A 110,217-nucleotide genomic window follows, 5' to 3' on the forward strand; every position below is an offset into this window, starting at 1 on the left:
GAACAGGCTTAACTGCTGTTCGTAAGAAGGAGTATCTGAAAAGAGGGGGTTTTGTGAGTTGGAAGTATTTTCCGTTTCCGTAACTTTTTGCCTGGGCTCTTCAGGGAGTTGTTTTTCAGGGTCCGGTCTTATTATCTGGGGGTCTATAATTTCTGGTCTTTTGACAGTAAGATTATTTGTGAAATCAATGGAAAGCAACTTTCTAAGATCTCCGGCGATACCTTCTACACCGCCTTCATGCTCGTATATCCAGGCAGGTTTACCATACATGTCGGTATCTTTATAGGCCGAAGTATGGATAATGGATTCCATAGTGGCGAAAAGCTTATTATAGTGGCTTCCGTCATTGGCTTGGTAAGTCCCTAAAAACTGGATTTCTTTATCTGAAAGTTCCTGTTTGTTACTATTTTTCTGTAGTATGATAAGGTCGCTCCCTACCTCAGTTCCCGCATATTCGCTAAATAAATTGTTAGGCAGGCGGATAGCAGATACCAGATTATGATCCCGCATCAAAGCTTCCCTGATAGGTTTATTTTTGGGGCTGTCAAGCACACCTTGTGAGGTAATGTAGGCTAAAACACCTCCGTCACGTAGCATATCACCGCCCTTAAGAAAAAAATAATTGTGGATGCTTCGGGCTCCTTGTTTACGCGCGACATCATTGCTGCGTGAAAATCCAAGGTCAAATACCGACGTATCACCGAAGGGAATATTACTAGTCACCAAGTCATAAGTGCCTCTTTCCTTGTCGGGAATTTCTTCAAAACCGGCAATCCGGATATTGTTTTGGGGATAAAGCTGTGCAAGGACTTTTCCGGTAAGAAGATCTTTCTCGTAAGCCGTGAAGTTTTGCGAATTATTACCGGATTTGGCAAAAGATTCGATAAAGGAACCAATGCCTGCTGATGGCTCTAAAATAGTATTAAAGCCGATGTTTTTTTCAGCGAAAGATTCCGCTAATGCTTTAATCACAGCCGGTGGAGTGTAAAAGGCTGTAAGTACCGAACTCCGCATGCTCTCTGTGAGTTGGCGGTATTGCTTATCATCAATGGAATTTTCCCTCAGAAGCTGATGTAATTCCTGGGTAAGCGAGAAAAGATTCTGTTCGGATTTTGCCCATTGTGAAAGTGCATTGGGGTCGTCAAAGGGATTCAGAACGAATTTTAGGCCACCAAAACCCCTAAACTGCAAAAGCTGTAGCCGCTCGGTTTCGGTAGCCTGGCGTTTCTCGTGCTCTAAAAAGAAAACTAAACGTAACGCCTCAATATTCTGTTTTAGATGATCCCTTTTATTAAAGGCCATTCTCTTCAATCCAGAGTTGTATCGTTCCTGTCAATTCTGTGTAGAGAAGGTCACATTCAGTTTTACCTTCAAAATCATCGGTCAGCTCATACCGCATGAATACAGGATCGCAAACTGGCAGCATCTGCATGGCAAACGGATAGAGTTCCTCGTCTGCCATAATGGTGTCAAATTCATTACATACTACCTTGAAAACACTACCGAAGCGGGAAAAATGCAGTCCTTCAAATAAGATGTAATTGGCGATCTCGTCACATTGCATATAGGAGTTCCCTGAACCAAAAGCACCTTCGTATGCGCTTGCAGCGCGTTGGGCGCGCTGATTTATAAATGTCGTATTCCAGGCGAGTTCCGGAAAACTGGCCCTGAGCAATTCCTCTAACCTCAGTTTGAAATAAGAGAGGTCTCGTTGATCTGTTTTCATATTAGATTTTTTTATGCCTTTCTTCCGGCTGGTTTTTCAAATTCAAAATAGGTCGTGGCATTCTCGCCGAGAACGATAAAGGCATTGAATTTTTTTTGGGATTTGCTAACCATTCCTTTTATAAGGTGGGTTCTCCCTGCCTGTACCAACTGTTCTATTTCTGCATAGTTTAAATGGACACCACAGACCTTTAGATACTGTACCCAATTGCAGTCAGCTGAAGGGCATTTGACTAACTTATCCCTGAACTGAAGTTTGTGCTTTTTACATTTTGGGCAGGTGAGATCAGGATGTTTTTCTTTATGTATTGTGCTCGATAGCAATTCACCGGTTATAGTCGTAGCGTACTGCTCCATCTCCCGCTGAAAAACATCCAGGCTGAGCTGGCCATTTTCAACTTTCTCTAAAGCAAGCTCCCATTGCGCTGTCATAGCCACATCTGAAATACTTTTATCTTTAACGAGGTCATAAACTTTAAGTCCCTTTTCCGTGGGAATAAGCGATTTCTTAGTCCTCTGAATGTACGATCTTGATAAAAGCGTTTCGATGATGGCCGCACGGGTAGCCGGAGTGCCGATTCCAATGAGCTGGATTGCCTTTCGCTCGTGTTCATTCTCTATTGCTCTTCCGGCATGTTCCATGGCAGCCAATAAACTTGCATCAGTATATAGTGCTGGAGGACTTGTCTTCTTTTCCAGCACTTCAGTGCTTTTTATCTTGATTTCATCACCAACTGCAATTTCCGGCAAGACCTGTAATGAGGCACTTTCTTCATCGTCATATCTACCTTTTACTGCACGCCAGCCTGGCATCAGCACTTCTATTCCCTTGCTGACGAAAGTAGTACCTGACACCTCAAGGATAACCTCTGTTACCTTTTTAGTGCACGCTTCAGAAACTGCTTCAAGTAGCCTGTGGGCAATCATATCATAGATCAAATTTTCCATTGCTGATAAGGATATCGGAATTTTCTCGGTTACCAATAGCCCATGATGGTCGGTCACTTTTATATCATTGACTATGCGCTTATTCAGCCTCCCAAGCTTAAGCTTGCCAATCACCGATCCAATAGATGGCCTGGTTTCCAAAGCTTTTATAAGTTTCGGTACTTCACTCCACATGTCCTCCTGGATGTACTTGCTGCCAGTGCGGGGATAGGTGATGAATTTTTTTTCATATAGGCCTTGGGCAATATTCAGCGTTTCTTCTGCGGAAAGGCCAAGCTGCTTGTTTGCTTCCTTTTGAAGGCCTGTTAAGTCAAACAATAGCGGCGGCTGTTCAGAAATGGTTTTATTATCCGCTGACAGTACAGTTGCTATGCCGATGCGTTGCACCATTCTCAATACATCTTCCGCTGCCTTTTTACCGTCCCAGTTGATTAATGATAGGCTTTTAAAGTCCGTGCCGTTCTTTTGATGTCCCAATTGGACCTGACAATATGTTTCTGCCTTAAAAGTGCTGTTTTCCAAAAACCTTTTGCAGATTATGGCGAGAGTGGGTGTCTGTACTCTTCCCAAGGAATATACACCGCTGCCTGCGGTTATGCTGAGCGCTTGGGAAGAATTGATGCCTACCAGCCAATCACCCTTGCTTCTGCCTTGGGCAGCGGAGTAAAGCCCGTCGAACTCACTACCTCCCTTCAGGTTGGCGAACCCTTGCCGTATCGCTTTTTCAGTTAGTGAACTTATCCACAAGCGCTTAAATGGTTTTTGGCATTTAAGGTAATCGTATATATACCGGAAAATCAATTCTCCCTCACGTCCCGCATCTGTTGCAACAATAATACTTTCGCAAGCCTTGAATAAATGATCGATTACCTTCAATTGTTTTGCAGCACCCGGATCGGCAACATAAGACTTATCCTTGCGTATTTTCCGCCCTGTTAATAAGAAGGGATTTGGCAGTATTGGCAGGGATTCCGCCAGAAATCCTTTAATGCCGTAATCTTCCGGCATGCCAAGGGCAACCAAATGCCCCAAAGCCCAGGTTATCTGATAGCCATTTCCCTGCGAGTAGCCGTCTTTTTTTTCCATGGCACCAAGCACTAGGGCAATTTCGCGTGCAACACTTGGTTTTTCTGCAATCACTACTATCATAATCCTTTATGTGTATATAGTTATATCTTCCTTCCTTTTGATTTGGAGGGTTTATCCTCCTGTTGCTGGGCTTGCTCTTGCTGAATTTTGCTGTCAGGATCCTGTTGGCCTGATTTCAATGGTTCATTGCTATGCTTGGTGGCTTCGTTGGTTTTACCTTCCGAATTGACGGCCACCTGCGTTTTGTTTTCCTCTTTTGGCTGGACTTTTTCCCTCAGTTTATCAGGATTGTTAAATGAAAAATCTGTCTTGCCGGTCTCCTTGTCAAAGGTGATATAGCCTTGGTAGCTTTGCCCTTTTTTATCAACCAGCCCGTCGATATAAACGGTCTGCCCTTCTTTGAACTTTTCATATTGCTTGTCGTCAAGCACTTTGTCTCTGAATTCACGAGGAGCTTCCTGTTGCCCTTCCTGATTACTTTGCTTTTGGCTAAGATCATTATTCCTGTCAAAGAGAAATTCTATATGGCCTTTATCTGCATTGAATTGGACTGAAGCGTCGAACGACTCGCCTTTCTTTGAAGTCATGCCTTCAATAAAAAGTGGCTTCCCTTCAGCTAAGGTTTGCTTCTGTTCATCATTAAGCTTAACGCCTTTAATTTCTTCGGGAATTTTCATCCACTCAGTGCGAAAGGCGACAAGTTCGTTGGTTAATCTGTCAACACTAATTACCGAAGGGATTTTTAAGTCAGGATTATTAGGGTACGTCAAATCAACTACTCGTCCCATATTTCCCTTAGAAAGTAAATTTTCCTTGTCCTCTTTTGTAAATTCATGCCCCCAGAAAGGAAATTGTACCTTCGGCTCTTTGTGAACGGGGTACATATTTAGTACAACCTCGCCTTCCTTATTGCTTTGCAAGGCTAAACGGGCTTCTATATAGGCTTTGGCTGAGCCAAGATTTATATTTACAGGCACCAACTCGTTCGTTTTATAACCTTTTAATAATGGTTCCAAAAGGTTCTTCGCCTCAAGCTTCTCTTTGCTTAATCCTAAATTTGACATAAATTCCCAATTAATCTGTTCCGGAGAGAATTTATAATCCCCGGTTTCGGTCTTTGTCTGCGTAGTTTCCATAATATTCTGATTTTCTTGTTTATCTTCTTGCTGGCCATTTACCATAAACTTTTCCAAAAAAGCTTTACCTTCCTCTGTCAGGTTACGTAGGTATTCTTCTATCTTCCTGGCCAATTCCTCAACCTTTTCAACCGGAATTTTGAAGAAAGAAAATTGCGTAGGGTTTTTAAGTTGGCTCTGGAAGTTGGAGAAGAAGTTTGAGAATATGTCACCATGTTTGTCTACACGCATGAACTGATTCTGATTCTTCCTGTCCGGATCAATGGTTTCCAGAGTTCCGTCTTTACCGATGCCTTTTACTGCATTTACTTTCTTTTGAGTTTTGTCGTGTACGAGCAAAATCTCTGGTTGCTGCTCCTGTACTTTTATCTGCTCACTTATTACCTCATTCATAGCTTCAGTGTTTTATACGGCCGAAAGTATTGTATTGGACACCTGTTCAATCCAAATTGGCATTCTACATCGTCGGTTTTCATTCGCTGGCTTACTGTTTTTGCCATTTATTATTAAAACTTTCCCTGATGAACTGCTCTACATCTGACAGCTTATAATATAGCTTGCCACTTATAGTGTAATAAGGCAGTCTCCCCGATGAGCGGTAACGCTGTAATGAGCGAGAACTGATTTTTAGTATTTGCAGTACATCCTGATTATCCAATAGCTCTTCACCATCAATAGCTGTAGATAATTGCTTTTTGTTTCCTACGAGCTCCATCACGATGTCAAAGCGTTCCATGATTTTTTGCATCCATGCAAGAAATTCTGTCCTATCTATATTCATAGCTAACTCGTTTATCAGTTTAACATCACAAAGTTGCTAAGCCTTAAGCGGTATCAAAGCCAAGGTTTGCCCATTGACATTGCACATTTAACATTATCAACTGTACATCATGGAACTATTAAGAAATAAGGACTTAAACTAAAAATTCGCATCCAATAGTTTTCTGAAACTACCATTTGCCAATGGGCATGCATTGGTAAAAAAAAAAGCAGCCCATACTGGACTGCCTGAAACAGAATAGCACATGCTATATTCCTTTTTTCATGTAATGTTCCAAAGAGTATTTCAATTGGTCGAGAAACGATGTTTTAGTGCCTGTGCGCTCTTTCATACGATGGAAGGCGTGATGTATATCACCCAACTGTACGCGAAAAAGTACTTGAAATACAAAGGTTATTTTCCGAATGCCAATTTTACCGTGCGAAATTACCCCTGAAGCGTGCAGCGCATAAATCAATTCGATAAGCGCATTTTTTGAGTCTGTCCAAAAGATATCTTTAGTTGAGTCAGGATTTTGGAACAAGTTTGCAGGTGTATCATCAGGATTTATTTTTGTCACCAGATACGTGTATAATAATTCATTGGCAACAATACGCGACGCCTTGGAATCGTAATAGGTGGAGAACTGATGGTCAATCTCAAATACATAGCTATTAAGGCCATCGCGATAATTTATATTTCCTCTTGTGAAATATTCTTCATCACGATCGCAGCGCCCCGAACGATAATACCTGTAGAAGTATGAGCCACAAATGTGTTCCTTAAATTCCTGTTTAAGGTCCTGTAACTGGCCCAGAAAGAACTTATGATACATCTTTCCCCGACGAACAGGGCAAATAGTTTCTATCCTGAAAATCTTATTGTAGTAAATCAGCTTGCCTAAAATGTATGGCTTGATATTTCGGAAGAAATCAATTTCCTCCGTTTTATCAGTGAAGCCTTCTTTTATAATATGTTCCCTGGTCGAATGCAAAAGTTCTTTCAGATATTGTATCATCTGGTACGCTTCTTCAAGGAGCTGTTCTGTTTCAAGTGACAGTTTGTCCTCCTTCCTTCTGATTTCTGAGACGATTGTGTTTATAGAATATTTCATAGCGGAAATTTTAGATAGGTTTTAAATTTGTGTCCGGCTTACAATAAAATTGTCGCAGATTTGGGGAAGATCCTATTTTCCTGGATGCAGTTGCACAAAGTTCCGTAACGTTAGCCGGTAGTGCGTTGGGGACATTTTGCCGTATCTTTTGAAAAAGTTACTGAAAGTTGAAGAATCGTTGAAGTTGAGCGCGGTGCTGATTTCAGAAATGGTTAGGTTATCATTGGCCAGAAGCAGATATGCTTCTGATAAAATCGCCATTTCAATAAAGTGCTTAGCAGACATACCGGTTACCTCCCTGATCGCTTTACTCAGGTAACCTGCGCTTACAAACAACAGATCGGCATAGAACTTTACACTATGTTGCAAACTACAATGCTGCCTTAGTACACCAATGAAATTTATGACAAGTATTTCTTTCCTGCTGCGATGAATTGGGTAGCCCCCTTCAAGTTGGTACTGTAACAATCCAAATTCATATAACAGAAGATTGAAGCAGAGCACGACAATTTCATCATGCATAGCCGTGCGATTTTGAAAACTAACTTTTTGCTTCAGCAATTCAATAATTAAGAGCATTTGCTTTTGCTGCGCTGCTTCCAAATTTAGCAAAGTACCGCGATGTATAAGGACGAAGTCTATGTACCCGCTTCCGAACTTTGAAATTGCGCTATTATATGCAAATGCCGTGGAACAGGTTACAACGCAAATTCGTAATTTACCTGTAATTGATTCTGCTCTTGCCGTGTAAGGAATAACATAAAATTGACCGGTGGACACGCTAACGTGTTTTTGTTCTACCACAAATTCTATCGTACCGGAATCAACGAGAAGCATTGAAAACCTGGTTGTTTTTAAAAGCAAATTCAAACGATGGACCGACTTTATTTCTTTAAGGCAATGGACATCCAGTTCCCGTATCCAGGATGCAGAATTTTGTATTTCCATCATATTTAATTTTAAGAAAATTGTATATAAGCTATTTCGGAAGATACCTTGCCAGCAGTGCGGTCAGCACGAAAACTATATTGAGCATACTGGTTAACAGTAATGCGAATGAGTAATGTCTGGGACTGGAGCTTTTAATACCGCCATCATCCAGATACTTCACAATTTCATCACAAGCTAAGAGGTCTAAAATGAAGAACACGCTTATTAGGTTAAGCGCAATGAGGACAATGCAAGCAAGCTTTACAATCCTGCCCTCATTACGCATTAAAAAATGCTGAAACAATATCACTGGTTTAGAGAGAAATTTTGGTAAACTCCGACAGCGGCAGCCATCCTAAGCCCTAGGAATCCATTTGCTTCGGCACCATATACGGTCGCGGCATAACTTCCAACTGATGTCTCCCAGTCCTTATCCTTTCTTTTTTTGCGATACAGGGAGTATCTCGCAATTGAAGTTGTTGTAAGAATGGTACGCTTTTCTGCCGAGGTAAAAGCTAGGCTGGAAAGAACCGAGGATTCGTACAGTACTATCAAATTGTAAAGGTCATCGTAGGGATCCTCACTGGCCAAAAGCAGTGATGTGATGAAGCCTGACAAGCTGAGTTGCGCAGTGCCGCTCAGGGATGAATCGGCAAGAACGTCATCAATTGCCGTGTTGTCGCTGGCAATCCAGATAATTTCACTGGTTAATCCCGCGAGAGAATCGATTGTAGCAGGGGCTTCCGGATAAGTAGCGGCTATGGAATCTATTATGAAACCAATTTCTTCGACTGATGTAGAATCAATATTTAAGCTGTCAAGTGTTTCGAGGATGTCATTATGTATCCTTCCCGTATAATCGTACGGATTTAAGATATTGCCGGGAGTGATTAGCGATTTTTTAGCGTTCACAGCTGTGGGCATTTTATCATCTTCTATGTCGTTAAAATCATTTGTACATGCAATGGTGAACAATGGCAGTGTTACTAGCCATACTTTTAAACTTTTCATGATGTCGTTGTGTTAAATGTGACTGATTACTTTTTTTTCGTCAGTTCATTTTTCACCCGGGGAAAGCAGAACTTTTGCCTGACAATTGCCAAGCGGTTGCTTTTGAATTCACAGGCAAAGCTATAGGCAGCTAGGGCCCGAAGCAAGCCTGTATCTGGCGGTTTGCCGCATTTCGACTATCAATTTTCCGAAAATCGCTACCCTGATTTTTGCACTACTTTTGTAGGATGTCCCTTGATTTTTAAGTATATTTGATAACCTTACTGTTAAGAGAAATCCCCTACTTATAGCTTGGCCTGCGATGACTGACCAGCATGCTTATTGCAGAAAGGGAAACGACTAAAACTTAACCGATGATGGGAAAATATATCTTGATATTGTCCCTGTGCAATTGTATGTACATGGATGCCCAAGGAATTATTTCTAAAATTCCTGACTCGATCCGCAAAAAGGATTACGACTATATTTTTAACCGGATAGAAGATGAGAAGATCAACGATAGCCAAAGATCAACCTACCTTCAATCATTCTTAATTAAAGCCAAATCCGAAAAAAATTGGGAAGAGCTTTCCAATGCCTATAAGAACTATGTTCACTATGCGCCAGACACCCTAAAGCTGATTTACGCTGATAGCATGGTCGGGGCAGCTAAGCGATCAAAAGACAATGAGATGATAGGTGCAGCTTATCTTTCAAAGGGTATAGCCTATTACAGGCAAAAAAGACTTGCCGAAGCGCTTGATTTTTATCTTATTGCAGATAGTTATATTATCAAGACCGCCAATGAATATCAGATTTATAAGGCTAAATATAATATCGGGCTTATTAAATTTTATCTCGGATTTTACGGTGAGGCAATAGCTTTGTTTGAGGAATGTATTGGCTTCTTTAAAAGAGACGACACACGGGGCTACTTAAATTCGCTGCATATGCTGGGAGTTTGTTATAACATGGTAGGAAACCATGGTCTGTGTTCAGAAATCAATAAAAGAGGTATTGAGGAAGGTCGCAGATTGGAAAATACTGACATGGAGCCATATTTTGTACACTCAGAAGGTGTCAATCAATGCCTAATCCATAATTATGCTCTTGCCATTGAAAAAATTAAGTCCGCCCTGCCGGCAATAAGCAAAGCTGGTGACTTCGCTAATGAGTCAATAGGGCACTTCTATCTTGGAAAATCCTATTGGGCATTGGGGAATAAAGAGCTCGCAATAACTTATTTTAAAAAAGTAGATCAAATCTATGAGCGGAAAGACTATTTAAGGCCAGATATGAGGGAAGGTTACGAACTAATGATTTCGTATTATGAGAGCATTGGGTTGCAAGATGTTCAACTGTATTACATTAAAAAACTTCTACGGGCAGACCGGATGTTGCATAAAACATACGCCTATCTACAAGGTAAAATACATAAGGAATATGATACTAAAAAACTGAAACAGCAGAAAAATGATATAGAGAAATCGCTGAACAGGCGCAAATACAACGATAGGATATTCATATCTGTAATAGTTGCCCTTTGCGTGTTTGTAATTGCAATTATCACAAGATATCTGAAAAGTAAAAAAGAAATTAGAAGGAAATATGAAGAGCTGGTCCAGAAGCTCGAAGCCTCTAAAAAAGTAAAATCTGCTACAAGCGAAAACAATGGATTGTCTATGAGTAAAGATGCGGAGGCTATGGTTCTTTCACAAGTCGAAAAATTTGAAGACAGTAAGAAAATTCGTGAGAGGGATTTAAACCTGACAAAATTGGCAGGATTCTTTAATACGAATCCCAAATATCTTTCTGAAATAATTTTGAAGTATAGGCAAAAAAGTTTCAATAATTATCTCAATGGTTTGAAAGTGGATTACATTGCCGAAAAAATCAGGAACGAGAGGATGTTACAGAATTACACCGATAAAGCTTTGGGAGAGGAAGCCGGCTTTAGCAGCACACGGAGATTTGTAAATGCTTTTGAAACCCAAACTGGAATATCTCCAAGAGACTTTATCGAAGAACTTAAGAAGGACCAACAGGCCAATACCTAAAGTTAGTATTCTTTACACCGCCTCAATATCATTTCTTAATGTAAGCATTCCATAAATCGGCAAAGAGTTTTGATATTTGGTTATTGCCTCGAAGTTTACTCCCATTCCTTTTATAGCGTTTATCTGTAAATAAGTTCTTCAGGTCTGACCTTACTTTCTTATTATTATTGCTCCAAAAAAGTCCCATAATTTGTTGTCGCTAAAGTAGATTGAACTGACGTAAATTCATCTCCACAATTTTATTTATTTCTGCATTTACATCCGAACGCTGCTCATCGATTCCCGCCTGAATTCCGTCCATTAAACTTTTGAAATTTACTTCTGAATTTGTACCAGAGATTAATTTTGTAGTATGTTTTACATGTTGCAAGTACTGCCATTTCTCAACTGGAAAAAATGTTTCATACCAATTGATTTTATTATCGGGAAATTCCTTTTGTATAAGTCTTGCCAGTTCATATAAAGCTTCGGCCTCAATCCAAGATTTTAAGATTAAGTGCTCAATCCACTCAGACACCAAAATACCTTTATCTTCCCGAGTTAAATATAATTTTGCTCTCTCAATAAAATAGATAGGCTTACTTCTGCCGTCCTTATAAAAATTAACGATGTCTTCTTCAACTCTTATATCAATCATAGTTTATTAGATTTTGAGCTAATTAGTCACTCAATTAAAAACGGAATTTTATGGTAAGCTAAGAGCGGTCGTTTAGCTGTGCAAAGCTAAAGATTAAATGGAGTGTTTACCAAAAGATGGTTCATCAAATTGTCCATTTGTCTTTGATACCAGTTTAAAGCAATTGGGAAATTTGTATCCCGCCGTGTTATTTTTGCGAGAGGTATTTCCAAGATAAAATCCTTGGGACTTGTGATTCCCATAATTCTGAAAAAGTCACCGCGAGGCCAGAAGTTGACATCTCTTATTGAAGAGATCAGTATATCATAAGTACCGTTAGCATCGAAAAATGATTTAAAATCGTTGATAATGTCGACGGTATCTGTAGGTGAATTTATAATTATATTGACGGTTTTACCAAACCTGTTTGGTCCCTGTAGCACTACCCTGAAATCTGTAAAGGTCGCCGGAAACGTTCCGGCTGTAACCAGGTACCCAGCAGCTATTAAATTTTCGGTAAGGCGATAAATAGTTTCACTTTTTCCGACAGATTGAGCTCCGCCGATTAATAAGCAATCCATGTGTCTAAATGTTATTGGTTATAGAGGTATTTAAGGCTGCTTCAAGTTCTGCCGTAAATATGTTAATTGGTCTTGATGCGAAATTAGAATTTTCTTAGGATAAAGTAGATAGTTACAATGAAAAGTTACCGTTCCGCATAACGTCAGCGAACTGTGTCATTCATCCCCTTTAAGCCAATAGAGTACTTCTTTCCGCTGAGTCTGATTGTGAAGAAAGAAAGTTTTATAATGAGTAAAATTTGCCGGTACGGTTTTACTGAAGAGCTGTGAATGAATTGAAACTGTCGTAAGCTCAAAACCTACAGAATTAAAATCTAAATCGTACAGTTCGCTGTATGATGTATGTTTGCTCGATGGAAAATCCAGGTATTCTTTATTAAATTCCGCGGTTCCAAAATAGCTAATCATTGCTGCTTCAAGAATGGTAATCTGTTGGTCGAAGGAAATAGGAGTAGATTCGACTTTATTCAGATGTTCCAAATCATCTTCAAATTGACTTGGATTATAAAAGGTCTTTGGGTCAAAAACCGTCATCAAGCTTGGTTCAAATGTCAAACTCAAAAACCAGACTTCGTAATCAGGAAATCTATTTTGAGTATCGAAATAAATTTTCTGAGCTTTTTCATGTTTCTCCAAACGATCCACAGTAATCCGCTTTCCTTTCTTGCTAAAGGCTTGTCCCACATACAGTACCTCAAGATTGGATTCGTTATAATATTTTCCATTCTGTGCAGTGAGATATTTAAAAAGTAAATTGGTTTTACCTTCAGAGTGGAAAGATTTCTTTGGACCGTAAGCCTTATAAAAATTATTCGGGTAATCGCACTCAATGCTTTCTATTGGCTGGTGCTTTCTATTGATGGTTTTTACTACGATGTCTTTGCGTACGCCTTGGACATTAGTAAAGAATGTCAGGGTAATTTGGGTCGGGGTGATTGTTGATTTACCAACATCAAGCATTATCTTTGGGGACCGGCAAATCAGATATATATGAAGCGGTAGTTTTTTAAGGGCTTTCGCCCGATCTTTATCATATACCGTATCTTGCTGTTTTAATAATAAAAATCGTGCGCTAAGGCTTATGACGTTTTCTAAATTTCGCTGCATAGTTGCTCTTTTTGGTACTCTTAATTTTTCTTAACGTTCTGAATTGAGATGTTTTATGATATCATCTTTATTTGTCAGAAGCGATTTGTCATGTTCTTTCCACTCAAGGTCTTTAGAGGAATCTATGCTGTCACAAAAATGCTCTCCGTTAGCAATCACTGTCTTATCGCCTTTTTTATAAACTATTTGTGTGCTACAAACCATAGGTGTTAAATAGTTATCAACTGCTTCAGGGGTCAAAACTATATTCACACCAAAGTATTGGGTTTGGACGCTCGGATAGGTTATGCCGCTTGTTTCGGGATGCAGTAAAATTATATTAGCGTACGCGGCGCTAATTTTGTAATCGTCCGCATTAGTCACTTTTTTTGAAAACTCTTCACTTATAAACTTTAAAAAATCCAAATGAAAACGTATTTCCTTTTCTTCCAGTCCTTTATCCAGAAGAAATCTCTTTTGTTTCTCAAAGGATGCTCTGATATCTGGATTATTCTCCAACGCATATTCAGAGAAAACAACTTCAACAACCAGAAACTCATCATTGGTTTTCCATCTACTAACAGTATAATATTTTCCGTCAGGACAATCTTTATTTTCCCGGAACAAATCTGAAGTTTCAGCAATTGCCGTAAGTCTTTGTTTATCAATTAGTGTGCTTTCCAATGCACCGTAAAACATCACCTGATGCGGACAGTTTGCCCTTCCAAATGATAAAAGATGTTGATTAATGACTTCTTGGTCTTTAATGTATCCCAAATTATCAATGTGATCGTATAGCACCGCTCCTTTATTAGGGCGAACTCTGTCAATATGTGCATTTTTAGAAACCTTTGCCAATGGGATAGGAATGAATTTTATTCCATTTTTCAATAAATCTACTATTTCATCATAAGATACTGCTGATAGATCTCGTGAAAATTCTTTAAGCTTTTCAAATGCTTCGTATTTGTCCATGAATTGTTATTAAACGGTTTATTGTTTTGTATGGCGACTGCCGCGCTCTACGCTAAATCTTTTGGTAAAAGGATGCCGCTGCGATCCCTGTCGCGGAAGTAAAATACGAAACCTACTTAATCCACGCCCACAAAAAACAGAGCAAACCAAAAATTATTAATAAGCCGCCAATCTTTGTGAGTATGCTCTCAACAAAGGGGGTAATCAATGCGTTTCTGTAGTTTTTAAAACCTTCACTTCCGGCGGCATTTCTGCGATAGAAAACCCTTCTGCCCACAAAAAGCTTCAGGGCGATGCCTATCACCAAAGCCAGCGTTCCTAAAATAAGTGGCACAGCATACTTTTCCATTGAAAATTTTATTTAACTATTTAGCACTAGTGCTTCTCACGTTTTGCAGATGATATTATAGTACAATACTTTAAGCCATTTTTACGAGCTTTTAAAGTTTCCATATCTTTGTCTGACAACGGTTTTATCGATATAATTTCCAATCTTTTTGGAACATTGCCATCTTTATCTAAAGATTGACTTCTACTGCTGATTTCAATTAACTCCAATCGTATTCGAACCATGTCATTGGAAAGAACTACCAATGGCAAAAGGTCTGTGTAAGTTTTTAAGTCAAGCGCCGCTGCAATTCTCGCTAACATCCTTGTATTTACCTTAGCGCTATGCTTAGGATTTTCAATATTCCCCACATAACCTTCAGAAACGCCCAATTTTTGTGCTAACTCAACTTGATCCATACCTGCTTTAATACGCTGTTTGCGTATATTTTCCATGATATGGAAGTCAAATTCAGATATAATTATTTCAATAATCATGGGCTTTTCAATTATACAGCAATGAAAGCATTACAAAATTTATTTTCACATACTCATAGATGTGTGATATTTTTTTTCTATATTTGTTTTGGTTCAGTTATGAATCATTAATTTTGCGATACTTCTAATAAAATATTTGAAGCATTCGCTTGGAATCTCGCCCATTGAAACTGGTAATTTTAGCACGCGAGAAGTACTAAGTGTAAATGCTCACGCCATATGGCGTGGGCTCACTTATTCGCGTGCAGGTATACCAGTACCTAATGGGCAGTAAGTTGAGTTTAAACCCACGCCTCCTTTTTAGGCGTTCCTATCCTCAATCTTATTCTTAGCTGCTTCTTTTAGTAACTCGCAAACGATATCGATAACCTTTATCTGTTAGCCTATGGTGTAGCGTTACTATTTTAATCTTTATAATGCCTGGCCCGTACTGGTATTCCTTCTGGGTTAGTTAGAGGAAGGGTCAGGCTTTCTTTGTTTGGGAAAGATATTTATCTGTTTCCTTCAGATCTTAAAGGCTTAGGCTATGATCTTTATAACTTTTCTTCCTTACCGAATTTGGGATGACTACGCCTTCGCTAAACTAATTAACAAGAAAAGCCTTCTATTACTATGGTGGAACTAAGCTATAGAAGGCGAGAGAAAATCAAAACTATCGTTTCATTTTAATCCTATTTAAATTTATGAAAAATCTTTCATTAAACAAGGGCAGGCCCTCCTGTCTTTGTATTTTCATTTTTACAATTTTATTATCTAATCAGGTTTTTGCATCACGCCTAACGTTTGGAAGCTACGCGCAGCAAACTCAGCAACAAATTACTGGTATCGTATCCGACGCTTCGGGACCGCTACCTAACGTCACGGTCAATGTAAAGGGAACTAATATTTTCACTTCGACTAATGAAAAAGGACAGTTTGCAATTACTGCAAGCTCGACCGATGTCCTGGTGTTCTCCTTTATTGGCTTCACCACACAAGAGATTCCAGTTGGTACACAAGCGTCAATAAATCTAGTGATGGCAGAAGACAGCACACAGCTTCAGGAAGTCACCATAAATGCGGGATATTATTCAGTTAAGGACAAAGAAAGGACTGGTAGCATAGCCCGAATTAAATCAGCGGACATAGCTCTTCAGCCCGTAAGCAGTCCTATAGCCGCTATGCAAGGGCGTATGTCGGGTGTTAACATTATTCAGTCCGCCGGGACACCAGGCAGTGGGTTTAGCATTCAGGTGCGTGGAATCAACTCTTTACGGGGTACAGGGAATGATCCATTGTATGTTATTAACGGCGTACCCTATGCATCGCAATCGCTGGGCAGCAACGAAGTGTCGGGTGGTTTATTCGGAGGGCTGTCAAATCCTCTCAGCAGTATAAATCCTGCGGATATCGAGAGCATCGAGGTATTAAAAGACGCGGATGCCACAGCCATTTACGGTTCCCGTGGCGCAAATGGTGTGGTATTGATTACAACCAAAAAAGGTAAAGCCGGACGTACGCGCTTTGATGTACAAAGCTATACGACAGTCGGTAAGATTACCAACAAACTCGACCTGCTCAATACAGGACAGTATCTGGCCATGCGTAGGGAAGCATTCGAGAACGATGGTATCAGCGAATATCCTGAAGATGCCTATGACGTCAATGGTACTTGGAGCCAGACACGGAATACCGATTGGCAGAAGGAACTCATCGGAGGTACAGCTAATATTTATAACGCACAACTAACTGTTTCCGGAGGTTCCGATCTGACACAGTTCCTGCTCAGCGGCACATATCGCAAGGAGACGACGGTATTTCCCGGCGACGCGCATTTTAATCGTGGTGCAGCAGCAGTCAACATTACCCATCGCTCAGAAGATGACCGTTTCAGGCTAATGTTCTCAGCCAACTATTCGGGGGACAAGAATACCCTGCCGGGCATTGACCTGACAAGGCAAGCCTATACGCTCGCGCCAAATGCGCCGGCACTTTACGATGATGCCGGAAACCTTAACTGGGAAAATGGAACATTTGAAAATCCTTTGGCGCAGCTAAACGGAAATTATATCAACACAACCAATACCTTAGTTGCCAATACGATGCTATCGTTCAAACTGCCCGCGGGGTTCGAGGCCAAAACAAGCTTGGGGTTTACCGACTCTCAGTTGTCTGAAGTCAGGTCCTTGCCCTATACGATCTACAACCCGGTTTCTGGATTCACAAGCGCAATGTCTGAAATGGTTGTCAACGATGGCAAGCGCCGCTCCTGGATCATTGAACCGCAATTGACCTGGCAAAAAAAATGGGACCTGGCAGAGCTCAACGTACTTGCAGGCACGACATTCCAGAACCAAGAGCAGGAAATGTTGGCGATAGACGCTTATGGCTTCCCGAGCAATGCGCTGATGAACAGCCTTTCAGCAGCGACAACGTTAACGATACTCAGGGATGAGCAGTCTGACTACCGCTACAACGCTTTTTTCGGACGTATAAATGCTGTTATAAAAGACCGTTACATCATCAACCTTACAGGACGACGTGATGGGTCAAGCCGCTTCGGTACAGGAAACCGTTTCGCCAACTTTGGCGCGGTTGGTGCGGCATGGATTTTTTCCTCTGAACCTTTCCTTGAGCAGACGCGCTCAGTTCTGAGCTTCGGTAAACTGCGTGCCAGTTATGGCGTAACGGGTAATGACCAAATAGGCGATTACCAATACTTGGACACCTATCAAATAACACCCAACGTTTATGACGGTGTTATTGGCATTCAGCCAACCAGGCTTTTCAATCCGAAGTTCGGCTGGGAAACAAATAAGAAGTTTGAAGCTGCGATGGAATTGGGCTTTTTCCAGGACAGGATTTTCCTCTCAGCTTCCTGGTTTCGCAATCGTTCGTCAAACCAGCTAGTCGGTGTGCCCCTTCCCGGAACGACCGGATTTCCTACATTACAGGCCAATCTTGATGCCACCGTGGAAAATACGGGCTTCGAGTTTGAGTGGCGTTCAGAGAACTTTAAATCAAAGGATTTTAGCTGGATAACTTCGCTCAACCTCACTATACCGCGTAATAAACTTCTGGCTTTTCCAGACTTAGAGACCTCGACTTACAAAAATCGGTTCATGGTCGGACAGTCCATCTTTATCCAAAAACTTTATCATTACACGGGTATTGACCAAGATACCGGCTTGCATACCGTAGAAGATGTCAACGGAGATGGCGCAATCACTGCCGCAGAAGACCTCACGTCATTTATCGACTTCTCGCCAAAATATTATGGAGGTATAGCCAATCAATTGACCTATAAAAACTGGTCGCTTGATTTCCTTTTCCAGTTTGTTAAACAAAAAGGAGCGGCAATGACTAATTCATTTCTGGTGCCTGGTGCTTTCTCGAATCAAATGTCACAGGTACAAAGTCATTTTCCTGTTGACGGCAATGCAGCGGTTGCCCAATTGTATACTACCGGGGAAAATGCAGACGCAGTACAAGCTTATAACAACTTTGTGCTCAGTGACGCCATGGTACAGGATGCTTCGTTCGTAAGGTTAAAAAGCTTGAGCCTTTCCTACACATTACCGTCACTTTGGTCACCTACGACAAGCGCACGGATTTACCTGCAGGGACAAAATCTGCTGACGTTCACTAAATATGAGGGAGCCGACCCAGAGAACAATTCAGCCTATTTCCTGCCGCCATTACGACAATTCACTTTAGGGGCTCAAATCAGTTTCTAACTAAAATTTATTCATATGACAACAATTAATAATATCCCAAATAATCCTCGGCCTAAGCTAAAACTGTACACGGTGTCGGTTATAGTGATGGTTCTGTCACTGCTTTCCTGCGAAAGTTTTATCGAAGTTGACATGCCCCAATCTGAACTCACTGGCAATGCCGTCTATGAGGATGTAACCACCGCCAATGCCGCACTTGCGGACATATATGCCCGCATGCGCGAGGGTGGGGTCGCTTCAGGCACTTCGTTCGGGGGTACGTTTCTTATGGCAAACTACGCTGATGACATGGATTTCTATGGCACAAATACTCTTAATGAGCAATTCAACAAGCACACACTGCTTCCGTCCAATGCAAATTTGCTGCGACTCTGGAATACGACCTATGGAGAAATTTATGCCATTAATGCGCTTTTGGAAGGTGTACAATCATCGGCGGCAATTACGGGAGATGACCGCAACAGGTTGCTTGGTGAAGCCTATTTTCTCAGGGCATTCAATTATTTTTACCTTGTCAATCTTTTCGGTGATATCCCTTATATCACAACAACCGATTATGAGCTTAATGCTGCGATCGGCAAAACATCGGCTACTGAGGTCTGGAACAACATCATTCAGGATCTTCTACTAGCCGAATCCATTTTGCCTGAAAGTTATCCATCTTCAGCACGCGTTAGAGCGAATCGGGCTACCGTACATGCAATGCTTGCAAGAGTTCATCTTTATACTCAGAACTATTCACAAGCCGAAGCCTATGCAACCCTGGTAATCGAAAGCGGCGATTATTCAATCGATACAGATCCGGCAGCTGCATTTTTAAAAGACAGCCCTTCAATTATTTGGTCCTTCCACCCGGGTATTGAAGGCCAAAACACCAAGGATGCGACAACTTACAATTTTACAAGCGGTCCACCCACCAAGCCCGCACTATCCGTAAATCTATACGATTCGTTTGAAAACGGCGATTTACGTAAAACAAACTGGATTGCAGTCATTTCCAATCCAAATGGAACCTGGTACAGGCCTTTTAAGTATAAGCTAAACGCGCCTACACCCGAGTCCCAGGAATATACGCTACTTCTACGGCTTGAGGAACAGTACCTGATCCGTGCCGAAGCACGTGCCTTCAACGGCAACATTCCAGGCGCACAGGCAGATATTGATGTCATCCGAACCCGCGCAGGGCTCCCCGCCACTTCAGCTGCAACGCAGGAAGAATTGGCCGCTGCTATATTACAGGAGAGACGACATGAACTTTTCACCGAGCAGTGCCATCGGTGGTTCGATCTTAAGCGTACCGGCAATGCAGAAAGTGTCTTGAGCCTCATAAAACCCAACTGGCAGATGCGTGACATTTGGTTGCCTTTGCCTGAGGCTGAATTGTCACTCAACGAAAACCTGCTTCCACAAAATCCCGGATATTAAAATGAAAGCGATCCGATTTATAATAGCTTTTTGTGTGATTGCCGGGCTTCCGGCCAACGCTCAGGAAGGGAATCTAAAAGTTACACCCGATGATTTTGAAAAGTGGGGAACGTTGTCGGGAGAAGGACTGTCACCGAATGGCAAATGGGCTGCCTTTAGGATGGAATATACATCGGGAAAAGATACGCTTTTCCTTCAAAACCTCGACAAGGGCAAACAGAACTATTTCCCAAATGGGCACCTAATTGCCTTTAGCCCGGATTCAAAAAGAATCGCGGTCCGGCTACAGGGTAATACTATCAGTTTGATTGATTTGGCAAGCAAAAATGCTGTAGCGTATTCTGGGGTAACGCGATTTGATTTCCTGCCTGACGGGAAGTATCTCGTGCTTTATCAAAGTACAGGGCATAATATCCTTTCCCTTTTTGATCGGCAGCATAAATTGTTGACCGAACGCGATAATGTTTCAGATTACACTGTTTCCCGCCAAGGCAAAGTCGCGATAATCGAACCGGGGGCTGTTTCGCTGTTGGATGTTACGGATTTAAAGGTTTCGAAAATAACGACCGATACCCTTTCCGCATACAGTAGGATCCATTGGAGTAAGTCAGGCAGAAGTCTTGTATTCTTCAGCAAAGCAAAAAAGGACGGCAACATTTCTATTGTGCATTATGATTGTGCAAATCAACAGTCCAGATTGCTTGAAAGTACCAAGATCATTTTTCAAGGCCAGCTGCATGCGATAGAGCCTTACAAACTTGCGGTTTCCGATGACGAAATGCATGTTTATTTTCTTGCCAACGAGATAAGCACCGCTGAAGCAACAGAAACACTCGTCGAGATTTGGGATTCCGAGACATTTTACGAATATCCTATGATTGAGCAATTAAAACAGCCTGGGATGAATGCGGCCCTATCACTTTGGGATGTAGTATCGAGTAAGCTGCACAAACTAGATGGCGATGATTTTCAAAATGTAAAGATATTGCCGGGCGGCAGGTATGCGCTCGCCGAATCCAGATCATCTATGGTTTCGCGTACAGCAGAATTGGCGCCGGCTGATTATTACAGCATTGATCTGAAAACCATGCGATCCCAACTTATGGTTAAACAATGCAGCCGCTCTGCAGGACTGATTAAAGCGGACCCATCCGGGCAATTCGTGAGCTATTTCAAAGACGGGAATTATCATATTTTTGACAATCAGAGCGGGAAGACAACAAATATTACCGCTGCCATACCTATTGATTTCAGGGATGCGGAGTTCGACGACTCCGGTGCGAACCCCGGATACTATAGCCCAGGATGGACCTCGGACGGCCGAAGTGTCATCCTCTATGACCAATACGATGTGTGGTTATTTTCACCTGATGGAAGAATTGCCAAAAAAATAACCGATGGCCGTAAGGATAAGACAAGATTTAGGGTAGTGGTCGACCGCAGTCAGACCGAGCGTGGTACAGTAGCGTCAAACGCTTGGGAAAAAAATGACATTCAAAAAGGCATTATTCTTTCCGCGCGAGGTGCTGACATGGCATCAGGCTACTACTATTATGACGACAAAAAAGGTTTGGTTAAATTGCTATATGGCTCCTTCAAAGCATCCAGGATTATAAAGGCCACAGAAGCGAACGAATATTTATATGTCGAAGAGACTAGTGCTCGTCCGCCCAGCCTAAACATACTCAGTTCCAACAAAAAGCCAAGACGTATTTTTCAATCGAACAGACATTCAGTAAAATATGATTGGGGACGATCCGAACTGATTGCCTATACCAATTCACACGGAGATTCGTTGAAGGGTGTGCTCATATATCCCGCGGGGTACGTGAAAGGCAAAAAGTATCCGATGGTAGTCTACATATATGAAAGACTATCCTCAACCTTGCATGACTATAACAATCCTGTATTGGCAGATCGTGCAGGATTCTCGGCTCCTGCCTATTTTCTCGATGGCTATCTGGTACTTATGCCTGATATTAAATATGAGCTGAACGCTCCCGGCCCATCGGCACTTGATTGCGTAACTTCGGCAGTAAACGCAGTGATAAATCGAAATGTTGTACAGGAAAATCACATAGGGCTGATCGGACACTCCTTTGGAGGTACGGAAACGGCATTTATCGTTACCCAAACGAAGATGTTCGCTGCAGCGGTATCAAGCGGGGCAGTTACGGATCCCGTAAGTTATTACCTGACCTTAAATCCTTTTACAAACAGGTCTAATAACTGGCGATTCGAATCGCACCAGTTTAGGATGAAAACTTCCCCTTTACACGATTGGGATAGCTTCATTCGTAATTCTGCTATAGCCCATGCTGCTAATATCACAACCCCGCTTCTGAGTTGGTCTGGCAAAAGCGATGGCTCGGTCAATTACGAGCAAGGTATTGAACTGCATCTGGCTCTTCGAAGGCTTAATAAGCGAAATATATTCCTATTGTATCCCAACCAGGGACATATCCTATCGGACGAAAAAGCAAAAAGGGATGTAACCAAAAGGGTAAAAGATTGGTTCGACCTGTATTTAAAAGAGTAATAGAACTAAAAGCAAAGCAATGCGGATATTGTATCCGCATTGCTTATACTGATTACTCAATAATCTGCCACAGCGGTTGTGAGCAGTTTGTGGTCGATAACTTCCTGAAGTAGGTAACCGATCCCAGTTGACAGGCACCGGTATTGGTGTCGTCCTGGCACATAATACCCGGCTCACAAACGTTGTTCACTTTGTAATGCCCCAGCACTTGTGCAAAATCTTCTGCGTTGTCCGCAGGAGCTTGGTTGAAGGCAAATGCACCTCCAATGGCCAGCATAAAAGCAAAAACTGGCAAAATCGCTTTAAAAATTTTCGTTTTCATTTTCTTAAAAATTAAAATTGACGATCTACTCTGTTACAGGTTTTCGATCTTCCCCTGATACTGCGCGGTATGTCTTTATTTGTTTTTTTCAAAAGGTACCGGATCAAGATTGTAGGCGGTAAGTGAACGTCCGGCCAGTGTATATACCTTTCCGTCTGAAACTGCAAAATCCGAAACTTTTCTGCCATCCTTGTCATATAGATAAAAACTGAACATATAAGTTTGGTTGAGGATATTATATACATCGACCACAGAAGCCACGTCCCACATACTTCTTTCTTCAAACTGACCGATCAGTTTTGAGTTGACATACAGGTAATCTTCATTTGTCGCAGCCATTTTGTTGACAACTCTCATCGGTGATGCAATTTTCTTAGTGCCCTCTTTACCTATGTATGCCACATCAATATTGGCCCGGGAGGTAGTATCAATAGTCTTCCCGATGGTTTTTGATTGCAACGACGGATCGCTTATGATGTATTCGTTGCGGTATAAATAGACATAAACTATTTTTTTATTTCGTTCGTTGAACAACAGCTTCCCATCAGTATCAAAAAAACCATCAATTTGTTTGTCTAATAGTTTTTTGTTAAAATCAACCGTACCGCCGCCGGTAGGCCTCATTACACCGATTATACTCTCGTTTGCTGCGCCGGTGACTGCGCGAATTGCTACCGCGTTGGAATCAATAGGCGTAAAAACATTAAAGTAGGCTAAATTGTCAACCCAAAGGTCAGCTTTCCAATCGTCTATCCTCCCCATCAACACGAAAGCCTCCACGCCGTCGCTCACAAAAAAGTAAGGCGGCTTGACACTTATGCGAAGGTTTCTGAATTTTCGGTTGGGTTCGCTCGTTGAAATCCTATGTGTAATTATTTTATTGAGGTCATCAACAACCTCCACAATCTTTAATGGGTCGTCCAAGTCACCAAGATAAACAGAGCCTTTTCCTGTCCCCGCAATGTAGGCATTGAAGGATATTTTCCGGTCTCGAATAAATTCCGCTGGATGTACCGGATATCGTCGGGTAAAATTATTCCTATGATGCATCATGTCTTCTGAAATGATAAACAATGCCACAACTGTTGAGGTACCGAGAGCCATCAATCCTGTCATTTGGAAGACAGGCCGTAAAAGGCTGTGGGAGCTACGCGATTGACTTTCCCATATTATAGCGGGCAGAGCAATGACACAGAAGCCGAAATTAAAAATAAGATGTTCCTTCCAGCCGAGCTTTTCAAGTATCCCGCCACACGAGCATGGTACAAATGGACTAAAGTTTAAAATGATGATAATATAAACGGTAAACATCACCATCAAGAAAAATCCGGCGTAAAGTGCCAGTAATCTTGTTTTGGGTATGCAGAGCATAACCGCAATAACAATTTCAAGAAGTGGGACTACCCATGCAATCCAACTGGCAAATGAACTTAGTAAAGGCGATTGGGCAAGTTGGATTCGAAATACTTCAAAATCCAACAGTTTACTAACTGCTGCATATGTAAAAAGTAGAATGTATAGCAGGCTGACAACATCAACAACAGCTTTCCTAAAAGATAATGATACTTTCATGCTCTTACTTTTAACCCACACATCAATGCGCACAAACCACTAAATGTATAGCACTTCTACGGCTTCGCTACTATAACTATCACTGTGCAAGTATTTTATAATGCCAAATTAGCGCAATCGTTTTAGAGAATTGATGGAGAAATTGAGCCAAAATTTGATAAAATCGAGCCATTTGTGTTTTTGATTTAAAATATTTAAGTTTTAAATAAAAAGGCTGGCTTTATGCCAACCTGTTTTTTAAGTATGTAGTGCTACCCTTTGAGGGTTAGTTGCCGTATTTCCTTTTTGAGCTCATGGAACATTTCTTCAATTCCTTTGTGGGTCTGCGATAGCCGTTTGTCATTTTTGCCGAGGTGGTACTGGTATTCCCAGATTTCGAGAATGTCAGAGATTTTAACCTTGTAAGGCGGGTATAGCTCATTGTCGGATTCCAGGGTGAGCTCATTTTTGCCATTACGGTTAAGTCTCTTATATACGATACCGTCATCACGGGTTATGACAATATACGTCTTGCCATCCACGACTTCCCCAAGATGCTCGATGTAACGGGTTACTATGTAGGAACCGTCCTCATGGGGCGGCATCGAGTCGCCTTCAACCGGAAACACCCTATGTTTGCCACTCCCTAAAAACGGGAAATGGAATTGCGGAAGGTTCCCGACAAATTCCGGATCAGAATATCCGGTAAGGTAACCGGCCTTTGCCTTGTGCGTTACGATCTCGACAAGGTTATCGCCGTTGCGGTCCACCATGATCGGAAGCAGCAGTCTGTTATTGTCTAGCTTGACCAAGGTGTCGGTCTTAAGTTTCCGGATATCGACGCTCAGCAAAATATCGACAGTCACGCCATAATAGCTGGAAATCTTTTTGAGCAGCTCATAAGGCGGTTCAGAGGTTCCGTCATCATATTTCCTGTAGCGCTCACGCTGTATAGCAAGGTCCTTAGCCACTTTCTCTTGGGAGTAGCCATTTTTTACCCTTAAGTACCTGATGTTGTCAGAAAACAAAGACATATGCGAAATGGTATAATTTGTACCAGCAAATTTATACAAAATTGGTATTATCTGTACTAATTTTGTTTGGTACAAAAATGAATGGATTATGCAGCGCTCGATTGTACACATTGATTTAGATACTTTTTTTGTTTCCTGCGTCAGGCTTCAGAACAGTAGCCTCGAAGGCATCCCCCTTATAGTGGGCGGCGGGGAGCGCGGCGTAGTAGTCTCTTGTTCCTATGAGGCGCGCCGGTTTGGGGTGCATTCGGCAATGCCTATAAAAATGGCATTGAGGTTGTGCCCAGAGGCACGCATTGTCAAAGGTGACATGGAATTGTTCTCCCAATACTCCAATACGGTTTCGCAAATAATAGAGGAGAACGCTCCTGTCATGGAAAAGGCATCCATCGACGAGTTCTATCTCGACATTACGGGAATGGATAAATTTTATGGCTCCTATAAATGGACCCATGAACTCGTAACAAAAGTGACACGTGAGACAGGGCTTCCCCTGAGTTTCGCTTTGTCAGTAAACAAAACCGTTTCAAAGATTGCTACCGGGGAAGGCAAGCCTAAAGGCAACCTCGAAATACCTCAGCCTATAGTACAGCAGTTCCTGAACCCGCTATCAATACGAAAGATACCTATGGTCGGTGATGCAACTTTTAGCCTGTTATCACGCATTGGCATCAGGAATATCCAAACCCTTGCGGAAATGCCCACCAAAGTGCTTCAGGAAATGATCGGCCAAAACGGGCTTGAGCTTTGGAAAAAGGCCAATGGTATCGACAATAATCCTGTAGAGCCTTATCGTGAACGCAAGTCCCTGTCTACTGAAGACACTTTCCATCAGGATACCACCGATATTGTATTCCTGCGTTCAGTCCTCTGCGGCATGGTGGAAAAGCTGGCCTATCAGCTGCGCAGCGAAGGATGGCTAACCTCGAATATTACCGTTAAGATCCGGTACTCAAATTTTGATACCGAAACACGCTCGGTTACTCTCGCTTATACTGCTGCCGACCATACATTGACACGCACCGTATTGGAAGCCTTTGAGAAACTCTACCAGCGCCGCATGAGCCTCCGCCTGATTGGCGTGCGCTTTGGCAAGCTTGTCCGCGGTTCCTATCAAATTAACCTTTTCGAGGATACTCAGGAAATGATGTCGCTCTATCAGGCAATGGACAGGATAAAGAACCGTTTCGGGGCCAATGCCGTTATGCGCTGCAATGGCGGTTTTATAAAACCAAAAGCGGTATAACATGTACCTGAATTGTCACTCCTTTCATAGCCTCCGGTATGGCACCATACCGGTTGAAGAACTTGTCGCTTTGGGAACAGCGTCGGGTGCTAACGCTATTGCTCTAACAGATATCAATACCATAACAGGGACTTATGAGTTTTACAGGCTTTGCCTGGAGGCAGGCATAAAGCCTATTGTAGGGATGGAATTTCGGGAAGACCATAAGCTCCTGTATATTGCCCTTGCAAAAAATCGTCAGGGTTTTGGGGAAATCAACCGCCACCTGACTAAATATAATCTTGACAGTATTCCCATTCCGCCCATGGCGCCGGACTTTGAAAATGCTGCAGTTATTTATCCTTTAAAGTCCGCCCCTGAAGTACTAAGGCCATATGAATACATCGGCATTAAACCGGAAGAACTTTCCCTGCTTATCCGTCCGGAATGGAAATCGAGGCTGGACAAAATGGTTATGTTGCAGCCTGTGACTTTCCGTAACAAGACAGAATATAACCTGCACCGCATATTACGTGCAATCGACCTTAATACCCTCGGGAGCAAATTGACCCCTGATGATTATTGCGCGCCTGATGAGTCCATGGCCCCAATGGAAACATTGATCGGGAAGTACAGCCAATACTCCATGATAGTGGAAAATACTTATGCACTCATTAATGCTTGCCACTTCGAGTACGAATTCAAAGTGCCCCGGAATAAGAAACACTATACTGCCGGGCGGGATACTGACCTCGCTCTGCTTACCAACCTCGCACATCAGGGCCTGGCTAAAAGATATGGTGCTGAGAATAGTGCCGCAAAAGAACGTGTTGAAAAAGAGTTGAAGGTTATCCATCAGTTGGAGTTCAGCGGTTATTTCCTGATTACATGGGACATTATCCGCTATAGCAACTCGATGGGCTTTCTGCATATAGGACGTGGCAGCGGGGCCAACAGCATTATTGCCTACTGCCTTGGTATTACTGATATCTGCCCGTTGGAACTGGATTTATATTTTGAACGTTTCCTCAACCTCAACCGTAAAAGCCCGCCTGATTTTGATATCGACTGGTCCTGGAAAGAACGCGATGTAATACTGGACTATATCTTCAAACGTTATGGTTCCGATCATGTAGCCTTCTGCGGCACCAATGTGGAGTTCAAGTACAAATCCATATTCCGGGAGGTAGGTAAAGTATTCGGCCTTCCAAAGGAAGAACTGGATGCGCTATCAGGAACGCCTATGGACCAGCACGACAAAAATGAGGTAGTAAAAATGGTGCACCGATACGGCATGATGATGGAGAAATATCCCAACCAGCGCTCAATGCATTCCTGTGGCATCCTTATTTCGGAAGATCCCATCACCGATTTTACCGCATTGGAAATGCCCCCGAAGGGTTTTCCAATCGTACAGTTCGATATGCATGTGGCCGAAGAGATCGGATTCGACAAATTTGATATCCTTTCCCAACGGGGGATTGGGCATATTGACGAATCGGTTAAGCTCATCAAAAAGAATAGAGGGATCGATGTAAACATACGTGATACTTCGCTATCCAAAAACGAAGCTGCTTGTAATAAATTTCTAGGGCAAGGGAAAACTATTGGCTGCTTCTACATCGAGAGCCCGGCAATGCGGGGATTGTTACGACGGCTGAAGTGCAATAATTATAAAACCCTTGTGGCGGCATCGTCTATCATACGCCCTGGCGTAGCGCAAAGCGGTATGATGAAGGAATATATCTTCCGGCACAATCATCCGGACAGGTTCGAGTATTTCCATCCTTTCTTTGAAGAACAGCTTGGAGAAACCTACGGTATTATGGTGTATCAGGAGGATGTGATTAAGATTGCACTGCACTATGGAGGGCTTGCTGCGGCCGATGGGGATATCCTACGCAGGGCCATGAGTGGGAAAGGACGTTCCAAAGCGGCGCTTCAAAAGGTAAAGGATAATTTTTTCGCTTCATGTGCTGCCAAAGGGCATCCCGAACAGCTAAGTACAGAGATTTACCGCCAGATCGAATCCTTTGCGGGCTATTCTTTTTGTAAGGCGCACTCGGCATCGTATGCCGTGGAAAGCTACCAAAGCCTTTATCTAAAGGTGCATTACCCTATCGAATTCATGGTAGCGGTCATCAATAACCAGGGCGGCTTCTACCGTACCGAGGTGTACGTCCATGAAGCGCGCATGTCAGGCGCCGAGATACATAATCCATGCATCAACAAAAGCGAGTTTGAAACAACCCTATATGGAAAGGAAATCTATCTTGGTTTTATGCATTTGCAGGGATTGCAGGGCGAAATAGCCTTAAAGATCGTGGAAGAGCGGAAAGCCAATGGGAATTATAGCTCCCTTGAAGATTTTATCAATCGGGTGCCTATCGGCATCGAGGGGTTGCAACTCCTGATCTACATCGGTGCCCTGCGGTCTACCGGTAAGGCAAAAAATGAGCTGCTGGTGACGGCCAGGCGCATTATGATGAATTTCAAGCCGGAAAACCGCCTGCCTCAGTTACTTCCGGAACCCGTAAGGGAATACCGCCTGCCCGAATTGAAGCGTTCATCTTTCGAAGATGCCTTTGATGAAATTGAGTTGTTAGGCTTTCCTGTATCCGTCACGCCATTTAACCTTTTGAAAACTTCTTATCGTGGGGATGTGATGGCACGCGATTTGGTCCATCATCACAAAAAACAGGTGAAAATGCTTGCTTATCTGGTATCGCGCAAGCATGTGCCCACCAAAATGGGCGCTATGTATTTTGGCACCTGGATAGATGCCAACGGGGAATTTTTCGACACGGCGCATTTCACGGGTAGCCTCAAAGGATATCCTTTCAAAGGAGGTGGCTGCTATCTCCTTTTAGGCACGGTCGAAGTAGATTACCATTTTCCAACCATCACAATCTCAAAGATGGAAAAAATGCCTTTCATCCCTGACCCTCGCTACAGGGAAAGCGATGCTGAAAGCTCGCGTACGCAGCAAAAGCTGCGTGAGGATGTATCGATGACCCAGCGTGCTCCCTATCCGCAGGAGCAGGAAATCGGGCTGCCAAGACATAAAATGGTGTCGGCTGAAAACCTTTAGTGCAAATGCTTTTGGCTTTACCATATACAACAAAGCCCCTGCAATCGCAGGGGCTTCTCTCAGCAAAAGGATTATTACCTTTTGTTTTCTGCAAGCCAGTTGCTAAAAGTTATGATTTCTTCGGACTGCATCTCGATAATTGCATTGGCCATAGCGGACAGCTCACCGTTGCTGCCATGATGCAGGTAAGATGAAGCGCTGTCGATTGCCGCTTGGTGGTGGATGATCATCAGGCTGGCAAAATCATTGTCAATATCTCCTGTTATCATTTGCTGGTCGGCCATAGCATCCATTTTATCCATCCCCATCATTTGCTCTTCCATGAAATCCATATCCATACCGTCAACAGGCAAAGCTGCAAGAATTCCCTGAAGTTCCTGTATTTCCTGCTGCTGTGCCGTGATGATCGCTTGGGCCATTGCCTTCATTTCCGCATTTTTCCCTTTTTCAATCTCAAGGTTAGCCATCGCGATGGCGCCCTGGTGATGCATAATCATCATGGCTGCAAAGTCCACGTCCGGGTCATGCGTCATCTCCATGGACGACATCTCATCCATCATAGAATGCATGACCATCATCATCTCATTGTCATCATGATTTTGCAACTGTACCCCACTGGCCGAATCATCATCCGAGCACGATACCATCAATGAAAAGGCTGCTGCCGTAAATAATAAAATTGGTTTCTTCATAATCTGTTGTTTTTTTGTTGTTAATAATTTAAAATTTAATTGTTTTAGCTAATCATCGTGTTGCATGCCTCGGCACATTCCCTGCACGCATCGGCGCATTCCCTGCAGTGATCCATCCCCATTGCTGCATGCCTGTCGCATTCCTCGGCGCAGGCATTGCATATTTGGGCACAAAGTCGGCAAAGGTCAACACTGTAGCTGCTGCCCAGGCTCATAAGCTCAGCCGCTGCCCTGCATATTGCTGCGCACTCAAGGTCAAGCCTGATGCATTTGGCAAGATGTTTTACCTCTTCTTCACCCAGACACTCGCTCGCGCAATGGTTGCACGCAATGGCACAGGCCAGACAGGCTCTTATGCATTCTTCAAATTTTTTGTGTGACATAGTTATATAATTTAGATTGAACATACTTGCTAATAAGTAAGGGCCAGGCCAACCCCAAATCCCATATCACTGTCATAGTGGGCTCTTACTCCGAAATTCTTATCTATGATATACCTGAATTCACCCATGAATTCTTTATCGGTATTGACCATAAATCCTGCGCGCAGTCTGCTAGAGACAGGGATGTCCTCACGCATCAGCGATAAGCGCACGATGCCATCATGATATACCTCAGCCTGAAAATTCACCAGAAGGGGTAAGGTGTATACAAACCCCAAACTAACGGCGCGACGGGTATCTTTTTCATTTTTTTGCCCAAAGATGTTCTTTTCCTGTTCGTCAATCCCCATCCTTCGGTAGCGCCAGTCGAAACCTATAAAGGGCATCAGCCACTGCATCTTCCCGATAAACCTCCCCAAATGCGTTTCGACCTCATACCCATGCATGTCATTATAGCCCAGGCGCCATTCTGTACCTAGGCTCCATCTTGCTGTTTGCAGCATCGCCTCCCCATCATTGCCATTGGTAGCAAAGTCGTTTTGAGCCATCAGATGCGGCATATTGCTTTCCCTCTGTAATTCCCTGTAAGCCTTAGCCTTATCGGGAAGATTGGGGTTTTCGTAATCTCCAACCTCAAAAACCCGGTTCATACCGGCCATCATATGGTAGAGGATATGGCAATGGAAAAACCAGTCACCTTCCTCATTGGCTGCAAACTCAATGACATCGGTCTCCATTGGCATAATGTCAATAATATTTTTCAGGGGTGCATTGTCCCCTTTGCCATTGAGCAGCCGGAAATCAAACCCGTGCAAGTGCATGGGGTGGCGCATCATCGAATTGTTGAAAATTGTGATCCGTAGTATCTCACCCTTTTTGACCTGGATTTTATCGGTTTCCGAAAGTACCCTGTTATCCATACTCCACACATAACGGTTCATGTTTCCCGTTAAGGTGAATTTCAATTCCCTTACGGGAGCACTTCCAGAAAGTGAGGTTTTATACGGGGATTTGAGCATGGCATAATTCAGGGTCACGATGTCGCCCAATGCATTGGCGTTATAGCGGTTGGGATCCTTGTCCATATCCATCCCGCCATGCGCACTATGGTCGTCGCTTTTATTCGCTTCTCCGGTTATTTCGGGGTACATGACCACATTCATGTCCATTTGGTTGAGGCTCATATTCATGCCCATATCATCAAGGTCGCCGTTCATCTTCATCATATCATTCATCATTTTCATGCCTTCAAAATATTTCAGCCTGGGAAGCGGGGATATTAGCTGCTTCACGCCGCTGCCGATATAATAGCTTGCGGATTGCGTCCTGTCTTCTGTCGTAGCCAGGAATTCATACGACAATCCTTCTTGCGGTATAGTTACAACTATGTCGTAAGTTTCAGACACTGCGATGATCAGCCTGTCCACATCGACAGGTTCGACATCGTTGCCATCACTGGCGACCACAGTAATCTTACCTCCAGCGTAACGCAGCCAGAAATAGGAAGATGCACCGCCATTGGATATGCGAAGCCGTACTTTGTCCCCCGCCTTTAAGGTTTTGCCGTCAACCGTTTTTAGCTCCGGTGCATTGCTGCCATTGATAAGGATTTTATCATAATATACATCGCTCACATCCATTGCCAGCATCCGCTTCCACTCATTGGTTACTTTCACGCCAAATTTTCCCTCTTTAATGGCTTCAACGTATGACTGCGTAGCGTTCTTTTTTATAGCCGCCCAATCGTTGGCATTGTGCAGCATCCGGTTGATGTTGTCGGGGTTGTAATTTGTCCATTCGCTTAGTATAATGGGTACGGTCGGCAAATCGTCAATCCCTTTTCTAAAGGTCTTGTCATCCTCCCGTTTCTTCATTACAAAATTACCGTACATACCTATCTGCTCCTGCAATCCCGAATGGGAATGATACCAGTGTGTACCGTGCTGGATAATCGGGAAACGGTAGGTATAGGTTGTACCAGGTTCAATGGGCTGTTGCGTAAGATGGGGTACACCGTCTTCCTTATTGGGCAGGAACACGCCATGCCAGTGCAACGAAGTACTTTCTTTCAATTGATTGTGTACTACAATCTCGGCAGTGTCGCCCTCGGTAAACGTAAGGGTGGGCATCGGGATTTGCCCGTTTACGGCAATCGCCCTTTTTTGCTTACCTGCAAAGTTGACAAGGGTATCTTTTACATACAGGTCGTAATGCACTACTTTCTGTGCAAACAACGTTTGGGTGCAAAGCAGTATCAGCACTGTTTGCAGTATTCTTATGGGTATTTTTTTATATCTGTTCATTCGTTGAAAAATTTTATTTAATGCTGTCTTCCATTATGCCAAACCACGCTATCAAATCCTGCTTATCCTCCGGTGATAATACTGCATTGCGATGGATGAGTGTGTATGACGACAAAGGCATTTCCCCGTCCTTGACCTGCCCCGCCATAGCCCTGAACTTGTTCCGCTGCCTGCGGGCAGAATATTCGCCAAATTCGCTAAAGTTGAGTTCCTCTTTGCCCTTTTTGATATGCTCCGCCATGTACCATGCTCCTGGCTGGATGCGGCTGTACCACGGATAACGCGTATTGTTGCTATGGCAGTCGTAACAGGACTGGACAAGGATAGCCTTTACATTTTGGGGTACGGCGTACACACTTTCGATATGGGTGGCTGGCACTTCATCCGCCTGGTTCCGTAACGGCTGAAAGAACTGTATGCCGATGAGGATAACAGCCAGTCCCAATATGATTTTCTTTTTTAAAGACATATCAGTTCTTTGCAATAGTTTCCGTTACGGAGCCACAGCCCTGCATCTTAGCACCGTAGTACGGGTTTTTGATTTCCTTTGTTTCGCTTAACCAAAATGCTCCTTTTCCATCGTTAAATTTGGGACAGGCTATCTTATATACGGGCTTGCCCAAATCGAATGATTTGGCCAAATCGTAAAAGTCTTCGCCTAACATGACCAGGTGTTCTCTTTGGTGGTGGATGTTGCCCAAGTTGGCGGCTATATGCACGCCATTTTCCTCGATGCTGGCGGAGATGTCCTTATAAGCCTTTAGCTGCTCTGCACTAAAACGGGTCGTATCCAAGCTGTAAAGTGTCTTTACCAAGCCCTGCGCCGCAAATACCGCCTCCTTGTCATCATCTGAAGAAAGAGCGGACACCAACTTCCCGTACTGCCCGAACAGACCCGGTATGGTCGGCTCTGTGCTTGCAGTATGATTGGCGTGTGCCGTAGTGTCCGTATGGGTTTCGGCAGAACTGTTCTTCTTTTCCGAATTGCCGTTACATGCCGATAATATAAATACGGCGATACCAAGAACGGTTGAGATTACATATTTCATCGTTAGTTAATTTTAAAAGTTAATTAGTGTTTTTGCTTTTTTAAATAATTGGTGTAGTTATCCCTGCTTTCAAAGTAGGATACTTCACCGTTGTTTCCCGTAACGGCAATCACCGCAAGAGCCTTGTCCACCTGCTTATGGGAATAGGGGTCTACTGCTACCCGCACGCTGGCATCCTTTGGAATGCGCTCCTTGCACATTTCGCAGCATCCGTAGTAGGTTTTACCGCCAAATTTTACGTCAAACTGCTTTTTGCCCATATAGGCATCGTTGACCATGCAGACTTCATCCGATGGAACCAATTCACCTATTTGGTTACTATGCCCGTGGCTTTCCGGAGTTGCCTGCGAATGCTGTGTCGCTTCATCCTTATTTGACCCTACCTGTCCGCAAGCGGTGAATAGCAGGGCTGATAAGGAAATAAAGCCGATTATTATTTTGCTCATGTCGAAACTGTTTTTTAAATTTTATTATTTACTTTCTTCAAACTCTTTTAGCTTGCGCTTCATCAGTTCAATTTCTTCCGCTTGGGTTTTAAGTATGTTTTTTTGCAGCTCTATCAGTTCCGGGTCGGTCAGGTGTGCCTTTTCGGACATCAATATGGCTGCTGCGTGATGGGGTATCATACCCTTTGCAAACTGCTTGTCCCCGACATTGATTTGTTCCCTGATACCAAACCATGAAAAGATGCCAACGGCAACCGAGATGATGGCTATCGCCCAATTCATCTTCCTGTTGGGGTACATCACTTTCATTATCGCTAATTCGATAAGCAGCATTGCCGAGGTCATCAGCAGGGTCATGTACAGGTTATTGATATTGGGTATCAGGTTCTGCCACTCGTCAATCATGGCGTACATGATAAAATACATCACTGCGAACATGGCGACAGCCATCACCGCAAAGCGTTTGTACATGCCCGAAGCATGTTTTGGATTGTGCGTGCCATGCTCCGAGGCATGACCCGCATTGTGATTGTTTTGCATATTTTCCATAACCCGAAATTTATTTGCTGTTAATTGTTTTTTCCACCTTACCGCAGGTCAGCATTTTAGAACCGTAGTAAGGGTTTTTGATTTCCTTGTTTTCGCTGAACCAAACAGCACCCTTACCGTCATTGAACATCGGGCAATGGTCCTGATACAATGTTTGCGATGTACCGAACAAATCAATCAGGTCTTTCAAATCTTCGCCAAGCGAGGCCAAATGTTCCCGCTGGTGGTGGATGTTGCCGACATTTTCCCCGATATGTTCTGCGTGTTCTTTAGCATCGTCCGCTATGTCCATGTACTTTTTGTGCTTATCGGCAGGAACGGCTTTCATGTCCACTTTATTCAGGGTAGCTAACAGCTTTTTCCCTGAACTGGCGGCAGCTTTGTCATCGTCCGAAACAAGGGCGTTCTTTAAGGACAGATAATCGGTAACTATGGGCGCAATAGAAAAGTTTTTTGTTTCTTCTTTTCCTGTTGCTATTGCTTCCTGACCGCTCGGTGTTTCGCTCACAGCGGGCGCAGCTACCGTATCATCCTCTTTTGGTTGGGAAGCTGGCTGTTCTTGTGATACCACAGCAGTATCATTTGAAGACTGCTCGTTTTTGTTGGATGCCTGATTGCATGATACTGTTACAAATGCCATGATAACAGCAATGATTGATAATGTTAGATTTTTCATTTTATTATTTTTTTAATTAAACAAGTACTTTTTGTAGTGGTTGCCGTTGTGAAATCCCTTACGGACAACCGATAACAGTTTTGTTAAGCGGTACAGATGATATTATCTGTACCGCTCCTTTTTACATTTTTATAAGTATGCCGTTGGGCTTTTTGCCAACGTTAAGGGTTTTTGTTACGGCATGGGATGATACATTGACTACCGAAACCGTGTTGCTTTCCTGATTGGTTACATAAGCGATATTGCCGTCCTGTGTAAATACAATGGCGTGCGCTCCTGCACCTGCATCAAAAACACCGGCGTGCATCCACATACTCATGCCGTTGTCCCAATTCCAGTAATGCACCTTTCCGTTCATTGGGTCGGTAACCCACAGTTCATTTTTTGAAGCATTGTGGGCTGCATATCCGGGCATAAAGCCTAAGCTAATGGTTTCAGTTACCGCATTGGTAGCTACATCAATAACCGAAATGGTCTGTGAAGCCTCATTATCCACATACATTTTGCCGTTAGTGGCTGGCCAGGCTCCTACCGGGTCGTCACCCACGGTCAGGGTTGCAACCACACTCTTGGTCGATGGGTTGATAACCGAAACCGTACCGCTGCCGCCGTTGCACACGTATGCTTTTGTGCCATCCATGCTAAAGGTTACTTCTGCGGGGTCTTCACCTACGGCAATCGTATTTTTGACAGCATAGGTATTGGCATCGTAAACCAAAACTTTTCCATCCATTGCCATTTGCGTTGTCCATATTTCTGTACCATCAGGGGAATAAACGGCATTGTGGTTCATTGCCGGAGTTTCAATGTCTTTTAAAACGGTTCCTTTTACGGCATCCATTATCAGGATACGCCCTTTCATGCCTGCCATGCCACCGGAATGGCCTGCGCTCAAATCCATGCCCGGTACGCCGATAGCTAAATGGTTTTGATGGCTGTAAATGTGATGCGGCCACATGACCATGTTGCCGCCGGAGTTCATGATGTCAAAGGTTTCACTCACGGTATTGTCACTTAGTTTTATGACAGAAACGGTTGCGCTTTCGCCATTGACTACGTAAGCTGCCGGATAATCAATGTTTTTACCCATTGGCATATCGCCCATATCATCTTTACTACAAGAAGATAGAACGGTTAAGGAAATGGTAGTAGCTATTGCCACCAAAGTTGCTCTGTTTTTCATTTTTACTCATTTTTAGATATTAGAAAATATTTGTGTTAATCGCTACTACTATGATGCTTACACTCATGGCGGGACTTTAATTACATTGGAGCAGCGTCCAACTGCCTATCAGATTTAATGGTCATGTCTTTGTCCTGCTCCGCTTTTAAGTATAAACTCACTGCTGATTAAATATGCACCTTCGGTAACAACGATGTCACCTGGTTTTAATCCTGATGTAATTTCAATCCACTGCTTGTTTTGCACACCTGTTTCTACCATGCGTTGCTCAAATGTGTTATCATGGGCCAATACCCAAACGGTTTTCATCTTTTCCAGCAGTACTGCCGATTTAGGAACTGCCAGCACATTGGTAAACGATTTTTCGGGAACGACCGAAACCAATGTGCCGGGTATAAGTTTACCGGCTGAATTGTTTACCCTGATTTTAAGCAGGTAAATTCTTTTGCCTTCTTCTATTACCGGGTTGGAGTAAACCAACGTACCTTTGTAAACTTCTCCGGGATTACTGTCGGCAAACACCTGAAAGGTCTTGATTTCTTCAAGTCCTGAAATTTCATTGGGATACAATTGCGCTTCGACCCAAACCTCATTGAGCGAGGTGATTTTTACAAGTGGACTGCCTTCTGCCACATACATGCCCTCGTTGATGTTTACTTCGCTTACATATCCCGCTTCGGGCGAATAAAATGTAATGAGGGAATTTGTTTTGCCCGATGTTTCCAGTTCGGAAATTTGCTTTTCGGTTAAACCCCACAATGTCAATTTGTTTTTTCCAGCACTTAATAAATCGCTTGTCAGCTTAGATATAGGGATTGTTGTTTTTGCTTTTTCCAGCACGGACAGATATTCCTTTTCATCTGTTTGCAGTTGTTCACTGTAAATACTGTAAAGGGGTCTTCCTTTTTGAAGATATACACCTGTGTTTCTTACAAACAGTTCGTCAATCCTTCCTTTTGCACGGCTGCTAATGGTCTTTACCTGTTCTTCATTAATGGCAACTGTTCCTAAAATAACGGAAGATGATAAAATGTTTCTTTTTCTGACGGTATCTGTTTCAATACCTGCCAATGCCTGCTTATGCTTGTCAATGGTGATAATGTTGCCTTGCATTCCTGCATGGTCGGTTTCTTTCTTCTCTACTTTGATTAAAGACATATTACAAACGGGACAAGAACTAGGTGTTTCGCTTGCTACACTTGGGTGCATGGGGCAAGTATAATAACTGCCGGATGTTTCCTGATGGCTTTCTTGCCCGTTCTTACAACCCGTAAGAATGAGTATTGAAAGCAATATAGTTGAGATAATAAACTGCTTCATGTCAATTTGCATTTAAAAAAGTTTCACTGTCAGTCATCAAACCCGCTTGTTTTGCAATTTCTTCAGTAGGTGAAAGACCGCTTTTAATGATTGTCATTCCGTTGTTGCTTGCTCCAGCAATTACTTTCCGCACCTGAAAAACTCCCGCTCCATTGCGGGTAGTATCTGTTTTGACCCATACGTAAGCATTCAATCCCGTAGTGTAAACTGCCGTTGATGGAACCTGTAAATTTTCATTACCGCTCAAAGCAAAGCCTGCGGTAACAAGCGAATTTATTTTCAGCGAATTATTGGGATTGGGCAACACAATCCTAACTCTTGCAAAACGCTGGTCAGTTTCTTCAAATGTCTTTTCAATCAAAGCAACTTTTCCGTTGAGAAGTTTTGAAGGGTCGCTTTCAGAAACTATTTGTGCAGATTGGTTTTCGTGAATTTGACTTACGTTTCGGTTGGGAACTGAAACCAATACCCAAACTTCCTGTAAATCATTTATATTGAAAAGGGTTTGTGCTTCGTTTACATATGTGCCTTCACGAATTTGCGAAGCGGAAACAGCATAAGAGCTTGTATTGATGGCATTCTGCTGCGTACCCATGTCGTTCATTGCCGATGTGCTTTTTGCAGTAGTGTTTTGCTGCGATGTTAAAGCATTGAAAAAAACATATCCGTTTGAAGGACTGAAAACAGAAACTGTTAGGGCAACTGCTCCCTTTTTTTCCAACTGCGCAATCTGATTTTCGGTAATACCGAGCAGACGTAGCTTTTCTCTCGACTTTTCTATTAAATAATTATCTGCACCTGATTTGAAAAGAAAAAGATGTTCTTCCTGAAAGGTGCGTAAGCCGGGGCTGTATATGTCCATGATTTTATCGCCTTGCTTTACGTATTGGTTGCTGAATTTAACGTATAGCTTCTCAATCCTTCCTCCGAAACGGGCTGCAACGGATTGATTTCTGTTTTGAGCGAGGGTAATAAAGCCTTGCGCTTTCTCGGTTTTTCCACTGTTGCCTGATTGCAGTCTAAAGGTTGCCTGATTTGACAAGACCAGTTTGTTTGGTGAAACTGCCTGCTCCAATTCTTTTTCCACCAACTGCAATTTCATATTACATACAGGACAATCGCCGGGGTGCGGATAGGTTTTATCACCTTCGCAACCCATGGGGCAGATGTACTCGCCCTCAACCTTCTCATGATTTTCATACCCTTGTTCACCTTGTTCATTTTTGCAGGATGATAACGCAGCTACCAAAAGCAAACACACCATAATGCAGATGCTATTTAATTTCTCTTTCGTATTCATATTCGGCTTCCAATTTTAAAATATTGAACAGTTTGTCATACGCTTCCATTTTTTTCATCAGCAACATTTCCCAGGCATCCAGCAGCACAAAAAAATCGCCTGTGTTTTGCTTGTAGGCAAGCAGGTTGGCTTGCAGGTTGTTCTCATAGGCGGGAACAATATTTTTTGTGTAGCTCTGATATTGTTCGTTTTCGTAATTAAGCATCGCAGTTTTTTCGGCTAACATTTTTGAAGCCATGAGTTGCATTGTTTCCTTTTCCCGTTCCATAGACTGAATTTGAAAACCGATTGACTTTACTTCAGAGGAATACATTTTAGACGACCAGGGAACAATGGGAATTGTTACCATTCCCATAACTGACCATTGGCTTGGCATACCAAACATTTGGGCATGTTCGGCACGGATACCAAAGTCAGGTCTTGCGCTTGTTCTCATTACTTTTTGCTCCAACTTCATGGATTGAATGTATTTGTCAAGCGCCGTAATATCACTACGGTTAGAAATGCTTACAGTATCTGCAATGCTGAATAGGTAGTTGCTTGGCGAAATGAGTGTATCAATCTGAAATGGCGTGTTTGCATCACGCAACATCAGCGTGTTTAATCCGATATTGCTTTCTGCAATCACGCTGTTGAGCATCACCAGCATATTTTTTAATTCGGCTAAGCGGGCTTTTGCTTTATATATCGTTTGCAGTTGCGACTGGTTATTGGTAAATTTCTCTTCGGATGTCGTGATGAGCAATTGAAGTATTTCTTCACTTTCTTTTAGAATGCGTTGTTTCTTCTCGGTTACATAACGGTTGTAGTACAGAATTTTCGCTTCACGCCTCAACTCGTTTTTTGTCCATTCACTTTTTGATTTTTCGATTTCAGCCAGTGAACTGATGTAACTTTTCTTGGCGTTCAGTTTGCTTGGATTGGGTATCATCTGTTCAACGGAAAAAGCAATACCCGCCTGGTTCATTGGGTCGTTTTTTTCTTTGAGCATGGAGAAGTCGTAAGGGAAACGCATGATGCCTGTTGAAAAAGTGGGCGGCATCCATGCTTTTGCACCGTCTGCTTTTGCCTGAATAGACTGTATGCTGTATTGGTACTGAATAATGGACGGGTAATTAGTTTCCACCTGCTGCAACAGCTTTTCCAGCGAAATATAAGTTGTGTCTTGAGCGTGAAGCTGGAGCAGACAAACCAATAATACTATTGTTGAAACTATCTTTTTCATGCTCTAAATGTGTTTTAGAATAAAATCAACCCGTTCTTCCGGTGGCAGAACCGGCACATGAACAATAGGGCAAGGGAATGTTTCATACACCTTAATTATCAGGTTATGAATACGGATTTGCTCTGCTTCGTCTTCTAATCTTGCATAGTCGTTGGTAAGCGGCAAACGGTCTAATATGAAAACTTGCTTGTAGCAATATTTATTACACTGTTCTATTAACCTGTCGTCATATTCTAAACCCAAGAACTGATAGTATGCCATTGCATCGGGTAAGGCGCGGTCTAAAAACACCATTTCATTTACATCTAAGGTTGCTTCTTCTTCAATCTGCATATTCAGCACTCCTAACTGAAATTCTTTTTTGTTTTCACGAATTTCTTCAACCGTGCGCCCTTTTATTTTTTGCGTATCAATGTAATGACGTGCATGTTCAATAGTGGTTTTGTAACCTCTTTCGGCAAGCAGGTTTACTACCGTGGTTTTCCCCGTGCAGGGCCCCCCTGTAATTACATTCCAGTTTGTGATAATTTCTTTGTGTTTCATGGCCTTTTGATTTTTAATTCAAATTCGTTTCGCTGATTAAGGACAGGAATTTCACTATCCCATTTATAAACTTCTTTTATTTTTTCCTGCAATCCCTTTGCGCCATCCGCTTCGCTGTGGACAATAAAAATTTTATCCGGTTTGGATTGCAGTTTTCTCATCCAGTCAATCAATCCATTTTGGTCGGCATGACCGGATAATCCTTCAATATTTTCAATATGAGCTTTTACTGCATAGAATTTACCTCTCATCTTGATTTCAGATGCACCTTCAAGTAAAGCTCTTCCTCTTGTTCCTTCCGCCTGAAAGCCAACCAACAGAATAGTTGCGCTTTCATCGCCTAAGTATTTTTCAAAGTAAGTAAGCACTCTGCCTCCTGCCGCCATTCCGCTTCCGGCAATAATTATTTTAGGTGTATTGTCTTCTGCAAGTGCAAAAGTTTCATCAACACTTTTAATACGCTTTATGGTGTTGCACATTTCAGAACATTCATCGGTGGAGAGTTTATGCCAATCTGTATTTCTATGAAAAACTTCCAAAACATTTCTTCCCATAGGACTATCCATATAAATAGGTATATCGGGAATTTTATTGGTCTTTTTTAACTGCCAAAACAGATACATGAGTAACTGTGTCCGCTCTACCGAAAAACTCGGTATGATGATAGTGCCGTTTCTTGCCATGCAACGATTAATAAGTTTTTCCAAATTGTTGATGGCTGGTTCGACAGGATGAAGGCGGTTGCCATAAGTGGCTTCAATAAATAAAACATCCGCTTTTTCAGGCTTTTCCGGTGGAAACAAAAGTGGGTCTATCTCCCTGCCAATATCACCGGAAAAGACTAATGTTTTTTCGCCAATCTGCAATTCAATAAATGTAGCACCAATAATATGTCCGTTGTATCGGAAACGGTATCGGATATGCTCGTTAATTTGTAACCATTGATTGAGGGGTTGCGGTTGAAAAAGCGGCAAAGTATTTTCCACATCAGGCAAGCCATAAAGCGGCAAAGCGGGCTTGTGTTTTGAGTAGCGGAATTTGTTCGCTCTCTCTGCATCTTCTTCCTGAATTTTTGCACTGTCTTTTAAAATGATTTCGGCAATCTGTAAGGTTGGTGAAGTGCCGTTGATTGTTCCGCTAAAACCATGCTTCACCAGTAAGGGGAGGTAGCCTGTGTGGTCTAAGTGTGCATGTGTTAGTAATACTATATCAATAGTTTTTGCTGAAACGGCTAATGGTTGCCAATTTAGTTGCCGGAGTTCTTTTAGCCCCTGAAACAAACCGCAGTCTATCAGTATTTTTTTACCAAAAGCAGTAACAAGATACTTTGAGCCGGTAACTGTTCCGGCAGCACCTAAGAATTGGATTTTGATTTTATTGTCGTTCATAATTATTGTTTTATACTTTGAAATTTCTTTGCTGAGAATTCTTCACACAATGCCGAACATTCTTCCATTACTTTTTCCAACCGTGGTGAATGGATGCCTATGTTTTGCAACACACTTTGATTGTGATGCATGGTTTTACACAGCACTATTTTTCTGTCTAATAATTGTTGTTTCTCTTTTTGGGTAAGCGTTGTAAGGCAGGTTACGGGGTGTAATCCCGAACCATCAATCCAGTCTTTTAACCCATTATGTTTGGGGTAATCCCAACTCACAAGGTTCATATTCATGCACCTTCCGTATTGAGCAGCATCTTCTGAAAAGCGAGTATTGGTTACTACCCAACCCTGATGAAATTTTTCAGAATGACCATCTAACTGTTTCCATTGTCTTTCCACATCTAAAAATCTTGACTGAATGTATAGCGGGATTTTAACATCGGACGAGTAACCCTGACGGTTATGAAATTTGCACTCAATCATAAAATGGTGTTCGTCTTTTTCGGCAATCACATCAATTTCATGGTTTACACAATGTCCTTTTACAATTACGCCCACTTGCGTTTTGTAACCTCTATGTTTTAAAAGTTCGCCAACAAATTGCTCAAACGGAAAACCGGAAGGTCCCAATTCCATAATGGCTTGTTTGAGTTTATAACGTGCTGCTGCCGGACGGGAATAATTTCTCAGCAATCGAAATGCAGTTTTGTAAATCTTCCGGGTGGACATTCCTTCAACCAGCATTTCGATTACTTCATTGGTAATTTCATCTGCCTGTTCGTTAGTTGCACCAGAACGCAGCAACGATTGTTTTAGCTTTCCTTTGTTGAACGGAGCTTTTTCGCCTGATGCCTTAATGATGTTTATATTTTCAGCGTTAATCTTCATCGTGAATTAGATTTGTTCGTTTTAAAATTTGAATAACCAATAGTGAAATCGAAGCAGATACGAAAACAATCAACCAGTCTTCCGCTTTCAGCGACTGAACATTCAATGCTTCACGAGCTGGAGGAATAAAAAATACGGAAACCACGACTAACCCGCTTGTAAGCAGTGCATACCAAACATATTTATTTTGGAATACTTCAGATTTTATAAAAGAAGTTTTGACCGATGCCATGTTGAACACATGGAACAACTGGCAAACAATAAGAGTAAAGAATAAAATGTTGTTGCAGAGTTTCGGGTCAAAGTGTTCGCCTGTATGCAAAACAAAATGGCTAAAGAATACTGCTCCCAATGTGCAAACGGAAATGATTGCCGCATAAATCCAAACAGCATACCACTGTTTTGTTTTTAACAGCGGTTCAGCCGGATTTCGGGGCTTGTGTTTCATAACATACGGACTGCCTTCGCTTACGCCCAAAGCAAGGGCGGGCAACACATCTGTTATTAGATTGATAAAAAGTATTTGCAGCGGAATTAATTGAAAATGCAGATTGGACAACGCAGCTAATGACACCACAAACAATTCGCTCATGTTGCAGGAAAGCAGGTAAATCACAAATTCCTGAACATTAGTAAAAATAACACGACCTTGCTTTATTGCATGAACTATGGACGAAAATTTATCGTCTTTCAATACCATGTCTGACACTTCCTGTGCCACTTGTGTTCCTCTCACTCCCATTGCGATGCCGATGTCTGATTTCTTCAAAGCAGGAGCATCATTTACACCATCACCTGTCATGCCAACGATGTTTCCTTTTTCCTGCAACACTCTTACCAAATCCAATTTATGAGCGGGTGTAACCCTTGCGAAAACAGAAGTGTCAGCCCAAAGATTTTTTTCCTGTTCGCTTAACTGTTCAAAGGGCTTCATGTTCTTGCCGATGACAGGTTGCGTGTTTTCGGATATATGAAGTTGGTTGGCTATATAATTTGCAGTGGCAGGATGGTCGCCTGTAATCATCACTACTTTAATACCTGCATCTTTACATTCATTGATTGCATCAAACACATCTTCGGCTGGCGGATCCATCATTCCGTATAGTCCGGCAAAAACCAAACTGTCTGTGAGTGCAACATCTTTTGAAGCAGTTTCTTTAAAAGCACCAGCAATAACTCTTAAACCGGATGATGCCAATTGTTCAGATTTGTCTTTCCATTGGTTTCTTGTTTCTTCATTCATCTCTTTAATTTCAGAACCGTTAAGAATATGACTGCACTGTTTGAGTATTTCTTCTGCTGCGCCTTTAGCACAAACTATAAAATCGTTTTGATTGCCGTGTAGCGTTGCCATCATTTTTGTTTCCGATGAAAACGGGACTTCATCTATTTTAGGAAACTGTTGACGCAACCGCTCAACATTCTCTCCTTTGTTGTGTGCATATTTCAGTAAGCCCGTTTCCAGCGGGTCGCCAATTTCTTTAATGTCGTTTTCTAAAATCTGAATGGATGCGGTGTTGCATAAAACAGCTATATGCTGAAGGAGTTGTTTATTCTTTTCAGAAGTTTCATCAGCAGGGATTAAATCTGTTACTTCTATTTTATTTTGAGTAAGTGTTCCTGTTTTATCGGTGCAAATAACGGTTGTGCCTCCTAAGGTTTCTACTGCCGAAAGTTTTTTTACGATGACATTATGCCTTGCCATTTTCATCATCCCTTGAGCCAATGCAAGGGTTGCCACAATGGGAAGTCCTTCGGGTATGGCTGCTACTGCAAGGGCAATGGCCGTTTCAAGCAATTCCACATAATCGCCATGCGTGAACATACCGACAATGAAAATCAGCACCACTAAAGCAACTGTTATGTAAATGAGTTTACGACTGAATACCTGTAACTTTTTTTCAAGTGGAGTGGCTGATTGCTCTGCTCCCTGCACGAGGTGTGCGATTTTGCCTAATTCGGTTTGCATACCTGTTGCAACCACAAGGGCAGTGGTGTTTCCGTTGGTAACGAAAGTGCCTTTGTGCAACATATTGGTGCGGTCAGCAAGTGGAATATCTCCCGAAAGTTCGCTTGCTGTTTTTTCAACAGGCATGGCTTCGCCCGTAAGCGATGCTTCATTTATGGAAAGTTGTGTAGCGGAAATAATTCTTGCATCTGCGGTAATCATCTCACCTGCTTCAACAAACAGCAAATCGCCCGGAACTAATTCTTCGGATGCTATTTCGGTCAGCTTACCATTTCTGAAAACTTTGGAAGGGACACTGACCATTTTTTTCAGCGCATTCATGGAGCGTTCCGCCTGCATTTCCATCCAAAAGCCAATGGTTGCATTAACAAGTATTACAAGCAGAATTGCCGTTGCATCCAAATATTCCTGAAACCAAAACGACATGGCGGCTGCAAACAACAACAAATACACCAAGAGGTTATTAAACTGCGACAGGACTATTTTTAAAGGGTGTTTTCCTTTATCGGATTGAATACTATTACTCCCGTATTTTTCAATACGCTTTGCAGCGTCAAGGGAGTTCAATCCTTGTTTTATATCACTGCCAAGTTCAGTGATAAGTTCTGTTACAGGAATTGTATGTGGGTTTACTGTTTTCATTAATCTATGTTTTCTAAAAATTCTACTTTACCATATTTTTTTATTTCTCTTTCCTTGACGATTTGATATATAACTGGCAAAACGATTAATACGAAAAGAGTAGAAGTTATTAGGCCAAAAACAAAAGGTATTGTAATAGGCTTCATGACATCACTACCTACACCTGTTGCCAAAAGAATAGGCATTAAACCAATCATATCGGCCATTACCGTCATCAGTTTAGGTCGTACACGCATTACGGCACCGGAAAACACGGCTTTCTCGACATCTTCGTTTGAGAGTTCAGCACTTTTCTTTTTTTCTACTGTATCTCTTATGGCTTCATTCATATAGACGAGCATCAATACACCAGTCTCTACCGCAATGCCGAATAAGGCAATAAAACCTACCGCAACAGCTACCGAAAAATTCACATCGAAAAAATACATTGAATATACCCCCCCGATTAATGCAATGGGAATACTTGAAAGGACAATCACCATTTCCTTAACCGAATGGAAAGTGAAATAGAGGACAAAAGCAATTATCAAAAGCGTAATGGGAATGATGATTTTTAAACGGTTCTCTGCTCGAACCTTATTTTCATATTGCCCACTCCATTCAATAAAATAGCCTTTGGGCAGCTTTTGAAAATCTGCATCAATACGTTTTTTAGCATCGCCAACTACGCTTCCCATATCCCTGCCACGCACATTGAACAGAACCGTTCCCCGCAGCATGGCATTTTCAGAATTTATCATTGGCGGGCCTTCCGAAATTTCAACATCCGCCACTGCTGACAATGGAATAACACCGTAACCCGATGTCTGCAAAGGCGTTCGTTTTATTTCTTCTATATCGCTTCTAAAATCCTGCGCTAAGCGTATGGAAACGCTGAAACGCTGCCTGCCTTCAATGGTATTGGTCAAAGGCATTCCTCCTAATGCCATTTCAATAAGCATATTCACTTCTTCAATAGAAAGATTATATCGGGCAATTTCTTCCCGATTAATTCTTATATCCAAATATTTCCCCCCTGTGAGTTGCTCTACATATAAATCTGCAAGCCCATCAATACCTTTCAATGATTTTTCAATTTGCCTTGAAAGGTTGTAGATAGTATCTAAGTTTTGCCCATAAATTTTCACACCAATATCTGTCCGGACACCTGTCGAAAGCATATTGATACGATTGATTATAGGCTGTGTCCAACCACTTGTAACACCAGGTATCTGCACTTTTTCGTTCAGTTCCGAAATCAGCTTTTCGGTGGTCATGCCTTTACGCCACTCCGATTGGGGTTTTAATACAACAATGCTTTCAATCATACTTACCGGAGCATTGTCGGTTGCAGTATAGGCACGACCTGCTTTGCCCAGAACATTTTCCACTTCGGGAACGGACATAATGAGCTTGTCCTGCACCTGCAAAATACGTTTGGCTTCGTTGTTGGAAACATCAGGAAGTGTAACGGGCATAAACAAAAGAGAACCTTCGTCTAACGGTGGCATAAATTCCGAACCCAAACGCACTACAAAAGGAATGCTACCCACCACGATTAAAGCAGCAATAGCAATTACCGTTTTTTTCCAATGCTGGCAAAGGCGCAAAACAGGGCTGTATATTTTTATAAAGAAATTTGCAACGGGGTTTCTGCTTTCAGGAATGAGCTTGCCTTTCATTAAAGAACGCAACAGCATTGGGACAACAAATAATGCTATAATGGCGGAGCCAATCATAGTAAAGGTTTTTGTCCATACCAAAGGCGAAAACATTTTCTTTTCCTGCCCTTCGAGAAACAATATGGGAGAGAATGAAATGAGCGTTACCAATATGGAAAAGAAAACGGCTCTTCCAACAGTGCGTGATGAGCGTTCAATGATTTTGATACGTTCTTCCTCACTCAATTCTTTTGTATTTCCTATTCTTTGCTTTTCCATTATTCTTCTGATTTTAAAACTGCTTTTACTAAACCTTTATAAGCGTTTTCAGTCATCACAATTCCCGCATCCACCAAATCGCCAATGGCTAAGGCAATACCGCCCAATGACATAATGTTGAGTGAAATGCCAAACATTTTCACGAACATAAAGCCAATCAGCACCGACAAGGGAATGGTAACAATGGCCACTACTGCGCTTCGCACATGGAAAAGAAAAATCAGCACCACTAATGAAACCACAATAATTTCTTCCCACAACGCCTCTTTCAATGTTGCAATGGCAGCTTCAATTAAATTGCTACGGTCGTAAGCAATTTTAATCTTCACTCCGGGAGGCAAACCTTTTTCCACATCGCCTAACCTTTCTTTTACACGGTCAATCACTTCTTTTGCATTTTCGCCATATCTGGCAACCACCACACCGCCCACTACTTCGCCTTCGCCGTTTTCTTCTACAATTCCCAATCGGATGTCGCTGCTCATTTGTACATCGGCAACATCTTTCAGCTTGATGGGAATGGATTTATTTGAGCCAACGGAAATTTCTTCTATATCCCGGATGTCTTTGATATAACCTAATCCTCTAATCATATAACCCATACGGTTCATTTCATAGATACTTCCTCCAACGTCACGATTGTTGGCTTTAAGGGCATTTGCCACATCCATTGCTGAAATGTTGTAGTAAATAAGTTTGTTGGGATTGACGCTCACCTGATATTGTTTTTGGAAACCTCCGAAAGAGGCCACCTCGCTCACACCTTCTACATTCTGCATTGCAAATTTTACATACCAGTCCTGCACTGCACGGAGTTCGCCCAAATCGTAACCATCGCCCTGAAGCGTGTACCAAAAAACATGACCCACGCCTGTTCCATCGGGACCGAGAGTGGGAGTTACCCCTTGTGGTAATGCTTTTTGAGCGAAGTTCAACCGCTCCAAAACACGGGTTCTTGCCCAATAGATTTCTGCATCGTCATTAAATACAACAAAGATGAAACTCATGCCAAACATAGATGCTGCACGAATGGCCTTAACGTTGGGAATACCCTGCAAGTTGGAAACCAAAGGGTAGGTAATCTGGTCTTCCATGATTTGGGGGTTACGTCCCATCCATTCGGTGTAAACGATGACCTGATTTTCGGAAAGGTCGGGGATGGCATCAACCGGTGTGGTCATTACCGACCATACGCCCCCAACCACAATCAGCAGTATGCCTATCCACACGAAAAAGCGGTTGTGCGTTGACCATGAAATAATTTTCTCTATCATGACAGTCTCCTTTTTAAAAGTTGGGAATTAATCGCTACTACTATCGTACTTACGCTCATCAATACCGCACCCATTGCTGGGCTTAAAACAAAATTTGGATAGAATATACCTGCTGCAAGTGGTATTGCCACCACGTTGTAGCCAACCGCCCATATCAGGTTCTGTATCATTTTCTTGTAGGTAAGTCTGCCAAAGTCAATCAGTTTGACCACATCCCTCGGGTCGCTGTCCACCAATATGATATCGGCTGTTTCGGCAGCCACGTCCGTACCGGAACCCACGGCAATTCCAACATCTGCCTGTGCCAGTGCAGGTGCATCATTTACACCATCACCAGTCATTGCTACGATTTCGCCTTTTGCCTGAAACTCCTTTACTTTCTCCTGCTTGTTATGCGGAAGCACATTGGCCAAATACCCGTCCATACCCAATTTTCCGGCTACGGCAGCAGCAATCCTGTCGTTGTCCCCGGTGAGCAGAAAGGACTTGATGCCCATTTTTTTGAGTTCCTCAATCGCCTGTGCCGAACCCTCACGGATGCTGTCTGCCAAAGTAATGATGCCGATTACCCTGTCATCAATGAGGACAAAGTTGACCGTTTCGGCTTCCTGATTGATTTCGCTTGGTATTTCCGGCAGGGAAAGGTGGTTTTCGGTGAAATAATTCGGGCCGCCAGCTACGATATTTTTGCCGTTCACGACACCTTTTACACCTATGCCCTGCATATAGCTAAAGTTTTCAGATTTCCATAAGGCAAGGCTCTTTTCTTTCAATGTAGCCATAATGCCTTTAGCAATATGGTGTTCCGAATTTTGCTGTACTGCGGCAGCATACTGGATAACCTCATCGGCATTATATTCATCCGTTAACGGTATAACCTTTTCTACTGCATGGGAACCTTTGGTGAGTGTACCAGTCTTATCAAAAATGACGGTGGAAAGTTTGCGGGTGGTTTCAAATGCCGTACGGTTGCGGATGAGCAGGCCATTGGTCGCCGAAAGCGTTGTGGAAATGGCGACCACCAACGGGATAGCCACGCCCAATGCGTGCGGGCAGGCCGTTACCATCACCGTCACCATTCTTTCAAGCGCAAAGGCAATATCTCCACTGCTTGCATACCAATAGGCAAATGTGCCTATGCCAACGGCAATGGCAATAAAGGTGAGCCATTTGGCAACTTTGTCCGCAAGGTTCTGTGTATTAGACTTGGTAGCCTGCGCTTCCTGCACAAGATTGATAACCCTGTTCAGGTAGCTGTCTTTTCCCACGGCTGTTACCTTGACTTTCAGCGCACCATCGCCATTGATAGAGCCTGCGATGACCTTTCCGTCTTTTTCCTTTTTTACGGGAACACTTTCTCCGGTAAGCATACTCTCGTTGATATACGAAAGCCCCTCCAGTACCAATCCATCGGCTGGAATTTTTTCACCCGGTTTTATGATAGCCGTTTCACCGCTTTGCAGGTCTTCGAGCTTTATCTTTACGGCTTCTCCGCCACGTTCCACGGTAACATCGTTGGGCAGCAAAGCCACCAATGACTGCAATGCCCGTGAAGCAGCCATTTGGGAACGCATTTCCAGCCAATGCCCTAACAGCATGATGTCAATAAGGGTTGCCAGTTCCCAAAAGAAGTCCATACCCTGCAAGCCAAATACAACGGCTACGGAATAGACATAGGCTACGGATATGGCAATGGCGACAAGGGTCATCATGCCTATGGCCTTGGCTTTTATCTCGCCAATCATTCCTTTTAGGAATGGCAAGCCTCCATAGCTATAAATCACCGTACCCAATGCCAGCAGCACATATTTATCGCCATTGAAAACAAGGGAGAAACCTAACCATTGCTGTATCATGTGCGACAGGAGCAGGATAGGGATTGTAATGACAAGGCTTATCCAAAAACGTGTGAGGAAATCGCCTGTATGATGTCCCTCATGTTTATTAAAGTTTTCATCAGCATGGCCATGTTGAGAATGCCCGGAATGCCCATGTTCTGATGTGTGTTCATGAGAAGCTGACGTACCGCCAACGTGAACCAATGCCATGCCACAAAGAGGGCATTTGCCTGGTTCGTCTTTTAGCACCTGCGGGTGCATAGGACACGTGTATTTTTTCATAACAAGGGATTTTAAAAGTTATGTTGCATTTAATTTTTTTACCATCTCATGGGACATTTCTTCAGCATAAGTACCATAGGCATCAACAAGTACCCCTTTGCTCTTACCGTCATTGGACGATATGGCATAAATCACGGCATTGTTATCAGGACTACTGTCGAGGCTTTCAAACCTATGAGTTTCCGTAACCGTAAAATCCTCCGGTTTTAGTTTCAGGCTCTTTGACGCACAGTAAAGGCAGTCCGGCAACAGACTAAAGTCCATACTGTACCCACGCTGTCTTAGGTCTTTAAGTGCCTGCACCATGTCATTGTACTGTACCATAGCTTTCAGACCTGTTATTTAATGGTTTCGACCGTACTGCCGCAGGTAAGCATCTGTGAGCCGTAATATGGATTTTTAACGGCATTCTCTTTACTTAGCCAATTGGCTCCCTTACCTCCATTGTACATAGGACAGTGCTGGTAATAAACGGGGGTGTCCTGTTTAGACACTTTAGCCAGTGTGTAGATGCTTCCCGAAAGTGCCGCAAAAGCACTTCTTTGTTTTGCAACGTCTTTTGATTTTGAAATGCTTTCCGCATTGGCCGTTAAGTCCTGCATTACTTTCATCCAAGCCGTATGTTCCTCTGCCGATAGCTTATTCATATCGACTGCTTTAAGGGATGTAGCCAATTCAGCGGCTTTGGCAGATGCGGTCGCTGCATCGGTTTTTATCAAAGCATCTTTCACTGAAAAGTAGTTGTCAAATACAGCCTTTAGCTGTGATTGGTTTTGGGCTGCATCTTTGTTAGCTGCCATTTGGCTATGGTCGTGATTGCCATGTCCGGCATTCATGTCCATTCCCGCCTCCTTGTTTTTGGCAACCGTCTTCACTGGTCTATCATACTGGCAGCAACCAGCCAGTTTAGCATATGCGTCATCCGGCGCACGGAACTTCTCACTGTCATAACCAGCCAAAGCGATACGTTTCAGGATTTCATCCTGATTTGTTTTGTCGCCGTCATAGGTGAGCGTAGCCATCTTGGTATCTTTGTTCCAGTCCACACTGGCTACCTTTTTTACGTTACCTGCTTTTTCGATGGTGGTTTTGCACATACCACAATTGCCATAAATCTTTACGGTTTCTGTTTTCGCATTCTTGATTTGTGCGAAGCCGTTTATTGATGATAGTAATACGGCGATTACCATCACTATTTTTGATAATGATTTCATAATAATTACATTTTGAGAAACGGGGGATTGATAAGCCCATTTCTGTTTTAAATTTTAAATAAATGATACAAATAGGGGATTTGCAAAAGCCGGAACAGCTTTTGACAAGGCACACCTATGGCTGTCAAGCCATAGTTTTAGCTTATTTTAGGCGGTAGCCAGAGAGCGTAAAAGCCAGAAGAATAATAGGCTTGTTCAAAAGAAAACTCCCGTTTTTTTATTATGGCTAATTGAGTGTTTGCCACTACCTCCATAATGCCTACAAGATTAGGCGAAGTTTGCGGTGAAACGCACCGGCAGGAACTGTGCTTGCATTTGCCCCCACAATCTTTACCGTGCTTGCATTTCGCGCAAGGCTTCCCATTGCAGCAGGCCTTATGATCAGGTTTTGCCGATTGTTTCTTGGAGCAGGATGATGAATGTGTCGTTTTGGACGAGTGTTCCGTCTTAACTGACCCTTTGGAACAGGCAAGCCCTTGTGTGGGAACAAGGAAAAGCCCCAAACAAAACAAGAGAGTTATGCCTATATGTGTTCTAAAGTACTTCAATACAACAAATTTACAAATAAGTTAATCTTTCTGATAGATTTCTTTATCTTTTTTTGATATTCGATGTAAAAAATTCAATTAAGCTTCATTCTTCCTGCTATATACAGGTTTTAGTAAGGTCTACTGAGGCAAAGGTTCTATTTTAAAGCCGGCCCTTTGAACCGTCTGCATCACCTGCTCCTGAGATATACCCTCGGATTTAACTGTCAGCACCTTGTCTTTATTTTGCGTATCAACTTCCCAGTGGCAGACACCTTCAGCATCATTCAAAAATGGAGTTACCTTCGCCACACATCCCCCGCAGTTGATATTTGTCTTAAATAGAAATTCCTTGTTGTCCATCGGTTATAATTTATAGATTATCTTGTCCCACAAATTTCAGCACTTAATCACGCCTCATCATTGTGAAAATTCTTCTTTGATTTGTGACATTTAATGTTTTATTTTTTCAGCTTTAGGCGTAAGCTGTTAGACACCACGCTTACGCTGCTGAGCGCCATCGCAGCTCCTGCGACCATAGGATCCAGCAGGAAACCGTTCACCGGGTATAAAATCCCAGCTGCTATAGGGATGCCGATCAAGTTGTATATAAATGCCCAAAACAGGTTTTGCCTAATTGTAGCTACGATCTTTTCTGACAAACGTATGGCCTGTGGTATCCTTGTAAGGTCCGACGAAATGATGGTCATCTTGGCTACGTCCATTGCGATGTCTGCACCTTTGCCCATCGCGATACTTATATCGGCTGTCGCAAGTGCAGCGCTGTCATTGATACCATCGCCCACCATTGCCACTACCTTTCCTTTACCTTGCAGTTCTTTGATAAAATCGGCTTTCTGCTGTGGCAATACCTCGGCCTTGTAATGCCGTAGGCCGGTTTGTTCTGAGATTGACCTGGCCGTAGCGTGGTTATCGCCCGTCAACATGTAAAGCTCAATTCCCATTCCCTGCATCTGTCGGACGGCCATGGCAGAAGTTTCTTTAACCTTATCCGATATGCCGATTACACATAAGGCTTGTCTGCTATCGGCAAACCATATAACCGTAACCGATAGTTTATCCCATTCCTCAGCTTGCTTTTGCAGGCTCACATCAATACGGATATTATTTTCTTCTAACAGCCTTTTACTGCCTGCAAAGTAGTTTTCGTTATTGTGCCGGGCATTGATCCCCTTACCTGTTATGCTTTCAAAGTTGGATAAAGGAATCGTTGGAAGATCACCAAAGTGGTTAACCACTGCTCCTGCCAAAGGATGCTCGGAGCGCTTTTCCATGCTCAAAAGGACATTTTTTGATGTATCATCATTATCCAGCCACACAATGTTCATAACAAGTGGCTTTCCTTCTGTAATAGTCCCCGTTTTGTCAAGTACCACGGCAGTAACTCGTTTCGCCAACTCAAGGCTTTCGGCATCTTTTATAAGTATCCCATTCTCTGCGCCTTTACCAACACCAACCATAATGGCAGTGGGAGTCGCCAACCCCAATGCGCAGGGGCAGGCTATTATAAGAACGGTAATAGCTGCCTGTAACCCCTGTACTATGCCGTTTTCACCACCTAACACCCACCATAGCATAAAGGTAACGGTTGCAATACCCATCACCGCGGGAACAAAAATGCCTGCAATTTTATCCACCAGTTTCTGCACGGGTGCTTTGCTGCCTTGGGCATCCTGCACCATTTTTATTATGTGTGCAAGCATGGTTTCTTTCCCTACGTTTATCGCCTTGAACTCAAAAGCGCCCCGTTGGTTAATCGTACCTGCGAATACCTTTTCGGCTATCTTTTTGGCTACCGGTATAGGCTCTCCGCTTAACATACTTTCGTCCACATACGACGTTCCCGAGGTCACTATACCATCCACCGCTATCTTTTCGCCCGGTTTCACCTGTATGACATCGCCAGGGATTACCTGGTCAAGAGGAGTCTGCCGAAGCGATCCATCTGCGAGCACTACCGTAACAGTTTTTGGCTGTAGGCCCATCAGCTTCCTGATGGCCGAGGAGGTGCTTCCTTTAGCCCTTTCTTCCAAAAGCTTACCAAGCAGGATAAATGCGATGACAACCGCTGCTGCTTCAAAATAGACGTGCGCATGCAAGCCTCTCTTGTGCCAAAAGGCCGGAAATAACATATTGAAAACACTGAACAGGTAAGCAATGCCGGTGCTGAGCGCTACCAATGTATCCATATTGGCAGAGCGGTATTTTGCCTGCTTCCATGCATTGATGAAAAAGTCCCTACCCAGCCAAATTACGACAGGAGTAGAAAATACCCACATCATCTCATTCGCATAGGGCATATCCATAGCGAACATCCCTAGTACTACTACGGGTAACGAGAAAAGGACAGCCCAGAAAGCTTTTTTCTTAAGTTGTGTATACTTTTGGGCATAAATCGCTTCTAATGCCTCCTGCCTTTGTTCCTCATCTTCCAGCAATAGGTCGTAACCCACAGACTGCACCGCCTTTTGCAGTTGGATGACATCTGTTCTGCCGGGTTCAAATTCGACTGTCAAATTTCCCGTAGCATAGTTCACTGAAGCGCTCTTGACACCCGGTTGAAAGTTAACGATACTTTCAGCGCTTGCCGCGCAGGAAGCGCAAGTCATACCCAGAACAGGGAACACCTGTTTTATAGTATAAAGGTCATTTGCTGCCATATTTTGCTTGGTTTAATTACCCTGCAAATTTGGCTACGGCATCCTTGTCGTTTATTGTGGAATTCTTTAATTGATTTGTAACTTTTATAAACTATCCAGGGGCCTTCTTTTCTCTTCCTTTACCTGTTTGAAATGGCTCGGCGTGAGTCCGGTCACTTTTTTAAACTGGTTGCTCAGGTATCCAACGCTGGAGTAATTCAGGCGGAAGGCAATCTCACTCAATGACAATTCGTCGTACACCAGGAGTTCCTTTACCTTTTCTATTCTCTGCGCAATGTAGTACTTCTCGATTGTAGTGCCCTCCACTTCTGAAAAAAGACTGGATAAGTAATTGTAGTCGTGATTCAGCTCATCCTTAAGCACATCTGACAAATTGGTCTTCAATTCACCCTGGTGGTAGTGCACCAAATGGATTATTGTGTTTTTTATTTTTTCAATAATCTTGCCCTTTTTGTCATCTATAAGGGCAAATCCTAGGGAGATCAGGATATCTTTCAGCTTTTCCCTTTCCGTGACTGAAAGCTCATTTTCCAATGCAGCTTCGCCCAATCGTACATATTTTGTCTTCAGGCCAAGTTTACCGAGTTCGTTTTCTACCACCATGATACAGCGGTTGCAAACCATATTTTTTATATATAATGTTGTCATTGGCACTCCTAATTTACCTGCAAAATTACGATTTTAAGGTTTTAATTTACGTAGTTAAGATGCCAGCGCCAGTTTGTTGACGCATTTCTAATTTGCATTTGATTATTATGATTACTCAGATGGCAGTCATAAAATATACAATTATGAAATACCAATGGACAAGAATTGGTTTCAAACTTTTATAGTTTTAAAAATCTACAATACCACTAAAAAGAAGTATAGAAAATTGTTTACTCCACTGAAAGGAAAAGAATACACATATGAATTAGAATATGCCGGAGGGCAAATGCTGCAAATCCAAAAAAAATTATGGGAGCGCAATGATTTTCGTTATCCACGTTGGAAACCAGTTCTTTTAGGGCTGGTTTTTTTGGGGCATCCGACACCGCTGCGCTTTCCGTTACAATCTTCAAGGGAGGATTTTCACTACAATCACTGATGCTTTACTATTCCTTTGAGCGCATATCATCATAAAATTCCTTTAAATGCCAATACGAAGGGCACTTGTCATAGGGTCTTTAAAGCTGGCAATTGAAGTATAACAGCTATTAAGGAATTTCTGGGTGTCACTGATTTTAGCCCAAGGCTTCCAGTCAACAGCAACCGGCGGCGGGTTTTTCTCAAAATATTTTTTTATCTCATCTGGATTCATGCCGCAAAGTAAAAACAGTTTTCATGTCAGTTACGACGTAATAACACTAAAGGTCAATTAACGCCATCCAATTCCACATCTGCAAAAGGTATTGAAACACTACGTAATTTCATTTTTACATATGAAAACGATTGGTGAACGATGGACAATAATGTAACTAAAGACGACCTGCGCCAATTTGGGCTACTGCTCCTTGAACAGATCGGGCAGCTATTAGCGCAAGGTGAAAGAACAGAAAATGCCGGAACAGACTTTGAATGGTTAAAGGGAAGGGTAGTGCGAAAGCTTTTGGACATTTCTGCCGGCTCCTTGCAAAACTTGCGTATCAGTGGAAAGATTCGCTACAAAAAAGTCTTGGGTTCCTACTACTACAATAAGTCTGACCTTCTGAAACTTTTCGGGGAAAATTAAATATGGAACTGGCAAATCTTCTAAAATATCTTTCAATATTTGAAAAGGACAACAGGCTTAATGTTTGGCATTTTGCATTGCTTACCGCCATATTGTATTTAGGTTACAGGCAGGGCGAGAGCGGTATAATTAAAGTGAGCCGGAGTAAATTGATGAGCCTGTCACACATCCACACAATTCCCACTTACCATAAATACTTTAAGGAACTTCAAGTTATGGGATATATCGACTATCGTCCTTCATATCATCCAGGGTATCGAAGTGAAGTAATACTGAAAATAGCCCAATAATCGACTTGTTTCCGCTTTATATCGCGGAAATAAAGGAACTTATCAGCTCGTTATTAATAGAGGCAAGCAATCTTATTTGCCGGTTTGTCATTGGCTGATTAATGAGGATGAAAAATGTTGCAAAATTTTCCAGTTCCTCTGTAAGTTCGGGGAGCAATCCCAAGCCTGCCTGCCGGCGTTGCTGCAAGCAACGTTCATCGTAACCATTGCCAGGCAGCAATCTTTTTTTTGTATAAACTATACTCGCTGCCGAAACAAAATAATCTTCCATTCTACTAATTTTACCGTAAGGTTCATTCGCGCCGTCCGCAATTTACAAGCAACTCTCCAAATGCACTGCTATTTGTTTGAATACTTGCCGGTAGTAGGAATTGCTTTCGACAACATGCCTTTCTTTTTTTGCTATATTAGCTAAACTTTTGTTAATATAGCGCGCCTCAAATCAAATTTAAAACGAAATCGCTTAATGAACTTTATCGAGAGAATTAATATTGTAAATTATAAATGCTTTAAAGGACTTTTTCCGTTGGAATTATCAAACGGTATAAATATCATTGTCGGGAACAATGAAGCCGGAAAATCTACAATTCTTGAAGCTATTCATTTGGCATTATCAGGATTGCTTTGCGGACGTTATCTTAAGAACGAACTTTCACAATACTTATTTAATAAGGACGTCGAAATCGATTACCTTGCCAGTCTTAAAACTGCTGCCCCACAGAAGCCGCCCGAGATCGTGATTGAGATTTTTTTTTGTGGTGACCCACTCCCCCTCTTCGAAGGTGATGCTAACATTCAGCGAAAAAAGGGATGCGGAATAAGTTTTAAAATAGAGTTCGACCACGATTATATTGATGATTATAACGAGTTAATTCTCGGCGATGTCATGACTATTCCGATTGAATTCTATAAGATGACGTGGACGACTTTTGCGCGGGATACAGTATCGATCAGGACGCTTCCTGTAAAGTCAGTAATGATAGATTCCTCCGGAACAAGATTTCAAAATGGGTCGGATGTTTATATTTCCAAAATTATCAAGGACGACCTGATTGAAAAGGAAATCGTAGACTTATCCCAAGCCTATCGGAAAATGAAGGAGACGTTTATGTCGGACAAATCTGTTGCGGCAATCAATACAAAAATTACCGGCAAAGCCGATATATCGACAAAGACCGTTCATATTTCAGTTGATTTGTCAGCAAAAAATTCATGGGAAACATCGCTAATGACTTATCTCGAAGGCATACCATTCCATCAGATAGGAAAGGGCGAGCAATGCCTGATCAAAACCAACTTGGCTCTTGCCCACAAAAAAGCGAAAGAGTCAAACCTCATTTTAATAGAGGAACCGGAAAACCACCTATCTCATACAAAACTGAATCAGTTCATTAAAAGTATCCAGCAAAAATGTGAGGGCAAGCAGATTATTGTCAGTACGCATAGTAGCTTTGTTGCAAACAAGTTGAGTTTAAAAAATCTGATATTGCTTCATAATAGAAAGGAAATCCGCTTGACGGCGTTGAAGTCTGACACATACGATTTTTTCGAAAAATTGCCTGGCTACGAAACTTTACGCATGATACTCTCAAAGAAAGCGCTATTGGTTGAAGGCCCGTCTGACGAACTTGTATTTCAGCGTGCATACAAAGACAGCCATGCCAATACATTGCCAATAGAAAACGAAATAGACATTATTTCAGTAGGCACTTCTTTTAAAAGATTTCTGGAAATAGCGGAACTGGTTCAAAAGCCTGTCGCGGTTTTGACCGACAATGACAAAGATTACGCAACAAAAATCACGAAAAAGTACAAAGATTATGCGGGATCAATGACCATTAAAATCTTTGCCGATTCTGATAATAGCCTTAACACATTGGAACCGCAAATCGTCAGGGCCAATGCAGGCAATTTGTCAAACCTCTGCGACATATTGGGCATCAGTGCGACTATATATAAGACTGAGGAGGCAATCAGTGAATATATGCAGGACAATAAAACCGAATGCGCGATGAAAATATTCAACTCGGCAAAATCAATCACCTATCCGAAGTACATTTTGGATGCAATAGCCTGGTGTAATGAACAATAAGCTTGTCATTGCAGCAGCAGGATCGGGAAAGACAACCGCAATCGTAAAGGAGGCTTTAAAGATCAAAGACAAACAGGTCCTGATCACGACGTATACGGAATACAACGAGGAAGAAATTCGCAGCAAAATTATTCAACTGAACAAGTATGTTCCCAGCAATATAAAAATACAAACGTGGTTTTCGTTTCTAATTCAGCATGGCGTAAAGCCCTATCAGGGAACCTTTAATGAAGTAATGTTCACGCAATCGGTCAGAGGATTAGATCTGGTAAATCAAAGATCTGGAGCAAAATTCGATAAGCAGGGAAAGCGTGTAGTCTCAAACGGACATCCGTTATTCTGGGGTGAGCACGAAAATTTTATAAAGCATTACTTCACGGGTGGCGGGAGAATCTACTCCGATAAACTTGCCAAATTCGTCGTAAACGCTGATGCAGCTTTGAAAGGCGAAATCATAGACCGCATAAGGAGGATTTACCCCCATATTTTTATAGATGAGGTACAAGATCTGGCAGGTTACGATCTGGAAATTATAAAACTTCTTTTTAAATCCGCGAGTACTATCACGCTTGTAGGCGATCCGCGACAGGTAACTTACTTGACACACCACGAAGCAAAATACAAAAAGTATGCTGACGGGAAAATAAAAGAATTTTTGCAGACTGAATGCAAAAAGTTAATTAATGGGAACATTGATGAAACAACACTTGCCGCATCACACCGGAACAACCAGCTTATTTGCGACTACTCATCAAAACTTTATCCACAATACGCTGCAACATCAGCTTGCGACTGTCAGTCCTGCCGCAGCGGTGAGAGTGACCATACTGGCATTTATTTAATAAACGAAGCTGACGCAAGATCATATTTAGAGGAATTTGATCCTGTGCAATTACGGTGGAGTATTACTGTAAAAGCGGATCTGGATTTTGCAGTTGCAAACTTTGGGACTTCAAAAGGCAAGACATTCGATCGTGTTTTAATTTATCCTACCTCTGATATGAAAAAATGGATAGAGAATAACAGTTCTGCCTTAAAAGATGAAGCGAGGGCAAAATTATATGTTGGAATAACGCGAGCCCGTTTCAGCGTTGGAATTGTTGGAGCTTTCAAGACAGCTATTCCTGGTACTAAAACTTACACTTCCAAACCTAAGCTATAATCTCTATTAAATAATTAAGCCTTAAGATTTATCTTAAGGCTTAATTATTATGCACTTTGAATGGTGAGGAATTTCATTTTCATTTCCTGAAGTTCATTCTCTAATTTATGAATGGCCTCCCACGTTACTTCAGGCTTGCTTGCTTTTTCAACGGCAAATTTATGCCTTAGTCCCTGCATCTCTCGTGATATACTCTGTTTCTCAGTGATAGCATACTCTTCCGTTTGCTGAATGGAATGATGGCCGAGCATTTCCTTCACAACATGTATCGGAACATTGTTGCCGAGGGTTACTGTACTTGCAAACGTTCTACGCGCTTTGTGCGTGTTCAATTCGCAGTTGATGCCGCATAAGTCTGCGATTTCTTTCAGATAGGCGTTCATCTTTTGATTTGATTTGACTGGTAGCACAGCACCGCGCTTTTCACTGAGTGGATGACCTTTGTAACGCGACATGATTTCCAAAGCTTGTGGCAGCAGTGGGACATTGGTTTCTGAACCGGTTTTCTGCCTTTCAGTCATAATCCATGGCTCACCATCAATGCCAGTTTTAATGTCTGATGCTTTTAGGTTAAATACATCAATATAAGCTAAGCCCGTATAACATTGGAATACAAAAATATCGCGTACTAATTCAAGTCTTGGTGTAGAAAAACTATGCCTCTCGATTTTTAGGAGTTCTTCCCTACTTAAAGGCTTTTTATTGGTCTTCGTCTTTTTCCCCTTGAAAAGTTTAAAAGGGTCAACCGTTATAATTTCCTTTGCAATTGCCCGCAATACTATCTTTTTAAAATTCGATATATATTTCAACGTAGTATTATTACAGCATCCTTTGACCGTTTTAAGGTAGAATTCATAATCTTTAACAAACTGGAAATTCAGTTCCCTAAACTCCAGATCATCTACCCTGTACTTAAACTTTATAAAATCCCTGACGTGAGATTTAGCGGTAACAAAACGTTCAAGTGTTCCTGCTGAATACTCTTTTGGTACAAGGGCTTTGACTTCGTCGTTATGAAGTTGGAATTCTTCCAGAACCTTTGCCCTGGAAGCAACCTTTCCCTTGACATAATCGATAAGCTTTTGTGCAGTGATTGTTTCCTCGGCATAGATAAGATCAGCTTTTCTCTTATTTACTTTGACGGTTATTGCATCAAGCACATTGTTTAAGACGCGTGCATCTTCCTTGCTCCCGGTTGCACGTTCTGTTTTTTGATCCCACCTGGTTAAATCCCAGGTACATTTAATAGATGTTTCTTTAGGAATACCGTCAACGGTAATTCTCAAATAAATAGACCTGATATTGGTCTTTCTTCGCGGAGTCCTCAAAAAGAAGGTTAATCCAAAACTGCTTTCCAACATAATTCAAACATTTAAAGTTAATAAAGGTCGAACTGTTGTACTTAAAAATCAAGTCGTTAACGTGCTTTACATCTTGCTAATCAATGAGTTACAAGGATTTTGTGGCGCACTTTTTTTTTCGGGCCTCTGCGCCACGAATGCACCACAAAAATTTTGTGCATTTTTGCAAATTTTGTGTATTTGCAGGCTAAAAATAAAAAACCCGCAAATTGTTAACTTGCAGGTTTTTAGCTATTTAAGATATTTTTGACTCATAATTGAGTCCTTTTTCGCAGAGAGGAAGGGATTCGAACCCTCGATGCCCTTTTGGAGCATACACACTTTCCAGGCGTGCGCCTTCGACCACTCGGCCACCTCTCTAAAACAGGGTGCAAAAATAGAATTAAAAACTGATTCTAAAAAATTTATTCCGACAATTCCCCGCACAGCGGCTCCTCAAATCGCGCCTTAAAATCAGCAGGTGGCACCTGCTGTCCAAGCAGGTACATCAGCTTGGTAATGGCTGCCTCGGTAGTAATATCTTTGCCCGATATTACCCCGATTTCTTTAAGTAGTGTGCTTGTTTCGTAGTGACCCATGTTAACGCTGCCGCCTGAGCATTGCGTTACATTTACTATGTGCAGCCCGCGCTCTATGGCCCGTTGCAGGGTAGATATAAAGTAGATGTCGGTTGGTGCGTTGCCTGCGCCGTAGGTTTCTAAAACCGCGCCTTTAAGCCCGGGCGTGTTCAGGATAGAAGTAAGTACCTGTTCGCTTATTCCGGGAAACATTTTTATGATTACTACATTGTCATCAAATCCTTCCGAAACCTTTAAAGGTTGTGCGGAATTATTCTGCAGCAGCAAATCCTCATTAATCTTAAGGTGAACGCCTGATTCCGCAAGAGGCGGGTAATTGGGTGATGCGAAGGCATTAAAATGCTCGGCACTGATCTTTGTAGTGCGGTTACCGCGATAGAGCTTATATTCAAAATACAGGCATACCTCGCGCACTAAAGGGTGTGTTTTGTTTTGCAGCGAGGCTATCTGTATGGCTGTTATAAGGTTTTCTTTAGCATCGGTGCGCAAATCGCCTATTGGCAGTTGCGAACCGGTAAAAACAACCGGCTTATTCAGGTTTTGCAGCATAAAGCTAAGTGCAGATGCCGAATAAGACATGGTATCGGAACCGTGTAGGATTACGAAACCGTCAAACTTATCATAATTTTCTTGGACTATAGCTGCTATTTTTGCCCATTTTGGCGGCGCCATATTAGACGAGTCTATGGGCTGCTCAAAAGAGGCTGTTTGTATGTTACAGTCCAGTTGTTTTAACTCGGGTATGCGCTGCAACAGCTTGGCGAAGTTAAAGTTCTTTAATGCCCCGGTTTTAAAATCTTTTACCATACCAATGGTACCGCCCGTGTAAAGCAACAGTATATTGGGTTTGCTATGCATCCTGGTATTTCATTTTGTTTACAACAGGGTTGGCATACATTGCCAAAAAGTTATTACGCATAACCTCATTTTCTATATCAATGCGCATTTCGAGCCGCCTTTCAAAAAGCTGCCGTTCTTTATCGGTATATTCAGATACAAAACGGCTGCCGCCATGTAAAAGGTCATACGCTATATAATTGGTAGGCCAAAGCATATAGCTGCTCAAAATAGCATCGTCAAGCACCTGTGCAAGCGCCTGTATCTGCTTATTATTATTGTCCTGCTCAGCGCTTATGGTATCAAACTCGGTATCCAGCACATCACAAACATGAATGTGGATACGCTTTTTCTGCCCCATAATACCGCTTAGCAGCGTGTTAAGATCTTCATTCTTTTCCTTCACATACACCTCATCATTTGCCTTCGCCATAAGCATAGGCATCTTTAGCGCATCGGTTGGGTCATATTCATAAGAAATAGATACCGGCACAATTTTTAGCGATTTAAAGTATGCCATAATATCTTCTCCTTCGGCTGCCATAGCAAGCATTTTTAAAACACCCTGATGTGTGGCATCGTTACCGTCTTTAGTACGGCCTTCGCGCTGGGCTATCCATACCGAACGGTTTTCGCGCAGTAAAAGCTGCCTTACATACTCTGACATCAGTTTAGAGCTTTGCAGCAGCTCGCGTGGCGGTAAGCCCCGCTGCACAACAAAATTGCGGTTAAGCCTCGATAGGGTATGCAGTACCGGCTTCTGGACAAGGTTATCGCCTATTGCAGATGCCGTCATTATCAGTCCGTGGTCATGAAGGCAAACATTAAGCAATGAAGTATCAAGTATTATATCCCTGTGATTGGAAATAAAAAGATAGGGTGTATGCCTTTCCAGTTTTTCAAAACCGGAAGTGGTAAGCCCCTCAGAGCTTTTTTTAAGTACTTTTTGTACTGCCGGGTATATAAAATTTATCTGAAAATCGCGTTTAGAATGTGTTTTCTTCAGCTGTTCCTCCCATACGGAAGGCTCAACATCCGGAAACGTAAAGCTCATAAGTGCCTTCATCATAGGGTGGTGCAGTACCCCGCGTATGGCCTCATTAACTTCACTGTCATAATAAGGCCTTATATGATCAAATTTCGACATGCACTTCTTAAAGTTATAACGATTTCACAAAAGAACGAAAATTTTACGAATTTAAACCGAAATTGTTTGTTAAATGCCAAAAACCGCCTTCGAATTTGCTGTTGTTATTGCCGCAATTTCTTCTAAAGAAAGATTGTATAATGCTGCCATTTTTTCTGCAATCAAAACTGTATAGCTGCTTTCGTTTCGTTTGCCCCTGTGCGGCACCGGTGCCAGGTAGGGTGAATCCGTTTCAAGTACAATATGCTTTATATCTATATCGGCTAAAAACTGGTCAATTTTTCCGTTCTTAAATGTGGCGACACCCCCTATCCCGAGTTTCAAATTATATGAAATTGCCTGCTGTGCCTGTTTAAAATTCCCGGTAAAGCAATGAAATATACCATAAAGTCCCTCCCCTTTCTCTGACTCAAGCACCTCGAAAACCTCATCAAATGCATCACGGCAATGTATGTTTATGGGCAGCTTGTACTTTTTTGCAAGCTGTATCTGATGTTTAAAAGCATGCTGCTGCTCTTTCAGCCGTGTTTTGTCCCAGTACAGGTCTATGCCAATTTCGCCTACCGCTGCAAAATTCCGCTTTGCCAGTTCCGCTTCTACATGGGCAAGCTCCTCTTCATAATTATCTTTTACATAGGTTGGGTGAAGCCCCATCATCAGGAAAACATTTTCTGGGTAACGCGCTTCTAGCGCATACATTTTATCCGTATAAGACGAATCAATAGATGGCACAAACATCCGGGATACACCGGCATTAATGGCGCGGTTAATCATGGCATCAGTTTCCCCTTCAAATTCTTCGCTGTACAGGTGTGTATGGGTATCGGTAAAAATCATTATCGGTTTTATAAGGCTGCAAAATTACAAATAGCAAAAGGCTTTTGCATCCTTTATACAATTATTTAAAGTATTTTTGGGAAGCAATCACAAAAACAGGAATGGAAAATTTATACGATACGCTTAAAGAGAAAGGCTACAAACGCATAAAATTTAAAATATCTAAAACACAGCACCTGCTTATTAAAGCCAAAATTAATGGTACCGAAGGAAATTTTATACTGGATACCGGTGCTTCTAACAGCTGCGTGGGTTTTGAAGGCATCGAATATTTTAGCCTCTCGGCAGCCGACTCTGAAACTAAAGCTGCGGGTGCCGGCGGTGTGGGTATGCTTACTCAGGCATCTTTAAAAAACACGCTTAAAATGGGCAGGTGGTCAACCAAAAATTTTGGTTTGGTAATATTTGATATGTCGCATGTTAATGAAGCATTGCGGCAGTATAAAGCTAAACCTGTACACGGTATAATAGGCGCCGATGTGCTACTGAAAGGCAAAGCTATTATCGATTATTACAATAACTGCTTTTATCTTAAATAGTTACATAATTTTAATTATATTGCCTGACAAAACCATCAACAATACTTATGAAAAAATTATTACTATTCTCAACTTTTTTGTTTGCAGCGAACATTTTTGCACAAAATACCTGCGAAGATGCACTAAATATACCTGTTAATGATGGGATTATTTGTGATTCATCTGTAGAGGCATCATTTAATTTATCATCACCCCCAACTATTGAAGCCTGCAACCCATTAACCCCTTCAAACGCAGCCATTTGGTTTGAATTTACTGCTACACATACAAGGCTCAAACTAAATTTACAGCAGTTACCAGGCACCAGTGCAAACATAGCAGCCCATCTTTTCAGCGGGAATTGTGATAATCTCGACGCCATTGGCTGCCTGAGTTCAAGTGGCATTATGAATAACCTTATTGTTGGCGAACCATATAAAATTGAGCTAACCACGAACGTAACTACCCCAAGTGTATCATTATGCATAATTGTACCTCCTTCAGGTGTAACGGCTAATGCCACAGATTACACACCCGAAGAACTAGTAACCGACGTACTTATAAACTCTTCTTGCGTTATTGTATCCAATATAACTTATTCAACAGGGCCAACTGACACTGATGGTGGGCTTGGCAGTTTTACCAGTAATGGCGCTGACTTTATATTTGACGAAGGAATAGTTTTATCTACCGGCAAAGTATCAAATGTGCAAGGCCCGGATAATGGGATTACAAGCCAGGATACTGAGTCTGGAAATGATGCAGACCTAGCTGAAATAATGAACATGAATGGATTGAATGGCGATTTTTTTAACTCTACATCGCTTGAATTTGATTTTGTCCCTATGATTGAAGAGATTAGCTTTGATTTTCTTTTTGCTTCAAATGAATATGGTATATTTCAATGTATTTACGGTGATGCTTTTGCATTTATATTAACTGACCTTACAACCGGTGTATCTACTAACCTTGCAGTAATACCCGGTACAGCAGTACCTGTATCAGTAGTAACTATTCGTAATAGTCAATATAATACAAATTGCGCTTCTGCAAACGCAGCATATTTCGATAATTTTTATGAATCATCAGACCCTACCGCACCTGTAAATTTTAACGGCACAACCGTGCCCATGACGGCTTACAGTGAAGTGGTGCCCGGCAATGCTTACCATATTAAACTGGTAATAGCAGATTATATGGATAAAGTAATGGACAGTGCAGTTTTTATTGAGGCCGGAAGTTTTAATATAGGCTCTCCTGAATCTGGTGAGCTTACTGCTGAAAATGGGACAATATTGTGCGAAGGAGGAAGCACAATGTTAAATATTAATCTTCCAGACAGCTTCACTTTTACATGGTACCTTAACGGCGAACTCATTCCTGGTGAAACAAGCAGTACATATTATGCTATTCAGGCGGGCGAATATACTGTTAATGTAGCATTTGAGGGAAGCGCCTGTAGTCTTGACTATACTATAAATATATTTGAAGAGGGTACTGAGCCTATACCTGTAATTATTTCAGATTACATTATTTTTGAGCCAGAATCTGACGGAGTTTTTACATTTAACCTTGATTCAAAAAGACAACAGATTATAAACAGCATTAATGCAGGTGAGCCTTTAGTTACCCTACACAATACGCAAGACGATGCAATGAACGGCACCAATGCCCTTCCCGGTATTTACAACAATACTACAAATCCTGAAACGCTTTTTGTAAGGATAGAAAATCCGCAAGCAGGATGTTTTACAACCGGAAGCTTCCAGATAGTTGTGCTGGATGAAAACTATACCACACCTGCACCGCAGGGAGATGAAAGCCAATCTTTTGAGGAAGGAGACACACTTGCCGATATTGAAGTTGAAGGCGAAAACATACAATGGTATGCAAATGACGCTACAGGCGGCAGGAGTACTCAGGACAATACAGATGATGAAGAACCTCTTCCTTTAAATACATTATTGGTAGATGGTACAACCTACTACGCCTCGCAAACCGTTTGGGGCATAGAGAGTGAAGAAAGGCTTGCTGTAACCGTCTATCTTTCAATGAGCGCAGATGAGCATGCATTCACAGGCTTTAAAATGTACCCTAACCCTGTTAAGGACATGCTGTATTTGCAAAACAACACTACCATAGAAAGTATCTCTGTAATTAATCTTTTAGGCCAGGAAGTACTAAGCCAGGCAAATAATAAGGAAATTGCAACTGTTAACCTTCAGGATTTGGCTAACGGAATATACCTTGTAAAAGTAAAGGCACAACAATCCGAAAAAATAATAAAGATAATCAAGGAATAACAAACTGTTGAAGGCAAACAGCCGCTTATAATTAAAAAAGGGCTGTCTCAAAAGTGTCATTCTGAATGAAGCGATAGCGAAGTGAAGAATCTTAAATAGTTGATTTCGTTAAGATTCCTCCTATCGTCGGAATGACAAAATGCTAGTAAAAGCACTTTTGAGACAGCTCCTTTTAATTATATTGTACTATTTTATTACTTCAGTCGTATGTTCAGTTCATCAAGCTGCGCGTTATCAATTACTGATGGTGCATCTATCATAACATCGCGCCCTGAGTTATTTTTAGGGAAGGCAATAAAATCACGTATGGTTTCCTGCCCGCCCAAAATGGCAACAAGCCTGTCAAAACCAAAAGCAAGGCCACCATGCGGCGGCGCACCATACTGAAATGCATCCATAAGGAAGCCAAACTGTGCTTTTGCCTGCTCTTCGGTAAAACCTAAATACTTAAACATAAGCTGCTGTGTAGCCTTATCATGTATCCTGATAGAGCCCCCGCCAATCTCATTACCGTTAAGCACAAGGTCATAAGCATTTGCCCTTACTTTTGCAGGTTCAGTTTCGAGCAGCGGCATATCTTCCGGTTTTGGCGAAGTAAACGGGTGGTGCATGGCGTGGAACCTTTCTGTCTCCTCGTCCCATTCCAATAATGGAAAATCCACTACCCAAAGTGGTGCAAATTCATCGGGCTTGCGTAGGCCCAAGCGCGAGGCAAGCTCCATACGTAATGTACTGAGGCGCGCACGTGTTTTATGTGCTTCTCCGCTTAGTACTAAAATAAGGTCGCCCGGCTTTGCGCCTGTAGCTTCTGCCCATTTAGCAAGGTCGGCTTCATCATAAAACTTATCTACCGATGATTTTAGTGAACCATCCTCATTATACTTTACGTAAACCATGCCGCTTGCGCCAACCTGTGGGCGCTTAACCCAATCGATAAGTGCATCTATTTCCTTTCTTGTATAAGATGCACAGCCCGGTGCGGCAATACCCACAACCAGTTCGGCATCATTAAATACAGCAAAATCTTTATGTTGTGCTACTTCATTCAGCTCGCCAAACTCCATCCCGAAGCGTATGTCCGGCTTATCGTTGCCATACTTACGCATGGCCTCGTCATACGTCATTCGCGGGAAAGCACCTGTTTCAACGCCTTTAAGCTCTTTCAGCAGGTGGCTCGCCAACCCTTCAAATGCCTGCATTATATCTTCCTGCTCTACAAATGCCATTTCGCAGTCTATTTGTGTAAACTCCGGCTGCCTGTCGGCGCGAAGGTCTTCATCGCGAAAACACTTTACTATCTGGAAGTATTTATCCATACCGCCCACCATAAGCAACTGCTTAAAAGTTTGCGGCGACTGTGGCAGGGCATAAAACTGGCCCGGGTTCATGCGGCTTGGCACCACAAAATCACGCGCACCTTCCGGCGTAGATTTGATAAGCACCGGTGTCTCTACCTCTATAAATCCTTGCGCAGAAAGGTAATTGCGCACTTCCATTGCTACTTTGTGGCGAAACAGCAGGCTGTTCTTTACCGGGTTGCGGCGAATATCAAGATACCTGTATTTCATCCTCAGGTCTTCTCCGCCGTCGGTTTCATCTTCTATCGTAAACGGCGGTACTGCCGAAGGGTTAAGTATAGTAAGCTCTTTTACCAGTATCTCTATATCGCCGGTAGGCATATTCGGATTCTTGCTTTCACGCTCTATAACCGTACCCTTTACCTGTACAACAAATTCACGCCCAAGAGTACCTGCAAGGTTAAAAACCGCTTTATCAGTACGCTCCTCATCAAATATAAGCTGCGTAACCCCGTAGCGATCCCTAAGGTCTGCCCAAATGAGGAATCCTTTATCACGCGATTTTTGTATCCACCCGGCTAATGTTACTTCCTGGTTAATATTGGCGGCTGTAAGCTCGCCGCAATTGTGGCTTCTGTACATAGTATCAAATTTTAGAGTGCAAATTTAATAACTAATGTTTTATTATGATGTAACAGCAAACATTTAATGTAAAGATTATTACTACTGCTTAACAATATTGAAATCAATTTTAAAGACATTTTTTATTGCCTGATCGCCTAGATTATCGAAAAAGCTTTTAGAGCCATACCTGATGTCAAATTTCACCCTGTCCAGCTCCAGGCTGCCGTAATAACCGCTTTTAGAACGCTGCATAGTAAACATCACTTTTTCAGTTTTGTTTTTAATGGTTATTTCACCTTCAACTTCATACACATCCTTTCGCACCATTTTAGAATTTATAATATTTAAAACAGCTTCAGGATATTTTGCCACATTAAAAAAGTCGTCTCCTTTCAGGTGTTCCTGCAATGTTTTGTCATTATGGGTTATGGTTGTTAAATCAATTACAAATTTACCTGACTTTATTCTGTCATCGGCAATTTTCATTTTACCATATTTTAATTTCACACTACCTGTCAGGCTGTAATTCCCTCCCTCTCCATAACCCGTCCATTCAACAGTGCTTTTCTTTGTATCAGCTAAAAAAACTTCAACATTCTCCGAAACTAAATCGGCTTCAGTTTCAATAAGGGCAAGACCTTTAAAGAGTTTGCCTGCCTTATTTCTGGCTATATAATACCACAATGCATCTCCTGCAAATAACTCTTCCGATTTTCGCCAGCTTGCAGGATCAGTATACACTACATCTTTTTTGAGAATGGCATTGGGGCAATTGTAATATTTTTCAAAATCCTGCGGTGTATATGCAACCCGGTGATACCATCCCGCATCAGTATATATGTAGCTGCCATACTCAACAATTTCTAAATCTTCATACATTGCCTTTACAGCCGTGTCGTGCTTCCATATATAAATATTATCTTCAAACTCTGCCAAAGTAGGGTTAGGAGAATGCGTCCCCAAAATACCAATATTGATACCTCTCAGTTTCTCAGGCAAAATACGGTTTGGTTCGCTGGTTATTTTAGCATGATCTAAAGTATAGGTACTATATAGCCTGCCTGAGAGTGATAGGACTGCAACTAAAATTACTGTTTTGAATACATCATTGACTTTCATAACTACAAGGCTTTAAAATTCATATCCAAAACTAAAGGCTTTGCTTATCTCAAAAAATCTCGATACGATAAACTCAATATAGTTACGGTTAGTTGTTCACAGCCTTATAATGCATTTCGCCGGAATTAAAACGCAGTTAATACATAAATAAGTAAATTGCCCTGTTAAATAATTCTGTATGCCTTCTTTATTTCCGGGTAATAAGCGGTTGATGATTCTGTTTGCTTTCTACGTTTTATTCGGAGGGATGTATTGGATTGCCAACTCATACCAAACCAATTTTGAATATAATTTTTGGAGGGAAGCAATTCTTGATTACGCACTTAAAGCCTTACTTACCATTCCGGTATGGTGGTTAATTTTTAAAGTACTTAAAAAAAGTACGCCCCTTTTACGTCTTTTAGCACACATGCTTTTATGCCCTTTATATGTAATAGTATGGTTTATACTTTACAGGGTGGTTGCCCAAAGCATAGGGCTGGCATACCTGCAAGGCTATGGAGCTGTTTGGGATATTTATATACCCACTCTTTTTTACTTTATTCAGTTTGGCTTTTTTCATGCTTATGAGTACTGGAATAATTACCAGCAGCAAATATTTAAAGAACACGAGATAATACAAAGTGCCCGCATTGCAGAGATTAACACCTTAAAAGCGCAGCTTGAACCCCATTTTTTATTCAATACATTAAACTCTATAAATGCTACCATAGCTCATGATAATGAACCTGCAAGGGAACTGATAGCTAAACTTGCTGAAAATTTCAGGTATGTTATAAGCACCGGCAGTAAAGAATATGTAACTTTAAAAGAAGACATTGACTTTATAAAAAATTGCTTAGAGTTAGAACAAATTAGATTTAACGACAGGCTGAAAGTTACCTATAATGTAGATGCTAACCTTATGCATCATAATGTTCCCCCCATGATACTACAGCCGCTGATAGAAAATGCAATAAAGCACGGCATAGCCAAAAGCGTTGAGGGAGGTGAAATAATTATTTCTATTTTTAAAGTAGAAAACAATATAGTATTTGATATAACCAACACTATGGAAACTGCAGCAATTGTTGATAATAAGGACACAGGTATAGGTTTGAGCAATACAAAAAAGCGTTTGGCAATGCTATATGGCGAAGAACTGTCTCTAAATATTGGCAAATACAGGGCACAGGTTACATTCAAAATACCAATTTAAATGGAGGCAATAAAAGTAGTTATAGTAGATGATGAAATTTTGGCAAGAAACCTGCTGAAAGAATATCTTGCAGCCTACAAGAATTTTGTTTTGATTGCTGAATGCAAAAATGGAAATGAAGCCATAGGTGTAATAAACGCGCTAAAGCCTGACCTTGTTTTTTTAGATGTACAAATGCCGGGCATTAATGGTTTTGCTGTTTTAAATGAGCTTGAAGTAATACCAAAAATAATATTTTCTACGGCTTATGAAGAGTATGCCATTAAAGCTTTTAATGTAAATGCTATTGATTATTTACTGAAGCCTTACACTAAACAACGTTTTGCCGATGCCATACAAAAAGCTGCAACTATTAATAATCCGTATAATATAGAAAAACTTTTAGAGACAGTAAGCTATAAAGCTTATACTGATAATGTATTGGTGCAAAAAGGCTACACACTGATAAATTTGCCGGTATCAGAAATAGTTTATATAGAAGCGCAGAATGATTATGCTTTTGTACATACTGCAAAAGATGCATATATAACGCAAAAAGGAATCGGCGAGATTGAAAAAAAACTTGATCCTGACAAATTTATAAGGGTGCACCGCTCTTTTATTGTTGCCTTTAACCATATAGCCGAAATACAAAAAGACACCGGCGGTTACAGAATACTGACAGCAAATGGTAAAAAAATAAACGTTAGCAGGAGCTATGCCGGCGTTATATCAGCACTAAAATTGTAGTTTACATTATAAACAGTTGCAATAAGTCAGCAGTTGCATCTCTGCTCTACCCTATCTTTTACTTTTATCTGTTTCGGTAAAAGATTCAATCATTGCCTCCATATCTTTATGCAGCTTATCCTTTCTGTCAAGGCTTGTCCATGTACTAATCTGATAGTAATTATTGCGCCCTTCAATAAATGCCACCATCCAATAAGCTTTTACTCCTTCAGCAGTACCGCTAAAATCAACAATCTTTGCGTTTAGCCCGTTAATCTGCTTATCAGTAAAACTTGGCACACTTATAAATTCAACATTGTCGGCAATACCTGTTGTAAGTAATTTGGCATAACCGTTCAGGTCATCAGTATAATCATCTTCAAGCCCGTTGTCATAAATTGCATTACCAAGATTTTCTTTTGGTTCATCAAAAACCATTACATAAATGTCATTAACTATGCTTTGGTATTGTAAAGAAGCATCTTCGCTAAGGTCGGTTACTTCGCTCATATAACCGGGAAGTTCTATTGTATAAAGATGTTTTTTATTTACAACCTGCTTTTCAGTTCCACATGCTGCTATAATAAATGTAAACAGTACTAAAAGTAAAATCTTTCTCATAGAATTTTATATAATTAGCCTGCAAAATAGCAGAATTTATACAAACTATACTCTTATGAGTTGCATTTTTTAACATTGAACGGAAAGGTTCATACATTAAAAAAAGTATTTTTACAAAATACTAACACTGCAACACAATGAAAAAATTACTTTACATGCTGCTGTTTGTAACCTGTACTGCCTTTGCACAGGAAGTTAAGGTACCGTTTAATGCACAGATAGAAAACCGCAATAGCGACACCTTATACATACGCTCACGAACCGCACAAAAAATTATTACTGCCGATAAAAATGGGAATTATAAAGAAACCCTAAGCATAAATCCGGGCCTGTACCAGCTTTATGATGGTAAAGAATATGCTATGCTATATCTTGATGAAGGCTATGACCTGAGCATGAAGCTGGATGCACAGCGCTTTGACGAAAGCATAACCTTTGCCGGCAAAGGCGCTGCCGAAAACAACTGGCTTGCCAAAAAAATGCTTGCCGATGAAGCATTCAGGGAAAAGCTGGATGACCTGCCTGATGATGCTGATGAAGTTAATAAAATGATTGGCGACAGGGTAAGGGATTTACGCTCAAGCTTAGAGAACCCGGAAATGGGCGCAGACTTTAAACAGATGATGATTAATGTGCTGATACAGGAACAACAGCAATTACAGGCAATAGCCGACCGCTTCAGGGAAGAACAAAAAATGCAGGGTAAGCCATCTGCTGTATTTACAGGTTATGAAAACCATAAAGGCGGCACAAGCAGCCTTGCCGATTTTAAAGGCAAATATGTTTATATAGATGTATGGGCCACATGGTGCGGGCCGTGCCGCAAAGAAATTCCTTACTTAAAGCAGGTTGAAGAGCAATACCACGATAAAAATATTGTTTTTGTAAGCATATCTGTAGATAAGGAAAAAGACCACGGGAAGTGGAAAAGCATGGTTAAAAAAGAAGAGCTTGGCGGCGTTCAGCTGATTGCTGATAAAGACTGGAAATCTGATTTTATTATGGCTTACGGCATACGCTCTATACCGCGCTTTATACTGATAGACCCGCAAGGTAAAATTGTACGCTCTGATGCACCGAGGCCAAGCGACCCGAAACTGAAAAAATTACTTGACAAACTACTTAAATAAGCTATGAAATATTTATTACTGCTACTTACCTGTGCCGGGGCTTTTGCTCAGGCGGATATTAAAAACTTTAAGGGCACCATTAAAAATGCGGATGCCGACTCTGTTTATGTTAAAAGTGTGCGAGGATGGCAACAGGGCTATGCCTTAGATAAAAAAGGCCATTTTGAAGGCAGGCTGCAACAGGGAATGGGCTTTTTCACCCTTTACTATAAAGACAAAGAACAGCCGCTTTACCTAACCAACGATACGGATATAAATTTTACAGCAGACGCCAATAAATGGGAAAACACAGTTTCTTTTGAAGGTAAAGGCGCGAATGAGAATAATTTTCTGGCTGAAATGACACGCGATAAAGAAAATCTGATTGAACGTTTTACAAAAGGCGGAGATGACGTAGCTATTAAGGCTGAAGCGGAAAAACTTACGGCTGAATGGGAGAATAAGCTGAAAGCATCTGACTATGATTTCTTTTATAAGAATATGGTAAAAAACATCTTTATAGGCATCCAAAATAAAAACCTGCCTGATGAAATTGCAAAAATGTCAAAAATAAGAAGTTTGGAAAGTAAGGCTTCGCCGGGATTCAGCTTTAAGAGTGTTGACGGTAAAACGGTTACTCTTTCTGACTTTAAAGGTAAGTATGTTTATATTGATGTATGGGCTACCTGGTGCGGCCCATGCAGGCAGCAGATACCGCACCTACAGGAAATGGAAGAAAAATACAGCGGCAAAAATATTGCCTTTATCAGCATTTCGGTAGATAAGGAAAAAGACCTTGAAAAGTGGCAGGAAATGGTTAAAAGCGAAAACCTGGGTGGCGTTCAGCTGATTGCCGATAAAGACTGGAAATCTGACTTTATAACGGCTTATGGCATAAAATCTATCCCGCGTTTTATATTAATAGACCCAAAAGGTAACGTGGTGAAAGCAGATGCACCGCGCCCTTCTGACAGTGCCATTAATGTTATGCTTGATAAACTGCTGAAGTAAATCAGCAACGCCAACAGAATGGATAAATTAGTAGTCAATCCTGTCTATAGTAAAGACATCTGATTTTTTATCCATATAAATGTAAGACATAGCTTCTGTACCAAAACACGCACTGAAGTTTTTTATGGACTTATTCTCTACAAACTGGCTGGTCATCTTCTGTTTATCAACATAAAGATAATCGGTATCACTGTCAGAGCCCTGCTCCATAAGTTTCAAATCACCATCAAGCGGAATGGTAAATGATAGGTCTTCTTCAGCAGGTAAAACAAAATACGGCACATTATAACTATCCGGGCTCGGCCCGCGGTATATGTTCATATTCCTTATATGGTTCTGCATCATTTGCTGCTGCTGTTGCATCATCATTTGCTGCTGCCACATAAAATTATGAAAGAACCACCAGTCGTAATAATAGTAAGTATTAATATCTACAGCATCTACACGAAGGCTGTAATTGTTGCCAAACCTGTTAACGGTAAGCGTTGGCTTCATGTCGCTTTTATGAATTTTTTTCAGGTATTTATCAATATCCTTTCCGCCCATATACTTGTCAAGATCTTCTTTAAGCGAAAAAGAAGCCTGTTTCTCGCCGTTTGCAATGGCCAAAATATTTATTGTTAAAGCCTTCTTATCACTATTCATGGCAAACAGCCTGTTGCCATTTATAAAAGATGATAATTGTTTGTAATTTTCTTTATACACTTCATACTGCGTTAACCTGGCCTTGCCTGTCTTGCTATCAATTATAAGTGCCTTGGTAGTATGGTTTACCTTGTCGTCATTCGTAATAATAATACTGTCGTCTTCAAAATATACGCGTGTAGATTTTAGAGAACCATTCTTCACATACTCCTGTGTGTTAATAACATCACTACCCATTCGCAGCATACCGTTATATTCTGTTGCTGTTTCTTTATCAAGGGGTACGGGTAAGGTAGTAATTTCGCTACCATTTTTTATAATTTGGAGTACCAGGTCATCACCTTTTGGTGCTTCATGCAAAATCAGTGTCCTGTTATCATCAAAAAAAGTGGCTACTGCCACATCAAAGCCTTCAACCTTTTTATTGTTGATGCTCCCATTCATAATGTTATAATCTATAACAAGCAATTCGCCCTTGCCCTGAGATATAGCTGTAATTGCGCCGTTATATATATGAGCCGCAGTAAAATTGGGTTTATCGGCTACTGATGTTTGTGTCATCTTGATAACATTACCCGAACTGTCCGCGAAGAACGGGATAACATCATAGTCGCGAGAATCGCGGTTCTTGGCAACAATTATGTGAAAAGAACTGCCTCCTGCAAGATTGAAAGAATAAGTATTTTCAGGCTTTTGGTTTTCTGCAAGACTATAAGTGAGTCCACCGCCTGCAACACAAATACTTGTAAATAAGAATATTACGGATACAAACAGAAACTTTTTCATAAAGATGATTATGTTAGCCGGCTAATATAAATAAATAAGCTAACATAGCTAAAATGTTAAATTATATTCAATGTTACCAAATTGTTAAGCGAATATATATTTAATGTAAATTAATTTCCTATATTTGTTATAGATAATTTACGAACTAAACACAAAACGGATATGAAGAAGATTATAATAGCTGCGTTGATGTTGTCTGCAGGCGTTTTGTCAGCACAAGAGATAAAGCCAAAATATGAAATAGTTAACCAAATGGTTAAAGCCACTTATTACCATGATAATGGCAACATTAAAATGGAAGGTTTTTATAAAGATGGAAAGCTTCACGGGAAGTGGGTTTCATTTAATGAAGACGGAAGCAAGCAGGCTTTAGGCGAATACGAAAATGGCACTAAAACCGGAAAATGGTTTTTTTGGAACGATGTTACCCTAAACGAGGTTGATTATACCGACAGCAGGGTGGCCGATGTAAAAACATGGTCGCGTGATGCGGTAGTGCTTAACAAGTAAAATATAGACTATACCGTAGGGTATGGTTGAAAGGCTGTTGCTTATGTAGTAACAGCCTTATTTCTTTTTATAAATGCCAGCAGATTTCTCTTTTTCTCGGCAGGCGCTTTTTTATATTTTCGCCCATACCATATCAGGAAACCTGTTACAGGCAACATACCGCATATAAAACTCCCTATAAAAGCAATTATTTTGCCGGGTATGCCCAGTATGGCACCCACGTGTATGTCATAGTTTGCCGTTATCAGCTTTTCGCCAAAATTCTTCTCCTCATGCCTGCGCTCTCTAAGCAGCTCACCACTGTACTGGTCGAACTGAATATTGTGCAGCTTGTAGTAAACGCCCTCGTGCTGCTGCACATAGGCATTTATAACCCCTGTGCTGTCGGCGGCGGGAGTTAACCTGAAAGCATCTGCACTGGCATGCCTTTGTTTGGTGACTGCATAGGCCTCATTAAAAGCAGCATCTTTATCTGTATCCGCTATAACCGATTGCTCTTTAATTATTTCGGGAGCTACAACGGTACCGGAAGCAGCTACATAAACAATTGACTTGAACCAGGTAAAGGCAAAAACCATACCTGTAAAAGCAATTATAAGCGCCACTACACTTATATAAAAACCCGATATGTTATGAAGGTCATAGTTTTTACGGCGCCATTTGGTGCTGTCTTTCCACCGGAAGGCAAAGCGTTGCTTTCGTGCCGCCTTGTTTTTAGGCCACCACAGTATTATCCCTGTAATAAGCATTATTACAAAAATAAAGGTTGACCACCCTATTATTGGTTGCCCTATTTCTGTTTCCAGCAGCAGGCTCCAGTGGAGCATTTTTACTATGTTGAAGAAATCAAGCTCTTCGTCATACACGCCTAATACTTTACCCGTGTAAGGATCTGCATATATAGAGTAATAGTATTTAATATTTTCAAAATACCATACTGAGCCTTCCCCATGCTCATAAACAGTAAAAACAAGTGCTTTCTCTGGGTTATTATATACCGTTACATTAGTAATAGGCTTGTCATCTCCAATAAATTCCTGAGTAGATTGCCACACCTCGCTAATAGGCAACGGCTTTTCTTTTACCTGCTGCACATACATTTCGTCATGGCGCAACCAATTGGTAATTTCATGGCTAAAAACATACAGGCAGCCTGTAACCGAGAGGAACAGCACCACTAATCCGCTTGCAAGTCCAAGCCAAAGGTGTACCCGCCCTACCCAGGTTTTGAAAAGGCTTTTTTTCTTTTTGCCTGTCATGCTACTGCCTTTTTCTTTTTGTTGTTACGGCCAAACCACATTATAAAGCCGGTAACAGGCAGTGCCGCAGCTAAAAGGCTCATAACAAAAGCAATTATTTTACCTGTAAGCCCGAAATACTGCCCGGTGTGCAGCGCGTAATTTATTTCCTGGAACTTTAGCCCTGCACTTTTATCTTCATACAGTTGCTTTTTAAGCAGGTCGCCCGTTTGCGGATGGAAATACATATTAGACTGCCCCTCAAACCGTAGCCCCATTGGGTATGCGCCCGCCACTACCGCCGATTTTTCATCCGGTTTCCACACAAAGAACATTTCGCTTTCCGGCTTTGCCTTTGCAATGCTTGTAAAGGCAATATCCAGCACGTGGGTTTTACCTTTAGCGGTAAGGGTAGTATCTACTACAGGTGTTTGTATTTCTTCAGGATATTCTTTACCTGCATTACCTGCAACATACATGGCTTTGTGCATCCATCCATACGAAAAAGATAAACCTGTTAATGCAAGCACCAGTGCAAGCAGTGCTATATAAAAGCCTGTAACATTATGCCAGTCATAATTTATCCTGCGCCACTTGGCACTCCACTTAACACGAAGCCTGTCTTTAAGGTGCTTCCTTTTTTTAGGCCACCACTGTATGATACCGCTGATAAGGAGAATCACAAAAATAATGGTGCTTATACCTACTACCTGTTTGCCTACAGGCTCCGGCAGCAAAAGGTGCATGTGTATTTCTTCTATTACGGTAAAAAATTCGGTAGAGAGGTCTTCTCGGTATAAATATGCTCCTGTGTAAGGATTAAAGTAAGTATAAAAGTACTTCTCCCCTTCAGCCTGAAGCACCAGTGCAGGCCTGTCTTTACCCCCGTAAAACACCATCTGCTCATCTGCCCCGGGAAAAAGCTCCCTGCTCTTTTGGTGCAATACAGATGGCAGTACAAAGGGTTTATCCTGCACCTCAACCTTCCTCCAGTCATAAAGTGCATCTTTAATTTCATCCTGAAAGCAGAAGATACAGCCTGTTATCGCCACTATAAACACAATAAGCCCGGAAACAAGCCCGAGCCATTTGTGTATCTGGAATACAGCTTTTTTAAAGGTATTTTTCTTTTTCTCTGCCATCAGCTGATAACATACACCATCCCTGCCTTCTTAGGCAGGGATGGTGTTATAATTTTCTTATTAGAAGTTATAGGTTATGTTTGCCGAGAATGTTCTTGGCCTTTGCGGGCTGATAGTACTCCAGCCTTTGTAGTACTCTTCATCTGCAAGGTTATCTAACTTAAGGGTAAGGGTAAAGACATCCATAGTATAAAACGCTGAAGCATTAAGTACAGTATATTCAGGAAGGGTGAAAGTACCGCCTAAATTCCTGTTGAATATTTTGTTTTCGCTGGCATAGTTACCGCCAAAGCCTAAACCAAAACCGTTAAGCACACCGCCTGTAAATCTGTAGCTTGCCCAAAGATTGGCAAGGTTTTGCGGACCTGCACTCTCCGGCCTCCTGCCTTTAAAGTCAGCATCGCCTTCGGTAAGCTCGCTGTCGTTATAGCTGTAGCCTGCTATAATGTTAAGCCCTTCTACCGGGTTTGCTGTTATAAAAGCTTCAAAACCTTTACTGCGCTGTTCGCCATTCTGGTAGTTTATTGTAGACAGTACACCTTCATCACTTGTACTGGTTACAGAATATACCATATTGTCTACATTAATATCGTAGTAGCTGAAAGTAGCCGAAACTTTGTTGTTAAGCAGGTTAAGCTTTACACCACCTTCAAACTGTGTTGCATGCTCCGGTTCGAATGTCCTGGCAACAGGCGCCATATTAGAAAAAGTATCCGATGATGGGGCAACGTTACTAAACCCATCCATATAGTTGGCGAATAACGATACCTTATCAAGAACCGGCTGCCAAACAAGGCCGAATTTAGGAGAAAAGGCTGTCTGGTTAAAGCTGTTATTGCTTCCTTTATTAGAGAAACGGTCTACCCTTAAGCTAAGCATAGCCGAAAGCGAAGGTGTAACGTTAATTACATCTGAAGCATAAGCGCTGAATATCTCTTCTTTAGTTTTAAGCGGGTTGATTGGGCTGTCTGCTAAAAGTGCATCTACACCCGGCTGGTTAAGAATACCTGAGTCATCAGTAAAAAGTGAAGGATCTGTAATACCTAACACACCCTCATTAAACTGCTGCAGGTTATTACCTATATAGATAGCACCGTTGCCAACATAAGCTGAGCTGTTGTTCACTACATTACGGTTAAAATAGTCAAGGCCTACAACCATCCTGTTCCTGATACCTGCAACGGTGAAGTCACCGATAAAGTTTTGCTGAATATCTGTTCCGTATGTTTCAGAGTTTTGCTTGCTCATGTAACGCCCCAAAACAATACCTTCTGTTACAGTAGGGTAAAAACGGGTACCTTCATACAGGTAGGAATAGTAACCATCTGACTTTGCAGAAGTGCGTGATACAACCGTTTGAGATGTCCACTGCTTACTGATCTTGTAGTTCATTTGCCCCTGCATGTTAAATGTAGGTGTTTCTATATACAGGTCGTTACCAGTGTAAGAACGGTTCCTGTCATAGCCAAGTTCGTCTATGTTTGTCACCCTTAACTCAGTTCCCCTGTCAACAAACAGCATGGTCTGGTTAGTGCTTCTTCCGTTAAAAAATTCGGTATTAACAAAGAAAGAAAGCCTGTCATTCACTTCATAAGATAAAGACGGAGCTACAAAAAGCGACTTCTTAAAGCTTGCATCCTGAAAGCTGTTTTCTGTATGATAAGCCGCATTTAAACGAAGCGCAGCTTTTTTCTCTGTGCCAAGCGGGGTGTTAACATCAAGTGTATAACGGTTAAGTCCGTAAGTACCGCCTGTATATGAAAGGTTTCCGCCAAAAGTGTAGTATGGCTTTTTTGTAGTAACGTTTATAAGGCCACCATAAGATATTAGGCTGCTGCCGAAAAGAGTTCCTGAAGGGCCTTTTATAACCTCTATGCGCTCTATATTGGCAACATCAGGGCTGCCGTTAGTAATTGAAGGTAAACCATTTACCATTGTAGGCTGCACAGGAAAACCCCTTAAAGAGTAGTAACCTGCTCCATCTGTACCCCTTCCGGTAGATTCCCAAAGCTTATCAATACCGGGAGCATTCTTAAGGGCATCATCAAAATTGGTGATAACCTGCTCTTTAAGTACCTCAGCAGTAATAGTATTGTAAACCTGCGGGTTCTCTAAATCTTTAAGCGGCATTTTAGAAACTATCTCGCTGGTAGTCCTGTTAAACTTGTTGGTGTTTGCCTCAAGTATAACCTCATCAAGTTCTTCCTGGCTCTCGGCAAGCATAAAGTTTTTTGTGGCTGCCTGGCCTGCAAATACAGTAATATTATCTTCGGCAGGGGTAATACCTACAGATGAAATACGGATAGTATAGTTACCCGGCTTTACGTTTGTAATTTCATATTCGCCATTGGCGTTGCTCACCGCAGAGTAAGCTGTACCTTTTAGCGCCACCGAAATATTTTCGGCAGGTGTACCACCGCTAAGTGTTATGGTACCGTTTATGCTTCCCCTCTCCTGCGCAAATAAAAACACAGGGGCAAGCATTAAAAGTATGAATAAGAATTTTTTGGTGTTAGTATACATTTGGGTATGTTTTATATTTCGGGGTACAAAGGTAACAGCCCAAAAAACACCAGTCAAATTATTTTTAATTATTCTAAATAAATTATAAATCAGGTTTAATATTTACATTTTATAAAATATATGTTAACATTTAATTAAGAAATCTGAATATTTTAAAATTATTTATGTCAATAATATTGAAATCACTTCCTGTTATAAAGAAAAAGCCGGCAATACTGCCGGCTTTTTTGCATAAAAACACTTAAAACACTTAACTTTTATTGTCTTCAGGATTTTTCTTGAACCATATTTTAATCTTCCACAACATAAAGAACATTACCGGCACAATTACCAGCGTTAAGAATGTTGCAAAAGTTAATCCGTAAATTACTGTTTTAGCCAATGGCCCCCAGAAAATTACGTTATCACCACCCATATATATTTTTGGGTCATATTCTATAAACAGATTAAAGAAGTCAATATTTAAACCTATTGCCAACGGAACAAGCCCCAACACAGTTGTTATAGCGGTAAGCAATACCGGCCTTAACCTTGAGCGTCCGCCTTCTACAATAAGCTCCCTGTATTCTTCTTTTGTAAGCAGTGCTTTGCTGTCCATACCCTTTTCTGCCAGCTTACGGTCTATCAGCAATTGGGTGTAGTCTATAAGTACTATCGCGTTGTTTACCACAATACCAGCCAAAGAAATAATACCCATCATGGTCATGATGATAACAAAATCATCACCAAAAATAGCCATACCCCAAAATACACCACCAAAGCTTAGCAATACCGAAACCATAATAATTACAGGCTTGGATACAGAGTTAAACTGTGCCACAAGTATTAATATGATACCACCAAGCGCAAGCAATAATGCATAGGTAAGGAAGCCCATATTCTTAGCCTGCTCTTCCTGCTCTCCTGTAAAGGCATAGGTAATGTCTTCCGGCATCTCATATCCTGTAAGCTCATTTTTAATTTTGCCTACAATCTCGTTACCGTTATAACCTGTAATAACATTACTGTAAACCGTAATCACCCTTTTCAGGTTTTTCCTTTTAATGGTGTTAAAGGTTACAGAGTTTTCCGCTTCGGTAATAGCGGCTATTGGTACCTGCACCAATCTTCCTGTAGACTGGTTACGGAAAGTTATAGGCTGGTTATAGAGAATGTTCTCATTATTACGTTGCTCTTCTTCCAGCCTTACGTTGATTTCGTAATCTTCCTTACCTTCTTTGTAGGTAGAGATTTTTTCTCCGTAAACCGATCTGCGCAGGGTTTGCCCCACCTGGCCGGAAGTGATACCCAACTGTCCTGCCTTATCAATATCAACAGTAATATCTACACCCGGCTTCTGCTTGTTTACATCAATTTTGAGTTCTTCTATACCTGCTATATTCTTTTCATTGATAAAGTCGCGCATCCTGTGTGCTTCAGCAAGCATCTGGTCATAATCCTCGCCTGTAATTTCTATGTTGATAGGATAACCCGCCGGAGGCCCGTTCTGTTCTTTCTCCACAATTACCGAAACTCCTGCATAACCCTGTACCGCCTTACGGATATCTTCCATAACATCAAGGCTGTTTACCCCTTTACGGTACTTAAACTCGCGCATGGTTAGCGTTACCTTACCCCTGTGCGGCATATCATTTTCAGATCCGCCTTCAGTTTGCGGGTTGCCTGCACCCTGCCCTACCTGGGCAATAGCGCTTTCAACCATGTAGTTATCGCCATCTTCAACATATTTTTTTGCTATAGCGTAAACCTTTTGCTCTATCAGTTTGGTAAACTCATTGGTCTTTTTAATATCTGTACCTTCCGGAAATTCTATATAAACCATTATTTGGTTCGGCTGGTTCTCCGGGAAGAACAATACATTAGGCTGCCTTATACCTACAGCTATGAATGACAGTATCAGAAGCGCAAACGTACCAATAAAGAAAAGCCTCGGCTTAATACCGCTAAGGGCAAATTCTAAAAAGCTTTTGTACTTGTTCTCCAGCCATACAAGCCCGTTGTTCTGGAAACGTTCCATACGTTTTACAAGGAAATACTTGTAAACCCAAAGCATGATAACAAAGAACAGCATCAGGTTACCCATACCTTTAAGCGCACCACTGCTTGTTGCTATACCGCCTGCAAGCGCTACGGCACCTATTATTCCGAATATCAGGCTAAGGCGTATTACTTTTTTGCGCGGCATTTCATCTTCCTTAATCTTCATGAAATCTGCGGTAAGCATTGCGTTTATTACAAGCGCTACAAACAATGATGAACCAAGAACTATAGAAAGCGTCATAGGGAAGTATATCATAAACTTACCCATAGTGCCGGGCCACAAGCCCAGCGGGAAGAATGCCGCAAGCGTTGTAGCGGTAGAGGCTATAATTGGCCATGCAATTTCGCCGATACCCTCTATTGCAGCCTGCCTTCGCGACATACCCTGGCTCATGAGCGAGTACACGTTCTCTACTACCACAATACCGTTATCTACAAGCATACCAAGCCCCATTACCAGTGCAAAAAGCACCATGGTATTCAGCGTTATGCCAAGTGCTGCCAGTATCATGTAAGACATAAGCATAGAAAGCGGTATGGCTATACCCACAAACAATGCATTACGAAGCCCTAAGAAGAACATCAGTACCACAACCACCAGCAACACACCGAAGATAATGTTGTTTACCAGGTCATCTACCTGCGCTATTGTTCGGCTCGATTGGTCATTGGCATACGTTATATTTAGCCCTTGCGGCAAGTAATTTCCCTTTGCCTTTTCTATAATTTCCTTTACACCGTCTACGGCTTCCACCATGTTTTTACCGCTTCGCTTTTTAATGTCGAGCATTACAACGGGTTCGCCATACTCACGCGCATAAGTAGTGCGTTCTTTTTCCTTGAAGGTTATAGTAGCTATGTCCTTAAGATAAACCTTACCGTCCTGGTCTTTAACAATAACGTCTTCCAGTTCTTTAGGGTTCTCAATTTCACCAATAACGCGGATGTTCTTTTTAACACCGTTTCCGGTAACGCTACCGCCAGAAGTGGTTTTATTTTCGAACTTAACTGAGTTGATAATGTCATCAAAGCTCACCTTTGCCGATGCCATTTTATACATATCAACGGCAATCTCAACCTCTTTATCTTCAGCCCCGCGAATGGCAGCCTCTTTAATTTGCGGCAGTCGCTCTATACGTTCCTCAAGGTACTCTGCATATTCCTTAAGCTTTTCTGACGTGAAATCGCCTGTAAGGTTTATGTTGAGTATCGGCATCTCTTCGGCAATGTTAAGGTCAAAAACATTAGGTTCAACCTTTGCGCCACCGTCTATAGTAGGCCATTCTGTATCGGCCTTTACTTTGTCAACCTTGTCCTTAACCTTTTGCTTGGCGTCTTCAACTGTTATATCTTCATCAAACTCCACAAGGATCATGGAGTAATCTTCAAGCGTGTTCGATGTTATCTTAGTTACACCCGATATATTGTTGAATTCCTCCTCAAGCGGTTTGGTTATCAGTTTCTCCACATCCTCGGCAGAGTTACCGGGGTTTATAGAGCTTACATATATTTTGGTTTCCACAATTTCGGGGAAACTCTCGCGCGGCATAGAATAGTAGGAAATAAGCCCCCCTACAAAAATGATGGCAGTAATAACATACACCGTCATTTTGTTGGTTATTGCCCACGTAGAAATGCCGAAGCTTTTTTCTATCTTGTTGTTACTCATCTTTCAGGATAATTTTGTTTTTAAAGGTTAGTCCAGCACTTCTACAGGCGTGCCATTCTCTACTGTTTTAGCGCCATCAGTTATTACCCTGTCGCCTTCTTTAAGCCCTGATTTTATCTCTACATAAGCTCCTGACTTAAGGCCTGTTTTAACCTCATTTTCTACCGCTACAGGCTCTCCTTTTTTACCTTTGTTATCAAGCGTGTACACTACAAGCCTGCCACCGCTTTTTTGCTGCACCACATTTTCAGGCACAAGCAATGCTGCTTTGTTGGTATAATCTTCAATTTTTAGTACCGCAACCTGGTTAGGGCGCAACAGGTTATCAGGGTTTGGCAATGCCACCTCTATACTGAATGTCCTGTTATCAGGATTGATGTAATTGCTCACCTGGCGCACTTTACCTTTGTAGGTTTTGCCTAATGAATTTAGCTGTACATCTACCGGCGCGCCAAGCTTTACCTGGCTGAGGTAGCTTTCCGGTACTGTTGCAGATACATACATATCGCCCAGGTTTACTATTCGGAATAAATCCTGCCCCGGGCCTACAACCTTGCCACGCTCTGTCATTACCTCATCAATAGTACCGCTAAAAGGCGCCCTTATTACTGTTTTTGCAAGTTGCGATTTTAGCTGTGCCACTACTTCCTTCTGGCTCTCTAAAGAGGTTTGCGCCTGCAGGTATTGTATCTCTGAACCTATTTTCTGGTCCCAGAGCCTTTTTTGCCTTTCGTAAGTGGTTTTTGCCAATTGCAGTTGTGTTTCTGCCTGGGCTACCTGGGCTGCAAGCCCTCCGTCATCCACACGGGCAAGCACCTGGCCTTTGCTTACGCGCTGCCCCGCTTTAACATTAAGCTGTTCAAGTATTCCCGATGTTTCAGGATAAATTATAATATTCTGTTTGGTATCTACACTACCCTGTATTTCAATGAAATGGGTAAATGAAGTATCTTTAAGCGTAATGGCCTGTACCAATGGCAGCTTTCTGTTCGGCTCAAGCGAATCTATAGCCGCATCAAGGCGGGCAAGGTCTGCCGAAATTTTCTCATATTCATTGTGCAGTGCTTCGCGCGAAGCTTTTATTTTTTGAATATCATTGCTTTTCAGCGCTTCGTCAACGTTAACATTTTCGTTGCCGCCGCATGAAAACAGCAGCAGTGAAAGTGAAGCTATATATACTATTTTTTTCATTTTCTTTTTATTGTTAAATTATCGGGCGGTTAATTTTTCAAGGGCTGCTTTTGCATTGATAACATCCACCATGCTTTGCAGGTAATTCTGTTGTGCGGTATAAAGCTGCCTCTGCGCTTCAGAGAACTCGAAGCTGGTAGAAAGCCCTTCCCTGAATTTTATCTGTTGCTTGTCTTCTATACGCTCTGCAAGCCTAAGGCTGTTTTTAGATGTCATATATTCTTCCACGCTGTATTCATAGTTACTTTTGGCGCGCTCATATTGCAGCTTAAGGTTCTGCTCTAATTCAGTCAGTTCAGTCTTTGCTTTTTCCAGCTCTATCTTGGCCTGCTGTGTCCTCGCACTACGGGCAAAGCTGCTGAATATCGGAACATTAAGGCTTACGCCGAGATAAGAGTAGTTTAGCCAGCGCTGCTCGCGTTGGGTAAAGGCAAAATCATCGTTAAAAGCATTATAACCAAATGTGAGGTTGGTAGAAAGTGTAGGCAACGCCTTGCTGCGCTCCTGCTGCATGAGCAGGTACTTTTGCTCTGTGTTGTTCACACCAAGCCTGTAATCGATATTATTCTCTACTTTAAATTCAGCACCTGTAATTGTCATGTCAAGGTTGGCATTGGTAAGCGCTTCAAGGTCATCTGTTAGCTGAAGGCTGTCTTTAAGGTCTATGCCAAGCAACACCTTAAGCATATCAAGCGTAATGTTCCTTAGCCTCTCGCTGTTGTTAAGTGAGCTGTTAACCGAGGCAAGTGTAATAGCTATCTGCTCGGCATCCTCTTCTTCACCAAGACCGTTCTTAAACATCTGCTCGGCTTCAAAAAGGTTTTTTTGCAGCGTTTGTTTATTCTTATTCAGGATATCTATATTCTCCTGCGTAAGCAGCACATTACCATAGGCATTTATTACCTGCTCCCTGATTTCGATATCTGTTTTAATCTTTGATGTCTTGTAAAAATCAAGGTATGTTTTGGCAGCTTTAAGCCCAACTATATAAGTACCGTCAAAAATAAGCTGGTTTAAAGTAGCATTGGCATCAGCAGTATGTTTGGTACCAAAGGCTATTTCTGTAAAAGTACCCGGAGGCCCTCCAAAAAATTCAGCCGGAATTATCTGCTTTTGCAGCTCAAAGTTATTTTGGTAATAACCGCTGGCGCTTATCTGCGGCAAGCCGCCTGCAATGGTTTCCCATTTGCGCTTATAGGCCGCCTCTACATCGCGCCCGGAGTTGATAACCGAGCGGTTGTATTGCTGCGCATGCTGTATGGCTTCCTGAAGGCTAAAGCTGTAGCTTTGCTGTGCCTCCTGCTGCTGTGCCCGTAACGGAACGGCAGCAAGCAAAACAGCAAACAGCACTGCCAGTTGCAGCAAACCGTTTGTAATCTTGTTTTTGTTTTTCTTCATAGACTACTGTTGTTTATTGATTGATGATTATTTAAAAAGTGTATTCAGTATTATTTGCTTACGCTCTTCCATAAGCCTGTCATATTCCTCTTTCTTAAAACCCATGGTTTCCTGTAACAGCGGACGCATGGAAACAGGAAAAGAGGTCAATGATATCATATTCAGTAAAAACTGCTCAGGGCGCATTTTATCTATGTTGCCCTTATCCATCTCAAGCGCTATTTCAAGGTAAAATTTATCCAGCACCCTGCTTATCTGCTCAGGGTCTTTAAAACAACTGCCCTGGTTCATTTGCGTAACCATGTATATTTCAAGATACGGGTACTCCTTTGCCTGCTCAAAATACATATCAAGATACTTTTCTATCTTTTCCCTGAAGGGCATATCAGAGAACACAACCATATCGGTAAAGTTTATCTCCTTTTGCTGGGCATCTTCAAAAACAATGTTGAACAGGTTATCGCGCGAACGGAAATAATAATTGATAAGCGTGCGATTTACACCCGCTTCATCGGCAATTTCCTGTGTGGTGGCGTTAAACCTGCCTTCACCAAAAAATAATTTCTTAGCCGTATTTTTTATAAGTTGCTCTGTAGCAACATCTTTTTTATCAGACATTTTTGTTTAACTATTTTGTTTGACAATTTTGTCAATGCAAATTTAAATGCAAACCGGTTTATTTTCCAAAAATTTCTTAAACTGATTTAAATGATTTTTCTTCCAGCAATGCTTCAAGTATTTCTAAACCTTTTGGTGTAACTATTCCTCTCAGGTGGTACTCCAGGAATTGCTTGGTAAGATCACTTATGGCAAACATTTCCGCCGGAAATATATCATTGTCCTTAACACCTGTAAGCCCTGTAAAATATATCCTCGACACAAACTCTACATTAATATCTGCCCTGAACAAACCATTATCTATGCCTTTAACAAGATTGTCATGCATGCAGCCGTGCATTTTCTGAAACTGTTTTTGGCGAAGGCATGAAAATATTTTCGGGAAGAACTTTTGCAGCTGGTAAAAGGGTGAAGCCGTTTCGTTGTTTAAGTGCTGCATCATAAAACTCCTAATGATAAAAATCTCCTCAATTGAGTTTTTTCCCATCTCACGAATACCGTCTACACCACATGAAATTGTATCGAACAGGTTTAGCGTAGTTGCCTCAACCAAATCATTCTTGTTACAAAAATGCTGGTAAATCGTTTTTTTAGAAATTCCCATTTCAGATGCAATATCATCCATGGTTACGCTTTTAAACCCGTACTTAAGGAACATCTCTGTTGCCTTTTCTACAATCATCTCTTTCATACATCCATCTTTTAACGATGCAAATGTATAAAGGAAACTTTTAATACAAAAAAAGTTTCCGAAGTTTTTTTTCATTAAATAATATTACCTTAAGCTTATTTGAATTAATAAAGTAATGCCCTATTTTAGCAAAAAAATAAAGCAATGCAAGCCATAGCGCACTACCAGCAGGTTATTTCTAATTACTTTGACAACTTTTCGTTACAAAAAGAACCTGCAAACCTTTATACACCTATACAATATATTTTATCTTTAGGCGGTAAGCGAATGCGCCCGGTGCTTACCCTTATGGCTGCCGAAGTTTTTGGCGCGAACTGCAAAGAGGCACTGCCCGCAGCTATTGCCGTAGAAATGTTCCATAATTTTTCATTGGTGCATGATGACATAATGGACGATGCACCGCTGCGCCGCGGCAATGTTACCGTACACGAAAAGTGGGATGTAAACACGGGGATACTCAGCGGAGATGCCATGCTTATTTTGGCTTACCAGTATTTTGAAGGATATGAGCCGCAGAAATTCCGTGCACTGGCTAAGCTGTTCAGTAAAACCGCACTCGAAGTATGCGAAGGCCAGCAATGGGATGTGGACTTTGAAGAGCGCAACGATGTTACCATTCCGCAATATTTAAAAATGATTGAATATAAAACCGCAGTACTGGTGGGTGCAGCCATGAAAATGGGCGGCATAGTAGCCGGCACTACCGAAGATAACTGCGGTCTTATTTATGATTTCGGGTTAAACCTTGGGTTAGCCTTCCAGCTCCAGGATGATTACCTGGATGCCTTTGGCGACCCAGAAACATTTGGAAAACAAGTGGGCGGCGATATTATAGAAAACAAAAAAACCTACCTGTACCTAAAAGCCCTGCAGCAAAGCAACGCTTACCAAAAAGAGAGGCTGCTGCAATGGTTTGCCATGCAGCCCGAAGACCCTGCTGATAAAATAGCCGATGTAAAAGAGCTTTTTAAAACAACAGGCGCCGATGCAGCAACCCGAGAAGCCATAGAAGAGTTTACTAATAAAGCTTTTGCTACGCTTGCAAAAATGAATATTGCCGAAGATAAAAAACAACTGCTGCACAAGTTTGGGCTTGGCCTTATGCAACGAAAAGTATAATGATGTTTGTTGCCCCTGCCAATACCGACCTGCTGCTTAGCGAAGCGCAAAAGCAACAGCTATACCTAAAGCTGGTAGAGCAGCTTAATAAAGACTTTGCGCTTGCCAACGAGCCGGTGGATTTCCCCGAAGGCAGCACTCCCATTGAGATAAAGCTGGGGCTGCACGAAAAAATATACCTTTTAATTCAGCATAAGTTTGCCGAATACCTTAACCTGCTGTACATAATTGATGTACCCGAAAAAGAAATTAAATCGCTTAACGGTTCCGATATTGCTGAACTGAGCGAACAGGTGGCTTTTCTTATCCTGAAGAGGGAATGGCAAAAGGTATGGTTTAGGAACAGGTATTGAGGTCTGATGCCGGGTGTATGAAGTCGGATGTTTATAATTCCATTCCGACCTTGCGGAGGAATCTTTTAAATTTGAACACTGGTTATCAAAGCCAGATATTCTAGATATGTCTCAATTCTGCTTTGCTCCATTCGACATGGAATTCAAATAATTATTGTCACCTCGAGCGCAGTCGAGAGGCATTTCCATTCCGACCGTAGTGGAGGAATCATGAATAGTAGGATGAGGGGGTGTCTGATGTCCAATGATATAAAGATGTTCAATTCCGTTTTGCTTCATTCGACACGGAACTTCGACCCAACCCGCAACCCAGCAACCACTAAAAATACACCCTTACAAACGGCAGCAACGCATCGGCATACACAAAATCGTTATCATCAAATAATACATTATAGCGGACGCCCACCGTTACTGGCCCAGTGTTATAACCTGCCCCCAAAAACAAGGCTGTATTCCAGAAGTTACGTTTATTATCGGCATATACTATTCCATCGTCTTCAAGGTAATCCCTGTCATATTCCAGATTCACCCGTAGCTGTTCCAATTCAGCCGAAAGCTGTATTTGCGGCAGCGGGCTGAATATTCCAATCACAGAGCCGCCATACATCGATGATTTATAAACCTCATCAAAACGCACATAATTATACTGCAGGCCAAGGCCGGCACCAACATACTGGTTAAACTGGTAAAGCGCACCCGGGGCTACAAGCACCTGTGTGTAGTTATTACCGAAACCCAACCCGAGGCTACCCCCGAAACGGAGGTTATCATAAGCACTTGCCTGCCTTTGTGCATGCACCTGTGGTGCAGCAGCAATGGCTGTGATGATTATAAAGCATTTCGTTAAAAAACTGAAAATGTTTATTTTCATAGCAGTTGTTTAGTGTATAATTAGTAAGCATAAATATATAAAAAACACTGAAAGATTATTACAATTGTTGTACTTTTGCGTAAAATTTTTCAAACCAAAAGGTCATAAAGACATTAGTATGGACAGGTTTTCATTTTTAAACGCAGCACATACTGCTTTTTTTGCAGATTTATACGAACAATATATAGAAAACCCTGATAGTGTAGAGCCTTCGTGGCGCGCTTTCTTTCAGGGTTTTGATTTTGCCGCAAGCGATTACGGCAGCGGTTTTACCGAAATGGCAGCTCCGCAGGCACAGCAAAACGGCAGCACAGGCATCCAGCCGGTTTCAGATTATTCCGGTATGCCCGAAAAACTACAGAAGGAATTTAAGGTACTCAACCTGATTGAAGGCTACCGTACCCGCGGTCACCTTTTTACCAAAACAAACCCGGTGCGTGAGCGCAGGAACTATACCCCTACGCTCGACCTTGAAAACTTCGGGCTATCATCTGCCGACCTTAACACGGTTTTTGATGCAGGTAAAGAAATAGGGCTTCAAAATGCAACACTGCAACAGATAACAGACCATCTTAAAAAAGTATACTGCAACCACATCGGTATCGAGTATATGTACATACGCGACCCTGAAGTGCGCAAGTGGATACAAAACAGGCTGAGTAATAATGAGAACCAGCCGGAATTTAGTGCCGAGCAGAGAAAGCACATTTTAGAGAAGCTGAATGAGGCTGTTTCTTTCGAAAACTTTTTGCACACCAAATATGTGGGCCAGAAGCGTTTCTCTCTTGAGGGTGGCGAATCGTTAATACCGGCGCTTGATGCACTTATAGAGGCTGCCGCCGATAAAGGCGTAGAGCAGTTTGTAATGGGTATGGCACACAGGGGCCGCCTTAACGTGCTTGCCAATGTATTTGGCAAACCTACTGCCGATATATTCAGCGAGTTTGACGGAAAAGATTATGATGATGATGCCATGTTTGACGGTGATGTTAAGTACCACCTGGGGCTAACATCTGACAAGCTTACGCAAAACGGCAAAAAAATTAATATTAACCTTGCCCCTAACCCGTCTCACCTGGAAACAGTTGGCGCAGTTATAGAGGGTATAGCAAGGGCAAAACAGGATAAATATTTCCCTGACGATAATAAAAAAGTACTGCCAATAGCGCTGCATGGCGACGCTGCCGTTGCAGGACAGGGCATTGTTTATGAGATTGTGCAAATGGCAAAGCTGGACGGTTACAAAACCGGCGGCACCATACACGTAGTTATAAACAACCAGATAGGCTTTACGACAAATTACCTTGATGCACGTTCATCTACCTACTGTACAGATGTTGCCAAAGTAACGCTTTCACCTGTACTGCATGTAAATGCGGATGATGCCGAGGCTGTAGTGCACGCCATGCTGTTTGCACTTGATTACAGGATGGAGTTTGGCACAGATGTGTTTATAGACCTGTTGGGCTACCGCAAGTACGGGCATAACGAAGGTGATGAGCCTCGCTTTACACAGCCAAACCTGTATAAGCTAATTGCAAAGCATCAAAACCCAAGAGATATTTATGCCGAAAAATTAATTACTTCGGGTGTAATTGAAAAGGGTTATGTAGATACACTTGAAAAAAGCTATAAAGAAAAACTGGAAGAAAATCTTGAGGCATCGCGCAAGCGCGACCTTACCATCATTACACCGTTCATGCAGAACGAGTGGGAAGGCTTTAAACAGGCCGGAGAAGATGAGATGATGCATAAGGTAAATACTGCCTTTTCTAAAGAAATAATGGACGACATTGCCGCAGTTATAACAAATCTGCCGGAAGATAAAAAGTTTATCCGCAAAATTGAAAAGCTGATAGACGACAGGAAAAACATGTATGAAACCGATAAGCTTGACTGGGCAATGGGCGAGCTTCTTGCATACGGAACATTGCTTACAGAAGGTTTCAACGTGCGTATATCAGGGCAGGATGTAGAAAGGGGAACCTTCTCTCACCGCCACGCTGTTATAAAAGTGGAAGACTCTGAAGAAGAAGTGGTATTACTGAACAGGCTTAAAGACCAGAATGGTAAATTTACCATTTACAACTCACTGCTATCTGAATATGGTGTTGTAGGCTTTGATTATGGCTATGCCCTCGCAAGCCCTAAAACACTAACAATATGGGAAGCACAGTTCGGGGATTTTTCTAACGGTGCCCAAATAATGATAGACCAGTACATAAGCGCAGCCGAAGACAAATGGAACAACCAGAACGGGCTTGTTATGCTGCTGCCTCACGGCTATGAAGGCCAGGGAGCAGAACACTCAAGCGCGCGTATGGAGCGTTACCTGCAGCTATGTGCCAACAACAATATGTATGTAGCCGATTGTACTACGCCTGCAAACTTTTTCCACCTGCTGAGAAGGCAGATGAAAACCAACTTCCGCAAGCCGCTTATCGTGTTCACGCCTAAGAGCCTGCTGCGCCACCCTGCGGTGGTATCTACCCGCGATGAGCTTGCCAACGGCAGCTTCCAGGAAGTGTTAGACGATCCGGCAGCTAACCCTGATAAAGTAAAAACACTGGTTTTCTGTACCGGTAAGTTTTATTATGACTTAGTAGCCGAAAGAGAAAACCTTGGCAGGGAAGATGTAGCCTTTATAAGGCTGGAGCAGCTTTACCCGCTTCCGGTTGAGCAGATGAAAGAAATGATTGGCAAATATAAAAATGCCGATGATTATGTGTGGGCACAGGAAGAGCCAAGAAATATGGGGGCATACAGCTATATGCTGATGAACTTTACAGAGGTTAGGTTCCGTGTGGCATCGTTAAAAGCATACAGCGCACCTGCGGCGGGCAGCTACACAAGGAGTAAAAAACGCCATGCCACAGCCATTGCAATGGTTTTTGATAAAGATCTTTTTAATTAATATCGTATTTTTGATTTAACAGAGTTAAAAACACCAATAAAATTATACTGACATGATTTTAGAAATGAAAGTTCCCTCTCCCGGGGAATCGATTACAGAGGTTGAAATAGCTACATGGCTGGTTAAAGACGGTGACTATGTAGAGAAAGACCAGGCCATAGCCGAGGTAGATTCAGATAAAGCTACTTTAGAGCTTCCTGCCGAAGCAAGCGGTATCATTACCCTTAAGGCAGAAGAAGGCGACGCTGTTGCTGTGGGCCAGGTTGTGTGCCTTATCGATACGGGTGCTGCAAAGCCTGAGGGCGGTGCACCTGCTAAAGAGGAGAAAAAAGAAGAGGCTCCTAAAGCTGAGGCCAAGAAAGAAGAGCCGAAGAAGGAAGAGCCTAAAAAAGAAGAAAAAACATATGCCAGCGGAGCACCATCGCCTGCGGCACGCAAAATACTTGAAGAAAAAAACATAGACCCTGCACAGGTTAGCGGTACAGGCAAAGGCGGCAGGATAACTAAAGACGATGCTGTAAACGCAAAAGCCTCTATGGGTACGCCAACAGGCGGTAACCGCGGCAGCGAGCGCAGCAAGCTTAGCATGCTTCGCAGAAAGGTGGCAGAGCGCCTTGTTTCGGCTAAGAACGAAACGGCCATGCTAACCACTTTCAATGAGGTTAACATGACGCCTATCTACAAACTGAGAAACGAATATAAGGATGCCTTTAAAGACAAGCACGGTGTTGGCCTTGGCTTTATGTCATTCTTTACCAAAGCCGTTGTAAGGGCATTACAGCTTTACCCGGATGTTAACTCTATGATAGATGGCGACTATAAAATATCTTACGATTTCTGCGATATATCTGTAGCCGTTTCAGGCCCTAAAGGGCTTATGGTGCCGGTAGTGCGCAATGCAGAGGCTTTATCTTTCCGCGGTATCGAAGCCGAGATTAAGCGCCTTGCCACACGTGCACGCGACGGACAGATAACCGTAGATGATATGACAGGCGGTACATTTACCATTTCTAACGGTGGTGTATTCGGCAGTATGCTTAGTACGCCAATCATCAACCCTCCGCAGTCGGGTATATTAGGTATGCACAACATCATAGAGCGCCCTATTGCTGTAGATGGTAAAGTAGAAATACACCCAATGATGTATGTGGCATTATCTTATGACCACAGGATAATAGATGGGCGTGAGTCGGTTGGTTTCCTTGTAGCGGTTAAAGAAGGGCTTGAAAACCCGGCAGAACTGCTTATGGATAACAACCCTAAAAAAGCACTTGAGCTTTAATAATAAAGTCAGTATAAAAAGAAAGCCACGCAAATGCGTGGCTTTCTTTTTAATCAATTATTCCTTTAAAAAAGCCAATGTTTCTGCGAGGAAATCTTCAGGGTTTTCGGCATGCAACCAGTGTCCCGAATTTTTAATGTCTTTAAATTCAGCCTGAGGAAACTGCTTTTTAATATCCTCAATATCTTTATCGCGAATGTAAGCCGATTTGTCACCTCTTAAAAACAGCACCTTACCGTTATATACCACATCTTCGGGTAGTGCCTGGCCTATGTTTTCAATTTTTTCATTAAAAACGTCAAGGTTAAAACGGAAGCCAAGCTGCCCCTGCTCTTTCCAGTACAGGCTCTTCATCAGGAACTGCCTTGTACCGAAATCTTCTACATGCTGCTTCAGTATATCCTCCACATCGCTGCGCGATGGCTTTTTACTGAAATCAACCGCATTAAGCCCGGCAAGTATATCCTGATGATGGGGCCTGTAATACTTAGGCCCGATATCGGCAATTATCAGGCGGTCTGTTTTTTCAGGATATTCAGCCGCAAAAAACATGGCAGCCTTCCCCCCCATTGAATGCCCCATGATGTCGGCTCTCTCAATATTCTTGCTCAGGCAGTAATTGTATATATCAAGTGCCATAGCATTATAATCAAATGTGTCCGAATGGAAACTCCTGCCATGGTTGCGCATATCTACAGCATGCACTTCAAAACCTGCCTCAGCATAGCTGCCGCTAAGGGTTTTCCAGTTGTCGCTCATGCCTAAAAACCCGTGCATAATTATAAAGGGCTTTCCGCTTCCTTCTATTCTTGATTCCAGTATCATTATTTCAGTTTTTGAAGGTACATATTTACGACATTCTCCAGCCCCAGGTATAGTGACTCTGATATCAGCGCGTGCCCTATAGACACTTCCAGCAAACCGGGAATGTTTTCTTTAAAGAATTTTATGTTATCAAGGCTTAAATCGTGTCCGGCATTAATGCCAAGACCAAGGCTGTTTGCTACTTTAGCAGCTTCTATATACGGCTCAATGCCATTTTTATTGCCAAGCCCGTACTGGTGCGCAAAAGATTCGGTATAAAGTTCTATCCTGTCGGTCCCCGTTTCTTTAGCTCCTTCAACCATTGCCGAGACTGGGTCAACAAAAATAGAAGTGCGTATGCCGTTGCTTTTAAACTCCTGTATTACTTCCTGTAAAAAACTTTTATGCTTAATTGTATCCCACCCCGCGTTAGATGTTATGGCATCATCAGCATCGGGCACAAGGGTTACCTGTGTGGGCTTAACTTCAAGCACAAGGTCTATAAACTTTCGCACCGGGTTACCTTCTATATTATATTCGGTGTGTACCACCGGCACAAGGTCGCGCGCATCCTGGTAACGGATGTGGCGCTCATCGGGGCGCGGGTGTATGGTTACGCCCTGCGCACCAAACTTCTGTACATCGGCAGCCACTTTAAGCAGGTCCGGCACGTTGCCCCCGCGTGAATTACGCAGGGTTGCTATTTTATTTATGTTTACACTTAGTTTTGCCATATCTTTGTTAAATGTATTTTTCTACACAAAAATACAAACTTAAAAAGGCAGAATATCCCTCTATTTTGATTATTTTGCATAAATAAAATATTCTACGCTAATGATTGATATTACAGATTTTATCAATAATGATGTAAAACCATTACGTACTACAGATTCTGTTGCAGACGCACAGGACCTGTTTGCCGAATATCCTTTTTCGCACTTCCCGGTGCTGGAAGATGGCATATATGTGGGCAGTGCAGGTGCCGAAGATACCGAGCTTATGGATATAGAAAAGGCAGTGGGCGACAACCGCTACTCATTCGACCGCTTTTTTGTGCGCAATACCACGGTGTGGCTTGATGTGCTGGGCGAATTTGCCAAAAATGAAACCAACCTGCTGCCGGTGCTGGATAAGGATAACAACTATCTGGGTTATTATGAGATAAACGATATTATTACTTTCTTCCACGAAACGCCATTCTTAAAAGAAGAGGGCGGCATTATAGTGGTAGAAAAGAACCTGATAGATTACAGCATGAGCCAGGTGGCACAGATAGTAGAAAGCAATAACGGCAGGCTGTTGGGGCTATTTATATCTGAAGCGAACACTGAAAAGGTGCAGATTACCTTAAAGATAAGCCTTGGCGGCATGAGCGATATTTTACAGACTTTCCGCAGGTATAATTATGAAATTATATCAGAGCACCAGGAAGACACTTACCTGAACACCCTGAAAGACCGCAGCGATTATCTGGATAAATACCTGAACATATAATAAGCCCGCATGAAAATTGCTATTTACGGACAATATTACAAGGAAAATACCGAAGAAATAATTGCCAAAGTACTGGCTGTTTTCGGCTATTACAAACCACAGGTTGCCTTTGAAAGCAATTTTTATGATGTGCTTAAAGAAAATAATCTTTTAAATGAAGATTTCCCTGTGTTCAGTTCTCACAAAGAACTTGATGGCTACAACATGTTCATCAGCATTGGGGGCGACGGCACCATGCTGAGGGCTGCCACTTATGTCCGCGATAAGAACATCCCGATACTGGGCATAAATGCAGGCAGGCTCGGCTTTTTGGCAACCGTACAGCAGGAACATATAGAAGACCTGCTTCCGCTAATTTTTGAGGGGAAATATAAAATTTCGAGCCGCACGCTTTTAACCCTTGATTATGACGGTAAAGACAAAGCCCTCGAAGACCTTGATTATGCACTGAATGAGGTAACTGTAAGCCGTAAAGACACCACCTCTATGATTACCATAGAAACATGCCTAAACGGTGATTACCTTAATTCATACTGGGCTGATGGCCTTATCATATCTACCCCAACAGGCTCTACAGGATATTCATTGAGTTGTGGGGGGCCAATACTAACGCCCGAAGTTAACAGCCTTGTTATTACCCCTATAGCACCGCACAACCTAAATGCGCGGCCACTGGTAATACCTGATGACACTTTTATAGAATTGAAAGTATCGAGCCGTGAAGAGCAGCACCTCGTTTCGCTTGACTCGCGAATCATTTCTATAGATGTAGAAACAACGCTGCGCATCCGCAAAACCGACTTTAACATTAACCTTGTTGAGTTTCCGCAGGAAAAGTTTTTAGATACACTCCGCAAAAAACTCCTTTGGGGCGAAGATAAAAGAAATTAAGCCTAACATTTTTACAGCCCCTGCATACTACACCGGCTGTTCTTCCGTTTTCAAGACTGTGTTATTTGCCAAAATGTGCAGATGCAATGCGTAAAATGATTAATGTAAGGGGTTTTAGAAATCTATATTGTTATATTTGCACCCAATTTTAAAATGATGATCCGGATACTTTTTATAACATTACTAACCTTAACCGCTGTGGGTACCCAGGCGCAGATACACGAAGTAGGTGTTTTTGCGGGTGGAAGTAACTACATTGGCGACGTGGGCCCTACCGACTATATTGCGCCCAAAGAGCCTGCGCTGGGGGTAATGTATAAATGGAACCGCAGCCCGAGGCACTCCTGGAGGGCATCTTTTACCTATGCAAACATAAGCGCTAATGATGCTGACGCCGACTCTCCGGGAAGGGTGCAACGCGATTTTGAATTTGAGAATACTATAAAAGAATTATCTTTAGGGCTTGAATTTAATTTTTTTGAGTTTAACCTGCACGAAACCGAGCCAAAGCTAACGCCTTATGTATATAGTGGCCTTAGTTATTTTTGGTATGACGAAAAGTATATAGAGCCAAATGGCAGGGTTAACACGCAGGACTCTAAAGGAGGGGTAGCAATACCAATGGTAGTAGGCCTTAAAACTAATTTTATAGATGGTTTTGTTATAGGATTTGAAGTGGGGGCACGATATACATTTTCGGATAACCTTGACGGGAGTAACCACAGCGATTACCCCCAGTTTAGCTTTGGCGACCTTGAGAGTAACGACTGGTATGTTTTTACCGGGTTAACGCTAACCTATACCTTTGGCAATAAACCCTGCTACTGCGCAAACTAATTATGAACCAACCTACTATAAATACCGAAAACCTGCCTAAACACCTTGCCATAATAATGGATGGTAACGGGCGTTGGGCAAAGCAAAAGGGAATGCTGCGGGTTTTCGGGCACGAAAACGGTACTAAAGCGGTACGCGAAACAGTAGAATCATGCGCAAGGCTTGGTATTGCTAACCTGACGCTTTATGCATTTTCTACCGAAAACTGGAACCGCCCCAAAATGGAGGTAGATACCCTAATGAAGCTGTTGGTAAGCTCGCTAAAAAAAGAGCTGCCTACCCTTCAGGAAAATAATATCAAACTTATTACAATTGGCAACACCAGCCAGTTGCCCGACTCGGCAAGGAAACAGCTTGCAGAGGTTACAGAGCTTACAAAAACCAACAACCGGATGACGCTTACCCTTGCCCTTAGCTATGGTTCGAGGGAAGAAATTATTTCGGCTGTAAAAGCAATAAGCGAAAAAGTTAAAGACAACACGCTTGCAGCAGAAGACATAAATGAATCTACCATCAACAATCACCTGTACACACACAGCCTGCCGGATGTAGACCTTGTGATACGCACCAGCGGAGAGCAGCGCATAAGCAACTTTCTGCTTTGGCAGATAGCGTATGCAGAGTTTTATTTTACAGATGTTTTATGGCCCGACTTCAGGGAAAAAGATTTACATGAAGCAATTATCAGTTACCAGAAAAGAGAACGCAGATTTGGAAAAACCAGTGAACAAATACAATAAGTTAATGTTTAAAAAAAGCATATTCCTGCTTTTCAGCTTTGTTATATCAGCCCTTAGTTATACTGCCACAGCGCAGGAAACAGAAGGACTGGAGCCCGGAAAAGATTATATAATTGCCGACCTTACTGTTTCGGGGGACTTTACTTATAACCCACAAAACATCATATTATTTACTGAGCTTAGAAAGGGCCAGACAATCCGCATACCCGGCGAAGAGATAAGTAATGCCATAAAAAGGCTTTGGGAACTGGGCCTGTTCAGCGATGTAAACTTTTATGCGGACAGGGTTGAAGGCGACAGCCTTTACCTTGACCTTGTTGTAAAAGAACTGCCTAAACTTAATGAGGTAAAGATAAGGGGCGTTAAAAAAGGCAAGCAGGAAAGCCTTATTAAAGACACACAGCTTACAAAAGGTAAGTACGTAAACGAAAACCTAGTTACCAATACTAAAAACTATATTGAGAACAAGTATAAAAAAGATGGCTATTACAGTGCTAAGGCCAATATTAACCTTACCCCGGCAGATACTACCAATGCCGTTAATATGCTTATAACAATAGACCGTGGCAGGAAAGTACGCATCTCCGACATCGCCATTCATGGCAATGAGCAGCTTAGCGACCGCCAGGTTAAGAAAGCGCTGAAAAAGACTAAGGAGAAAAGCTTCCTGAACCCGATACGTATATTTAAGCCATCTAAATTTATTGGTGAAAAGTATAAAGAGGATTTAACCAACCTTGTAGATAAATACAAAGAGAAAGGTTTCCGTGATGCACGTGTTATTTCAGATACTGTAGTTTATAATCCTAAGAGTAATACTGTAGCGATAGATATTACCGTAGAAGAAGGGCGCAAATACTACTTTGGCGATATTAAATTTTTAGGTAATTCCGTTTATACCAACCAGGAGCTAAATAGCATACTGGGCATCAAAAAAGGTGATGTATATAATGGGGTATTGTTACAGAAAAGGATTGCAGACAAAGACAGGCCGGACGGACAGGATATTACGAATGAATACCAAAATAACGGTTACCTGTTTTCTCAGATTAATGCTGTAGAAGTGCGCACCTATAATGATACGATAGACTTTGAAATAAGGATTAGCGAAGGCCCTATTGCCTACTTTAACAACATTACCGTTGTAGGTAACGACAGGACAAATGACAGGGTTATTTACCGCGAATTAAGCACAAGGCCGGGCCAGAGATGGAATAAGGAAGAAGTGGTTAATACCGTAAGGAACCTTGGTACTATGGGCTTCTTTGACCCTGAAACGATAAGGCCGGAAATTAAAAACGCAGACCCTTCTACCGGTACTGTGGATGTAGAATGGCACGTTACCGAAAAGGGCTCAAGCCAGATAGAGCTTCAGGGCGGCTATGGCGGCGGTGGCTTTATCGGTACATTGGGCTTGTCGTTCAATAACTTCTCTATAAGGAATATATTCAATAAAAAAGCATATCAGCCAATACCAATGGGCGATGGGCAAAAGTTATCGCTAAGGGCTCAGGGTAGTACTTACTTCCAAACCTACAGCTTCTCGTTTACAGAGCCTTGGCTTGGCGGTAAAAAACCGGTTCAGCTTTTCAGCTCGCTGTCACACAGCAGGCAGTTCTTGTACAACTTCCAGACAAGAGATGTTGACAGGTCGCAAAGCTTTACTATATCATCTATAACACTGGGGCTTGCAAAAAGGCTTAGCGGATTGGCCGACAGGGTTACCCTATCGCACTCGCTTACCTTCCAGTACTATGACCTTAACAACTATAACAACGGGCTATTTACATTTGGTGATGGTGTATCGCGCAACTTTGCCTATACTGTAGAGCTAAGCAGGGATAACAGGGGTAACAGCCTTATCTACCCTACTTACGGTTCACTATTTAGCGTAAGTGTAAGGGCAACTCCTCCATACTCACTATTCAATAATGTAGATTATGCCAACCTGAAGAACCTTCCGGAATACAAATACATTTATCAGGGCAATACCTACCAGGATGCTAACGGAGATTTTGTAAACCCGGGCGATTATGTACAGGAAGTGCCTTCGGCTAACAACCCTACACCGCTTCGTGCGCCATCGGTTGAATCTGCTGCTGCAGACCCTGCAAAAGTTGACCAAAAACGATTTAATGTACTTGAGTACTATAAAATTAAGTTTAAAGGTGACTGGTATACAAGAATATATAATAAATTAGTACTCCGTTCTCTTGCTGAATTCGGTTTCATGGGAGCCTATAACAGCGACAGGGGACTGGTACCGTTCGAGAGGTTCTACCTTGGTGGTGACGGCCTTGCTAACTTTGCCCTTGACGGTCGTGAGGTTATACAGTTAAGGGGTTATCCTAACCAGGCATTATCGTCTATATACGGAGGAACAATATATAATAAGTTCTCGTTAGAGCTTCGCTACCCGGTATCGCTTAAACAGCAGGCACAGATATATGTGCTTACTTTTGCCGAAGCGGGTGCGTCTTATGACAATTTTACAGAATATAACCCGTTTGTACTTAAGCGTTCGGCTGGTTTCGGTTTAAGGGTGTTTATGCCTGCATTTGGTTTGCTTGGTATAGACTTCGGGCATGGTTTCGACCCGCTGCCGGGCTCAACGCAGAAGAACGGATGGGAAACGCATTTCATCATCGGCCAACAGTTCTAAAAAACTGGCATGATATTTTCTAATAGGTAACAGTACAGTTATGAAAAAAATATTTTTAGTACTTTTCACAGCTTTGGCGGCATTAACGGCAACGGCACAAAGGGGATTAAAAATCGCCTATATAGACATGGAGTATATCCTTGATAAAGTGCCTGACTATGCCGAGGCTAAAAACCAGCTGGAGCAAAGGGCGCAAAAATGGAAACAGGATATTGAAACTAAAAGAAATGAAATCAATAAACTGAAAGAAAGCCTTGCTACCGAAAAAGCCCTTTTAACCAAAGAGCTTATAGAAGAGCGTGAGGAGGAAATAGCATTTCAGGAAAAAGAACTGCTGGATTACCAGATGAAGCGTTTTGGCCCTACCGGCGATTTAATGACGCAAAAGTCGGTACTGGTAAAACCGATACAGGATCAGGTCTTTAATATTATCCAGGATTTGGCTGAAGCAAGGAACTACGACTTTGTTTTTGATAAATCGAGCGACCTTACCATGTTGTTTTCTGCTAAGAGGCATGACATAAGCGACCTTGTGGTACGCAGGCTTACCAGGACAGCAAGGCAGGAGCAGCTAAGCAATAAAGAGCTTAAAAAGCTGGAAGAGCAGGATGCCCAGGAAGACTTAGAGGCTGACCCGGCTTACCAGGAACGCCAAAAGAAACTGGAAGAAAGGCAGGAGCTAAGGGAAAAAGCGCAGCAGGAGCGTGAAGCAGCCAGGGAAGCCAAGCGCAAGGAGTATGAAGAAAGGCGCCAGCGTATGATTGATGAAAGGGAGGCAAAGCGCAATGCACGTAACGGAGGCACTACAGAAACGCCTGCAACAAACAGCACTGATACTGAAGATGACGCCACCCCTACTAATGAAAACCGCCCAGCCGCAGGAAACCCTGTCCCTAAAAGCAACACGGCACAACCGGTACCGGGAGATAATGGTAAAAGTGTAAAAACAACTGCTACCGAAACCCCTGAAGAAGGCACAGCGGAAGAAGTTAATAAACAAAACGCAGCTCAGGATGCAAGAGCAGAACGCCAGCGTGTTATTGATGAGCGAAGAAAAGCTGCTCTTGAAAAAAGGCAGAAAGCCATAGATGACAGGGAGGCTGCAAGAAAAGCACGCGAAGAAGAAAAAAATAAAAATACGAACCAGGCTGCACCGGCAACAGACAACCCGGACAGTACAGACGACGAAGAATAAGAAACTAAAAACAAAAATTAATTAAATACCTAAAATGATGAAACATCTGAAATCTTTATTAATTGCCGCAGTACTTTTTGTTGGAATGAGCCAAACGGTATCGGCACAGGCTAAAGTAGCACATATAAATGTAGAAGAGCTTATGACTGCCATGCCTGAGATGAAAGCCGCTAATACCCAGCTTGAGAACTACGGAAAAACTTTTGATACAGAGTACAGGGCTATGGTAGAGGAATATCAGGCAAAAATTAAAAAGTACGATCAGGAAGCTGCAACTGTTAGCGATGCTATAAACGAAACCCGCACGCAGGAAGTTCAGGAAATGGGTGCAAGGATTCAGCAGTACCAGCAAAATGCTACTAAAGAAATGCAGAAAAAAAGAGAAGAGATACTAAAGCCAATTCTTGAAAAAGCTAAAAATGCTATACAAAAAGTGGCAAAAGCAAAAGGATACCAGTACGTGTTAGATTCTACTGTAGGAAGCGGCGTTATCGTTGCTGACGGTCCGGACCTTATTGCCGATGTAAAAAAAGAACTTGGTTTTTAATCTGAAATAAAAACGCATAAAAGTGAACGGCTCATAACTGAGCCGTTTTTTTATTTATTTTTGTTTTATGGACAGCAGTAAAAATCCTATTGGCTTATTCGACTCGGGCATTGGCGGCACTTCAATATGGAGGGAAATCAATAACCTGCTGCCAAATGAAGATACTATATACCTCGCTGACAGTAAAAATGCACCATACGGGCAAAAATCCAAAGAAGAGATACTGCACCTCAGTATAAAGAATACCGAATTTTTACTGGAGCAAAACTGCAAGCTGATAGTAGTGGCCTGTAATACTGCTACTACAAATGCCATTAAAGAGTTAAGGGAAAAGTACAGCATTCCGTTTATTGGTATAGAGCCTGCCATTAAACCGGCAGCGCTGCAAACCAAAACAGGCACGGTAGGCATCCTCGCAACAAAAGGAACGCTTAACAGCGAACTTTTCCATAAAACTGTTGCAGGGCTGCACGATATAAAAATAATGGAGCAGGTGGGCTTTGGGCTTGTTCAGCTAATAGAAGAGGGTAAGCTGGGTTCTGCTGAGCTTGATACTCTTTTGGAACAATACCTCAAGCCAATGATCGAGGCTAATATTGACTGCCTTGTTTTAGGGTGTAGCCACTACCCTTACCTTATACCCCAGATAAAAAAAATATTACCTACACATGTTAAGATAATAGATTCGGGAGAAGCAGTGGCAAGGCAGACAAAAAAGATACTAGAGAAAAACAGCCTTATTAATAAGGATAATGATAACGCAAAGCAAGTTTTTTACACAAATGCAAATCCTTCCGTATTACAGATGATAATCGGTAGCAGCTACAAAGTTAATGAAAGCGATTTTTAACCGCTCAGAGAGCTTCATTTAACCCAGGAGGAGTACATAACGTAATTGTTGGAAATGCGCTCAATCTCCCCTGCAAAATCAGACTCATTTATCTCCTTAACTTTTTTTGCAGGAACACCTGCATAAATAGACCCCGGCTCTACAACTGTATTTTGAGTTACAACTGCCCCGGCTGCAATTATAGAGTTACTTCCTATCACACAGTTATCCATAATTATTGCACCCATCCCGATAAGTACATTATCATTAACCTTGCATCCGTGCACAATTGCGTTGTGCCCAATAGAAACATTGTTACCAATTTCTGTGGGGTGCTTTTGGTAGGTGCAATGAATTACTGCCCCGTCCTGAACATTAACCTTATTACCAATTTTTATATAATGCACATCGCCACGCACAACGGCATTATACCATATACTGCACTGGCTTCCTATTGTAACATCCCCGATTATCGTTGCATTTTCGGCAACAAAGCAATCTTCAGGTATCTGCGGATATTTTCCGTTTACTTCTTTTATAACCATACTACAAAAAAATTGTCCCGATAAAATACCGGGACAGAACTAATAATATTACTTTATAATTAATTAACTGCAGGACAATTACAGTCGTATTTTTCTCTTTTACAGAATAGGTTAATACCTAATGTTATCTGGTGGAATCCGCTGTTATCAAACCTTACATCTCCTGTTAGGTAAGAGTAAGTATAAGCAAACATAAAGTTCTTGTAGTTCACACCGATTATCGGGGTAAAGTACTGAAGCCTTTGATCTACAGATCCGCCATCGTTATCTACATACTGTGCACCTTCAAGGCTCCTTCTGTATGAAAGTCCGCCCCAAAGCCTACCAAAGTCAAGCTCCTTATAAACTTTAAGGTTAACATCTATCGTTCTTTCTTTAGTCTCATCTACAGCCTGTAGCATTATAGACGGTTCCCATTGTAAAGCATCTTCATAACCGAAAACATAACCTACACTAAGAAGGTATTTTTTAAGGTTATCACTCTCAATATCTGTATAAAGGTCCCTTTTACTTGCTATAACGTTCTTAGCTGTAAAGTGTGCATAAAAATCAAGATAGTGATAAGAAGCACCTATATCTATATTAAAATAAGAGTCTTTTTGTTGCATCCCACCGTCTATGATAGGGTCAAACTCAGGGCCAAATTCAGTCTCATCAAGTCGGCTTTCAACAAGCCCTGCACTTAAACCGAAAGAAAGCATATTAAGGTCATAATCGCTCCTCGAAAACCTGATGTGGTGGGCATAAGTTGCCTTCGCACCGGTTTGAGAGTGGTATCCGTTCTTGTCATTGAAAGCTATGATACCAATACCGGACTGCTCCCCTACGCTACCGTTAAAGCTAAGCGTCTGAAGCTGCGGCGCATCATCCTGGCCAAACCACTGCTGGCGTGCTGTAAGCCTTATTTTAGCACAATTTGCCGCACCTGCCATTGATGGATGGATGAGATAATAGTTATCAGAAAGATAGTCTGAATAAACAGCAATACCCTCCTGAGAAAAAGACAGCTGTGCTGCAAACAATCCAAAAATTAAGTAAAACTTTTTAAAATTCATGTTGACCTTATCGTTTAATGAGAAATGCGCTTCCTTTTTTATCTGACCAAAAGGCACTGTTATAATCTGTATCCCCTCTCGTTTACAATACCATAACTCAGTACAGCTATATTTTATTGCCTTTTTTTTGCATAGCGGTCAAATATATAAATTTTTGCGTTAGGTTGGTAATTTAATGCTAATATAATTAAAAAAATGCTGCCATTGCTGGCAGCATTTTATATGTAAATCTGCAATTATCGTTTAAGCGAGAAGTGCGCCTTGAACTCGAATGGAAGTTCTACGGTGTCTTCTACCATTATCGGTTCGTTGGTATCAGGATCCCTTACGATCTGGCCATTCGCGCCTCTTAAGGCTACCATACGGGTTACGAACTCTTTATAGGTTACGCTGAACCAGTAGTCATCCGCCGGTAGCGGGCTGCCATTGAAGGTTCCGTCCCATCCTCTGCTCTGCGAGCTGATCTGCTTGATGAGCTTGCCGTAGCGGTCGAAGATGTAGATGAGCGCATCGCCCTGTCCGTTCAGCCCGTAGATGTTCCAGTAGTCGTGGTATCCGTCTCCGTTAGGGGTAAAGAACCTCGGGTAGTCGATGATGCTTACATCGCTCAGGGTGATGGTGTACTCTGCGCACGCGCCTTTGTCCCTGATGTGTACTTCATGCAGCCCCGGTGATACGTTGGTGAACACGTTACTGTCCTGCCACGGGCCGTAATCCAGCTGGTATTCGTACTCGCCATAACCGTCGGTGGTGATGGTGATGGTCTGCTCATCGCTGAAGGCGCCGCTCACGGTGTAGCTGCTCAGGGCAAGGCTGGCAGGGCCGCTCCTTTCTACGGTTACCGGTGCTATCGGGTCGCTGATACAGCCAAAGGCGTTGATGGCTTCTACAGTATAATTACCTGCCTCTGTTACTACATAGGTTGGCTCTGTCGCGCCGGCTATTACCTGGCCGTCTTTATACCAGATGAAGGTATGGGTGGCGTCCAGGCCTGTGTCCAGTACCAGCGGGCTGAGTACTTCGTTGGTGTCAAAGTCCACACATATGGTGCCGCCTTCCAGTTGTGGCTCCGGAAGCTGCTC

General features: G+C 42.1%; 95 protein-coding genes and 1 tRNA gene (1 of these 96 cut by a window edge). 30 read left to right on the top strand and 66 right to left on the bottom strand.

Features of this window, described 5'->3' with window-relative positions; genetic code table 11:
- The 8 genes from KJK34_RS10335 to KJK34_RS10370 form a co-directional block, all read right to left on the bottom strand.
- Positions 1-1,302, bottom strand: partial view of a helicase-like domain-containing protein gene (locus KJK34_RS10335; RefSeq protein WP_223053893.1) — the 5' end (the start) only. The gene continues 4,053 nt to the left of window position 1, outside the view; 1,302 of the gene's 5,355 nt are visible here — the first part of the coding sequence; it begins with the start codon at positions 1,300-1,302; its stop codon lies beyond the left edge, outside the window.
- Complete coding sequence (locus KJK34_RS10340; RefSeq protein WP_223053804.1) at positions 1,292-1,726, bottom strand: DUF1896 domain-containing protein; 435 nt, start codon at positions 1,724-1,726, stop codon at positions 1,292-1,294. Before KJK34_RS10340 ends, KJK34_RS10335 begins: the two co-directional genes overlap by 11 nt.
- Positions 1,727-1,737: 11 nt before the next feature.
- Positions 1,738-3,822, bottom strand: coding sequence for a type IA DNA topoisomerase (locus KJK34_RS10345; protein ID WP_223053805.1), 2,085 nt, complete (start codon positions 3,820-3,822; stop codon positions 1,738-1,740).
- Positions 3,823-3,842: 20 nt separating this feature from the next.
- Positions 3,843-5,291: a DUF3945 domain-containing protein gene (locus KJK34_RS10350; protein ID WP_223053806.1), complete on the bottom strand. Its 1,449-nt coding sequence runs from the start codon at positions 5,289-5,291 to the stop codon at positions 3,843-3,845.
- Between the two features lie 91 nt (positions 5,292-5,382).
- Positions 5,383-5,679, bottom strand: coding sequence for a helix-turn-helix domain-containing protein (locus tag KJK34_RS10355; RefSeq protein ID WP_223053807.1), 297 nt, complete (start codon positions 5,677-5,679; stop codon positions 5,383-5,385).
- A gap of 247 nt (positions 5,680-5,926) precedes the next feature.
- Complete coding sequence (locus KJK34_RS10360) at positions 5,927-6,772, bottom strand: RteC domain-containing protein (RefSeq protein ID WP_223053808.1); 846 nt, start codon at positions 6,770-6,772, stop codon at positions 5,927-5,929.
- Positions 6,773-6,844: 72 nt separating this feature from the next.
- On the bottom strand, positions 6,845-7,720 hold the full coding sequence (locus tag KJK34_RS10365; RefSeq protein WP_223053809.1) for a helix-turn-helix domain-containing protein: 876 nt from the start codon (positions 7,718-7,720) through the stop codon (positions 6,845-6,847).
- 288 nt (positions 7,721-8,008) lie between these two features.
- On the bottom strand, positions 8,009-8,713 hold the full coding sequence (locus KJK34_RS10370) for a hypothetical protein (protein WP_223053810.1): 705 nt from the start codon (positions 8,711-8,713) through the stop codon (positions 8,009-8,011).
- A 353-nt stretch (positions 8,714-9,066) separates the two neighbouring features.
- Between KJK34_RS10370 and KJK34_RS10375 the strand changes: the two genes are divergently transcribed.
- A complete protein-coding gene (locus tag KJK34_RS10375; protein WP_223053811.1) occupies positions 9,067-10,749 on the top strand; it encodes an AraC family transcriptional regulator in 1,683 nt (560 codons plus the stop codon).
- A gap of 199 nt (positions 10,750-10,948) precedes the next feature.
- Here the strand turns inward: KJK34_RS10375 and KJK34_RS10380 are convergent, their stop codons facing one another.
- From KJK34_RS10380 to KJK34_RS10405, 6 genes are all read right to left on the bottom strand, one after another.
- Positions 10,949-11,386 carry a hypothetical protein gene (locus KJK34_RS10380; protein WP_223053812.1) on the bottom strand — a complete coding sequence of 146 codons (438 nt, stop codon included), beginning with the start codon at positions 11,384-11,386 and terminating at the stop codon, positions 10,949-10,951.
- 86 nt (positions 11,387-11,472) lie between these two features.
- On the bottom strand, positions 11,473-11,946 hold the full coding sequence (locus KJK34_RS10385) for a hypothetical protein (RefSeq protein WP_223053813.1): 474 nt from the start codon (positions 11,944-11,946) through the stop codon (positions 11,473-11,475).
- Between the two features lie 156 nt (positions 11,947-12,102).
- Positions 12,103-13,053 carry a hypothetical protein gene (locus KJK34_RS10390; RefSeq protein ID WP_223053814.1) on the bottom strand — a complete coding sequence of 317 codons (951 nt, stop codon included), beginning with the start codon at positions 13,051-13,053 and terminating at the stop codon, positions 12,103-12,105.
- Positions 13,054-13,083: 30 nt separating this feature from the next.
- On the bottom strand, positions 13,084-14,007 hold the full coding sequence (locus KJK34_RS10395; protein ID WP_223053815.1) for a hypothetical protein: 924 nt from the start codon (positions 14,005-14,007) through the stop codon (positions 13,084-13,086).
- A gap of 112 nt (positions 14,008-14,119) precedes the next feature.
- Positions 14,120-14,356, bottom strand: a complete 237-nt coding sequence (locus tag KJK34_RS10400) for a molybdenum ABC transporter permease (protein WP_223053816.1) — start codon at positions 14,354-14,356, stop codon at positions 14,120-14,122.
- A gap of 26 nt (positions 14,357-14,382) precedes the next feature.
- Positions 14,383-14,832, bottom strand: a complete 450-nt coding sequence (locus KJK34_RS10405) for a helix-turn-helix domain-containing protein (protein WP_223053817.1) — start codon at positions 14,830-14,832, stop codon at positions 14,383-14,385.
- Between the two features lie 683 nt (positions 14,833-15,515).
- Here KJK34_RS10405 and KJK34_RS10410 point away from each other — a divergent pair.
- From KJK34_RS10410 to KJK34_RS10420, 3 genes are read left to right on the top strand one after another with little or no spacing between them, the layout of a single operon-like run.
- Positions 15,516-18,548 carry a SusC/RagA family TonB-linked outer membrane protein gene (locus tag KJK34_RS10410; RefSeq protein WP_223053818.1) on the top strand — a complete coding sequence of 1,011 codons (3,033 nt, stop codon included), beginning with the start codon at positions 15,516-15,518 and terminating at the stop codon, positions 18,546-18,548.
- A gap of 15 nt (positions 18,549-18,563) precedes the next feature.
- Positions 18,564-19,973 (top strand): RagB/SusD family nutrient uptake outer membrane protein, encoded by a 1,410-nt coding sequence (locus KJK34_RS10415; protein WP_223053819.1) that lies wholly within the window; start codon positions 18,564-18,566, stop codon positions 19,971-19,973.
- Position 19,974: 1 nt separating this feature from the next.
- Positions 19,975-22,512: an alpha/beta hydrolase family protein gene (locus tag KJK34_RS10420; RefSeq protein ID WP_223053820.1), complete on the top strand. Its 2,538-nt coding sequence runs from the start codon at positions 19,975-19,977 to the stop codon at positions 22,510-22,512.
- Between the two features lie 52 nt (positions 22,513-22,564).
- Here KJK34_RS10420 and KJK34_RS10425 read toward each other — a convergent pair whose 3' ends face one another.
- From KJK34_RS10425 to KJK34_RS10435, 3 genes are all read right to left on the bottom strand, one after another.
- Positions 22,565-22,834, bottom strand: a complete 270-nt coding sequence (locus tag KJK34_RS10425; RefSeq protein ID WP_223053821.1) for a DUF6520 family protein — start codon at positions 22,832-22,834, stop codon at positions 22,565-22,567.
- Between the two features lie 75 nt (positions 22,835-22,909).
- On the bottom strand, positions 22,910-24,406 hold the full coding sequence (locus tag KJK34_RS10430) for a MauE/DoxX family redox-associated membrane protein (RefSeq protein ID WP_223053822.1): 1,497 nt from the start codon (positions 24,404-24,406) through the stop codon (positions 22,910-22,912).
- Between the two features lie 251 nt (positions 24,407-24,657).
- A complete protein-coding gene (locus tag KJK34_RS10435; RefSeq protein ID WP_223053823.1) occupies positions 24,658-25,419 on the bottom strand; it encodes an XRE family transcriptional regulator in 762 nt (253 codons plus the stop codon).
- An 88-nt stretch (positions 25,420-25,507) separates the two neighbouring features.
- On the opposite strand from KJK34_RS10435, the gene dinB reads away from it, so the two are divergent.
- Both dinB and KJK34_RS10445 read left to right on the top strand, forming a co-directional pair.
- Positions 25,508-26,665, top strand: a complete 1,158-nt coding sequence (gene dinB / locus KJK34_RS10440) for a DNA polymerase IV (protein ID WP_223053824.1) — start codon at positions 25,508-25,510, stop codon at positions 26,663-26,665.
- 1 nt (position 26,666) lies between these two features.
- Positions 26,667-29,735, top strand: coding sequence for a DNA polymerase III subunit alpha (locus KJK34_RS10445; RefSeq protein WP_223053825.1), 3,069 nt, complete (start codon positions 26,667-26,669; stop codon positions 29,733-29,735).
- 74 nt (positions 29,736-29,809) lie between these two features.
- Here KJK34_RS10445 and KJK34_RS10450 read toward each other — a convergent pair whose 3' ends face one another.
- The 24 genes from KJK34_RS10450 to KJK34_RS10565 form a co-directional block, all read right to left on the bottom strand.
- Positions 29,810-30,427 carry a DUF305 domain-containing protein gene (locus KJK34_RS10450; protein WP_223053826.1) on the bottom strand — a complete coding sequence of 206 codons (618 nt, stop codon included), beginning with the start codon at positions 30,425-30,427 and terminating at the stop codon, positions 29,810-29,812.
- Positions 30,428-30,471: 44 nt separating this feature from the next.
- Positions 30,472-30,810: a four-helix bundle copper-binding protein gene (locus tag KJK34_RS10455; RefSeq protein WP_223053827.1), complete on the bottom strand. Its 339-nt coding sequence runs from the start codon at positions 30,808-30,810 to the stop codon at positions 30,472-30,474.
- Positions 30,811-30,839: 29 nt separating this feature from the next.
- Positions 30,840-33,113, bottom strand: a complete 2,274-nt coding sequence (locus KJK34_RS10460; protein WP_223053828.1) for a multicopper oxidase family protein — start codon at positions 33,111-33,113, stop codon at positions 30,840-30,842.
- 13 nt (positions 33,114-33,126) lie between these two features.
- On the bottom strand, positions 33,127-33,582 hold the full coding sequence (locus KJK34_RS10465; RefSeq protein WP_223053829.1) for a heme-binding domain-containing protein: 456 nt from the start codon (positions 33,580-33,582) through the stop codon (positions 33,127-33,129).
- Between the two features lies 1 nt (position 33,583).
- Positions 33,584-34,162 carry a DUF3347 domain-containing protein gene (locus KJK34_RS10470; RefSeq protein ID WP_223053830.1) on the bottom strand — a complete coding sequence of 193 codons (579 nt, stop codon included), beginning with the start codon at positions 34,160-34,162 and terminating at the stop codon, positions 33,584-33,586.
- Between the two features lie 23 nt (positions 34,163-34,185).
- A complete protein-coding gene (locus KJK34_RS10475; RefSeq protein ID WP_223053831.1) occupies positions 34,186-34,608 on the bottom strand; it encodes a hypothetical protein in 423 nt (140 codons plus the stop codon).
- A 24-nt stretch (positions 34,609-34,632) separates the two neighbouring features.
- The gene (locus KJK34_RS10480) at positions 34,633-35,079 is read right to left on the bottom strand and encodes a DUF305 domain-containing protein (protein ID WP_236937633.1); all 447 of its coding nucleotides are present in this window, start codon (positions 35,077-35,079) and stop codon (positions 34,633-34,635) included.
- A gap of 88 nt (positions 35,080-35,167) precedes the next feature.
- The gene (locus KJK34_RS10485) at positions 35,168-35,833 is read right to left on the bottom strand and encodes a DUF3347 domain-containing protein (protein WP_223053832.1); all 666 of its coding nucleotides are present in this window, start codon (positions 35,831-35,833) and stop codon (positions 35,168-35,170) included.
- Positions 35,834-35,954: 121 nt separating this feature from the next.
- On the bottom strand, positions 35,955-37,016 hold the full coding sequence (locus KJK34_RS10490; protein WP_223053833.1) for a YncE family protein: 1,062 nt from the start codon (positions 37,014-37,016) through the stop codon (positions 35,955-35,957).
- 114 nt (positions 37,017-37,130) lie between these two features.
- On the bottom strand, positions 37,131-38,336 hold the full coding sequence (locus KJK34_RS10495) for an efflux RND transporter periplasmic adaptor subunit (protein WP_223053834.1): 1,206 nt from the start codon (positions 38,334-38,336) through the stop codon (positions 37,131-37,133).
- Position 38,337: 1 nt separating this feature from the next.
- Positions 38,338-39,636 (bottom strand): heavy metal-binding domain-containing protein, encoded by a 1,299-nt coding sequence (locus KJK34_RS10500; protein WP_223053835.1) that lies wholly within the window; start codon positions 39,634-39,636, stop codon positions 38,338-38,340.
- On the bottom strand, positions 39,611-40,861 hold the full coding sequence (locus KJK34_RS10505) for a TolC family protein (RefSeq protein WP_223053836.1): 1,251 nt from the start codon (positions 40,859-40,861) through the stop codon (positions 39,611-39,613). The genes KJK34_RS10500 and KJK34_RS10505 overlap by 26 nt, the downstream gene beginning before the upstream one ends.
- A gap of 3 nt (positions 40,862-40,864) precedes the next feature.
- Complete coding sequence (locus KJK34_RS10510; RefSeq protein WP_223053837.1) at positions 40,865-41,404, bottom strand: AAA family ATPase; 540 nt, start codon at positions 41,402-41,404, stop codon at positions 40,865-40,867.
- Positions 41,401-42,792 carry an MBL fold metallo-hydrolase RNA specificity domain-containing protein gene (locus KJK34_RS10515; protein WP_223053838.1) on the bottom strand — a complete coding sequence of 464 codons (1,392 nt, stop codon included), beginning with the start codon at positions 42,790-42,792 and terminating at the stop codon, positions 41,401-41,403. The genes KJK34_RS10510 and KJK34_RS10515 overlap by 4 nt, the downstream gene beginning before the upstream one ends.
- A 2-nt stretch (positions 42,793-42,794) precedes the next feature.
- Positions 42,795-43,676 carry a restriction endonuclease gene (locus KJK34_RS10520; RefSeq protein WP_223053839.1) on the bottom strand — a complete coding sequence of 294 codons (882 nt, stop codon included), beginning with the start codon at positions 43,674-43,676 and terminating at the stop codon, positions 42,795-42,797.
- The gene (locus tag KJK34_RS10525) at positions 43,666-46,287 is read right to left on the bottom strand and encodes a cation-translocating P-type ATPase (RefSeq protein WP_223053840.1); all 2,622 of its coding nucleotides are present in this window, start codon (positions 46,285-46,287) and stop codon (positions 43,666-43,668) included. Before KJK34_RS10525 ends, KJK34_RS10520 begins: the two co-directional genes overlap by 11 nt.
- Positions 46,287-48,206, bottom strand: a complete 1,920-nt coding sequence (locus tag KJK34_RS15270) for an efflux RND transporter permease subunit (RefSeq protein WP_223053841.1) — start codon at positions 48,204-48,206, stop codon at positions 46,287-46,289. The genes KJK34_RS10525 and KJK34_RS15270 overlap by 1 nt, the downstream gene beginning before the upstream one ends.
- Entirely contained in the window at positions 48,206-49,480 is a 1,275-nt protein-coding gene (locus KJK34_RS15275) for an efflux RND transporter permease subunit (RefSeq protein WP_223053842.1), read from the bottom strand. Before KJK34_RS15275 ends, KJK34_RS15270 begins: the two co-directional genes overlap by 1 nt.
- Positions 49,477-51,600, bottom strand: a complete 2,124-nt coding sequence (locus tag KJK34_RS10540) for a heavy metal translocating P-type ATPase (RefSeq protein ID WP_236937634.1) — start codon at positions 51,598-51,600, stop codon at positions 49,477-49,479. Before KJK34_RS10540 ends, KJK34_RS15275 begins: the two co-directional genes overlap by 4 nt.
- 18 nt (positions 51,601-51,618) lie before the next feature.
- Complete coding sequence (locus KJK34_RS10545; RefSeq protein WP_223053843.1) at positions 51,619-51,924, bottom strand: phosphoribosylpyrophosphate synthetase; 306 nt, start codon at positions 51,922-51,924, stop codon at positions 51,619-51,621.
- Between the two features lie 14 nt (positions 51,925-51,938).
- Positions 51,939-52,814 (bottom strand): DUF3347 domain-containing protein, encoded by an 876-nt coding sequence (locus KJK34_RS10550; protein WP_223053844.1) that lies wholly within the window; start codon positions 52,812-52,814, stop codon positions 51,939-51,941.
- A gap of 668 nt (positions 52,815-53,482) precedes the next feature.
- Positions 53,483-53,704 carry a heavy-metal-associated domain-containing protein gene (locus tag KJK34_RS10555; protein ID WP_223053845.1) on the bottom strand — a complete coding sequence of 74 codons (222 nt, stop codon included), beginning with the start codon at positions 53,702-53,704 and terminating at the stop codon, positions 53,483-53,485.
- Between the two features lie 98 nt (positions 53,705-53,802).
- Positions 53,803-56,022: a heavy metal translocating P-type ATPase gene (locus KJK34_RS10560; protein ID WP_223053846.1), complete on the bottom strand. Its 2,220-nt coding sequence runs from the start codon at positions 56,020-56,022 to the stop codon at positions 53,803-53,805.
- A gap of 84 nt (positions 56,023-56,106) precedes the next feature.
- The gene (locus KJK34_RS10565; protein WP_223053847.1) at positions 56,107-56,670 is read right to left on the bottom strand and encodes a helix-turn-helix domain-containing protein; all 564 of its coding nucleotides are present in this window, start codon (positions 56,668-56,670) and stop codon (positions 56,107-56,109) included.
- 154 nt (positions 56,671-56,824) lie between these two features.
- Between KJK34_RS10565 and KJK34_RS10570 the strand changes: the two genes are divergently transcribed.
- Entirely contained in the window at positions 56,825-57,109 is a 285-nt protein-coding gene (locus tag KJK34_RS10570; protein WP_223053848.1) for a hypothetical protein, read from the top strand.
- A 42-nt stretch (positions 57,110-57,151) separates the two neighbouring features.
- Here KJK34_RS10570 and KJK34_RS10575 read toward each other — a convergent pair whose 3' ends face one another.
- Complete coding sequence (locus KJK34_RS10575; RefSeq protein WP_223053849.1) at positions 57,152-57,322, bottom strand: DUF6965 family protein; 171 nt, start codon at positions 57,320-57,322, stop codon at positions 57,152-57,154.
- A 141-nt stretch (positions 57,323-57,463) separates the two neighbouring features.
- On the opposite strand from KJK34_RS10575, the gene KJK34_RS10580 reads away from it, so the two are divergent.
- Positions 57,464-57,733, top strand: a complete 270-nt coding sequence (locus tag KJK34_RS10580; protein ID WP_223053850.1) for a helix-turn-helix domain-containing protein — start codon at positions 57,464-57,466, stop codon at positions 57,731-57,733.
- 2 nt (positions 57,734-57,735) lie between these two features.
- Complete coding sequence (locus KJK34_RS10585) at positions 57,736-58,023, top strand: hypothetical protein (RefSeq protein ID WP_223053851.1); 288 nt, start codon at positions 57,736-57,738, stop codon at positions 58,021-58,023.
- Between the two features lie 16 nt (positions 58,024-58,039).
- Here the strand turns inward: KJK34_RS10585 and KJK34_RS10590 are convergent, their stop codons facing one another.
- Positions 58,040-58,294, bottom strand: a complete 255-nt coding sequence (locus KJK34_RS10590) for a hypothetical protein (protein ID WP_223053852.1) — start codon at positions 58,292-58,294, stop codon at positions 58,040-58,042.
- Between the two features lie 195 nt (positions 58,295-58,489).
- Between KJK34_RS10590 and KJK34_RS10595 the strand changes: the two genes are divergently transcribed.
- Positions 58,490-60,115 (top strand): ATP-dependent nuclease, encoded by a 1,626-nt coding sequence (locus tag KJK34_RS10595; RefSeq protein WP_223053853.1) that lies wholly within the window; start codon positions 58,490-58,492, stop codon positions 60,113-60,115.
- Positions 60,105-61,277: a UvrD-helicase domain-containing protein gene (locus tag KJK34_RS10600; RefSeq protein ID WP_223053854.1), complete on the top strand. Its 1,173-nt coding sequence runs from the start codon at positions 60,105-60,107 to the stop codon at positions 61,275-61,277. The genes KJK34_RS10595 and KJK34_RS10600 overlap by 11 nt, the downstream gene beginning before the upstream one ends.
- A gap of 47 nt (positions 61,278-61,324) precedes the next feature.
- Here KJK34_RS10600 and KJK34_RS10605 read toward each other — a convergent pair whose 3' ends face one another.
- The 5 genes from KJK34_RS10605 to KJK34_RS10625 all read right to left on the bottom strand — a co-directional run bounded on the left by KJK34_RS10605 (position 61,325) and on the right by KJK34_RS10625 (position 66,037).
- Complete coding sequence (locus KJK34_RS10605) at positions 61,325-62,638, bottom strand: site-specific integrase (RefSeq protein WP_223053855.1); 1,314 nt, start codon at positions 62,636-62,638, stop codon at positions 61,325-61,327.
- Positions 62,639-62,910: 272 nt separating this feature from the next.
- Positions 62,911-62,998, bottom strand: a tRNA-Ser gene (locus KJK34_RS10610).
- 44 nt (positions 62,999-63,042) lie between these two features.
- Positions 63,043-64,074 carry an asparaginase gene (locus tag KJK34_RS10615; RefSeq protein ID WP_223053856.1) on the bottom strand — a complete coding sequence of 344 codons (1,032 nt, stop codon included), beginning with the start codon at positions 64,072-64,074 and terminating at the stop codon, positions 63,043-63,045.
- Positions 64,067-65,200: a 1-acyl-sn-glycerol-3-phosphate acyltransferase gene (locus KJK34_RS10620; RefSeq protein ID WP_223053857.1), complete on the bottom strand. Its 1,134-nt coding sequence runs from the start codon at positions 65,198-65,200 to the stop codon at positions 64,067-64,069. The genes KJK34_RS10615 and KJK34_RS10620 overlap by 8 nt, the downstream gene beginning before the upstream one ends.
- Positions 65,201-65,269: 69 nt before the next feature.
- The gene (locus KJK34_RS10625; RefSeq protein ID WP_223053858.1) at positions 65,270-66,037 is read right to left on the bottom strand and encodes a TatD family hydrolase; all 768 of its coding nucleotides are present in this window, start codon (positions 66,035-66,037) and stop codon (positions 65,270-65,272) included.
- Positions 66,038-66,138: 101 nt separating this feature from the next.
- Between KJK34_RS10625 and KJK34_RS10630 the strand changes: the two genes are divergently transcribed.
- A complete protein-coding gene (locus KJK34_RS10630) occupies positions 66,139-66,576 on the top strand; it encodes a retropepsin-like aspartic protease (RefSeq protein WP_223053859.1) in 438 nt (145 codons plus the stop codon).
- Between the two features lie 47 nt (positions 66,577-66,623).
- A complete protein-coding gene (locus KJK34_RS10635; protein ID WP_223053860.1) occupies positions 66,624-68,858 on the top strand; it encodes a T9SS type A sorting domain-containing protein in 2,235 nt (744 codons plus the stop codon).
- Positions 68,859-69,052: 194 nt separating this feature from the next.
- Here the strand turns inward: KJK34_RS10635 and aspS are convergent, their stop codons facing one another.
- Entirely contained in the window at positions 69,053-70,798 is a 1,746-nt protein-coding gene (aspS, locus tag KJK34_RS10640) for an aspartate--tRNA ligase (protein ID WP_223053861.1), read from the bottom strand.
- 81 nt (positions 70,799-70,879) lie between these two features.
- Positions 70,880-71,899, bottom strand: a complete 1,020-nt coding sequence (locus KJK34_RS10645; protein WP_223053862.1) for a YceI family protein — start codon at positions 71,897-71,899, stop codon at positions 70,880-70,882.
- Positions 71,900-72,077: 178 nt separating this feature from the next.
- On the opposite strand from KJK34_RS10645, the gene KJK34_RS10650 reads away from it, so the two are divergent.
- Together KJK34_RS10650 and KJK34_RS10655 are read left to right on the top strand one after the other, a co-directional pair.
- On the top strand, positions 72,078-73,097 hold the full coding sequence (locus KJK34_RS10650) for a sensor histidine kinase (RefSeq protein WP_223053863.1): 1,020 nt from the start codon (positions 72,078-72,080) through the stop codon (positions 73,095-73,097).
- Entirely contained in the window at positions 73,098-73,826 is a 729-nt protein-coding gene (locus tag KJK34_RS10655) for a LytR/AlgR family response regulator transcription factor (protein ID WP_223053864.1), read from the top strand.
- A 51-nt stretch (positions 73,827-73,877) separates the two neighbouring features.
- Here KJK34_RS10655 and KJK34_RS10660 read toward each other — a convergent pair whose 3' ends face one another.
- Positions 73,878-74,426, bottom strand: coding sequence for a hypothetical protein (locus KJK34_RS10660; protein ID WP_223053865.1), 549 nt, complete (start codon positions 74,424-74,426; stop codon positions 73,878-73,880).
- Between the two features lie 137 nt (positions 74,427-74,563).
- Between KJK34_RS10660 and KJK34_RS10665 the strand changes: the two genes are divergently transcribed.
- Together KJK34_RS10665 and KJK34_RS10670 are read left to right on the top strand one after the other, a co-directional pair.
- Positions 74,564-75,556, top strand: coding sequence for a TlpA family protein disulfide reductase (locus KJK34_RS10665; protein ID WP_223053866.1), 993 nt, complete (start codon positions 74,564-74,566; stop codon positions 75,554-75,556).
- 3 nt (positions 75,557-75,559) lie between these two features.
- On the top strand, positions 75,560-76,546 hold the full coding sequence (locus KJK34_RS10670) for a TlpA family protein disulfide reductase (protein ID WP_223053867.1): 987 nt from the start codon (positions 75,560-75,562) through the stop codon (positions 76,544-76,546).
- Between the two features lie 27 nt (positions 76,547-76,573).
- Here KJK34_RS10670 and KJK34_RS10675 read toward each other — a convergent pair whose 3' ends face one another.
- The gene (locus KJK34_RS10675) at positions 76,574-77,977 is read right to left on the bottom strand and encodes a hypothetical protein (protein ID WP_223053868.1); all 1,404 of its coding nucleotides are present in this window, start codon (positions 77,975-77,977) and stop codon (positions 76,574-76,576) included.
- A 162-nt stretch (positions 77,978-78,139) separates the two neighbouring features.
- Here KJK34_RS10675 and KJK34_RS10680 point away from each other — a divergent pair, with 162 nt between their 5' ends.
- Positions 78,140-78,487, top strand: a complete 348-nt coding sequence (locus tag KJK34_RS10680) for a toxin-antitoxin system YwqK family antitoxin (protein WP_223053869.1) — start codon at positions 78,140-78,142, stop codon at positions 78,485-78,487.
- 41 nt (positions 78,488-78,528) lie between these two features.
- Here the strand turns inward: KJK34_RS10680 and KJK34_RS10685 are convergent, their stop codons facing one another.
- From KJK34_RS10685 to KJK34_RS10720, 8 genes are all read right to left on the bottom strand, one after another.
- The gene (locus KJK34_RS10685) at positions 78,529-79,746 is read right to left on the bottom strand and encodes a PepSY-associated TM helix domain-containing protein (protein WP_223053870.1); all 1,218 of its coding nucleotides are present in this window, start codon (positions 79,744-79,746) and stop codon (positions 78,529-78,531) included.
- A complete protein-coding gene (locus tag KJK34_RS10690) occupies positions 79,743-80,867 on the bottom strand; it encodes a PepSY-associated TM helix domain-containing protein (RefSeq protein WP_223053871.1) in 1,125 nt (374 codons plus the stop codon). Before KJK34_RS10690 ends, KJK34_RS10685 begins: the two co-directional genes overlap by 4 nt.
- Before the next feature lie 60 nt (positions 80,868-80,927).
- On the bottom strand, positions 80,928-83,390 hold the full coding sequence (locus KJK34_RS10695) for a TonB-dependent receptor (protein WP_236937635.1): 2,463 nt from the start codon (positions 83,388-83,390) through the stop codon (positions 80,928-80,930).
- Positions 83,391-83,640: 250 nt separating this feature from the next.
- The gene (locus tag KJK34_RS10700; protein WP_223053872.1) at positions 83,641-87,099 is read right to left on the bottom strand and encodes an efflux RND transporter permease subunit; all 3,459 of its coding nucleotides are present in this window, start codon (positions 87,097-87,099) and stop codon (positions 83,641-83,643) included.
- A 27-nt stretch (positions 87,100-87,126) separates the two neighbouring features.
- Positions 87,127-88,290: an efflux RND transporter periplasmic adaptor subunit gene (locus KJK34_RS10705; protein ID WP_223053873.1), complete on the bottom strand. Its 1,164-nt coding sequence runs from the start codon at positions 88,288-88,290 to the stop codon at positions 87,127-87,129.
- Between the two features lie 18 nt (positions 88,291-88,308).
- Positions 88,309-89,688 carry a TolC family protein gene (locus KJK34_RS10710; protein ID WP_223053874.1) on the bottom strand — a complete coding sequence of 460 codons (1,380 nt, stop codon included), beginning with the start codon at positions 89,686-89,688 and terminating at the stop codon, positions 88,309-88,311.
- Positions 89,689-89,715: 27 nt separating this feature from the next.
- Complete coding sequence (locus KJK34_RS10715; protein ID WP_223053875.1) at positions 89,716-90,306, bottom strand: TetR/AcrR family transcriptional regulator; 591 nt, start codon at positions 90,304-90,306, stop codon at positions 89,716-89,718.
- Positions 90,307-90,382: 76 nt separating this feature from the next.
- Positions 90,383-90,997, bottom strand: a complete 615-nt coding sequence (locus KJK34_RS10720) for a TetR/AcrR family transcriptional regulator (RefSeq protein WP_223053876.1) — start codon at positions 90,995-90,997, stop codon at positions 90,383-90,385.
- 144 nt (positions 90,998-91,141) lie between these two features.
- On the opposite strand from KJK34_RS10720, the gene KJK34_RS10725 reads away from it, so the two are divergent.
- Together KJK34_RS10725 and KJK34_RS10730 are read left to right on the top strand one after the other, a co-directional pair.
- Complete coding sequence (locus KJK34_RS10725; RefSeq protein WP_223053877.1) at positions 91,142-92,116, top strand: polyprenyl synthetase family protein; 975 nt, start codon at positions 91,142-91,144, stop codon at positions 92,114-92,116.
- Between the two features lie 2 nt (positions 92,117-92,118).
- Positions 92,119-92,469: a hypothetical protein gene (locus KJK34_RS10730; protein ID WP_223053896.1), complete on the top strand. Its 351-nt coding sequence runs from the start codon at positions 92,119-92,121 to the stop codon at positions 92,467-92,469.
- A gap of 319 nt (positions 92,470-92,788) precedes the next feature.
- Here KJK34_RS10730 and KJK34_RS10735 read toward each other — a convergent pair whose 3' ends face one another.
- Entirely contained in the window at positions 92,789-93,340 is a 552-nt protein-coding gene (locus tag KJK34_RS10735; RefSeq protein WP_236937636.1) for a hypothetical protein, read from the bottom strand.
- Between the two features lie 118 nt (positions 93,341-93,458).
- Here KJK34_RS10735 and KJK34_RS10740 point away from each other — a divergent pair, with 118 nt between their 5' ends.
- Both KJK34_RS10740 and odhB read left to right on the top strand, forming a co-directional pair.
- A complete protein-coding gene (locus KJK34_RS10740; RefSeq protein ID WP_223053878.1) occupies positions 93,459-96,254 on the top strand; it encodes a 2-oxoglutarate dehydrogenase E1 component in 2,796 nt (931 codons plus the stop codon).
- Positions 96,255-96,306: 52 nt separating this feature from the next.
- A complete protein-coding gene (gene odhB / locus KJK34_RS10745; protein WP_223053879.1) occupies positions 96,307-97,536 on the top strand; it encodes a 2-oxoglutarate dehydrogenase complex dihydrolipoyllysine-residue succinyltransferase in 1,230 nt (409 codons plus the stop codon).
- A 57-nt stretch (positions 97,537-97,593) separates the two neighbouring features.
- Here the strand turns inward: odhB and KJK34_RS10750 are convergent, their stop codons facing one another.
- Both KJK34_RS10750 and KJK34_RS10755 read right to left on the bottom strand, forming a co-directional pair.
- A complete protein-coding gene (locus KJK34_RS10750; protein ID WP_223053898.1) occupies positions 97,594-98,358 on the bottom strand; it encodes an alpha/beta fold hydrolase in 765 nt (254 codons plus the stop codon).
- 2 nt (positions 98,359-98,360) lie between these two features.
- Positions 98,361-99,074 (bottom strand): pyridoxine 5'-phosphate synthase, encoded by a 714-nt coding sequence (locus KJK34_RS10755; RefSeq protein WP_223053880.1) that lies wholly within the window; start codon positions 99,072-99,074, stop codon positions 98,361-98,363.
- A 100-nt stretch (positions 99,075-99,174) separates the two neighbouring features.
- On the opposite strand from KJK34_RS10755, the gene KJK34_RS10760 reads away from it, so the two are divergent.
- The 8 genes from KJK34_RS10760 to murI all read left to right on the top strand — a co-directional run bounded on the left by KJK34_RS10760 (position 99,175) and on the right by murI (position 107,556).
- Positions 99,175-99,834, top strand: a complete 660-nt coding sequence (locus KJK34_RS10760) for a CBS domain-containing protein (RefSeq protein ID WP_223053881.1) — start codon at positions 99,175-99,177, stop codon at positions 99,832-99,834.
- A 9-nt stretch (positions 99,835-99,843) separates the two neighbouring features.
- Positions 99,844-100,725 carry an NAD kinase gene (locus KJK34_RS10765; protein ID WP_223053882.1) on the top strand — a complete coding sequence of 294 codons (882 nt, stop codon included), beginning with the start codon at positions 99,844-99,846 and terminating at the stop codon, positions 100,723-100,725.
- 153 nt (positions 100,726-100,878) lie between these two features.
- Positions 100,879-101,562, top strand: a complete 684-nt coding sequence (gene porG, locus KJK34_RS10770; RefSeq protein ID WP_223053883.1) for a type IX secretion system protein PorG — start codon at positions 100,879-100,881, stop codon at positions 101,560-101,562.
- Between the two features lie 2 nt (positions 101,563-101,564).
- Complete coding sequence (uppS, locus tag KJK34_RS10775) at positions 101,565-102,302, top strand: undecaprenyl pyrophosphate synthase (RefSeq protein ID WP_223053884.1); 738 nt, start codon at positions 101,565-101,567, stop codon at positions 102,300-102,302.
- Positions 102,235-104,964 carry a BamA/OMP85 family outer membrane protein gene (locus tag KJK34_RS10780; RefSeq protein WP_223053885.1) on the top strand — a complete coding sequence of 910 codons (2,730 nt, stop codon included), beginning with the start codon at positions 102,235-102,237 and terminating at the stop codon, positions 104,962-104,964. Before uppS ends, KJK34_RS10780 begins: the two co-directional genes overlap by 68 nt.
- A 40-nt stretch (positions 104,965-105,004) precedes the next feature.
- Positions 105,005-106,159 (top strand): OmpH/Skp family outer membrane protein, encoded by a 1,155-nt coding sequence (locus tag KJK34_RS10785; RefSeq protein ID WP_223053886.1) that lies wholly within the window; start codon positions 105,005-105,007, stop codon positions 106,157-106,159.
- Positions 106,160-106,196: 37 nt separating this feature from the next.
- A complete protein-coding gene (locus KJK34_RS10790) occupies positions 106,197-106,706 on the top strand; it encodes an OmpH/Skp family outer membrane protein (RefSeq protein WP_223053887.1) in 510 nt (169 codons plus the stop codon).
- A 67-nt stretch (positions 106,707-106,773) separates the two neighbouring features.
- A complete protein-coding gene (gene murI / locus KJK34_RS10795; protein ID WP_223053888.1) occupies positions 106,774-107,556 on the top strand; it encodes a glutamate racemase in 783 nt (260 codons plus the stop codon).
- A 14-nt stretch (positions 107,557-107,570) separates the two neighbouring features.
- On the opposite strand, the gene KJK34_RS10800 is transcribed toward murI, so the two are convergent.
- The 3 genes from KJK34_RS10800 to KJK34_RS10810 form a co-directional block, all read right to left on the bottom strand.
- Positions 107,571-108,080: a gamma carbonic anhydrase family protein gene (locus KJK34_RS10800; protein ID WP_223053889.1), complete on the bottom strand. Its 510-nt coding sequence runs from the start codon at positions 108,078-108,080 to the stop codon at positions 107,571-107,573.
- Positions 108,081-108,139: 59 nt separating this feature from the next.
- Entirely contained in the window at positions 108,140-109,135 is a 996-nt protein-coding gene (locus tag KJK34_RS10805; RefSeq protein ID WP_223053890.1) for a PorP/SprF family type IX secretion system membrane protein, read from the bottom strand.
- A gap of 236 nt (positions 109,136-109,371) precedes the next feature.
- Positions 109,372-110,217 (bottom strand): T9SS type B sorting domain-containing protein (locus KJK34_RS10810; RefSeq protein ID WP_223053891.1); only part of this gene is annotated, 846 nt, incomplete at its 5' end.

Origin of the sequence: Flavobacterium coralii, assembly GCF_019891545.1 — a bacterium.
GTDB lineage: Bacteria > Bacteroidota > Bacteroidia > Flavobacteriales > Flavobacteriaceae > Flavobacterium > Flavobacterium coralii.

Coding starts and splice junctions, on each gene's coding strand:
- KJK34_RS10340 (WP_223053804.1), bottom strand. CDS start 1,726: ATGAAAACAGATCAACGAGACCTCTCTTATTTCAAACTGAGGTTAGAG.
- KJK34_RS10345 (WP_223053805.1), bottom strand. CDS start 3,822: ATGATAGTAGTGATTGCAGAAAAACCAAGTGTTGCACGCGAAATTGCC.
- KJK34_RS10350 (WP_223053806.1), bottom strand. CDS start 5,291: ATGAATGAGGTAATAAGTGAGCAGATAAAAGTACAGGAGCAGCAACCA.
- KJK34_RS10355 (WP_223053807.1), bottom strand. CDS start 5,679: ATGAATATAGATAGGACAGAATTTCTTGCATGGATGCAAAAAATCATG.
- KJK34_RS10360 (WP_223053808.1), bottom strand. CDS start 6,772: ATGAAATATTCTATAAACACAATCGTCTCAGAAATCAGAAGGAAGGAG.
- KJK34_RS10365 (WP_223053809.1), bottom strand. CDS start 7,720: ATGGAAATACAAAATTCTGCATCCTGGATACGGGAACTGGATGTCCAT.
- KJK34_RS10370 (WP_223053810.1), bottom strand. CDS start 8,713: ATGAAAAGTTTAAAAGTATGGCTAGTAACACTGCCATTGTTCACCATT.
- KJK34_RS10375 (WP_223053811.1), top strand. CDS start 9,067: ATGATGGGAAAATATATCTTGATATTGTCCCTGTGCAATTGTATGTAC.
- KJK34_RS10380 (WP_223053812.1), bottom strand. CDS start 11,386: ATGATTGATATAAGAGTTGAAGAAGACATCGTTAATTTTTATAAGGAC.
- KJK34_RS10385 (WP_223053813.1), bottom strand. CDS start 11,946: ATGGATTGCTTATTAATCGGCGGAGCTCAATCTGTCGGAAAAAGTGAA.
- KJK34_RS10390 (WP_223053814.1), bottom strand. CDS start 13,053: ATGCAGCGAAATTTAGAAAACGTCATAAGCCTTAGCGCACGATTTTTA.
- KJK34_RS10395 (WP_223053815.1), bottom strand. CDS start 14,007: ATGGACAAATACGAAGCATTTGAAAAGCTTAAAGAATTTTCACGAGAT.
- KJK34_RS10400 (WP_223053816.1), bottom strand. CDS start 14,356: ATGGAAAAGTATGCTGTGCCACTTATTTTAGGAACGCTGGCTTTGGTG.
- KJK34_RS10405 (WP_223053817.1), bottom strand. CDS start 14,832: ATGATTATTGAAATAATTATATCTGAATTTGACTTCCATATCATGGAA.
- KJK34_RS10410 (WP_223053818.1), top strand. CDS start 15,516: ATGAAAAATCTTTCATTAAACAAGGGCAGGCCCTCCTGTCTTTGTATT.
- KJK34_RS10415 (WP_223053819.1), top strand. CDS start 18,564: ATGACAACAATTAATAATATCCCAAATAATCCTCGGCCTAAGCTAAAA.
- KJK34_RS10420 (WP_223053820.1), top strand. CDS start 19,975: ATGAAAGCGATCCGATTTATAATAGCTTTTTGTGTGATTGCCGGGCTT.
- KJK34_RS10425 (WP_223053821.1), bottom strand. CDS start 22,834: ATGAAAACGAAAATTTTTAAAGCGATTTTGCCAGTTTTTGCTTTTATG.
- KJK34_RS10430 (WP_223053822.1), bottom strand. CDS start 24,406: ATGAAAGTATCATTATCTTTTAGGAAAGCTGTTGTTGATGTTGTCAGC.
- KJK34_RS10435 (WP_223053823.1), bottom strand. CDS start 25,419: ATGTCTTTGTTTTCTGACAACATCAGGTACTTAAGGGTAAAAAATGGC.
- dinB (WP_223053824.1), top strand. CDS start 25,508: ATGCAGCGCTCGATTGTACACATTGATTTAGATACTTTTTTTGTTTCC.
- KJK34_RS10445 (WP_223053825.1), top strand. CDS start 26,667: ATGTACCTGAATTGTCACTCCTTTCATAGCCTCCGGTATGGCACCATA.
- KJK34_RS10450 (WP_223053826.1), bottom strand. CDS start 30,427: ATGAAGAAACCAATTTTATTATTTACGGCAGCAGCCTTTTCATTGATG.
- KJK34_RS10455 (WP_223053827.1), bottom strand. CDS start 30,810: ATGTCACACAAAAAATTTGAAGAATGCATAAGAGCCTGTCTGGCCTGT.
- KJK34_RS10460 (WP_223053828.1), bottom strand. CDS start 33,113: ATGAACAGATATAAAAAAATACCCATAAGAATACTGCAAACAGTGCTG.
- KJK34_RS10465 (WP_223053829.1), bottom strand. CDS start 33,582: ATGTCTTTAAAAAAGAAAATCATATTGGGACTGGCTGTTATCCTCATC.
- KJK34_RS10470 (WP_223053830.1), bottom strand. CDS start 34,162: ATGAAATATGTAATCTCAACCGTTCTTGGTATCGCCGTATTTATATTA.
- KJK34_RS10475 (WP_223053831.1), bottom strand. CDS start 34,608: ATGAGCAAAATAATAATCGGCTTTATTTCCTTATCAGCCCTGCTATTC.
- KJK34_RS10480 (WP_236937633.1), bottom strand. CDS start 35,079: ATGTACAAACGCTTTGCGGTGATGGCTGTCGCCATGTTCGCAGTGATG.
- KJK34_RS10485 (WP_223053832.1), bottom strand. CDS start 35,833: ATGAAAAATCTAACATTATCAATCATTGCTGTTATCATGGCATTTGTA.
- KJK34_RS10490 (WP_223053833.1), bottom strand. CDS start 37,016: ATGAAAAACAGAGCAACTTTGGTGGCAATAGCTACTACCATTTCCTTA.
- KJK34_RS10495 (WP_223053834.1), bottom strand. CDS start 38,336: ATGAAGCAGTTTATTATCTCAACTATATTGCTTTCAATACTCATTCTT.
- KJK34_RS10500 (WP_223053835.1), bottom strand. CDS start 39,636: ATGAATACGAAAGAGAAATTAAATAGCATCTGCATTATGGTGTGTTTG.
- KJK34_RS10505 (WP_223053836.1), bottom strand. CDS start 40,861: ATGAAAAAGATAGTTTCAACAATAGTATTATTGGTTTGTCTGCTCCAG.
- KJK34_RS10510 (WP_223053837.1), bottom strand. CDS start 41,404: ATGAAACACAAAGAAATTATCACAAACTGGAATGTAATTACAGGGGGG.
- KJK34_RS10515 (WP_223053838.1), bottom strand. CDS start 42,792: ATGAACGACAATAAAATCAAAATCCAATTCTTAGGTGCTGCCGGAACA.
- KJK34_RS10520 (WP_223053839.1), bottom strand. CDS start 43,676: ATGAAGATTAACGCTGAAAATATAAACATCATTAAGGCATCAGGCGAA.
- KJK34_RS10525 (WP_223053840.1), bottom strand. CDS start 46,287: ATGAAAACAGTAAACCCACATACAATTCCTGTAACAGAACTTATCACT.
- KJK34_RS15270 (WP_223053841.1), bottom strand. CDS start 48,206: ATGGAAAAGCAAAGAATAGGAAATACAAAAGAATTGAGTGAGGAAGAA.
- KJK34_RS15275 (WP_223053842.1), bottom strand. CDS start 49,480: ATGATAGAGAAAATTATTTCATGGTCAACGCACAACCGCTTTTTCGTG.
- KJK34_RS10540 (WP_236937634.1), bottom strand. CDS start 51,600: ATGAAAAAATACACGTGTCCTATGCACCCGCAGGTGCTAAAAGACGAA.
- KJK34_RS10545 (WP_223053843.1), bottom strand. CDS start 51,924: ATGGTACAGTACAATGACATGGTGCAGGCACTTAAAGACCTAAGACAG.
- KJK34_RS10550 (WP_223053844.1), bottom strand. CDS start 52,814: ATGAAATCATTATCAAAAATAGTGATGGTAATCGCCGTATTACTATCA.
- KJK34_RS10555 (WP_223053845.1), bottom strand. CDS start 53,704: ATGGACAACAAGGAATTTCTATTTAAGACAAATATCAACTGCGGGGGA.
- KJK34_RS10560 (WP_223053846.1), bottom strand. CDS start 56,022: ATGGCAGCAAATGACCTTTATACTATAAAACAGGTGTTCCCTGTTCTG.
- KJK34_RS10565 (WP_223053847.1), bottom strand. CDS start 56,670: ATGACAACATTATATATAAAAAATATGGTTTGCAACCGCTGTATCATG.
- KJK34_RS10570 (WP_223053848.1), top strand. CDS start 56,825: ATGGACAAGAATTGGTTTCAAACTTTTATAGTTTTAAAAATCTACAAT.
- KJK34_RS10575 (WP_223053849.1), bottom strand. CDS start 57,322: ATGAATCCAGATGAGATAAAAAAATATTTTGAGAAAAACCCGCCGCCG.
- KJK34_RS10580 (WP_223053850.1), top strand. CDS start 57,464: ATGGACAATAATGTAACTAAAGACGACCTGCGCCAATTTGGGCTACTG.
- KJK34_RS10585 (WP_223053851.1), top strand. CDS start 57,736: ATGGAACTGGCAAATCTTCTAAAATATCTTTCAATATTTGAAAAGGAC.
- KJK34_RS10590 (WP_223053852.1), bottom strand. CDS start 58,294: ATGGAAGATTATTTTGTTTCGGCAGCGAGTATAGTTTATACAAAAAAA.
- KJK34_RS10595 (WP_223053853.1), top strand. CDS start 58,490: ATGAACTTTATCGAGAGAATTAATATTGTAAATTATAAATGCTTTAAA.
- KJK34_RS10600 (WP_223053854.1), top strand. CDS start 60,105: ATGAACAATAAGCTTGTCATTGCAGCAGCAGGATCGGGAAAGACAACC.
- KJK34_RS10605 (WP_223053855.1), bottom strand. CDS start 62,638: ATGTTGGAAAGCAGTTTTGGATTAACCTTCTTTTTGAGGACTCCGCGA.
- KJK34_RS10615 (WP_223053856.1), bottom strand. CDS start 64,074: ATGCATAGCAAACCCAATATACTGTTGCTTTACACGGGCGGTACCATT.
- KJK34_RS10620 (WP_223053857.1), bottom strand. CDS start 65,200: ATGTCGAAATTTGATCATATAAGGCCTTATTATGACAGTGAAGTTAAT.
- KJK34_RS10625 (WP_223053858.1), bottom strand. CDS start 66,037: ATGATTTTTACCGATACCCATACACACCTGTACAGCGAAGAATTTGAA.
- KJK34_RS10630 (WP_223053859.1), top strand. CDS start 66,139: ATGGAAAATTTATACGATACGCTTAAAGAGAAAGGCTACAAACGCATA.
- KJK34_RS10635 (WP_223053860.1), top strand. CDS start 66,624: ATGAAAAAATTATTACTATTCTCAACTTTTTTGTTTGCAGCGAACATT.
- aspS (WP_223053861.1), bottom strand. CDS start 70,798: ATGTACAGAAGCCACAATTGCGGCGAGCTTACAGCCGCCAATATTAAC.
- KJK34_RS10645 (WP_223053862.1), bottom strand. CDS start 71,899: ATGAAAGTCAATGATGTATTCAAAACAGTAATTTTAGTTGCAGTCCTA.
- KJK34_RS10650 (WP_223053863.1), top strand. CDS start 72,078: ATGCCTTCTTTATTTCCGGGTAATAAGCGGTTGATGATTCTGTTTGCT.
- KJK34_RS10655 (WP_223053864.1), top strand. CDS start 73,098: ATGGAGGCAATAAAAGTAGTTATAGTAGATGATGAAATTTTGGCAAGA.
- KJK34_RS10660 (WP_223053865.1), bottom strand. CDS start 74,426: ATGAGAAAGATTTTACTTTTAGTACTGTTTACATTTATTATAGCAGCA.
- KJK34_RS10665 (WP_223053866.1), top strand. CDS start 74,564: ATGAAAAAATTACTTTACATGCTGCTGTTTGTAACCTGTACTGCCTTT.
- KJK34_RS10670 (WP_223053867.1), top strand. CDS start 75,560: ATGAAATATTTATTACTGCTACTTACCTGTGCCGGGGCTTTTGCTCAG.
- KJK34_RS10675 (WP_223053868.1), bottom strand. CDS start 77,977: ATGAAAAAGTTTCTGTTTGTATCCGTAATATTCTTATTTACAAGTATT.
- KJK34_RS10680 (WP_223053869.1), top strand. CDS start 78,140: ATGAAGAAGATTATAATAGCTGCGTTGATGTTGTCTGCAGGCGTTTTG.
- KJK34_RS10685 (WP_223053870.1), bottom strand. CDS start 79,746: ATGACAGGCAAAAAGAAAAAAAGCCTTTTCAAAACCTGGGTAGGGCGG.
- KJK34_RS10690 (WP_223053871.1), bottom strand. CDS start 80,867: ATGGCAGAGAAAAAGAAAAATACCTTTAAAAAAGCTGTATTCCAGATA.
- KJK34_RS10695 (WP_236937635.1), bottom strand. CDS start 83,390: ATGTATACTAACACCAAAAAATTCTTATTCATACTTTTAATGCTTGCC.
- KJK34_RS10700 (WP_223053872.1), bottom strand. CDS start 87,099: ATGAGTAACAACAAGATAGAAAAAAGCTTCGGCATTTCTACGTGGGCA.
- KJK34_RS10705 (WP_223053873.1), bottom strand. CDS start 88,290: ATGAAAAAAATAGTATATATAGCTTCACTTTCACTGCTGCTGTTTTCA.
- KJK34_RS10710 (WP_223053874.1), bottom strand. CDS start 89,688: ATGAAGAAAAACAAAAACAAGATTACAAACGGTTTGCTGCAACTGGCA.
- KJK34_RS10715 (WP_223053875.1), bottom strand. CDS start 90,306: ATGTCTGATAAAAAAGATGTTGCTACAGAGCAACTTATAAAAAATACG.
- KJK34_RS10720 (WP_223053876.1), bottom strand. CDS start 90,997: ATGAAAGAGATGATTGTAGAAAAGGCAACAGAGATGTTCCTTAAGTAC.
- KJK34_RS10725 (WP_223053877.1), top strand. CDS start 91,142: ATGCAAGCCATAGCGCACTACCAGCAGGTTATTTCTAATTACTTTGAC.
- KJK34_RS10730 (WP_223053896.1), top strand. CDS start 92,119: ATGTTTGTTGCCCCTGCCAATACCGACCTGCTGCTTAGCGAAGCGCAA.
- KJK34_RS10735 (WP_236937636.1), bottom strand. CDS start 93,340: ATGAAAATAAACATTTTCAGTTTTTTAACGAAATGCTTTATAATCATC.
- KJK34_RS10740 (WP_223053878.1), top strand. CDS start 93,459: ATGGACAGGTTTTCATTTTTAAACGCAGCACATACTGCTTTTTTTGCA.
- odhB (WP_223053879.1), top strand. CDS start 96,307: ATGATTTTAGAAATGAAAGTTCCCTCTCCCGGGGAATCGATTACAGAG.
- KJK34_RS10755 (WP_223053880.1), bottom strand. CDS start 99,074: ATGGCAAAACTAAGTGTAAACATAAATAAAATAGCAACCCTGCGTAAT.
- KJK34_RS10760 (WP_223053881.1), top strand. CDS start 99,175: ATGATTGATATTACAGATTTTATCAATAATGATGTAAAACCATTACGT.
- KJK34_RS10765 (WP_223053882.1), top strand. CDS start 99,844: ATGAAAATTGCTATTTACGGACAATATTACAAGGAAAATACCGAAGAA.
- porG (WP_223053883.1), top strand. CDS start 100,879: ATGATGATCCGGATACTTTTTATAACATTACTAACCTTAACCGCTGTG.
- uppS (WP_223053884.1), top strand. CDS start 101,565: ATGAACCAACCTACTATAAATACCGAAAACCTGCCTAAACACCTTGCC.
- KJK34_RS10780 (WP_223053885.1), top strand. CDS start 102,235: ATGAAGCAATTATCAGTTACCAGAAAAGAGAACGCAGATTTGGAAAAA.
- KJK34_RS10785 (WP_223053886.1), top strand. CDS start 105,005: ATGAAAAAAATATTTTTAGTACTTTTCACAGCTTTGGCGGCATTAACG.
- KJK34_RS10790 (WP_223053887.1), top strand. CDS start 106,197: ATGAAACATCTGAAATCTTTATTAATTGCCGCAGTACTTTTTGTTGGA.
- murI (WP_223053888.1), top strand. CDS start 106,774: ATGGACAGCAGTAAAAATCCTATTGGCTTATTCGACTCGGGCATTGGC.
- KJK34_RS10800 (WP_223053889.1), bottom strand. CDS start 108,080: ATGGTTATAAAAGAAGTAAACGGAAAATATCCGCAGATACCTGAAGAT.
- KJK34_RS10805 (WP_223053890.1), bottom strand. CDS start 109,135: ATGAATTTTAAAAAGTTTTACTTAATTTTTGGATTGTTTGCAGCACAG.